The following is a 115,343-nucleotide window of genomic DNA, read 5'->3' on the forward strand; positions in this document are numbered from 1 at the left end:
GCGCGCCTGTTTTTATGACGCGAACGACTGGGACGGCCGCGTGCTCGGCGAGTGGGAGGCGAGCGTGTTGGCCGCCGCGGCGACCGCGTTGATCCCGAACGAGCCCGGCCCGCTGCCCTCGCCCGGGCCCTCCGGGCTCGAGTTGGCCAAGAATGTGGACCGTTTTCTGGAGGGGATGCCCGACCGGATGCTGCTCGAGATTCACGGCATGTTCGCGCTCATCGAGCACGGCACGCTCCTGGGGGGCTTCGCCCGCCGGTTTACGCGGCTCGACCCCGCCGCGCGCCTCGATTGCCTGGTCGGGATTCGCCAAAAAGGGGGCCAATTGGCCCAGGCGTTCAAGGGCATCCGCGATCTGTGCCTGCTGGGGTGGTACTCGGATAGGCGCACCTGGAAGTCGATTGGCTACGACGGCCCGCTGCTCGAGCGCCCTGCCCCGCCGCCGGTGCCCACGCGCGCCGACGCCGGAAAGTACGGCCGCCTCATCGCCAAGCCCGGCGCCACGCCCCGAGGAATGCAATGATCTACGACGCGTCGACCTTCGAACTTCCCATGCGCGTCAAGGCCGACCTGTGCATCGTCGGCTCGGGTGCGGGCGGAGCTGCGGCGGCCGCGGTCGCCGCCGAGGCGGGCCTCGACGTGGTCGTCCTCGAGGCGGGCGCGTTCGTGCCCCCGGCGGTGATGAACCAGCGCGAAAAGGACATGCTCCCCGAGCTCCTTTACGCCCACGGCTCGCAGACGACCAAAGACCGCAGCGCCACCATCATCCAGGGCCGCGCGCTGGGCGGGTCGACCGTGCACAATATCAACCTGTGCAAGCGCATCCCCGACGCCATCTTGGACGAGTGGCAAGAGGCCCGAAAGCTCGAGCACCTGGGGCGCGAAGAGTGGGCGAAGCTCTACGACGAGGTCGAAGAGCTCATCGAGGTCTCCAAGATCCCCGAGCCCCGCTACAACCGGCACAACCAACTGCTGCAGGCCGGCACCGAAAAGCTCGGCTGGCAGGGCGGCGGGCTGCAGCACAACCGCACCGGCTGCATCGGCAGCGGGTTTTGCGACGTGGGCTGCGCCTACGACGCCAAGAATAACGCCGTCAAAGTCTTCGTCCCGCGCGCGGTCGACGCCGGGGCGCAATTCTTCACCCACTGCCGGGCCATCGAGGTGGTCCACAGCGGGGGCAAGGTCGACGGGGTCAAGGCGGCCGCGCTCGACCCGCGCACGCGAAACTCGATGGGGACCATCCTCGTCGACGCGCCCCGGATCTGTCTGTCGGCCTCGGCCACGGGCACCCCGGCGATTCTCATCCGCTCGGGCATCCCCGACGCCTCCGGGATGACCGGCAACAACCTGCACGTGCACCCCGCTCTGGTCGCCGCCGGCGAGTTCGACGAGCCCGTCCACGCCTGGAAGGGCATCCCGCAGGCGTACGAGTGCACCGAATTCTTGGACCTCGACGCCGCCCACCCGGGCAAAAAGCCCGACAAAAAGGCCAAGGCCCGCGCCGACGCGGTCGGCCTCCGTACCTGGCTCATTCCGGCGTTCGCCCACCCGATCGGCACGGCCACGATTCTGCCCGGCTGGGGCGAAGACCACCGCGAGTTGATGCAGCTCTACGACCACCTGGCCGTGTTCACCGGCATGGTCCACGACCAGACGCCCGGCAAGGTGCTGCCCAAAGGCGAGTTGGGCGTAGAGATCGAGTGGTGGCCCAACGAGAAGGACCGGCGCGAGCTGACCTTCGGACTAGCGCGCAGCGCCGAGTTGTTGTTCGCCGCAGGCGCCAAGCGCGTCTTCGTGCCCACGCGGCCGGTGCGGGTCTTGGAGCCGGGCGATTCGGTCGAGCCGCTCGAAAAGCTCGAGCTCGAGCCCGGGCTCATCGACATCACCGCGGTGCACCCGATGAGCTCGGTGCCCATGGGCGACGACCCGCAAGAGGCGCCCGTCGACAGCCGCGGCAAGCACCACCACGTCGACGGCCTGTGGGTCGCCGACGGCTCGCTCTTTCCGTCGTCCATCGGCGTGCCCCCGCAGATGTCGATCTACGCGATGGGCCTGCACGTCGGCCGCGCCATCGCAGACGAGTAAAATTAACAAGAATGTTAACTTTCGGTGCGGGGGCATCTCGCCCTCGTTTCCATCACTTTGGCCCCACATATATCCCATGTTCCACACCACCGACGACCTTCGCATCAAAGGCCTTCGACCGCTCATCTCGCCGGCCATCTTGAGCGAGGAGCTGCCGCTGACCGAGCGCGCCTCCGAGACGATCGACGCCGCCCGAAAGACCGTGGCCGACATCATCGCTGGGCGCGACGACCGGCTGTTGGCGGTCGTAGGCCCCTGCTCCATCCACGACTCCAAGGCGGCCGTCGAGTACGCCGAGCGCCTCCGGGAGCAAGCCGAGCGCCTCGAAGACGACCTGTTCATCGTCATGCGCGTCTACTTCGAGAAGCCGCGCACGACCATCGGCTGGAAGGGGCTGATCAACGACCCGGACATGGACCAGAGCTTCAATATCAACCGCGGGCTTCGCCTGGCTCGAAAGCTCCTGGTCGACCTGGCCGAGATGGGCCTTCCGGCCGGCCACGAGTTTTTGGACACGATCACCCCGCAGTTCATCGCCGACCTGGTGACCTGGGGCGCCATCGGCGCGCGCACCACCGAATCGCAGGTCCACCGCCAGCTCGCCTCGGGCCTGTCGATGCCCGTCGGGTTCAAAAACGGCACCAACGGCAACTTCCAGATCGCCGTCGACGCCATGCGCGCGGCCAAGCACTCCCACCGCTTCATGGGCGTGACCAAGCACGGCATCTCGGCGATCGTGCAGACGGCGGGCAACGAGGACACCCACATCATCTTGCGCGGCGGCAAGTCGGGCCCCAACTACGACGCCGAGCACGTCCAAAAGGCCGCCAAGATGCTCGCCGACGCCGGCGAATCCCCACGGGTCATGGTCGATTGCAGCCACGGCAACAGCGGCAAGGTCCACACCCGCCAGCCCGGCGTCGCTCACGCAGTCGCCGAGCAACTCGCCGGCGGTTCACAGGCGATCATGGGCGTGATGATCGAGAGTAATCTGGTGGAGGGGCGCCAAGACCTGGGCCCGCGCGAGGAGCTTTGCTACGGCCAGAGCGTCACCGACGCCTGCCTGGGCTTCGAGCAGACCGTGCCGGTGCTCGACGAGCTGGCGAGCGCCGTGCGCAAACGGCGCGAGCAGAGTTGACCCCATCGGTGCGGGGGCATTTTGCCCTCGTTGACATCGGTGCGGGGGTATCTTGCCCTCGTCGACATCGGTGCGGGGGCATCTTGCCCTCGTCGACATCGGTGCGGGGGCATCTTGCCCTCGTCTGCGAAATTGTTGTTCAGGGCTTGAGTTGCTCGAGCGCCAGGATGAGCGCACGCACCACGTCGGGCTGACGCTTGTAGAGGTCGGTCTCGATCTTGGTGCCGTCGGGCCCTTTGAGCCGACCCATCCACTGCTGGTCAGCCTTGAGCACGACCTGCAGCGTGAATCCGTCGACCTCGGCCTCGTAGGTCTCGAGGCCGTCGCGATCCTTCGTCCAAAACTTGGGGGTCACCCGCGTCCAGCCGGCCGGCAGCACCAACTCGAGCACGTGCAAGTGCACGTCGCGCGCGTCCATCTGGGCGGTCGTCTTGGTGCTGGGATCCTGGTTGTTGTCGTCCGAACTCATCTAAGTAGGCCGTTGTTGGACAAGAGGCACGTGCGTGAGTGCAAAGACCTTTAACACCGTAGAGCGAGCCATCGCAAGACGGTTTATTTGGTTTTGTCGCACGAAGTGTTACCCGCCGTCGCATAATTAACACGCGACTGCTTCCATCAAGCTGACGACGATGGGTCGAGGAGCCAGCCCACGGGGCTACGCCCCCGCAAAGGCCATGCGCCCTCGGCGCAACAGATCTTCGAACCGACGCGAGAAATCGGCGAATTTCTCGCGTAACTCGAGCGGACCTTCGCCGCGCATGACCGCCAGGGCCACCGCCGCCCAGGGCGCCGCCGCGGCAAAGAGCGCCGAGAAGAAGAGCTCGTCACGCAGCCGACTCCCCGGCAGCGGCTTGCCGTCGAGCCGGGCGAGGAACGCGTCGAATGTGTTGGAGACTCCGTTGGCCACCGAGATCATGCGCGCCAGCGCCTCGATCAGATCGCGGTGGCGCTCGCCGAAGAGTTCGCTCGCCTCGACTTCGAAGTCGGGCGGCATGGGGCCAAAACCCTGGGCGGCGCGATGGCGCGCGAAGAGCGCCGCCGCCCACCGCTCGAAGGGCACACCGCTGGGGTTGAGGCGCTCGATATGCTCGAGCTCCTCGGAGTCGACGCCGAGCTCCAAGGCCCACTCGCTGTGCATGAAGCTGCACCAGCGGCAGGCGTTCTCGAAGGAGACGGCGGTCAACACCTCCTCGCGGATTTGCGGGTCGATCTCGTCGCCCAGATAGGCGCCCACCAACGCGTCGACGTGGGTGACGAGCCAGCGCACGTCGCCTAAGAAACGACCGATCGTGTAGGTCTTGGAGGGATGGGGGCTATGAAACCGAATCGAGCGGGCCTGTTGCTGTTCGAGCATATCTTGAGCGGGGTGAGAGCCACGGAGTCGACGCCTGTATCGAGCGGTATGCACGTAACAAGCTGTAGACACGCGCGAGGTTTCGTCACCGCTTTTCGACGTACTCGAGGTAGGGCGCGAGGATGGGCGTGTCGGAGATCACCTCGTCGAGCCACCCTCGATCGGCCTCGGTGGGCGGCTCGCCGGGGCGCTGCGCGCTCCATGTGGTCGGATCGTTGGCGTCGTAGACGTGCAATCGCCCGAAACGGCGCCGGCCGTAGACGACGCGTTCTGTGCCGAAGACCGCAAAGCCGCTCTCCGGGCGAAGCCCCCAGCTGACCGTGTTGACGCAGTGGGCGGTGCGCTCGGGGGCGATGGGCGCGAGCAGCGAGTGGCCGTCGAGTCTGTCGAGGCCTTCGAGCCCCGCTTGGGCGGGCAGGTCGTCGACGCCCCACAGGTCGAGCACCGTGGGGACCACGTCGAGCGTGGAGGTGACGCGACTCGTGTTGGCGCGCACGGTCTGGCCGGACACACCGAGCCGGTCGGCCCACTTGTCGGGCAGGTACATGAACATCGGGATGGCGGCGACCATCGGGTGGCACGAGCGCACCCGCAGCCCGTCTTGCCAGGTGTCGATCTGGCGATCGGCGAACAGGTTCTGGCCGCGATAGAAGAACGAGGAGTGGTCGGCCACGAACAGAATGACGGTGTCGTCGGCGCGGCCGGTGGCCTCGAGTGCGTCGACCATGTCCCCAAAAAACGCGTCGGTGAGCGCGACCGAGGCGTCGTAGCGCCCCTTCGGGTCGTCGATCGACCAGCCGACGTCCTCCTTGGGCAAGAAGGGAAAATGAGTGGTGTTGGTCTGCACGACGCCCAAAAACGGCCGGTCTTCGGCGAGCTCTTCGGTCAGCACCTCGACGACCTGCTCGGCGGCGAGCCTGTCGTCGACGCCGACGTCGTTGACGATGCTCGTGCCGATCGTCTCGGCGGTGATCACGTGGTCGGGCGGCCGGTCGAGCAACATGAACTCGTCCAAGCCGCGCCAGGCCCACTGCTGCGAGCTCACCAAGAAGGTCTGCGCGCCCACGGCCTGGGCGTAGTGCCACAGCATCGGCGCGGTGTGCATCGTCTGGCGGTCGCGCGCCATCGACAGGCCGGTGAGCACCATGGGCACCGACAGGTCGGTAAACGCCGAGCCGGTGACCGCGCGCTCGAAGCGATAGACCTCGTCCGAATGCTCCTCGAAAAACCGCGCCATGCGGGGCGTCGTCTGGCGATCGTGGCCCCACACCTGCATGCGATCGCGGCGCAGGCTCTCGGCGAGGAAGACGATGACGTTGGGGCGCGCTTGCTTGCCCGTTTGTTTGCCTATTTGATTGTCTTTGTCGTCGACCGGCTCGAGATCGGCGCGGTGGGCGACCCCGAGCGGGCGGGTCGCGCTGCCCGAGACGACGTCCTGCAGGCTGTGGGAGAGGACGTGGCTGGCGTGGAAGTCGGCGGTGAAGGGAGATTGGCCGACGGTGGCGTTGCTCGGCCACAAGAGCGCCGACATCACCCACGGCACAAACGCCATCCAAGCGCTGCGGCGAATGCCCGGCTCGACCGTGGTCGGCCCCATGCCGAGCACCAGCGCCCACAAGCCGCCCAGCCCCGAGATCGCCGCGGCGATGCCCAGCGAGAGGCGCCCGCTCATCATCCGAAACGACGAGGCCGGCTCTTGGAACAGATAGGTGGCCGCGCCGGCGGGAGGATCGAGGCCGACGACCAGGTTGAAGTGCCAGACCGCGGCGATGATCGAGGCGGCCGGAAAGGCCACCGCGCAGGCCCACACCCAGCGGCGCTCGCTGGCGGCGACCAGGCGGCTCAGGGCCCACCAGAAGACGAGCGACAAGAGCAACGAGCCGAGCAGATTGGTCGGGCTGTGCTCGAGGTTGGGCGGCAGGCGCCCGGCGTGCCGAAAGACGAAATCGCCCAAGGCGATCGTAGCCGGGATGAGCACCCAGCTCGAGGTTCGAAAGATGTTGGAGAGAGTTGCCCGCGACACGTCCATGCCGCCAGCTTAATAGGCGCGGCCCCTGCCGACAAACCGAGATGGCCTCGAATTGAGACGCACTCGGCTTGGCAGGGGCCGCGCAGCGTGCCGGTGAGGGGAGTCCGGCGAACGCATCTGTGACGAAGCGATTACTCCTCGTCGGCCTTGGTCACCTCGGCCTCGACGACGATCTCGACCTTCTTGCCCACGAGGACGCCGCCGGTCTCCATCGCCTGGTTCCAGGTCAGCCCGAACGCCTCGCGGTCGAGCTCTCCGGTCAGGCTGTAGCCGACCGACTTGCCGCCGAAGGGGCTCTTGACCGGGCCGAGCTGCTCGCCGGTCAGCGTGATCTCGTGCGTAGTCCCCTTGATGGTCAGATCGCCGGTGATCTCGACGTCGCCGTCGCCGGCGTCGCGAAAGCCGGTGCTCTCGAAGGTCATCGTCGGGTACTCGTCGGTCGCAAAGAAATCCGCCGAGCGCAGGTGGCCGTCGCGGTCGGCGTTGTTCGTGTCGATGCTGTCGACCTGCACGGTCACGCTGACCGACGAGTCCTCCAGGTTGTGCGGGTCGAGTCGAAGGTCGACGTCGAACTCTTTGAAGTCGCCGCGGACCTTGCTGATCATCATGTGACGGACGGCAAAACCGATCTTCGAGTGGGCTGCGTCAAAGTTCCAGCTCATAATGTGCTCCTCGTGATGCCCCACGTGGGGGCCGTTGGTGGACAAGTTCGAGTCAAAGCTTCGGCACATTTGCCGAAGACGTTTCAACATTAAACTCCACCCCGAGGATCGTGTAGAGCGCGTTGCGAACTGGAGTGTTTCTAGTCAGAAACAAAGAACCGGCGTCTAGCCGTGACTGCAGAGCTTGCGGGCCACTTCGATGAAATCGGCCATGCTGCGGACTTCTTTGACCGCGTAGAGGCGAGCGATCCCGCGATGCAGATGGAGGTGGAAGATACGCGACCGATCGGCGGGGTCGACGCCGTCGCGATGGCAGCGCATGCGAAACATCGCCTCATAGATGTCCGCCTCGGCGCCCCCGAAGGTCTGCCAGGTCAACTCGACACCAGTGGCGCCGAGGTCGACGTCCGGCGGCGTGGTCGGATCGGCCAGCGAGACGCATAACGCCCAGCGACACAGGTGGTTCCACTGGCGCAGCCCGGTGCGCCGCTTGAGCACGATCAGTTCGTGGCGGCCGCGCTCGGAGATGTGGATGCGGTCGATACTCATGTGGCGAAATACCCCGGCTCGATGCGAGTGGCCTGCGCTTCGTGGTCGAAACGCAAGCGATAGGATCGACTGATCGACGGCTCGAGCAGCTCCAAGTGATCGTCGACGATCTCCTCGTCGGTGGACAACAAGATGACCTGTCGGCCGGCGTGCGGGAAATACCGAGAGACGAGCAGCTTGCGGTGCTCGGAGTCGAGCCGGCCCAAGGGCGTGTCGATCATCGTGGGAAGCGAGCGTCTGGCGCTCTGGGCGAGGCCCCAGAGCATGCTGACGCTCAGGACCTGACGCTCGCCGGCCGACAACACCTCCGGAGAAAACCGCTTGCCGCTTCGCTCGATGAGCGTCAGTTCGAAGTCGTTGGGATCGATGCGCACCTCGGCGACCAGATCTTCCTTGCGCAGCAGGTCGCGAAAAGCAGTGGTGATGCGGTTCTCGAGGTTGGCGAGGTTGCGCTCGAGGATGGCCCGCCGGAACTGCGCCAGTCCGCTCTTGAGTCGATTGCTGACGATGAGCACCCGCGCCGAATCCTCTGCCTCGAACTCCGAGGCCACGCGGTCGCGCAACAGGCGGTCGAGTTTCTGCTCCGCGGCGGCCAATTGCTTTTCGACACGTCCGCGAGTCTCTTCGAGTTCGCCGAGGCGTTGCTCGGCCTCCTCGAGGCGGCCGCGGGCGCGCTCGCGCTTTTCGAAGACATGACGGATCACCTCCTCGTCGGGCACACGCTGCAGGTGTCGCTCGCGTTGTTCGATTTTCAAGTCTAGCTTCTCGCAGGCCTCGAGCAGGCCGTCGATCTGACGATCACACGAGCTGAGCGCCCCGTTGACCAGCGCGCGCAGGTGCTCGACCAACGTGGCCGAGTCACCCACGATCGGGTCGACGGCCTGGCTACGTTCGACGCGCTCGCAGCGATCTTCGCCCAGATAACCGGCGACTTGCTCGAGCTGATTGCCTTCGAGGCCGCTGCGCTCGAGGAAGTCGAGCAACCGGGCATCCCGCGACTCTAGAAGCTCGGCCACCAGCGCCTGTGAGGCGGACTCGTACTCTGCCTCGGCCTGGACGAGGGTCTGCTCGACCAGGTCGCTGACCAGCGCCAGCGGCCCAAAACGCGCCGTCTCCGAGCGCAGCTCGTCCTCGTGGCTCTCGCGAGCAGCCTTCGCCTCGCTCAGCTTGGCTTCACTCTGGGCCCGCTGTTCGTACTCCTCACCGCCCTTGCGCCGAAACTCGGCGTCGACCTTGTCGTAGAAGTGCTGCAGCTTTCGAGTCGTCCCCCGAGCCTCCTCGATCTGGGCGTCCAGCTCGCCGAGCTCCTCGCGCGCCCCTTCGAGCACGGCTTGCACGTCGCGCAGCGCCTGGTCGTCGTGGTCGTCGCCCAGGCTCTGGCGCGTCTTGCGCTCGAGCACCGCGAGGTCGTCGCTGAGTTGGTCGACCAGTCCGACGCCCATCAGGTGGGTCAGCGCCGTCGTCAACATGGCGCGCGTCTGGCGGCTCTCGGTGAAACGACGCACATGCTCGCCGTCGAACAGAAACAGCTCCGAGATGGCAAGCGGCATGATCTGCTCCAACTCGCTCGCCCAGCCCTCGGCCGCGTCGGCATCGAGCTTGCCGTCACGATAGATCTGCAGCTCTTCGTAGACCTTGGAGCCCATCGCCGACCACTTGCGCACCACACGCACCTGCTCGTCGCGCCCCAGTTGCTGGAACTCGAATTCGAGCTCGATGCGCGCCCCCTCGAAGGGGTTGGCGTGGCGGTGAATCGCCTCGCGCAGGTAGGCGTGGTACGAGCTCTGGTCACGCTCGGCGAGCCGCGCGCGCTTGCCGTAGAGCACCAAGCGCACCGCGTCGAGGAGCGTGGTCTTGCCGGTGCCGTTGAGCCCGCCTACCAGCACGACCGGCCGCTCGGTTGATTCTGGCCGCAGATCGATCTCTTGGCGCCCGGCGTACACCCCGAAGTTTTCTAGCACAAGACGCTTGAACAGCATGGTAAAACAACCTTTGGGAAGGCAAATGCTCCCGGCTTGGCTCGGTTACGGTCGCCGCGGCCTTAGAGACCGGAACCACCACCCGCGCCCGATACCGCATCGTTGGCCTGTTGTTCTCGGCGGCTGCGATCGATGGCTGCCTCATCGTTGCGAAAGTGCTCGCGAATCTTGGCGTCGAGCGCCTCGAACAGCCCTGCGCGGCGCACCATGGTTTGATGCCGATGCTCGACCTCGAAGAGCGAACGTACCAAGTCGAAACACTCCGGGCAGTCGGGCATCGCCTGTCGCAGCAACTCGAGCTCCTCGCGATCAAAGGGGATCGCCGAATCGATCTGGCTGCCGGGGTAGGCTTCGCCCATCTCTTCTTGCCAGATCAACGGGAGGCGATCCTCGATTTCGTGCTTCTCGACGACCCAAATGCGTCGGATCTCCTCGAGATGCTCCAAAGTGATCAACTCGGCGTACTCGCTGGCTTGGCCCCCATGCTCCTGCAGCGCACGCTGGGTCTGCAGCACCCGCCGGAGCCAGTAGGCGCGGCCGTCTTGGTCGTAGCCGCCGCGCACCGGGTTTCCGCTGTGCAAAATGACCCGTCCTTTGTGGCGACTGAGCTCTCGGTGGAGATCGTCGCGCTCGCTGAGCTCATCGCGAAGCTCGAGCAGAGGGCGCATCCAACCGTAGCGCGGCTCGTTAGCGATCATCGCGCGCATCGACCGATCTTCGGAGACCACGGTGCACACCCAACAGCCGAATCGACTGTTGCCGCAACTGGGCATGGCCGTATCGGCCACCAAGGGGCACTCGTGGTCGGCCGAAGCTCCGCGGTAAAGGTCCAGAAGACGCTCGTTATCAATGCCTGCAGGGTTGCGATCCTGGAGCAAGTGCAGCCAGACGTCGTCAGTCGTCCAGTTTTCGATGGGCGTGTAGAGCAAGGTGCCCGGAGAGCGATCGTAGAGGCGCAGCGCGCGTCCGCGACGAAGGTGATTGCGGCTCGTGAGTGCCTTCTCGCGTGCCGCGCTCTCTGCGGTGCGCGAGCCGAGCACCAAGATGACCTCTTGGTTGCCCGCGATCTGATCGCGCAAAAACTGTTCGGTGGGGCGGATCTTGAGCCGGTCGGTGCACCACCGAAACCGGGGCCCGGGGGCGGGATAGCCTCGTCCGATCAAGTTGACCCAAAAAGAATCGTCGACATGCGGCTCGAGAATATGAGTGCGCACCGGCAATTGGGAGGCCGCGGCGGCCTGCTGAATCTCGAGCATCGCCTCGCCGACCCACTGGCGCACCACCGGGTTCTCGACTCCCGTATCCACCGAAATGACCTCGATGGGGTTGGTCAACTCCTCGGGGGAGAGGTCGCTCAACGCACTCCACACCAGCTGGAGCGTCGCCGTCGAGTCCTTGCCGCCGCTGTAGGCGATTACCCAAGTGCTCTGACGAGACAGATACAGACGGCGAATTTCGCGGCGCAGGTTCTGGAGCACAGATTTATAACCGTCTGTAAAAACGCTTCGCTCCGAATTTTTCATACATCTACCTCGACCACCGAAAACCGTCGGGAGACGTAATCTGCCACGACAGATTACAGTCTCACTGAAATTCACTTCTCATGCTCTATTACGCATCTAGCTCGTCCCCCGTTGTATTGGGTGTTCTCTAGCGTCTAATTTCCAGAAATACTGAAATATTACATCTATACTGAATCATAATCACAACAATGTCTTTTGAAAAGCTGCACCGCAGAACGCCAGCGATCTCGAGGCGTCTCCCTCGCGAATTCCAGGGCAGACCGCCACCGTCCAAAACGGGCAGCTCGATTCTCCATATAAGAAATTTGCCTTGAAATGCTCCGCGTCGGGCAGATTCATCATCTCATTGAGAAGAAGGAGGGTACGCGCCTCCCGTTGTTCTTAAGTAACAACATCATTTCGCAACGGAGAAGTGTTTGGCTATGGCGGATTATTCCAAGCTTGGAGACGTCGAGGCCATCTACCTCGACTGCAACGCATCGACCCCGATCGATCCACGAGTCGGTGAGGCGATGTACGAGATGCTGCATCGAAACCCAGCCAATCCAGCTGCCAAAGTGCATGTGTATGGACAGAAGGCGAGCCGCGCGGTGGAGGCGGCCCGCGAACAGGTCGCGCTCTTGGTGGAGGCCCGTCCCGAAGAAGTCGTCTTTACCAGCGGCGCATCCGAGAGTGACAACCTGGCCCTCCTGGGATGGGCCGAGCGCGCTCATCAGCAGGGCACAACCCATATTGTGTCGAGTGCCATCGAGCATGCGGCTGTCCTCGAACCCCTGAGACATCTGCGCGATCGCGGCTTCGAAGTCGACCTGATCGCTCCGGGGCCGGATGGTGTCGTCGCCGCCCAAGATATTCTCGACGCCGTGCGCCCCGACACCGGGCTCGTCTCCTTGATGCACGTCAACAACGTGATCGGGACCATCCAACCGATCGCCCAGGTCGCTGAAGGGCTCGCTGATCACCCGGCTCTCTTTCATGTCGATGGTGCTCAGGGCGCAGCCCATCATTTTGATGAACTTGCCGATCCACGCATCGATCTGATCAGCCTTAGCGCTCACAAGATGTACGGGCCGCCCGGCGTAGGGGCACTCGTATGCCGCCGCGGGCCGAAGGGCCCGCCGATCGCGCCGCGAAGCTTCGGCGGTGAGCAAGAATACGGATTGCGACCGGGCACCGTGCCGGCGCCGCTGGTGGTCGGCTTTGGTGAAGCGGCCAAACTGTGTCGGCGCGAGGTGTCCGAGCGATTGGAGAAAAATCACACTTTTCGTCAGTCTCTCCTCGAAGGACTGGCTCCTCTGTCACCAATCTTCCACGGCGACCTCGACCGCCAGGTTTTGCACGCCGTTTGCCTTTCTATTCCCGGCGTGCGCCAAAAAGCAGCTCTACTGCGACTTCGCGATTTGATCGCAGCCTCGACCGGCTCGGCCTGTAGTGCCGTAAGCGATCGTCCCAACCATGTCTTGAGCGCTATGGGAGTGCCTCACAGCCACATCGAAGAGTCGCTGCGCATTTCCTGGTGTCATACCACGCCTGCAGTTGACTGGAGTCAGGTCGTAGCGCGGTTGGCGCCGCTTGCAGAGTAGGTCGCCGAACTCATGTCAAAATCCGAGAACTTTAATCGCCGGACCCACACTAAACCACAAATCACACTATACTCACTTTAGCGATAGCGCGACGCTCTATCATCGGAGAATACAGGGTCACACCCCCCTCGTGGGGCGTTCGAAGGCGTTCACAAATCCGAGCTATGTCGCCTCTGGCAGACAAGAACATCTTGACGCTCCACAACCCACAGCAACATACTCACTGAGCACAACGCGCTTTTCTTACAATTTATCGGGAGGAGCCGTTTCCTTAGTAAACTCTTGATTTTACTAACTAAACGCGCCCTCCACTCGACCACATGACCGTGATTTCGCGTAAACCCCATTAATCACAGTATGTCGTGAGTGGAGTATTCCGTGCTTGGTCGAGTAGTACGAGCAGGGACAGTGGAACAAAGACTCGCCGACATATACAGCGAGGGCTCTACAGCCTCTCGTCACGAGAGCTCTGCGCAGCTCGAGCGGCTTTCTCAGCAGCGCCGGAATACAACCGGCGACCCATCTGACTGGATCGCGCTGGCCAACCGTCTCGAAGATCAGGGGCGCGCCGACGAGGCCGCCGATGCGCTGGCTCGAGCCGCCGGCATCGATCTGCGACACGGCCAGTTCAACCTGGCCCTCGAACGGCTCCAACGCGCCATCGAATTGGCCCCCTCCCGAGCCGCTTCCCACTACGAACTCGCCAAGACTCATCACCAGCTGGGCCGCTTTGCCCAGGCCTTCGACGCCTATGGTCGAGCGTATGAGCACTTTTCTTCAACGCAGCGCCGCAAGCGCTCCAAGGAAGTACTCGAACGGATGATCCGCTTGAAACCTGACGATATTGAGCTGCACCTCGAGCGAGCCCGTGGCCTCGAAGAGGACGGCGAATTCAAGGACGCTCTCGACATCTATCGCCAGTGCGCCGACGAGCTGGAGCGTTCAGGAAGCACGGAGGAGTTTCTCGAGCTCACCGAGCATATGCTCGAGCTTGCTCCCGACCAACCCCACCTTCGGGCCAGGGTCGTCGATGCCTTGCTCGCCGAAGCCGATGCCTTTTTGAACTACGGGCTCGAGGAGCGCGCGAAGCAAGACATCGAGCGCGCGCTGACGCACGCCCCCGACTCGCTCCACGCTCATATTCGCCTGGTCCGACTGTATGAACGTCTGCGTCAGCCGATGGCGTTCATCGACAGCGTCACCCAGATGGCGCGCGCTGCCCAGGGGGGTCGCGCCCTGGCAGCCAAAGCGCTGCGACGTGCGCAGGAGTGGATGGGCAGCTCCGAGCGCATCGATGCCCTCGCCGACAAACTGGAGGTTGACTTGAGTGACGTATCCGAAGAGCTGCCGCCTCAATTGGATTCCGACAGCGAGAGCGAGTTGGGTGACGAGGAGACCGCCCCACGCGACCAGACCATGCCGGCGTTCGCCCGGGAGTCGACGCGCAACCATGGCGTCATTTTGGGCGGCGCGGGTCGCGCGCACAACTTGCTGACGCTGCTTCAAGCCGTCGAGCGCAGCCAAGAGCCGTCGCAGTTGCTCATCGAAGACGGCGAGGGAAACCCGATCGCCGAGCTTCGCGCCCGTGACCGGCGCTTGGAGGTGGGCCTGCGCCTGGACGGCGAGATCTTCGTCGACCGGTCGCTCAAGCGGGTGAGCACCGATCTCGCCGATCGTCTGGCTGATTCGGGCGCCAATGCCGACGCCTGCCTGACCACCTCGAACACCACCACCGGAGAGCGCTCGCAATTGTACCGGCTCACCGCCCGCGGGCTGGTCGAACTGGCCACCCGCGCCGAGTCGCAGCACTTCTGTTTGCGCTCGCGCAGCATGGAGCCCGCCGAGCACGATCACCTCTCCTTTTCACCGTTCGCGCTGACGCTGCGCGCTGCCGGCTACATGCATAGCGACACGAGCAAAGTCGCCGCACACTTCTACGACAAGATGGGTGAATCGAGCGAAGAGGCTTGGCTGCTGGTCGACCCGGAGGATGGCTCGAAGATGTGCTTGCCGCTTCGTAGCGTGTCGACCACGCCGCTCACGATCGCCGAGTTGCGCAAGCTGGGAAGACGAAGCTTCGAGATCCTCGAGTACAACCGCAAGACCCGCGAGGCGCTGGGGAGCCAGGAGACCATGTCGACCAGCTTCTCGATGAACGGAGGGCTGTGGTGCGCAGTCAGCAGCGGAGCCCACCTGGCCCTGGTGCGCGCCGAGATGCACAAAATGGGCGCGACCCTGTCACAGGCACGCTCGGCCACCAACTCCGGAGGTGAAGCATGAAGCCGGTGGCTACGATCAACAATCTGAGCGTGCGCTTTGGCACCAAGACCGTGCTCGACGGCGTCGAACTCGAAATCCTCCCCAACGAAGTGTTGGTGTTGATGGGACCGGGCGGCGCGGGCAAGTCGACGCTGCTTCGCACCATTTGTGGGCTGAACAGCCAACTGAGCCATTTTTTGGTCAGCGGCGAAGTGCGCTATCTCGACCAACCCATTCAGCTCGACATCCACTCGCCACGGGGGCTCAGCCCGGTGCTCGTCCAGCAAAAGCTGGCCCTGCTCGCTTCGACGGTCTTCGAGTACCTGGTGACCAACTTTCCGTGCCGCTCCGACTTCACTCGTCTGGAGTTGCGCGAGCAGCTCGAGCAGCGCCTGGATGACGCCGGCATGGGCGACCTGCCCGACGGGCTCGACACCCAGGTCACTGCGCTGAGCGCCGGCCAACGGGCGATCATCGGAATCTTGCGCGCCTGCCTGCCGATGCCGGCACTCGTGTGCATCGACGAGCCCACCGCCGGCATGGACGACGATCAGGCCCAGATGGTGCTCGACTATATCGACCGTCAGTCGGCCGAGCGCGCCGTGTTGCTGGTCACCCACAACCAGCGCCGCGCCCGCAACGTGGGCGACCGCACCGCGCTGCTCGCCGGCGGGCGCATCCAGGAGTGCCTGCCGACCGACAAATTCTTCGAGTCGCCCGAGACCGACGCGGCCCGCCATTATATCCGAACCGGAGGCTGCACGGTGCCCTCGCCCGACGCCGATCCCGAAGAGCTCGACCCCGCGTTCCGCGTCCCACAGGCCGCGGTGGTCAATCCGCCCAAGCGCGCCAAAGAGGGATTCATCTCGGCCCATCAAGGCCCCACGGGGTTCGATTGGTTGATCCCCGGCCAGCTCGGCGGCACGCCGCTCCCGGGCGTCAGCGGCCACATCGACCGCGATCTCGAGGCGCTCCAGCGCGTGGGCACGACCGCCTTGGTCACGCTGATGCTGACTAAGCTCCCCGCTGCCAAGATGCGCGAGTACGGCATCGAGAGCTTGCACTTTCCCATCGTCGATATGGAGGCGCCCGAGATGCTCGACGCCGCCGATCTTTGTCGCCTGGTCGACACGCGGCTGTCCGACGGAGGGACCGTCGTCATGCATTGCAAGGCGGGCATCGGGCGCACCGGCACCATGCTGGCCGCCTACCTCATTTGGAAGGGGCAGACGGCCGCCGAAGCCCTCGACGCGGTGCGCAGCGTCAACCCGCGGTGGGTTCAGTCGCAAACACAGGAAAAGTTTCTTGAAGAGTTCGAGCTCTGGCTCGACTAACGGCACCGCCACGGTGTCACGGAAGCTCGATGGTCGAGCTTCCAATTTACTACAACACCCGCAAGGAGTAGCAGTATGTCACTTGATTCGGCTCTGCAGGCAGGCGTCAAAGAAATCCCGGAATGCGTCGCTGGCGGCTACGTCGACATGTCCACGGGCATGTTGCTCGGCGTCAAAACCGTCGAGTCGCACCCCCAGGAGGTCCTCGACCTTGTCGCCGCGGCCACCGCTGACATGTTCCAGGGTAAGAACGTCTCGGCCATCGAGAGCATGTTCAAAAAGTCGCGTGGTCTCGAAGACGACGGTCACCACTACTTCCAAGAGATGATCGTTTTCAGCGACAACCTCATCCACGTGTTCCAGCGCTGCAAAAAGAACACCGACCACGCCGTTGTATGGGTTTGCGGCAAGTCGGCCAACATGGGCATGGTGCTCACCAAGGCCCGCATGAACCTCGCCGGCGTCGAAGACGCGCTGTAAGCGCCCTTCGCCCGACCGAGATACAGATACCCCGCGCTGCGCCCTTCCGGGCCGCGCGGGGTATTTGTTTTGGGGCAGAGCGTGTTGGCGCCCAGAAACACGGTGTTTCCAGCCGGCGGCTTGATTCGGCGGTTCGCCTTCGCCTATGGGTTGAAGCGTCCTGTTCTTCGAATGACTCCTTCACGATGGGTGGCCCATGCGCGCTTCACGCTTCACTTTGTTCGTTTTGTTGACGATTCTCCTGACCGCCGGTTGTGCGACCGGCAGCGGCACGGCCGCCGATCCGGGCGCGCAGCCCGAACAGCAACAGGCCGAAGAGGACGATGGCGCGGATACGGACGCGGACGCCACGGCCGACTCAGAGGCCGACGCCGCCCCAGAAGCCGAGGCCGACCACGACGGCTTCGACGCCCGCCTTTCGAGCTACGAGTACCCCTACGAGGTCGAGATCTTCGAGGTCGACGCCCAGCGCCAGACCCTCGAAATGGCCTACATGGACGTCCAGCCGGAGAATCCCAACGGCAAAACCGTCCTTCTGCTGCACGGAAAGAACTTTTCGGGCGCCTACTGGAAGACGACCATCGAGGCGCTCACCGATGAGGGCTACCGGGTGGTCGCGCCCGACCAGATTGGCTTTGGCAAGTCGAGCAAGCCTCGAACCTTCCAGTTTAGCTTCCACGCCCTGGCCACCTACACCAAAGCGCTGCTCGACGAACTCGGCGTCGACCGAACGGCCGTCGTCGGCCACTCGATGGGCGGCATGCTCGCCACGCGCTTTGCGCTCATGTTCCCCGACACCACTACCAAGCTCGCCCTGGTCAACCCCATCGGCCTAGAGGACTGGAAGCGCAAGGTTCCCTACACAACCATCGACCAGTGGTACGCCCGGGAGTTGAAGAAGACTCCCGAAAAAATCCAAGCGTATATGACCGAGAGTTACTTCGACGGGGTCTGGAAGGAGGCCTACGAGCCACTCGTTGAGATTCAGGCGGGTTGGACGAAAGGGCCCGATTACGAGCGCGTCGCGTGGAACTCGGCGCTGGCCTACGACATGATCTTTACCCAGCCGGTGCTCTACGAGTTCGGCGATATCAACGCGCCCACGCTGCTGATCATCGGCCAGCGCGACCGCACCGCACTGGGCAAAGGCGACGTCTCTGCCGAGGTGCGCAAGACCCTGGGCAACTACCCCGAACTCGGCCGCGCGGCCGCCGAGGCCATCCCCGACGCCAAGCTCGTCGAGTTCGACGCCATCGGCCATATCCCGCAATTCGAGGCCTACGACCGCTATATCAGCGCCCTCGAGGGCTTTTTGGCCGCCGATTCGGCCGCTGATTCGGCCACCGACACCGAGTGATTGATGACGCTCACGCAACTCCGATACGCGCTCGCGGTGCTCGAGCACGGCTCCATCAGCGCCGCCGCGCGCGCCTGTTATGTCTCCCAGCCCTCACTCAGTGAGGGACTGAGCCAGTTGGAGACCCAGCTCGACGTGATGCTTTTCGAGCGCACCGCCCGGGGCACCAAACCCACCGAAGAGGGGCTCGTACTGCTCGAGCAGGCCAGACGGGTCTTGGCAGAAGCCGATACCCTGCAGGAGTTGGCGGCGGCGTCCAAAGTGGGCGTGCTCGAGGGGACGATTCGGCTGGGCGTGATTCCCACCATCGGCCCCTATCTGTTGCCGCGCATGCTGCTGTCGCTCGAGCGCGCCTTCCCGCGCCTCGAGCTGCAAATCGAGGAAAACCTGACGAGCGTGCTGCTCGAACAGCTGCGCGACCACCGCCTCGACATGGCCATCGTCGCCCTGCCCTACGAGATTGGCGACGACTTGTGCGCCATCGAAGCCTACGAAGAGCCGTTTTATGTGGGGTTGCCTCCCGACGATCCGTTGGCCGACCGCACCGCGATCAGCCTCGATGAGATCGACGGAAGTGACCTGCTGCTGCTCGACGAAGGCCATTGCCTGCGCGACCAAGCGCTCGAGGCGTGCCAGACGCCCGCGTCGGCGCTGCGCCGTCAGTTTCGCGGGGCGAGCCTCGAGACGATTCGTCAGTTCGTGCTCGCGGGCTGGGGGATCAGCCTCTTTCCGGAGCTGACCATCCGCCCCGACGAGCCGCTGCTCATCCGCCCCCTCGAGCCGCCGGCACACCGCGATATCGTGGTGGTCATTCGCCAGGGCTACGCCCGCGCGGAGAGCGCGCGAGCCCTCGCCGACTTTTTGGGGGAGGCTATCGCTCAGTCCGATTGATTCTCTCGTACACCCAGCCTCTCCCTATAGCCCACACAGGAAACTCCGTTCAGCCGTCTACCTCGGGGTGAGCATCTGTAGTGTGCAGCCGGGAAGAACCGGCTCGCGAAACCAACAACGAAACCCGAATACCCGAGGTAGTACCATGACACTTCGACTTGGTGATGAAGCTCCTAACTTCAAAGCAATGACCACTGAAGGCGAGATCGATTTTCACGATTGGGCCGGCGATTCGTGGGTGGTCTTCTTCTCGCACCCGGCCGACTTCACGCCGGTATGCACCACCGAGGTGGGCCGCGTGGCCAACCTGAGCGAAGAGTTCGAGCAGCGCAACGCAAAGCGCATCGTACTGTCGGTCGACCCGGTCGACGAGCACCACAAATGGGTCGTCGACGTCGAGGAGACCCAGAACACCACGATGGATTATCCGATCATCGCGGATGAGGACCGCGAGATCGCCCACCTGTACGACATGATGCACCCGAAGGTCGACGACACGGCGACGGTCCGCTCGGTGTTCATCATCGACCCGGACAAGAAGATTCGGGTCATGCTCACCTACCCGGCCGCCGTGGGCCGCAACTTCGACGAGATCTTGCGGGTGCTCGATGCCCTCCAACTCAGCGACGAATACGACATCGCCACGCCGGTCGACTGGCGCAAAGGTGACCGCGTGGTCGTCAAGCCGTCGATTCCCACCGAAAAAGCCAGGGAGCGCTTTGGCGACGTCGAAGAGCTCCGCCCCTATCTGCGCCTGACGCCCGACCCGAGCGCGAGCTAACGCGAACGTTCGTTCGGTTGCGAAAAGTAACTCGCTTACAGGTGTCAGACACCGTGCGGGCCGCTCGAGAGCGGGATCACACGGTGTCTGACACCTTTTTTCGTTGTAGACACAAGTTCATCCGCCCTCTTTCAGGTAGGCGAGGACCTTCTGGCTGACGTGGCGCTCGGGGGCGGGGGTTTGATTGGCTTCTTGGAGCGCACCGACGACGGCTTGTTCGAGCGTCTGGGCTCGGGTTGCCAGGGATTCGTAGTCTGAGTCGGCGTGGAGCTTGGCCAATTCGCCGGCCGTTTTGGAGAGGCGGCCAAGTTGCTTACGCAGAGTCACAAGCACGCGGGGCGGCACATCCTCGAGGAGGACCTCACCGTCGACCACGACGCTTGCGCGCGCGGTCGCCTCGGCCGCCTCCCGGCTGGCCGCCACGTCCAACTGCCGGGCCACCAGGTCGAGCGTCTCGTCGAGCTGAGCGCGCGCCTCGGCGTCGGCCAACTCGCAATCTTCCTTCTTGCGCGCCTTTTTGGCGTCCTTGCCCAACGACTTGAGCTGTTTTTTAGCGAGCTTGTAGACGCTCTTTTGAAAGTAAACGAGCGCTTCGAGTGGCTGGGACATGGCGCGAACCTCGGTCTCGGGTCGAACTTGAATCATGATTGCGGCCCAAAGACTAAACGCCCGCGCGCCGAGGACAAAGCCTATTGGGGCGCCGATTGCGCTCGCAGCACCACCGCGTTGGGCCGCAGCTCCAGGCCCGTCGCCCCCAGGCTCAGCTCGGTGCCGGGCACCGTGACGGTAGCCTTGTCGAGCGACTGGCTCACCAGGGTGCGGCTCTGGGTGACGAAGTCGGCGTCCATCCAGTTGGACAGGTTGACGAGGCTGTCGCGGTAGAAGCTGTCGGTAAAGCGCACGTCGACCAGGTCGATCTCGAGGTTGCTGTCGCGCACCGACACGCCGCCGACGGCCTGGGCGCCGAAGCCAAAGCAAAAGCCGTCGCGGCTCGACAGGTTGAACACCTGGAAGCCGAGCGCGAAGGGCACGTCCGGCGCCTGGGCGTCGGGAAACTCCGACGAGCCGGCGTCGGCCGACAGCGTCATCACATCGGCGCCGTAGCCTGCATCGGCGCCATCGCCGTAACCCGCGTCAGCTTCCGCGTCGGGCGGGTCGAGCAGGTGCTCGCCGACCTCGAACCCGTCGAGGGTCACGTGGGCGTTGCCCCGCGAGCTGGCGTTGCCGGAGAGGTCGTAGGTGCGCGCGACCTGCCCGTCGTTCATCAGCAGCGACAGCGAGTGGCCAATGATCGCCGGCTGAAAGGCGATGGCGAGGTTCTCCGACTCGGCCAGGTCGGTGATGGGCTCGACGCCGGCGGCGCCGGGCACGTCGAGCGCCTCGATATTGGTGGCGAACCCGGCAAAGACGGTGCCGGAGGCGTCGTCGGTGACCAGTTGCACGGGCAAGAGCTTGAAGCCCGGGATGCCGAAGCTCGGCGCGTCGAATTCAGCGACGGTCACCGGAGCGAGTTGGTCTTTGAGCAGCTCGAGCAAAAGGTTCGACAGCGGGGCCTCGAGCATGTCGGCGACCTCGTCGGAGACGCCTCCCAGCCGGGCCGAGATCGACGAGCGCCCGATGTCGACAAACGCCGGCAAGTCGAGCTTGAGCGCGGCATCAGAGGTCTCGCCGCGCTCGAGCAGCAGCGGCACCACCAGGCTCATCGAGCCGCCCAGGTTGGCCGTCTCGTTGCCCCAGTCGGGGATATCGGCGTGGATCGCTCCGTCGAGGTTGGCGGTGATGCGAAAGCAGTGGTCGCAGGCCGAGTCGGAGGCGACGTCCAGGTCCAGAATCTGGCCTTCGGAGCGCAGGCGCACCTGGTCGCCGTCGACGTTGATGGCCGACACGGCGGTCAGCGCCCCGTCGATGGTCGGCTGGAGCACGATGTCGAGGATGTCGCCGATGAGCTCGGTCTTGAGCGCCAGGCCGAATTGAGCGGGGCTGTCACCGCTGAGCGCCTCGGGTTCGACGACCTCGGTGCGCTCGGCAGCCAGCGCGCGATTGTAGGAGCGCTCGGTGCCGGCGCAGTACTCTTCGCAGCCGGAGCCGAGCACCAACGCACACAGGGCGGTGAACGCCACCAAAACCAAAGCAGGGGCGATTCGACACGAGGCGATTCGACACGATTGGGAGCGCTCGTTCATGGTCCTTCACCGTCACAACAGAGCATTGACGTTGCTATTGTGACAGACGCGCGCCGAACGCGACACATTCAATCACGCCAGCGCGCTCTCCTTCCCCGAGTCAGCCACGAACACGCAGGTGCTGCGCGTCTTGCTGATCGCCTCGCGCATCAACTCGAAGTTCGGCGGGCGGCTCAGGCCCATGATGTCGACGTCGGCGCGCGGGCCCTTGTCGAGGTTGTCGATGAACGGGCCGTCGAGCAGGTGAATCTCGGGGTCGGGCAGGCGAGCCAGGTCGATGACGCGCTGCAGCTCCTGGCGCACCTCCTCGTGGGTGCGATCCTCTTCGACACAGCTCACCAGATTGAGCCGCCCCTTCCAGTTCTGGGTCACCATATAGGCCACCAGAATCGCCAGGTTGATGTGGCTCTCGCGCAAGACCAGCTCCATGTCGGGGTTGCGGTCGTGGACCCACAGGTTGATCACCTTCTTGGAGCCCATGCGCGTCTTGGGGTGCATGCCGAGCACCATCATACCCAGACCACTTTGCGAGGCCTTGGCGGCGATGCGAGTCAGGTCGTCCTCCTCGGCGGGCGACTTGGGCATGGGCATGAAGATGATGTTGGGGCGAAAGAACGCCCCCTGCAGCGCCTCCATCCCCAGCGACATGCCCTCGGCCACGTTGTCGGTATCGAGCACCGTCCAGCGCGTGTAGATCCCCTCTTTGCGAAAGTCGCCGGCCAGTTCGCGCAACGCCGGCTCGAGCACATCGCGCGGCTCGTGGGTGCTCATCCCCATCAACTCGACGTAGCCGGTGGGCCAGACCAGGTCCTCGATGAAATGATGGGTGCCGCGAAGCTCGAGGGTGTCGCTGACCGGGATGAGCAAGTTGGGCTTCCACGCGCGCTCCTGGGTGGTCGGCAGGTCGGCGGCCTTCTGGGCGGCCCACTGAGCGACCGCCACGAACAGGCCACTGCGCACGTCGGCGAAGGGGGCTTCGAGGTGGCGGCGGATCAACAGCGCATAGAACCCGATCACGGTGACCACGGCGATGAGACTGACGGTCGGATTGATGATGAACATCGCGAAGATGCACCCGAGGGCGCCGATCAGCGGGATCATCGTGGGCAGCTTGAGCTTGGGCCGGAAACTGACCAACCCGAGGCTCTGCTCGAGGAGCACGACCGCGTTGATCATGCCGTAGGTGATCAAGAAGAACATCGTGATAAAGGGCGCGACCACGTTCAGGTCGCGCAACAGCAACGCGGCGACCACCAGCGCGCCCGACACGATCATGGCGTTGCGCGGCTCGCCCTCACGGGAGGTCTTGGACAAAAACTTGCCGCCGGGAATGATGCTGTGCTCGGCCAATGCCTGCAGGATGCGCGGGGCACCCACGATCGAGCTGAGCGCCGAGGAGAACGTCGCGCCCAGGAGGCCGCCGAGCACCGCCGGCCCCCAGAACGCCTTGTCGATCATGATGGTGTAGTTGCTGCGAAGCTCCTCGGGGGTGGCCGACGTCGCCAACCAATAGGCCAGCAGCATGTAGATGACGTAGCTGACCGCGATCGCCGACATCGTCCCGATGGGGATACTCTTGCGCGGGTCCTTGAGCTCGCCGCTCATATTCGCGCCGGCCATGATGCCGGTGGCCGCCGGAAAGAAGACGGCGAACACCGCCCAGAAGTCCTCCGTCAGCAGGATATTGCCGACGTCGTCACTCGACGAAACCCACAGCTGGGGCTCGTACTGCATCGAGCCGGTGGCCGCGGCCAATCCCACCGAGACAAGGGACGCGGCGATCACCGCCGCCACGACATATTGGACCTTGAAGGCAAGCCCGGCGCTGACGTAGGCGATGCCGAACAGCACTCCAAAAAGCAGCAGGTCGACGAGCAGCGCAGGGTGGTCGGGGAACACCCACAGCCAACCTTCGCGAAAACCAAAGATATACATCGCGACCGCCAACACCTGCGACAGGTATAACGGCAAGCCGATGCTGCCCCCCATCTCGATGCCCAATGATTGCGAGATGACCGAATAAGCCCCTCCGGCGCCGATGCGAATATTGGTGGTCAGCGAGGAGAGCGACAGACCGGTCGCCGTGGTGATGCCGAAGGCCAGCGTGATGATGACCAGGCCGCCGAGCAGCCCGCTGTTGCCAATGACCCAGCCCTCGCGCAGGAACATGATCACGCCGAGGATCGTCAACAGCGTGGGCATGAACACGCCGCTGAGCGTGCCGAAACGTCCAGGTTGACTGGCCGATTCGGACTCGGTCTTGCCTATCGTGGTGCTATCGGTTTTCATGGGCAGCCCAAATAATGCTCAACAATTGGAGCCTCATATGTCAGATGACGCCGTGATTATAAGCCGCAAGCGAGACATCGCCACCTTGCGCCTGAATCGGCCCGCCAAATACAACGCCCTCAACCAAGACTTGCTCGACCGGCTCCACGGCGCGGCCGCCGAGCTCGCCTTCGACGACGACGTGCGCGCCGTGGTGCTCACCGGTGAGGGCAAAGCCTTTTGTGCCGGCGGCGATCTCAAAGAGATCAACGAGGACGAGCCGGACCAACCCGGCCGAGCGTTTTGGCGCCTCGCCGGGCGCTTTCACGAGGCGGTCAAAGAGCTTCGCGCGATGGCCAAGCCGACGATTGCGGCGATCAATGGCCCGGCAGCCGGCGGCGGGTTCTCCCTGGCGTTGGCGTGTGATCTTCGCGTCATGTCGGACGCGGCCTTCTTGAAAATCGGCTACATCGCCAACGGCCTTAGCATAGATGGAGGCGGTTCGTTTAGCCTGCCGCGCCTGGTCGGCATGGGGCGGGCGATGGAGATTGCGTTTCTCGACGAGAAGATCTCGGCGGAACGTGCGCTCGAAATCGGCCTAGTCAATCGGGTCGCGAGCGCCGACGAGCTCGACAACGTCGCCCACGAGCTGGCCAATCGGCTCGCGGAGATGCCCACCGGCGCATTGGGTCGCGCCAAGCGCCTGTTCAACGCCTCGTTCCAGAACACACTCGAGCGCCAACTCGAGCTCGAACGCGAGGCCATCGCCGAAGCCGGCAACTCCGACGAAGGCCGCGAGGGCATGAACGCGTTCTTGGAGAAGCGCGAGCCTCAATACCGCTGACCAAACACCGTCAAACGCCCAGCCAAAGTCACGACAGAAAGATTGAAACCTCGATCGATGCCGCGCATCTTATGCGGTGGAAGGCCAATCATTTAACGTTAAAAGGAAAGCACCATGAGCGAACCAATCGTCCAGAATATCGTCCGGCTGGGCATGCCCTGGCAGACGCTCGATCCGTTTATGTTCTGCGTGCACCACAACGACCAATATCCGGCTGGCGACGAGGAGATGGGCCCGGACGCGTCGCTCGCCGGCAGAATGCTGGGCAACGACTTTTCGGGCAGAGACGGCTGGAGCATGTACCACGGCCGCAAGGTCCCGGGATTTCCGCGCCACCCACACTGCGGCTTCGAGACGATCACGATCGCGCGCAACGGCTATATCGACCACAGCGACTCACTGGGCGCCGCGGCGCGATTCGGGCAAGGGGACGTCCAGTGGATGACCGCCGGCAAGGGCGTGGTCCACTCCGAGATGTTCCCGCTGGTCAACCGCGACGAGCCCAACCCCACCGAGTTGTTCCAGATCTGGCTGAACCTGCCGCGTGAGGACAAGAAGAAGGACGCGCACTTCAAGATGCTCTGGCACGAGACCGTGCCGCGCAAAACGGTACGGGACGCCGAGGGACGCGCCACCGAAATGGTCGTCATCGCCGGCGGCGTCGACGGCCTCGAGCCGCCCTCCCCTCCCCCAGCTTCGTGGGCGTCGCGCGACGAGTCGGATATTGCCATTTGGACGTTGAAGATGGAGCCCGGCGCCGAGTGGACGGTGCCGGCGGCGAGCCCGGAGGCCAACCGGGTCATCTACTTTTTCGCCGGCGACACCTGCACGCTCGGAGGCCAAACCGTCGAGCGCGGCCACGGCGCCCAGGTACGCGCCGACGCCGACTGCTCCATCGTCAACGGCGACGTCGAAGGAGAGTTTCTGGTGCTGCAGGGCCGCCCCATCGGCGAGCCCGTCGCCCAGCACGGCCCGTTCGTGGCCAACACCCGCGGCGAGATTCGCCAGGCGATGATCGACTACCAGCGCACAGGCTTTGGCGGCTGGCCCTGGGACGAGGACGCGCCGGTCCACCCGCGCGAGAAGGGACGATTTGCCATCCACGTCGACGGGCGTGAGGAGACGCCTGCGGATCTCGACTGAATCGGCTGGCCCGCAACGGTGTCAGACACCATGTGTTTCGATAGGGGTAGGGACCCCCGGTTCACCGGGCGCCCCTCCCTCCAAACCGTACGTGCGGATTTCCCGCATACGGCTTTCCAGTCAGCGGGTTCCTTTTCGTAAGGACTCGAGTTCCAGCCGTCGGGCTTCGGCCATAAAGAAAAGCCCGTGGTTGGCAAAATAGGCGTTGGGCCATCGCACATTATCGGTGTGATTGGTGTGGCCCGAGATCTTGAAGCGCTTGCGCAGAATGGCGCGCAGTCGCCTACGGATCTTGCCGTCGAGGCTGTCAAACACGTTGAAATAACTGTGCTTGAAATATTCGTACCATCCGCGGACGGTGCGATTGATCGCCTCGATGATGGTAGCCAAGCTGTGGCCACTGGTGCGCGGGGTCAATTGCCGAATCCGGTCAAAGAAACCTCCGTTTGGCCTTCTTGCTCGGGTACTTGTTCCCGCGCTTGAAGGCGTAGCCCAGAAAGTCGAAACTTCCCTCGGACTCGTCGACGAGTTGGGTCTTCTCCGGATGTAGCGTCAGTTCGTTGGCTTGCACCCACTTTCTGACCACGTCGAGCGCCTTGTCGGCCTGCTCTTTGTCCCGGCATAGAATCACAAAATCGTCGGCGTAACGCACCATCTCAAACCCTTGCTCTTCCATCAGGTGGTCGAGCGGATCGAGAAAGATATTTGCCAGGAGCGGGCTAATCACACCGCCCTGTGGCGTGCCTCTGTGGGGCTTTTGGCTTTCCCCTTGGTCGACGACCTCGCAGGTAAGAAAGGCATTGATGAGCTCGAGAATGCGTCCGTCTGAGACCTTCTCCTCCACGCGCGCCATGAGCAAATCATGGTCGATCGTGTCGAAGTACCCCTTCAGGTCGGCATCCACCACCCACCGATAACCTTGCTTGAGAAGCCCGTCGACGCGTCGCAGCGCATCTTTGGCTCCCCGTTGAGGTCGAAAGCCGTAGGAATGACGAACAAAATCTCGCTCGTAAATCGGCTCCAGCACCATCTTGAGCGCCGTCTGGACGATCCGATCCTCTACGGTCGGAATCCCCAGCGGTCGCTTCTCGGCTCGACCCGGCTTGGGTATCCAGGTTCGCCTGACGGCTCGGGGCACATAGGACCCCTCTTTGAGCACGCGGCTCAGGCGCTTCAGGTTCGACTCGATGTGTCGCTCGTAGTCGGCGATCGTCATCTCGTCGACGCCTGCTGCTCCGTCGTTGGCTTTGACTGCATCCCATGCGCGGATCAGCGTGGCCTCCCGATAGACTTTGTCAATCAGGCTGAACCACTTGCCTCCTTTGACGCCCCTTTCGAGCGCCTCGAGCATCCGGTCGGTCCAGATCGCTGGTTCCACCCACGTCCATTGGGTCGGGATGTCTTCGACTTGTTTAGTCCCGCAGGACACTGACGTCGATTGGTCTTCCATCGCTCTTTTCCTTCCTGATTCCACTTTCCTGCATCCCTTCGCTCCACCTGCTTTCCCAGGTTTCCTCGCTACTACGAATGCTCTGACTTCTGCCGGCGTCTTTTGACCCGTCGGCAGATCTCCTGGATTCATCTAGACAGCCACTAAGAACCATTCTGTCTCCAACCACCATGCACTCCCATCGCGTCACCGTGTGTTCCTTGGTGCGCGTGGCTTCCTTCGAGCGTACGCTCCTGTTTCGTTCCCTCGAACCGAGCCGTGTCTGTTCGGGGCCGTGGGCTTTGGGGTACGGGTTTTGCCCTTCTCCCGTATCTGTTTTACCGCTCGTCGGCATCCGGGCTTCGCCGGCCGCACATAGGCTCGCCGAGTGCCTTTGGCTGAATCGAGTTCGCTTTCGCTACGGACTGGTTCTTCGTTACCTCGGTTGCTTCCCACCCCGCCTCGCGGCGACGCAGTTACCTTCAACTTCGGGGCGGAACTTGCCCCGGATGGACTCTCACCATCGCGCTGTCTAAACTCTCCAGCGCACGTGCGGGGGCATCTTGCCCTCGCCTGCGAGCGCTGGAAGCACACGCACCGAACGAAAGTCGAAGGATTGCGGGTGTTCACCACCCGCGATGCTGCTCCTCGGCGAGGTCGATGGTGATGTAGACGGCGCCCGAGAACATCCACCCGAAGTAGCCCACGATTGCGCCCAGCAGCCACGTCAGTCCGTTCACCAACAAGATGCCAGTCTTGCCGAACATGGCCGTGAGCACCGGCGCAGCCATAAACTGCGCCGCGATCATGAACACGGCCATCAGCATCGACACCGCCACGGCCACCACCAACAGCAGCCAGTGGCGCTTGACCCACTGCAGCGACTCCGAAAGAGAGGCGAACACGCCCAAGCCCATTGCCGAGGTCATGTAGGGTGCCGGCAAAAAGAGAAAGGCGGCGACAAGACCTGGCAAAATGCAGCACACGCCACCCAGGCCGACCATGACGAGGTAGATGAGCGTCACCAAGGCCGTCTTGCCGAAGTTGGAGAACATCTCGGTGCGCAGTTCGCTAAAGCCCAACTTCTCGGCGCCCTCCCTTTCGAGCAAACGCATGGGCGCAAACCCGGCCGAGTACATCGTCACTGCGACTACCGTCAGCAGCATATTGAGCACGCGAGCGATGCTGATGCCCTGAGCTTGCTGCGACAGCCGGCGCACGGCGGCCGGGTCCTGCAACATCTCGAAGTCGAACGGCATCACACCGACGCGGTATTGAATCGCCGCCCCCAACGCCACCACGCCGAGGTTGCACACACAGATGAGCACCCAGATGCCGGTCAACGGGGAGCCTTCCTCCCCCAACAGGCGCATAAAACGACGCGTGACCGCCTCCATGGCCGAGGTCGGCGGCGGCTGTTCATCCAGAGGTCCGTCCTTCGGAGGAAAGTCGTTCATCGTCATTGTCTCCTGCACCCAAGTTGGATGGATTTAGTCTGCGCCCATCATCGTCGCTCCTCGCTGCGTCGGTCAACCCTCGTTGCACATCGGGCGCGCTGGCGTATGATACCGAGCACGTTGTGATCCCCACGAGCCCGCTGTGCCATGTTCCTCAAATCCGTGCCCGACTCGCTCTATCACCGTGCACCGGTGGATGAAGACGCCGACGTGCGACTTCGCTACTTGGGCACCGCCGGCTTCGTCGTCGAGGGCGCCGGGCACACCATCGTGCTCGACCCGTTCATCACGCGTCCAGGGCTGCGCGAGACGGTCTTCAAGCCGCTGGTCCCCGACGAGCGACGCATCGCCCAGGTCATCCCCCACGCCGACGACGTCGTGATCGGCCACGCCCATCACGATCACGTCCTCGACGCCCCCTGCCTGTGCCGACAGACCGGCGCGCGCTTCATCGGCTCGCCGGACGCCTGCAACGTGGCGCGGGCTGCTGGCTTGAGCGCCTCGCAAATCGTCGAGACGCGCGGCCGCGAGGCCATCGCCACGGGACCGGGCACACTGCGCGGCCTGCCCTCCGAGCACGGCCGCGTCTACTTCAACCGCGTCAGCCTCCCCGGCGATATCCCCGAGCCGCCGCCGTGGCCCGCGCGGGTGACCGACCTGCGCCACGGCCTCGTGCTCAACTGGCATATCGAGCTCGCCGGCGTGCGCATCGTGCACATCGACACCGCCGAGTTCTTCGCCGACGAGATGCAGGGGCTTAAAGCCGACGTGCTCTGCCTGTGCGCCATCGGCCGCAAGTATCGGCCCAATTACGTCGCCGAGGCGGTCGCGCTGCTCGAACCCAAAATCGTCGTCGCATGCCACTGGGATTGGTTCTTCACCCCCTACGAAGCCGAACCCAAATGCCTGCCGGGCGTCGACCTGCCCGGGTTCGTCGAAGAGATCATCGACGCCGGCGCCGAGGCCGTCGTCCTCCCCTTCGACGGCGTCTTAGGGTTGCACAGCTAGAGCCTTCCTGTGGCTCACGAGGGCAAGATGCCCACGCACCGATTGCATCACGTGGGCAAGATGCCCACGCACCGATTGCATCACGTGGGCAAGATGCCCACGCACCGATTGTATCACGAGGGCAAGATGCCCACGCACCGATTGCATCACGTGGGCAAGATGCCCACGCACCGATTGCATCACGTGGGCAAGATGCCCACGCACCGATTGCATCACGTGGGCAAGATGCCCACGCACCGATTGCCTTACGAGGGCAAGATGCCCACGCACTGATTGAGACAAAAACACGGTGTCTGACACCGTGTTGTCCCCACGATCCCGATCAGAAAAAATCGCCCCAGGAAGCCCTTCCTGCCGCGATATCGACCTCCTGCACGCAACGATTTTGCGATTTTGCCGAAAACAGTAAGTGAGGGCCATCGCGATGGCTGCTCACGAAACTAACTGGCAAATGGCCGGCCGTGTTCGAATGAACATAGGCCGACAAGATACAGGAGAGAACCGATGCAATTTCAGATTCTGATGGCAACGATGGGATGTGTGGTTTCGCTACTGATGGCTTCGAGCTGCTCGCTGGTGGACGAGGACCCCGCGCCGCCGCCCTCGCAGGAGCAGACGTCGACGGGCACCTCGCTCTCCGGCAAGGCCGATGCGGCCGACACGCCGGCCGCGTCGACGAGCACCTGCACGGTACACGACGACTGCGCCCCGCTTCCCAACACCGAGCACTGGTGCTCGCCCGAAGGCCAGTGCCGCTATGCGTGCGTGTCGGGCTACGGCGACGCCAACGGTCCTCAGGAAGTCGACGGCTGCGAGTGCGCGCTCTCCAACGGAGGGCGCGAGGTGTGCGACGGGGTCGACAACGACTGCGACGGCGTGGTCGACAACCCCTTCGAAGGGGGCCGCGTCGCCGCGGGCGGACGCCACACCTGCGCGGTCGACACAGAGGGAACGGTGCATTGCTGGGGCAAACAGACCCTGGAGACCGATCTTCGCGAAGGCTTCGACCGGTTCTGGGAGGTGAGCGCCGGCGCCTGGCATAGCTGCGCGTTGACCCGCCAGGGCACCGCCTACTGCTGGGGCGATAACCGCTACGGGCAGGTCGGCCCCGACGCCCCTCGCCAGGCCGACGAGCCTGTGCGCCTCTCGGAGGATCTGCAGTTCATCGACATCGCCACCGGCAACGCCCACTCCTGTGGCCTCACCCAGCACGCCGAGGTCTACTGCTGGGGCCGAAACGACTACGGCCAACTCGGCGACGGCACCTTCGACGACCGCGCCCAACCGGTGCGCATCGACGACACGGTGCAAGACTTCGTCGACGTCACCGCCGGCGACTTCCACACCTGCGCCGCCCGCACGAACGGCGACGTGCTGTGTTGGGGCGCGAATATCCTCGGCCAGGCCGGCCACGACAGCCTCGACATGGTCCCGCGCCCGACGCGAGTCGACGCGCCCGAGGCGCTCATCTTCGTCGACGCCGGCGCCAACCACACCTGCGGGCTGACCGGCGCGGGCCGCGCGTATTGCTGGGGCAACAACAGCTACGGCCAGCTCGGCAACGACACACGCACCCCGACCCACGAGATGCAAAAGGTGAGTCGTGACCTCGAGTTTTTGGCCCTGAGCGCCGGCACCACGCATACCTGCGCCATCGCCCACAACGGTCGTCTCTTCTGCTGGGGCAGCGACGTCGACGGCCGCCTCGGGGCCGACGCCCCGGGCGACGCGTCCAGCCGCCCGCGGCCGGTGCGCATCCGCCACGAGTTCACCGACGTCACCGCCGGCGAGGCGCATACTTGCGCGCTGAGCCGCTCGGGTCACCTGTATTGCTGGGGTGATGGGAGTCACGGGCAACTCGTGCCCAATCGTCAGTCGTCGTCGACCTTGCCCTGGCGCGTCGACTGCCGATGACCTGAGGCGTGGGGTGTGGCGAATAGGTGGCGTGGTGGCTCGACGGTGTGCTCGTGCTAAGGTTTGCCCCACGCCTCGAAATCCACGCCCTACGCCTTCAATCAGGAGACGACGATGAGCGACACGAAAGAGCCGCGCATTACCACCGAGCGACGCGACCACCTCTTTTTGATCGGCCTGAACCGGCCGGCCAAGATGAACGCCTTCGACCGCCAGATGCTGCGCGAGCTGGCCGAGGCCTACACCGCGTATGAAGAGGACGACCAGTTGTGGTGCGCGGTGGTCTTCCCCCATGGCGAGCACACCACGAGCGGGCTCGACCTGGGTGACGTCGGCCCCGCGGTCGCTCAGGGCGCGCCACTCTTTCCCGAAGGCATGGTCGACCCGTTCGGCTTGCGCGAGCCGCGACGCTCCAAGCCCGTCATCATGGCCGCACGCGGATGGTGCCTGACCATCGGCCTCGAGCTGATGCTCGCCAGCGACATCCGCCTGGCCGCCCCCGGCACGAAGTTCGCGCAAATCGAGATCAAGCGCGGCATCTTCCCCTTCGGCGGCGGCACCCTGCGTTTGCCGCAGGTCGCCGGCTGGGGAGACGCGATGCGTTATTTGCTGACGGGTGACGAGTTCGAGGCCGACGAGGCGCGGCGTATGGGCGTGGTCCAAGAAGTCGTCGAGGCCGATGCGCTCGTCGATCGCGCCGTCGAGCTGGGCGATCGCGTGGCGTCTCAGGCGCCTCTGGGCGTGCAGGCGACGCTCGAGACGGCGCGTGTGGCCGTCGAGGATGGTCAGCAAGCCGCCGCCGAGACGCTACTGCCCAAAGCCGCCGCGATCATGCAGACCGAAGATGCCCAGGAAGGCCTCCAGTCCTTCTTGGAGCGCCGCGAGGCGAACTTCAAAGGACGATAGTTCGCCTCAGTTCGAAGGAGGCACGCACGCCTTGCCGTCGAAGTTGGAGTCGACGAACGTCACACTCGACGAGCAATTCGCCTCGTTGTTAGGCTCGCCCCCGACGTCTATGCGCAAGTCGTACGCCCTCATCCGTAGAAAAGGCCGGTGGTCACCCATGTGCGTGACCACCGGCCTCGAGACGGGCTTCTAGAGCCGAGATTGAGACGTCAGAACGACGGCGCCACACCGAGCACGTCGTAGTGCGTGGCGCGGTACATCGTGTAGCCGTACTGACCGCTATCGTCGCGGATCATCACCTCGAAGACCTTCTCGGGGTTGGGATCGTCGGTCACCTCGACGATACGGGTAAACAACTGGTTGTCGGGGTCGGTCGCACCGAGCGTCTGGTCGATCGTGCGCGCGCCGTCGGCGATGAGCACGTTGCCGTTGGGCATCTCGTCGACGCCGGAGACGAAAGCCGAGTAGAACGAGTTGTTCTCGGTGTACTCCCAGACCTGCGTGGCGGTGCCCTGCGAGTTGGAGCCGGCGTCGGCGCCGGTCTCGTCGAGCGAGTACTCGACGGCACGGCTGTAAAACTCGCCGGCTTGCAAGCCGGGGCGCAGGTTGCCGTTGTCGTACAGCATCAGCGTGCCGTCGCTGGTGATCATCGGGTCGTGCTGGTGGTAGAACCACTCCCCGTTGGTCAACGCGAAGTCACCCTCGGCGCCCAGTCGCCAGATCAACTCGCCGGTCTGACGGTCGATCTTCATGACCCAGTCCTGGTGGCGAGCCGAGAAGAGGAACGAGTCGTCGCTCTCGACGTAGTGCACGGCGTTCCCGTGCGTCCAGTCGCGCGTCGACGAGGCCTCGTCGCGGTAGCGCGAGTTCCAGTAGGTTCCGAAGAACCCGCCCACGCCCCAGCGGTACGGATCGAGGAAGTCGAAGGTCGAGAACTTGCGCACGACCTGCCCCTGGCGGGTGAACTCGACGATGATGTCGCCGATGACCTCCCAGGTGGTGTTGCCGTCCTCGCCGTATCCGCTGATGGAGCGGTTCTCCGAGGCCAGCGTCACCAGGTTGCCGTTGGGCAACTCGTGGACCTCGTGGTGCAGATAATCGACGCCCAACTGCTCGGCGCTCCACTCGTTGACGACCTCGCCCATCAGGTTCATCTCGAAGATGGTCGAGATATTGGAGTTGAACGCGATATTGCCGTTTTCGAGCAACTCGACGTCCTGCGCGCGATACCGGGGCTTGTGGTACCAGACCACCTCGCCGTCCATATCGATGCCGACGATATAGCTCCACGAGCCATCGATGCCCGGGTTCCACCGATTCAGGTTGAACAGAATAATGCCCGAATCGGTGCGACCGGGTCGGCTGACCGTGACGTCGAGCGGGGCGAAGTTGTCGGGGAGCGGCCCCGACTCGAAGGTGAGTTGGCGGGTCGTCTCGGCGCCGCCCGGGGTGTAGGCGCGCACGTCGAGTTGGTAGGTGCGGTCGGCACGAAAGCCGATGAGCCCCAGACGATGGTCGGTCTGCGTCTGCTCGTCGAAATTGAGCTCGAAGGTGTGCCCGCCGCTGGTCGCCGTCACCGACACGAAGGTCGGCTGGGCTGTCTGCAGGTTCAGATACGAGCTGATCGTGCTGTTGGGGTTGCCCTCCAGCCCGATCGATTGAATCGCGACGCTCCCCGACGAGTCGTCATCGTCGTCATCGTCGTCATCGTCGTCGCCCGTACCGTCGTCATCGTCTCCGGTGTCGGGCGGAACCGGGACGCCGCCGCCGTCGTCGGGTGAGCCGGTGTCGGGCGTACCCGCGTCAGGCGTACCGGCGTCGGGCGTACCGGCGTCGGGGACGCCGACGTCGTCATCGTCGTCACCCGGCAAGTCATCGTCATCGCCCGGCAGGTCGCCGTCGGGCGCATCCTCCACGCAGATGCTCGTCGCGCAGCTCGCGCATCCGACGTCCTCCGCAGTCGTCGGCTCGTCGGGGCAGGTCTGCGCGTTGTCACCGGTCACGGTGTCGCCGCCGATGGTGTTGATGTCGCCGACCAAGCTGTCGACCTCGCACTGGGCGAGCATGCGGTTGTGCACCATCATGAAGTCGCCGGCCACCTGGTCGAGGCACGACAGGTCGACGTGCTCGAGCTGCGGGTTTCGCCGGATATTGACGTCGCCCCACACGGTGGTGAGCACCGGCGCCGAAATGCTGCGCAGCGAGCCGTTGAAGTAGACCAGAAAGTCGCCGTTGACGAAGACGAGGTTGGGCAAGCACAGGCATTCGAGCCCGTCGGAGTGCTCGAAGATAAAGCGCCCCATCACGCACGTCAGCCGGGGCAAATCGAGGCTGGCCAGCGCGTCGTTGCCCGCAAAGATGACGTCGTCGCCCACGCCCAGCAGCCATGGAAAGCTCGCCGAGGTCAGCGCCTGGTTGTTGAACACGTGCAGGTAGCCGTTGACGTGGCGCAGCCCGGCAAACTCGATCGATTCGAGCGCCATATTCCCCTCGACGACCAGGCCTTCGCCGGTCTCCTCGAGGTTGGGCAGGCTTACGCTCTCGAGCGCCTCGTTGTCGGCGATGCCGATAAAGCCGCCGGTGCTGCGAAGCCCGCTCAACGCGCTCAAGTCGGTGATGTCGGTGGTGTCTTGGACGAACAGGTGGCGCTCGACTTCAAAACAGCTCAGCCCTTCGAACTGCGCCAGATCTGCGGCCGAGCGGATGTTGACGGTGTCGGCGAAGACCTGACAGCCGTCGGCTCCTTCGGTCGCCTCTTGAGCGCCGGGCTGACGGTCGGCGGGCACGGGACCCGTCTCCGCTTCACCGCAGGCGCTCAGGCCCCAGGCGAACAGGATCGCCAGAGCCATGGACCATACTCGTTGAACTCTCGTCTCGTTCACAAAATCCCCCTCGAGAATGCGTTGGCGCACTGAGGGAGCGCGATGCTACCCACGGGGAGCTTCGAACAGCTCATCGTGCGGGGACAACATACGGCGCTCCCGCGCTGCCTTCTCCGTGACTGGAGTCGACGTTGATGCAAAAACCTGACTGCGTTCGGATGCCACCCCCCGGGGACATCGCTCGGTCTTTCGTCTCTCTACAGCGGAAAGTAAGAGTGCTTCTTCGGTTCGAGAAGGGTTGCTGTTGCCATTCCCGCCCGTGGAGGGCGCCGGAGGGCGATTTTGGATAAAATTGATGTGTGACTGGAGGCGTTGCAGGCAAAAGAGGTGGCCTTGCAGGAGTGCAGCGACCTGCAAGGCCGCCGACCTCGCCTGTCCACCCCGCTATCGCCATTTACAGCGCCCTCCCAGTGGTTACCATCGTCCCGGGCTTTTCGATCGAGCAGTGGAGAAACCGATGGACAAAATCACCCGACGCACGATGCTGGCCGCTCTGGGCGGCGGCGTGGCCGCCGCGGCGCTCTTTCCCTTTGGCGCCCAGGCCTCGCCCGACGACTTGATCACAAAGAAGATTCCGTCGAGCGGCGAGCAGATGCCGGTCATCGGCATGGGCACCTGGCAGACGTTCAACGTCGGCGGGGACCCCGAACTCTTGAAACAGCGCACGGAGGTGCTCGCTGCCTTCTTCAAGGGAGGCGGGCGCATCATCGACTCCTCGCCGATGTACGGCTCGTCGCAAGACGCGCTGGGCTGGGGGCTGAACAAGCTGGGCGACCCCAAGCGGCTCTTCGCGGCCGACAAGGTGTGGACGAGCGACGGCGACGAGACGGTCGAGCAGATCGTCGAGTCGCGCAAGGAGTGGGATATCCCGCGCTTCGACCTGATGCAGGTGCACAACCTGGTCGCCTGGCAGGAGCACCTGCCCAAGCTGCAAAAGCTCAAGGCCGACAACAAGATCCGCTACGTGGGCATCACCACGTCCCACGGCCGGCGCCACGGCGAATTCGAGGAGGTCATGAAGACCCAGGACCTCGACTTCGTCCAGCTCACCTACAACATGATCGACCGCGAGGTCGAAGAGCGCCTGCTCCCCCTGGCCGCCGAGCGCAACATCGCGGTCATCGCCAACCGCCCGTTTCGCGGCGGCGGCCTCGTCGACCGCTACCAGGGCAAGCACAAGCTGCCCGCGTGGGCGAGCGAGATCGAGTGCGCGAACTGGCCGCAATTTTTGCTCAAGTTCATCGTCTCGCACCCGGCCGTGACCTGCGCCATCCCGGCGACCACGAAGGTCGAGCACATGCGCGAGAATATGGGCGCCGCCCGCGGCAAGCTCCCCGACGCCAAGACCCGCAAGCGCATGCTCGAATACGTGGCTTCCTTGTGACGTAAATGACGGCCATGGGTGACCTGTCCACATACTCGCTCGAAGACTTCTTCCCCTTCTTGCCCGAGGTCTACTTCCGCCTCTTCGTGCGCCTCAACGAGGGGTGGTGGCCGGCCCACCTCGTCGCCCTCCTGCTGGGCGCCGCCGCCCTTTGGCTCGCCTGGCGCGGCTTCGGCCGCCTGGTCGGCGCCGCGCTGGCCATCTGCTGGACCTTCGTCGGCTACGCCTTCTTCCTCGAGCTCTACGCCAACCTGAACTGGGCGGGCACCTACTTCGGCTGGGCGTTCATCGCCCAGAGCGCGCTCTTGCTCATCATCGGCGCGCTCGGCGGCCTCGACCGCGAGCTTGGCCGCGCCCCCGACCGCACACAAAACCGCCCGCTCGACCCGGCAGGCTGGGTAGGCGTGGGGCTGGTGGTGTTCGCACTGGCGATCTTCCCGCTGCTCGAACCCCTGACCGGCGTGCAGGACTGGAAAGGCGCCGAGCTCTTCGGCATCGCCCCCGACCCGACCGTCATCGCCACGCTGGGCTTCGTCTTGATGGCCCGCCGCCCGCGCTGGTTGCTCTTGATCGTCCCGGTGCTGTGGTGCGCCATCAGCGGCGCGACCGCCTGGGTGATGGAGGCGCCAGTGGGGCTCGTCACCCCCGCATGCGCACTCATCGCGCTGGGCGCGGCAGTGCGGAAGACGTTTGCGTCGGACGAACACGGTCTCTGACACCGTGTTGGCGCGGGGAACCGGGTTCCCGTTCATTCCCCCACGAATTCGAACGACAACGTATTCGACGTCTTCACTCCAATGGGAGCCCCCACCACCGGTGCCCCGGCGGGATTAAGGAAAGCGACCACCGTGTATTGAGCAGCGTCTTTGCCCGCCGTCGGGATTTCGATTCGCGCCACCGGTTTTTGATCGGTCGACGCGTAATAGTCTCTCGTTCCGTAATCACCCTCGAAGGCAGGTTTCATGCGGAACGTATCGAAGATCTGGTCACCCTCGAAGACCATATAGACGACATCTTCGACATCGATTCCCCGCTCTTCATCGATCTCTGTGAGTAGCGAATACAGGGTAAGCTCCAGTGTCTCATCAGCGGACTGAAACCGCTGGTACAACTGGATATCGTTTGGACCCGCCACCTCTTCCCATGAGTAGACCGAGTCAGGTGGGGTTAAGAAGAGAAAATCCGAATAGTCCACCAAATTTTTCGTGAGCGGCGTCCACGAGGCGCTCTCTGTGGTTGCTTCGCGGATTGACGGTGACCTCGTAGGCTCGCACCCTCCATAAAAGACCCGATATGCGTAGCCGGGAATGGCCTTGAGGTATGGGTCGAAGCCAGTCTCCTCGGATGGTGTAACGTCCGGAATGAAGACCACGCGCAGGTCATACGCTCCAGCGCCCTTGGTAAACGAAGATGCGGGAACCGCGAGGGTGCCGTTGAAGGGGACCCCGTCTTCAAACGTCATCGACTGTTGCATGACCAAAGAGTCCTCATCCTCCAACTCGAGGTCCGCAATGCTCGGGTAGCCGTCAGCAGACGAAACCTCGGTGACTTTGAAGAGGACCGGTTCGAAATTGAGCAGGACCATCATCGTCCCGTCGATGTCGCCGACGCCGTAATGCACCCGTCCGATATCCATCACGAAGTGCTCGCCTTCGTACAGCCAGTTGTCGAGCCCTGAATAGGACTCCATATGCGGTCGAGCGAAATTCCGGAACTTCCGCCCCTTCTGGAAACCGGAGTTTTGACCACTCTCCACTCTTAGGAACGGATTGTTGCCGTTCGGGTTGTCGGGCTTGACGAATTCCCCGTCGCTGTTCACGCACGCGTCATGCTGCCGAGCACGTTCGACCGCGTCCTGGTCGGCTCCATCTTCCTGGCATCCAGCGAACGACAGCGAAATTGCGACTACGAGCGACAAGCAAACACTCTGGGAAAGATTGCGCATGCTCTTCTCCTGAAGAGTTGAGGGACGACAGACAAAACCACACAACCTTACCCAGAACCACCCCAAAATGTTCAAATACGACACAAAGGCGGATGAACACGGTGTCTGACACCGTGTCAGCTGGCTCGGAACGCCTTCTATTTGGCAATTAAGGACTTAGGGGTTGCGTATCGAGAGTGCGTTCCAACTCGCAGCCCCAAAATCCTTAGTTGCTCGTTTAGAGGGCGCCACCACCCTGCAAGGCCGAACGAACATGGTGTCTGACACCGTGTCGGCGGCGGTTTGTGTTCGCGCCCACACAAGCGTTACACTGGGCCCATCGCGAACCGACAGGCCGGAGTGACGCATGCTGAGTATCTTTTCAACTGACTTCTGGAACGAGAATTCGGGGCAGATGGCGCTCGTCGCCATCGCGTTGATGTTCGGGATGTTGGTCTACCAGCACCTGGAGCGAAACGACGAGGGCGAGCAGGAGAAGCAACGGGCCATCGAGGCGTGCCTCGAGTTGCAGGACCGACACTTCTGCGAGTCTCGCATCGAAGAGCGCCACGAGCACTGCATGTACCGCAACTACCGGCCCGAGGGGCGCTACAGCTCTAAGCATTTCGACCGGCAGGGGTACCAACGCTGCGTGTCGCCCGTCGGCTTGCATTAAGTAACTACACGACCGTTGTCGTTCAGTAAGTCATCTTCGCCGTCAGACTCTTCTTGCCGCCCTTGTATTTGAACTTGGCGTCGTCGAAGTCCGGCGGCCCGAAGCTCCCCTTGGCGTTGCGCGAGGCGCATAGCCCTTCCGAGGGAATCCCCACCAGGTTGGTGTCGAGTTCGTCGTCGGCGTCCTCGTCGTGGTAGGCGGCCAGGCCGTAGGTGCCCGGTTTGACGTCTTCAAACCGGCAGGTCGCCTTTTTGCCGACGATCTTGGCGCTGACCTCGACCACCGGTTCGTCGAGCCAGTTCGACTTGTTGTATAGGGCGCAGCGCACTTGGCCGCTGGCGTCCTTCAGCCCGGTCACCGTGAAAACGAGTTCGTCGTCGCCCGCGGGCTTCGATTGTCCGGACGCCGGCGCGGCGCCGAAGACCACCGTTGCCGCCGCGAGTACAGCCCAGCCAAAAAGTCGTCGCATCGTATTCTCCCAAAGGTGTCAAAGGGGCCGTTCTTCGGAGGCAGCGCTTCTAGCGCTGGTTGCAACCCCGTGCGCCTTTGCAACCAGGGCTAGAAGCCCTGCCTCCCATAATTAGCGCGCCAAACCGACGCGTCGGGCCTGGTTCGAGGTGAAGACGTGCTCCGGATCCCATTTATTCTTAACCTCGCGCCACTCGTCCAGCCGCGGGTACATCTGCGCGAAGTGCTCGGCGGTCGTGAAGGCGTCCTTGGCCAGGTAGACCCGCCCGTCGGCGTCGAGGACCATCTCGTCGAGCTCTAGCAAGAACGCCTCGAGGCCGTCGCGGATCGGAAAGTCGATCGCCAGCGTGTAGCCCGGGCGCGGGAACGACAGGTGCCCTTCGGCCTCGTCGCCGAAGCGCTTGAGCACGTTGAGGAACGGGCAGAACCCGCTGTGGGCGATGCGCTCGAGGATCGCGCGCAGCCGTCGGCGGCCGTCGTCGAACGGGATGACGAACTGGTACTGGGTGAACCCGCGCTTTCCGTAGCCGCGATTCCACTCGCCGACGAAGTCGAGCGGGTAGAAGAATTTCTCGTAGTGAGCCACGGGCGTGGGGGTGGCCTGCATCGTCTCGATGATCTTGTTGAGGATGCGAAGCGTCACCGGGTTGAGCGACTGCGAGGGCATATCGAACGGCACCTCGAGCAGCGGCGGGCCCGACACCGACAGCGGCTCGCGGCGCATCTTCGCGGGCAGCGCGTCGAGCGGAGCGTGCTCGCCGACGACCAGCACTCCGCGGCCCAGGCGCGCGCCGGTGGCCAAGGGGTCGATCCAGGCGACCGAGTACGGGTACTTGGCGTCGTACTCGGCGAGCGCGTCGAGCATCTCGTCGAGGCTCTCGGCGCGGATGGCCTTTTGGCGAAAATAGGTCGTCTCGACCGGGCGCAGCCGAATCGTGGCCGTCAGGATGATGCCGAGAAGGCCCATGCCGCCGAAGGTCGCCCAGAACAGCTCGGGGTTCTCGGTGCGGCTGGCGGTGACGACCTCGCCGGCGGCGGTCAAGATCTGCATCGACTCGACGCAGTTGGCGAACGTGCCGTCGACGTGGTGGGCCTTGCCGTGGATGTCGTTGGCGATGCAGCCGCCCACGGTCACGTACTTGGTGCCCGGCGTGATCATCGGCAGGAAGCCGCGCGGGGCGAAGTCGCGCAGGATCGCCGCCAGGCTCACGCCCGCCTCGCAGGTGAGCACGCCGCTGTCGGCGTCGAAGTCGAGGTAGCGGTCCATGCGCGTCAGGTCGACGACGATGCCCCGGTCGTTGATCGCCGAGTCGCCGTAGCTTCGCCCCAACCCACGCACGATGGTGCCCTCGGGGTCGACGCTCTCGAGAATCTCGCGGGTACGCTCCGGACGGGTGATCTTGCACTGCGCTTTGGGATATTGCCCCCATCCGGAGAGCTGCTTTTCTGCTGTAGGAACCATGGCCGATACGTCTGAGTGTCGGGGGTCGTTGAACTTTCGGCGGGCAACGTAGCACGCATCGCCACGCAGTCACACTGGCTTCGATGCGGTGGCCGGGCGCGGCGTTGCGTTTACCCCATTGGTTGGTAGCACTCGCCCCGAACGACTTCGGTGCGGGGGCATCTGACGACTTCGGTGCGGGGGCATCTTGCTCTCGTGTTCGGTGCGGGGGCATGCACTCGCTCCGAACCTTGGAGGCGGACCATGTCACAACGCCCATCACGCCATCACACCCATCCCCAGCAAGCCAATCCCCAGCAAGGCTGGGTCGACACGCCCGACGGCGCGCCCGACCGGCTGGCCGCCAAGGTCGCCGCGCTGCGTCGCCCGCAGGCCTACCCGGGCGAGGTTCGCACGGTCGAAGCCCTCGAGACGCATATGTCGTGGGTGTTTTTGACCCGGACCCGCGCCTACAAGCTCAAAAAGCCGGTGCGTACACCGCTGCTCGACTACACGTCCTGCGAGGCGCGACGACACGGCTGTGAGCAGGAACGCGCGCTCAACCAGCGGCTAGCCGCGAGTGTCTATCTGGGGGTCACGCCGCTGGTGGAGTCGTCCTGGGGTATCCACATCGGGGGCGAGGGCGCGACGGTCGACTGGCTGGTCGAGATGCGCCGGCTCGCCGACCCGCTGATGCTCGACGCCTGCATCGAGCGCGGCGAGGTGCGCCCCGACGACGTCGCGCAGGTGGCCGCCAAGCTGTGCGGGTTCTACGCCGACGCCCACCCCGCCCCGACCGACGCGGCGACTTACCTTGCGTCCATCACCTCCGATATAGAGGCCAAGCAAAGCTCGCTCGCGCAACCCCACTATGGGCTGGCGAGGCGAGAGGTCGCCCGTGCGGCGCAGAACCTGCTTGCGGGCGTTGACGCCCATCGGGCCGAGCTCGAGGCACGCGCCGACCGCATCGTCGACGCTCACGGCGACCTCCGCCCCGAGCATGTCTGCTTGGAGTTCGAGCCGGTCATCATCGACCGTCTCGAGTTCGACCGCTCGTTGCGCCTGCTCGACCCGGCCTCCGAGCTCGCCTTCCTCGCCATGGAGTGCCGGCGGATGGGCGCCGGATGGATCGCAGACGAGCTGTTCGCCACCTACCGACGGCTCACCGACGACGCCGTCTCCGAGGCGCTCTTTGGGGTGTACGGCGCCTATCACGCCCTCGTCCGGGCGGCGATCGCGGCGTGGCACCTCGACGACGACGCCCTCGACGACTCCGAGCGGCACCGCCGCCGGGCTCGCCGGTACTTCGGCCTCATCGACCAGTTGTCGTGAATCGGCTCACAGGCCGGTGAGCTCGACGAGGGACTCGTCGTCGTGCAGCCGACGGATGGCGTCGGCCAATAGCGGCGCGCAATCGACCACTTCGATACGCTCCTCGAGGAGTTCGGGGTCGACGCGACGCGGCGGGATCGTGTCGAGGATGACCACCTTTTCGAGCGCCGACTCACTCAGCACGACGCTGGCGTTGGCCGAGAAGACCCCGTGAGTGGCCGCAGCGTACACCGCCGTCGCCCCCTGCTCGCGGCACGATTTGGCCGCGCGCGCCAGCGTCCCGCCGCTGCTTATCAGGTCGTCGATGATGATCGCCACCCGGTCGCGCGTATCGCCCACGACGGTGCCGCCGCGCACCACGCCCTCGCTGCGAAACTTCTCCAGAAACGCAAAGCCCACCGTGGCGTCGAGCCTCTTCTCGAGGGCCTGGCGAAAACGCTCGGCTCGCTTGACCCCGCCGGCGTCGGGCGAGACGACCACCGCCGGACGCTCGCCGAGCACGGAGGCGAACGTGTCGACGAACGCCGAAGCAGCCGTCAGGTGCTCGGTGGGGATGCGAAAGGCGTTTTGAAACGCCGCCGGGTTGTGCACGTCGACGGTGACCATGCGGTCGATGGCGGCCGCCTCGAATAGGCTGGCGACGTAGCGGCTCGAGACCGGGTCGCGCGGCTTGGTGCGCATGTCCTTGCGCGAATAGCACAGGTAGGGGGCCACGGCGGTGAGCCGACGCGCGCCGGCGTCGCGAAGCGCCGCTAAGAAGAAGAGCATGCGCACGAGTTTGTCGTTGACCGACAGGGCGTCGTCGCCGAAGAGCGACTCGACCACGTACACATCGCGGCCGCGCACGCTCTCCAGCGGGCGGATCTTGTGCTCGCCGTCCTCGAAGTCGCGCTCCTCGTGACGCCCCGGCTCGACGCCGAGCCGCGCGCAGATGCGCTCGACAAGCGGCCCTCCGCTCGCCAGCGAGAAGACGGCGAGGGGCTCGGCGGGCGATCGATGCGAGCCGGTCATGGCGAACTCCTCGGGTGGGACTCGCCGCCGGAGGGGCGGTACTCGGCGGCGGGAAGCTCGTCGCGAGCGCGATCGAGGAGGCGCACGACCTCCTCGTCGGGCACCTGTCGGAAGTCGTCGTACCAGAAGCCGATGGCCAGCAAATCGTCGGGCGCCTTCAGAGCGACCAGCTCGTCGACCTCGCCCTCGAGCGCGGCGACGGTCTGCTGGGCCGCCACCGGCACGGCGAGCACGAGGCGACGAGGCGCGTGGCTGCGCACCGAATGGATGGCCGCGCGCACCGTGCCGCCGGTGGCGATGCCGTCGTCGACGAGGATGACCGTGCGGTCGCGAAGCCGCGGGGTGCGCTGCTCCTTTCGGAACTTACGCACCCGCTCCTCGACCTCACCGTGCTTGGCGCGGATGGCGTCGGCGAAGCGGTCCTCGCTCAGCCCGAGCTGGGCGAGCATCGCGTGGGACAGGTAGACGTTGTCGTCTTCGGCCACCGCCCCCACCCCGAGCTCGGGCTGCCAGGGCGCGCCGACTTTGCGCACCACCCACACGTCGAGCGGCGCCCCGAGCGCGCGCGCCACCTCGAAGGCCACCGGCACCCCGCCGCGGGGAAGCCCGAGCACAATCGGGTGCTCTTCGGCATAATGCTGCAACGCCTGCGCGAGTTGCCGGCCGGCGTCCTCTCGATCGCTAAACTTGTCCATGGAGCCGCCCTGGGATGTTACGAAATCGGAGGTTGCGAAATCGCTCTCGAGAGCGGTCGATCCGTCGGACCGCCCATACTCTCGAACGATGTCCACCCCGGCGGCTAGGTCAAAGGCCAACGAAGAGGAGGCCCGCTAGTGGGGTGACACCGAAGTGAGATTCAACCATTCGGCGAGGATAGCGCCGCCAGATTTGGATGCGAATCCCGCAGGCGATGCAGCGCATCGTCGAGGAGTGAGCGCCGAAGCTGGTGGTGCTAGTCCGGCGAAGGTGAATCGAATCTCGGTGTCCCCCTACTAGGATTGTCGGTGGGAGTTACTCGAATTCGGTGCACATCTGCGAGGGGCGATACACACCTGCTGCTTGCTGATAGACGAGGCTCGCGCCGAGGTGGCCGACGTAGCCGAGAAGCCCGCTGGCCCCCAGGAGGGCGATGCCGATGAGGAGGGAAAGAGGGGTGCGCCAACGTTGGAGCTTTTCGACCAAGACCACGGCCCAGTCGAGGAGAATCGCGCCGGTGAAGACGGCGGCGACGACAAAGGCATACTCCTCGTGTGCCTCGACGACCGTTGGGTCGCACAGAGTACGGGCGACCTCGGTATCGGCGAGGTCGCCCGTGTAGACTGCAGCCCAGGCTGTGACGGCGCCCACGGCGAGCATCAGTCGCCCTGCAGGAAGCAGGAAGGACCAACGGCTCGACTGGTCGCTCGACTGGTCGCTCGACCGGCCGACCCACTGCCCGGCCAACCAGGCCAAGGTCCCGCACATCAGCAAGACGATGGGAAAGTGGACGACGAGCGGGTGGATGAGCTCGGTGCGCCAAATGCTGGGCAAGTCGGACATCTAATCTACCGAGCTCGGAGGGTTACTCGACGATGGTGACCGACAGCGGATCGAGGCGCTTGCCGACCTTCTTGACCTCGACCTCGACCTTCTGGCCCTCTTCGAGCGCCGAGAACTCGACGGCCTCGCCGCCCTTGGTCAGCTTGGTCTCCTCAATGAAGTAGAGCTCGAGCTCTTTGCCGTCGGCGTCGACGTAGATCTCGTTTTCGTCGGCCTTCACTTTCTTGACGGTGCCCGTGTAGGTGCCGCTCTCGACGACGGCGTGTTCTTCGCCCTCTTCACCGCCCTGCTTCTCGCAGCCGGTCAGAGCGACCGCGCCGAAGGAGAGCGCCAACAGAACCGTCAACATCCGTGCCAAGCTTCGCATAATATATCCTCCAAAAATGTGACTGATTACGACCCGCCGAGGCAACCCAACGGGCGACGGATGGAGAGTTTCGTTGCGAGCGAGCAGATGTCAATCCCGGATACGGAAACAGGCTGTTTACCACAGGATTAGCCCAAGCGAAGTCTGGCGATTGACGAGATGCTCCCCGAGCTACGCCTTCGCCGGCGCAGGCAGCCGCTCTCGAGGCTAGACTTTCCGGGAAGTCCCAATGACTTAGCTTTGTTTATGAGACGATTATCGCGATGAGCGAGTTTCCAGACGACGACACGATGACCCGACCGAGACTACAGAGCCGTCTGATGACGGCAGCCGGCTTTTTGAGCGGCCTGGCGGCGCTGCTGCTGGTGCTGACGGCGCCGCTGTCGGCGGCGTTTGCCGTCGAGGCGGGCGGGTCGGACACGCATGCGTGTTGTCAGAGCGTCGAAGAGACGTCGGCCGGCCATGCAGACGGGCACGACTGCTCGCCGATGGCTGCGCCCACGTCCACCTCGCACCCGTGCGGATGTCACCTGACGCCCGACGACGGCGAGCCGGGCGCGGCGGTGTCGCTGACCGCGAGCACCGTAACCTTCGGGGCGCCGGTCGCTGCGCAGACCAATATCCAGGTCGATATCCCGCTGGCGCGCGCGCCTGACGAGCTTGCGCCTGCTGCAGCCTTGCAGCCCAAGCCCTCCTCTGCGCTGTACCTCCTGAACAGCGTCCTGCTGCTTTGATCCCAGCCTAAATTGCGGACATCGGGGCGCGTGCATTCCTGCTCTCGTACACGAGGGCAAGATGCCCACGCACCGATGACGAGGGCAAGATGCCCACGCACCGATGACGAGGGCAAGATGCCCCCGCACCGAGGTGCGTCGCAGCGTCCACTGGTCGATTGAGCCGGTTAGCCGGGCAAAGGATCGAAGATGAAAAGTCGCGTCAAGCTATGGATTTTTGCAGGCCTCGCGCTCGTGTTGGGCGCCGGGGCGACGTTGTTGATTGTGTCGTTCGGGGACGACCCGCCGAGTGAATCCGTGTCGCACGCAGGGCACGACCACGCGCCTGGCGAATATGCCCTCGACGAGCAAACCGACGGTGAGTCGGACACCTACTACACCTGCCCCATGCACCCGTCGGTCGTCTCCGAGACGCCCGGGTCGTGCCCCGTGTGCGGCATGGACCTGGTCGAAAAATCGAAGTCGGCCACCGGCATGGACCCGCAAGAACTCGCCGAGATTGGGCGCGTTGCCCTGAGTCCGACGCAGCGTGTGCTGGCGAACGTGGCCACCGTCGAGGCGAGTGCGGGCGCAGGCGGCGCGGCCGGCGAGGTGCGCGCGGTGGGCGTGGTCTCGTACGACGAGCAGGGCCTGGCGAGCATCCCGAGTTGGACCGACGGGCGCATCGAGGAGCTGATCGTCAAGGAGACCGGCGCGGTCGTCGACGAGGGAGATCCGGTCATGGAGATCTACTCCGAAGAGCTTCTGGCCGCCCAGGAGGAGTACCTGGTGTCGTTGGGGAGCAGCGACGGGTTTCTGCGAAAGCAGACGCGCAAGCGCCTCGAGCTGCTGGGGATGAGCGACAAACAGATCGAGCAGGTTCGCAAGTCGCGCGAGGCGTCGCGTACGGTCACCGCGTTTGCGCCCAACGCCGGCACCATCACCAACCTCAACGTGCGCCAAGGGCAGTACGTCGAAGAGGGCACGGCGCTGTACGACATCGCCGACCTCTCCAACGTGTGGATCGAGGCCGAGATCTACGAGAAGAACCTCGCCGCCATCGACGAGGGCATGCCGGTGCGCGTGGTCGCCGACGCCTTCCCGGGCGACCCGATGCAGGGAAAAGTCACGTTCATCCACCCGGTGGTCGACGACGCGACGCGCACGGTCAAAGTACGCGTGGAGGTCGCCACTGGCTCGGAAAGTGGCCAGGCGAACAGCGACGAGGAAGCGACGAACGCAGCCGAGCCCGCGCAGGCCCAGAAGCTCAAGCCGGGCATGTACACGTCGGTCTACTTCCAGACCGGCGCGACGCAAGACCAAGAACAGACGCAAAACAAAGAACAGGGGACCGAGCCGACGGTCACCGTGCCCAAGTCGGCGGTGCTGCGCGGCGGCAAGTCGAGCAGCGTCTTCGTCGAGGTCGAACCCAACGTCTTCGAGCGCCGCCAGGTCGAGCTCGGCCCGTCGACCGACGAGATGCTGGCGATTCGCTCGGGCGTGGAGGCCGGCGAGCAGGTGGCGTATCGCGGCGGGTTCTTGCTCGATTCAGAGGTGCAGCTCAATTCGTTTGGTGGTTCCGGAGGGGCTCACCATGGTGGACACGGCGAAGATGAAGGGGTTCACCACGGGGGGCACGGGGACACGGGGGAAAGCCCAGAGGGGGCCGAAAAGTTGAGCCATGCGGATATCCCGGCGGGGGGTAAGGAGTTCGACCCGTCGATCCCAGCCGGCGCGGTGCCCGAGGGAGCGTGGTACTGCGACATGAACGACGCGACGCACTGGATTCAGCACGAGGAAGGCGACGGTGAGTGCCCCGTGTGCGGGATGAATTTGAAGCAGAAGGACGGGGAAATCACCACGGGGGACACTGAGAACACGGGGAAAAACATTACTCCAGAAAAGTAGTTCTCCGTGTCCCAGTGAGCACCGTGGTGAATCCTTAGAACAGGAACGATTATCATGATCCGAAGAGTCATTGACTGGTGCGTCGAAAACCCGCTGATGGTCGTCATCGCCACGCTTATTGCGGTCGGTGTGGGCATCTGGTCGGTCAAGAATACCCCGCTCGATGCGATTCCGGACCTGAGTGAAAACCAGGTCATCGTCTACACCGAGTGGCCCGGGCGCGGCCCGCAGGTCATCGAGGACCAGGTGACCTACCCGCTATCGGCGAATCTGCAGGGGATTCCCGAGGTGAAGGCGATTCGGGCGACGAGTTATTTCGGGTTCAGCCTCGTCTACGTCATCTTCAACGACGACGCGGACACCTACTGGGCGCGCAGTCGCGTGCTCGAGAAGCTCAACTACGCCCAGAGCGAACTGCCCGAGGCGGTGACGCCGACGCTGGGGCCCGACGGCACGGGTGTGGGGCACGTGTATTGGTACACGCTGCAGACGAGCGAGGAGAACCCGCAGAACCTGGCCGAGCTGAGGGAGCTGCAGGATTATTATATTCGCTACAAGCTGCAGTCGGTCGAAGGGGTGAGCGAGGTCGCCTCCATCGGCGGGTTTGTGAAGGAGTACCAGGTCGACCTCGACCCGACGAAGCTCGAGGCCTACGACGTCAGCGCGGCGCAGGTCGCCAAGGCGGTGCAGGCGTCGAACCGCGACACCGGCGGCAAGATCTTGGAGCAGTCCGACGTCGAGTATTTCGTGCGCGGCCAGGGCTACTTCAAGGACATCGAAGACATCGAGCAGGTGGTCGTCAAAACGAGCGCCAATGGGGTGCCAGTGACCGTGCGCGACCTCGGATTCGTGCAATTGGGCACCGAAATCCGCCGGGGCATGCTCGACGAGAACGGCGAGGGAGAGGTTGTCGGCGGCGTGGTCGTGATGCGCTATGGCGAGAACGCCAAGGAGGTCATCGAGCGCGTGGAGGCGAAGATCGACGAGATCGCGCCGGGCTTGCCCGAAGGCGTGACCATCGAATCGGCCTACGACCGAAGCGAGCTCATCGAGCAGAGCGTCGACACCCTCACCGAGAGCCTCATCGAAGAGGCGATCGTGGTGAGCCTGATCATCTTGCTCTTCTTGTTCCACGTGCGCAGCTCGCTGGTCGTCGTGCTCACGCTGCCTGTGGCGGTGCTCATCGCGTTCATCTTCATGAAGCAGATGGGGATCACGTCGAATATCATGAGCCTGGGCGGCATCGCGATTGCGGTCGGCGTCATCGTCGACGCGTCCATCGTGATGGTCGAGAACGCCTACCGGAAGCTCGCCGAGTACGCCGAAGAAGGCGGCGCGCCGGACGAGGAGACGCGCAAGCAGATCATCAAGGATGCGTGCAAGCAGGTGGGCCCGGCGCTGTTCTTCTCGATGCTCATCATCATCACGAGCTTCGTGCCGGTGTTCATGCTCACCGGCCAGGAGGGCAAGCTGTTTACGCCCCTGGCGTGGACAAAGACGCTGACCATGGTCGGCGCGAGCGTGTTGGCGATTACGCTGGTGCCGGTGCTCTTGGTCGTCTTCCTGAAGGGGAAGCTTCGCCCCGAGGAGGACAATCCGGTCTCGCGGTTCTTCGTGTCGCTGTACACGCCGATGCTGCGAAGCGTGCTCAAGCACCCCAAATCGACGATTCTGGGCGCGTTGCTCTTGGTGTCAGTGACCGTGCCGCTGGTGACAGGCGTCGGTTTCGACTTCAAGGGGGACCACGCGCCCGAGCAGATCGTCGAGCCCATCGGCAGCGAGTTTATGCCGCCGCTCGACGAGGGGAGCATCCTGTATATGCCGGTGACGCTTCCCAACGTGAGCGTGACTGAGGCCAAACGCTTGCTTCAAGTGACCGACAAGATCATCGCCGAGCACCCGGAAGTCGACTACGTGCTGGGAAAGATTGGACGCGCGGAGACCGCGACCGACCCAGCGCCGGTGTCGATGATCGAGACGATTGTGATCTTGAAGCCCGAAGACGAGTGGCGCGATGGCGTTACCAAAGACGACATCATCTCGGAGCTCGACCAGAAGCTGCAGATTCCGGGGATGTCGAACGGCTGGACCCAGCCGATCATCAACCGCATCAACATGCTGGCGACGGGGATTCGCACCGACATCGGGGTGAAGTTCTTCGGGCCCGACCTGGACAAGCTGGGCGACTTGGCGCTGGAGGCCGAGCAGATCTTGCGCGAGGTGCCCGGCGCGGCCGACCTGTACGCCGAGCGGGTGACCGGCGGCCACTATGTGAACATCACGCCGAGGCGCGAGGACATCGCGCGCTACGGGCTGACGGTCGAGGACGTCAACCGCGTGACCGAAATCGCCATCGGCGGGATGCCGGTGACCGACACGGTCGAGGGGCGCAGCCGATTCCCGGTGCGGGTGCGCTATGCTCGCGACTACCGCAGCTCGGTCGACAAGCTCGAGGGGGTGCTCCTCACGACGCCGTCGGGCCAGCAAATCCCACTGGGGCAGGTCGCCGACGTCGAGTTCGACGACGGCCCGCCGATGATCAACTCGGAGAACGGCGACCTGCGGAGCGTAGTATTGCTAAACGTGCGCGGCCGCGACATGGGCGGCTTTATCAAGGAGGCCGAAGAGGCGCTCGAGGAGAACCTGGAGATGCCGCCGGGCTACAGCTACACGTGGTCGGGGCAGTATGAGAACCAGAAGCGCGCGAACGAGCGGCTGTCGTATCTGATCCCGCTGGCGGTGCTGATCATCTTTATGTTCTTGTATTTTACGTTCCGCAACGTGGGTGAGTCGCTGGTGGTGATGCTGTCGGTACCGTTCGCGTTGGTGGGCGGCGTGTGGCTGCTGTACCTGATGGACCTGAACTTCTCGGTGGCCGTATGGGTGGGCTTCATCGCCCTGTTCGGCGTGGCCGTGGAGACGGGGGTGGTGATGCTGGTCTACCTGCACGAAGCGCTCGACGAGCGACTGTCGAGGCGGCTTCGCGGCGCCGGCCTCGACCCGCGAGAGGCCGACGGCGAGCAGGTGGCCAGGGTGATGGGGCCCGAAGACGTCCACGGCGCCGCCGTCGAGGGCGCAGCCTTGAGGCTTCGCCCCAAGCTGATGACCGCAGCGACCACGCTGCTGGGGTTGACGCCGCTGCTGTGGGCGACCGGCACGGGCAGCGACGTGATGAAGCCCATCGCAGTGCCCATGGTCGGCGGCATGGTGTCGAGCGTGCTGCTGGTGTTGTTCGTCATCCCGGTGATCTTCGACCTGATGAAGCGGCGGGCACTGCGCAAGAAGAAGCTCACCTATAGCGCGCTAAGCCACGGATAACCCCCAATCTCGCTTCCCACACACGGTGTCTGACACCATTTCACGCCCTCCTCATAGATGGGTGTCAGACACCGTTCCAAATAGGTTTTATGGGGGTCTGCGCGAGATTGCCGTCGCATTTCAGACTTCAATTCAGCGCAATATCCCACCGATTCGTGACGCGCAGGACCAACGACTGCATTCCGCCGCGCACTTTTCGGCCATTCTTTGTAGCAATCTTGATCTTGGGCGCACGGATGACGCACTTCGGCACACTCGCGCTCTAAAACGCACGAGTTGGCGGGGTACGATGGCTGGCACAGCGTGTGGGGTAAGCTTAGTTGAGTGACTGCGGCGGCACTCGACGGATCTCGTGGCTGCCGCCCACGCAGAACTGGTGGCCCGGTGGGATGGTGCCGTCGGGGAATTCGATCTCGGTCTTGCCTTTGCGCCACTTTCGCACTGCCTTTCGGTAGCCACTGACGAGCAGGCGCCTGCTCTCACGGTACGCCTGGCGCTGCTTGCAGTCGCCGCCGTGGCATAGCGGTCGAGGCGCCTTCTTGGGGTCTTTAGGGCGTTCGTTCCACTTCACGCTGAGCACCTTCTGGGGCCCAGGACATGGTCGTTTTCGCTTTTTGGCCAACTCACCTGCGTGCTGGTGGCACGTCTCGACGATCTTCTGGTGATACGCCTCGTCATCGAGGTCTTTCCACTGCGGGAGCTTTGCCATCTCGAGCGTGTAGCGCTCAGTGGCCATCTCGATGAGCTCGGCTTCGGTCTTGCCTTCGTTCTTCTTTTTTCGCTTCTCTGCCCAGTACGTCTTGCGATTGACCACCTCGCCCACCATCGGCTTGCCGCTCTTGTGGATATCCCACGAGCACAACCCCGGCCACAGCTTCGGGTGACTCACCAGGCCCGACTCGCTGGGGTTGCACACGATATAGCGCAACCGGTCGACCATCGCCTCGTCGTCCATCACCTTGGTCGCCGTGTAGCGGCGCTCCCAAAAGGTGCCAGTGCGGTTGCGCAAAGCGTTGATTTTCTTGGCCAGCTGGCTCTGAAAGTCGCGCATGAACAGGTGCAGCTGCAGCTTCTTCGAGCGCGCCAGCATGTGGAAGTGGTTGGACATGAAGCAAAACGCGAAGATCTCGACGCTGTAGCGCCACGCGTACTTGGCCAACAGCCCCAGGATGATGGCGTTGACCTGCTCCTCGGGCAGAAGCGCGTACATCTGGTGCAGGGTGCGATTGCTCAACTCGTAGATGACATCCTTTTCCTGATTTCGCAGCGGGTGTCCCATGGGTGCCGTGCTCCGTAAGAGATGAAGGTTCGTCTACAGCCCTCATTACGGTTTTCGGCAAAAGGGGGCGATTCGTTGCGTGTTCGGGCGAGATTTCTTGGCGAACCAAGGGAAGCGATCGCGCACAAGATCGCGCTCAGATGCGCATGAAACCTTACCCACACGGTGCCTGACACCGTGTTCGGGAGGGGGGAAGATCGGGGGCAAATTTCTGTTCGTGTCGACCAGCGTTTAAGGCGGCGAGCACCATGTTCCTCGATTTAGGCGAGCCGAACCGAGGGCAAGGCCCATTCGCTCGACACAAACATCACCCATTGTTCTATGGCCACATCGCCAGACCGCCCCCTGGTTATTTCATGTCGCGTACACACTCGGAGTACGAAAAAACCGCCGTGAAATTGCTTTGCGCCTAGTCACGGCATAATCTGGGAGGTGTAGAGAGTACGCTTGCGCGTCATGACGACGCGGCTCTTTTGCAATCTTCGATTTTGGCTGAGGCATATCCATGGTTGCTCAATCATCGTTGCGTCAATTCCTCGTCCTGCTCGTCGTGGCCCTGTCTCTGATCGTGGTGGGGTGCACCGAGGAGTCGACCTCCAGCGGTGGCGACACCTTCTCGATTGGGGAGTCCGGGGCCCCCGAGGGCGCCTGCACCGACATCCAAGGCTCTTGCCCCGCCGACCAGTCGGTGTGCAGTGACTACCTGCTCGAATGCGTCGAGTGCACCAACGACAGCCACTGCCCGGCCGGCAAGCCCAGCTGCGACCCGGTCGACGGCGAGTGCCGCGAGTGCACCTCGAGCAGTGACTGCCCGGCCTCCGAGCCCATCTGCGACGCCCTCGACGGCGAGTGCCGCGCGGCATGTAGCTCCGACGCCGACTGCGAGAACGAAGACCTGCCCAAATGCGACACGGCCTCGGGCGTCTGCTACGCCTGCAAGCAAAACGCCGACTGCCCCGCCGACAAGCCCATCTGCGACGCCAACGGCGCCTGCTCCGAGTGCGCTTCGAACAACGACTGCCCCGCCGGCGAGCCCGTGTGCGTACCCGGCAAAGGTGAGTGTGAAGAGTGTACCAGCGCCTCCCAGTGCGGCGCCGCGGCCCCCTACTGCGTCGACTTCGACTGCGTCCAATGTGTCTCGAACGCCGATTGCCCGGCCTCCGAGCCCATCTGCGACACCGGGGAGTTCGAGTGCACGACCTGCCAGTCGGACGACGACTGCGGCGGCGACACGCCCTACTGTGACGACGGCGAGGGCTGCTTCGCCTGCACCGAAGACGAACATTGCGCCGCGGGCGAAAGCTGCAAAGACGGCGTCTGCGAGCCAGAATGATCATCACGCGCTCCACTGAATAAAAAACCCGCCCGGCTTCGACAGCCGGGCGGGTTTCTTTGTGTGGACTCGAGTCGGATGACGTCGGCTCGAATCACGCCGACGAGTCAACTCACGGCGTCAATGACACTGCCAGAACGCGGTGTCTGCAAAGACGTACATGATTCCGCAATCGCCCAGGTTCATGTAGACGAAGCCCTCGTCGAACTGCAGCACGAAGTTGCCGAAATACTCCTCGCCCTGCAGCCAAAGCGGTCCGCCACCGCCGCCCCAGGCATTCGTCGAGTAGATGGCGTCGCGTACGCGCCGCAAGTCGGCGTCTCCGTCGTAAGGGACGGTAAAGGCGGCGAAGGGCACCTCGACTTCGTGAATCGCAAAGCCGCGCGCCGACTCGTCGCCAACCGGCAACTCACCTTCGAATTCACCCGCCGCGTCACGCCCCACCGCCACGACTTGCGTGTCATCGTTATGCGCCGTCCACGCCTCGTTGTAGCCCGGACTGCGAACGTACAGCGACAGCGCACGCACCTCTTCGTTGAAGGCCGAGGCCAGCTTCGGCACCGTATCCAAGTCGAGGGTGAGCATATGCTGCATGGGGCTGTCGGCGTCGTCGTTCTTGAGCGGCCAAGTCTCCGCCGTTACGCCGAATGGCCGCCCGCCGATGCGGTTGAGCGTGTCTCCCTCCGGCTCCTCGTCGAGCCGCTCGAACACGTAGATGGTCGTCGGCGTCTCGTCGGGGTGCGCCTCGAAGGCCGCCTTGGCCAGCCGGCGAATCTTGTCGGCGGGCCCGCTGTCGGCAGCCGTAGTCCCGCCCGCTTCGGCGAGGAGCGTCTCGTAGGTCTCGTCCCCCAGATGGCGCTTGATGGCGTTGTGAAACTCGGGCGAATCACTCGCCGCCAGCGCCGGGCCGAGGTACGGGCGAATCTCGTCGCGCAGCTCGTTCAACAGCGGGCTGACCCAGTTGTAGTCGTCACTCGGCGGCAGTCCGTTTCGCCCGATGAGCCCGAACGCCTGATCGAAGAGCTCGTCATGCGGTAACGCCTTCAGCGCCGCCAGCGCGCGATGCCAGTTGACGTCTTTGGCGAAGTCCTCGCTGACCCGTGCGATGGCGCGCTCTTGGGGCATATTGGCCAAGGCCGCGCGATAGTCTTCGGCGACATAATATCCCAAGTCGTGCTCGCGCACGCCCTCTTCGTCCTCAAAATCGACCAGCGATACGAACCGGTCGTAATCCGCGTCCTGGGCTTCGTCGGCGTCGGCGAGGATCGCCATGACCGCGCGCCGATACGCGTCACGCGCCGGGGCTTGGTCGCTCGCATCGAACGCCTCGGCGATGGGCGCGAGCGCGTCCGGGCCGAGCATCGCCAGGCCGAAGGCGACCTTGTTCATCGAGCCAAAACTCGAGTAATTGCCTCCGGCGATGACATCGACGGTCTCGAAGGCCCTTTGGCGAAGCTTCGCGTTATCGGGGTAAGCCTTCAGCGCCGGAAACGCCTCGTTCTTTCCGTAGTCGCTATCGAAAGCCTCGAAAAAACGCTGCACCGATTGGTCTTCGTCGAAGGCGTGCAGCGCCTCGATGAGCTTCGGCAGGCTCGGATACCCGTCGCGCTTGGTGGGGTTGTCCAGCGTCTTGAAGGCGATCAACTCCAGCGCCTCCTCGGGGGCGTCCTCGCCGCGCGCGATGGCCGCGTGCACCGCCGCGATGGCCGCGAATTCGGCCTGCGCCGTGCGATTCTTCTCGGCGAGGTCTTTGGCCACTTGCATCAGGTCGGCCGGAGCGTCGTCGCGCGCTGCCACGAGGTCCCAAGCGCGCACGCGGTCTGCGTTATAGACGCTTACCTCCGAGATAAGCCACTCGAGCTGCTCGAGATCGGCGATCGACCACGCCTCGAGGGTTTTGTGGAAGCTCGGGGCGTAGTCATCCATGAAGACCGCATCGAGCACGGCCTGCGCCCATTGCTCCTCATCGATAAAGTTCGACAGAAAGCGCCGCTTCGCCTCGGGACCGTGGCCGTCCTGCCGGCCGATCTCGAGCTTGGTCAGCTCCCCGTCGACCACATCCCAGGCGTACCAGGGAAGGCTCTTCCACACGTGGGTCGTCGCCAGCGACTCGGCGGTCTCCTCGGGCAACTCGTCGCGCGAGATCTTGCCGAAGCGACGGCGCACCAACTGCAGGCCCTTTTGCACCTCGGGAGCGAACTCCCCAGCGCGCGCCTCGACCACCTCGGCGTCGGCCGCGTACGCGTGCATCGCCATGGTGTCGAGCGCCTCGGGCCAAAACGACACGAGCCTCGGCGACTCGTACGCCGGCTGCTCGTAGCCGCCGTCGTAGTAATCGTCGTAGCCGTCCTCGTAATAATCGTCGTAGTAGGCGTCTTCGTCGCCCGGCTCGTCGGCCGTCGCCGACGCGTCGACCTGCTCGTCGTAGTGCTCGACGTGCGCCAAAAAGTCGACCAGATCTTCGGTGGAAGCGACCTGCAAGCCCTCCTCGCCGGCCAACTCGCTCCAGATCGCCGGGTCGTTCCACGCGTCGTAGTGACCCTGACGAATCATCTCCCAAAGCGCCGCCTTGCGCTCGCCCCACCCCACTCCAAACTCTTCGAGGACGTTCATCTTTGCGTAGCCGTCGCGTTCCTTCTTGATTTTGCGAACGGCAGCTTCGACACGGTCGGGTTCGATTCCGAAGATCGCTTCACTCACGGTAAGCTCCTGGGGATTTGAGACAGGATGTATGGAGACGGTGCCCGCAAGTTAAAGCGACCGTGTTACTCGTTGTCAACAGCCCGGTTGTCTGCACTTAGATGCGGAAGAAGAACTGCGGGCCGAAATCGAAGTGAAAGAACGTGTCGTGGCCGCCGTAGGCCGGCCCGAGCATGGTGCTAAAGGGGCCGCGCTCCTTGAGTTCGTCGGCCAGAAGGCGCAGGAACAGCGCGTGTTTGGCCTCGAAACCCTCGGTGGCGTCCCAGTGGTCTTCGAGGCGAATGGAGAATGCGGTGGCGATGCGCGCCACCTTTTCGCCGCCCTCCTCGCCGCCCTCCCCAGTGGCCTCGAAGTCGAACCCGGCGACGTCGATCGCGTGGCCGAAGGCGTGCTCGCTGAGCTTTTTTCCGCGGTTGCCGACGGTTCTGCAGGTGTGGCCGCCGGCGTGGACGATGCGCGCCGGCGGGCGGCCGTAGACCAGGGTCGCCAGCTCGCCGACCATCTTTTCGAAGCGTATCAGCCGCTTGCGAAAGTCCTTGTTCACCTCGATGGGGCGATTGTAAGGAATCACCTCGCCGGAGTACTCGACCAGCTCGATCTCCGGACACTCGACGTCCCCGTCGACCTCGCGCGGCAGGTCGTGCAGCGGGTAGTCGCGGTCGCCGAGCTCGCGGGCTCGCGCCCTCGCCTCAAGCTCTGCGGTCGTAGGCTGACTCTTGGTTGCCTTGTCGTGCTCCCCGTCGGCAAAGGTGGCCGGCGGCGCCATCACCAATCCCACGAAGCTCAGCAAAGCGATGACAATCAAGCGATAATTCGGGCACATAACGTCTCCTCCGGAGCGAGACTCCCTCGGATAATAATTCGTCTCACAGACTACCGGTGTGTGAGCCGAGATACAAAAGATCTCGGTCCTCGATTGTCCATCGCTCGTCTGTCACGGCGCGGGCGAAGGCCTCGTCGTGCGACACCAGCAACAGTGCCCCCTCGAATTGTGCCAGGGCAGCCTCGAGGCGCTCGATCGAATCGATGTCGAGGTGATTGGTGGGCTCGTCGAGCACGGCGAGCGCGCACTCTTGGCCGAGGCCGCGGGCGAGCATGAGCTTGCGCGCTTCTCCGGGCGAGAGCGTCGTGCCTCCGAGAAGCCTGTCCGGGTCGACACCGAGCGCGTCGACACGCTGCATGACCTCGCCCAGCCTGTTGTGGGGCAGCGCTCGAACGTCGTCGAGCAGCGCCCTAGCCTCGGCTCCATCGAGGTGCTGGGGCAAGTAGAGCACCTCGGCCGCCGCCAACCCATCTGCGGCGAGCAGGCTTCGGATCAGCGTCGTTTTGCCGCTGCCGTTGGGAGCGTCGAGCCAGACGCGCTGGCCGCGCACGAGGACAAAGTCGAGCGCGTCGAAGACCGTGACGGCGCCAAATCCGACCTTCCCGCACGCACATCGCACGACCACCGACTTGCGACTGGAGGCCGACTCCACACGAAGTACGCCGCCGCGCTCGTCCGCCCATTCGTGCTCCTCCAACCGCGCCTTCACCTGCGCAAGGCGCGAGCCCGTCGCCCCCGCGTCGCCCGAAAGCGAAGCGGCTGCCCGCGTCGCCCTTCTTTTGCGGGCCATGCTACGCGCGTCCGAGTCCCGGATCCCCTGGGAGCGACTGCTCGTCGAGCGGGACGTCTCGGCACGGCTGGCCCGGGCGCGCTGCTCGGCGAGTTGACCTTCGAGCTTCTTTCGCCGGCGTTGCAAAGACTCGAACTCGGCCTGACGCCGCGCGAACTCCTCGTCGCGCACTTCTCGAGCCCGGGTAAAGCCACCTTCGTAGCTATCCAAGCGACCACGATCGAGCCACAACACCTGCTCGCATATCCGATCGAGAAATGCGCGATCGTGAGAGACGACCAGCCCCACACCATCGAACTGCTCGAGCGCCCCGACGAGCACCGCCTTGCCAGCCCGATCGAGGTGGTTGGTCGGCTCGTCGAGCAAGGCCAATTGCGGGCGCTCCACGAGCGCCGCCGCGATCTGCCATCGCTTGCGAATGCCCGGCGAGAGCTCGTCCCATCGGTAAAAGTCCTCGGGGTCGAGCTCCAGAAGCGACATCCATCGCATCGCCTCCCCCGTCCAACTCGTGGCAAACCGCTCGATCTGGTCGGTCGACGCGTCGACACGCTGCGGACACCACGCCACGGTCGCCCCCGCGGGCTCGATATGCAGGGTACCGGCCGTCGGTGTAAGCCGCCCGCGAATCAGGTCGAGCAACGTGCTTTTGCCGACTCCGTTGGGGCCCACCAAACCGGTCCATCCGCCGGTGAGATGAAAATGGAGGTCTTCGAACAGGTCAGAGCGACCTTCATAAGCGAACCCGAGGCTCGCCGCGCGCAGAGTTATCATCACAACTATCCCGTCAATGAGTGACGTTGCAGGGCTTTGGGATTAGTTGTGCAACTCCATGAGACGCTCTTGGTTGGGGGAAGGTTCGGAGCCGGCCGCCTGAAGCGCAGCGAACTCCAGACGCAAGCCTAACGCGGCGCGCACGAAAGTCAATCGAGGACACGACTCCCCGACGCTACGTCGCCAGGCGATGGGCGGCGTCGATGAGCGCCAGGTGCGAGAACCCCTGCGGAAAGTTGCCCAGAAAATCGACGTCGCCGCAGGTGACCTCCTCGGCGAGCAGGCCGAGGTCGTTGGTGCGCTCGACGAGATCGCCGAAGAGTTCGCGCGCTTCGTCTCGACGGCCGCAGGTCGCCAGCGCCGACACGAGCCAGAAACTACACAGCACAAACGCGCCCTCCTCTCCGGGCAAGCCGTCGGAGGTGCGGTACCGCTGCACGAGCCCCTGCTCCATCAGCTCGTCTTGGATGCAGTCGATCGTCGAATGCACGCGCGGATCGTCCGGCTCGAGAAAGCCCACCAATGGGATGAGCAGCGTGCTGGCGTCGAGCGCGTCGCCGTCGAAGGTCTGGGTGAACGCCCCCATCTCGGCGTTGAACCCGCGCTCCTCGATCGCCTCGCGAATCTCCTGGCGAGCGTCTCGCCATTTGTCGACGTTCCCGTCGAGCCAGCCGCGCTCGTTCAGCCGCAGCGCACGGTCGAGGGCCACCCAGCACATCAGCTTCGAGTGAACGAGGTGGCGAGGCTCGCTGCGCATCTCCCAAATGCCGTGGTCGGGCTCGTGCCAGCGCTCGGCGGCCTGGTCGGCCAACAAGCCGAGCACCGGCTTGAGGTCCGGGTGAGGCTCGCGCATCTCCGTCTGGCAGATATAACCCGCGTCGAGAATCTGGCCGAAGCGGTCGAGCTGGAGTTGGTCGACCGCGGAGTTTCCGATGCGCACCGGTTGCGAGCCTTCGTAGCCCTCCAGGTGATCCAAACACTGCTCGGGAAGCTCGGTGGTGCCGTCGACGCGGTAGATATTCTGCATCTGGTTTTCCCCAGACAGGCACAAGTCTTCGAGCCAATCCCAAAAGGCCATCGCCTCGTCGTGGTAACCCAGGTGCTGCAACGACTCGAGGATGAGCCCCGCGTCGCGCAACCAGACGTACCGGTAGTCCCAGTTACGTACACCGCCGATCTCTTCGGGCAGCGAGGTCGTGGGGGCTGCGATCACAGCCCCGGTGGGCGCGTAGGTCAACAACTTGAGCACAAGCGCGCTGCGCCTGACAGCCCCGGCGCAGGGACCTTCGTAGGCGCACTTGTCCATCCACCCACGCCAATAATCGACAGTCTCATCGAGCCGGCGACGCGCCTCCGCACCACCGAAAGGTTGGGGACGGTTCGTCTCGTCACTGTAAGCGACGCTCACCCAGACCTCGTCGCCCTCCCCCACCACGCACCGGGCGCGAAGCTTGCCGGCCGCGGCCTCTTCGAAGTTCACCGAGCCGTCCACGACGACCGATTCATCGGCGGCCGTCAACATGATGCCGTCCGCGCGACGCTCGACCTGCGCCGCTGTCCGCCCCCAATCGAAGGTCGGCGCGATAAGAACGTCGACTTCGACGCGGCCCCGCACGCCCTCCAAGCGCCGAACAATTCGGCGACAATCGTCCTCGCCGCCCTGCTCCTCAGGCGCATGAACGGGCATGAAGTCGGTGAGCACGACCTCGCCGGCTTCGGTGGTAAACCGCGTCTCGAGGACATTAGTCCCGTCGACGTATCGGCGCGTCGTCGAGTAGGAATCACAGGGCTGGACGCAAAAGAAGCCGCCGTCATCGGCGTCGAGCAGTCGATGAAAAACGGGAGAGCTGTCGAAGCGCGGCCAACAGCACCAGTCGATGGAGCCGTCGGCGGCAACCAGGGCGGCCGACTTCATGTCTCCGATGATCCCGTACTCGGTGATCGGGCAGTAACGGCGCGATCGAGCGGACGTCATAAGGCAACCTGGCTCGAGAAGAGTGGGTGTCGATGTAAAGCTTGCCCCCAGCCCAGCGTCTTCAACCCGCCCACCTGCCGACACATGAAGGTATCAGACTCATGATGGTATCAGACACCGTGTCGATCTGGCTGGCCATGTCACAAAGCAGCTAAACATTCGACACCAGCGTGTCGATGTGCTTGACGGCAGCAACTTACTCACATGCAACTGTGAGAAACTGTGAGTTGGGAACCAACGCAGTCTTCACTAGGGTCCAACTCGTCAACCAAACTGGCTGCGCGGCCGACTCTGTACGAGGTGGCGTAGCCGACTACATACCCCAAACCCTATCGCATCTGGCCCATCCCCTCTCTTGCCAGACTTTGCACACCCCCATGCCGGCGGCGCTCGGAGTCAAGCGCGGCCGGCTCTTTTCTTTCTTGGAAAAGAACCCATCCTGTAGGCCTTATCAGCCCGCAACCATAACGGTGACTCGAAGGGGGAATCGACCGGAGGAGGGTTCAGCGGTGCGCCTCGGCCGCAGCCAGCGCCTCGGCGACGCTGATCACCTCGAGGCGCTTGTCTCGGTGCTCTTCGGGCACGGCCGCGGCCAACTCGCGCAGCTTGTCGCCCCAGTCGCGGCGGCCGGCGGGGGCGGCGTCGAGCAACAGCCCCAAGATCTGGATGGCGATGCGGGGCGCCGAGCAGCTGTGGGCAAACCGGGCGAGCTTGTCGGCTTCGAAGGGATCGGCCTCCTCGCCGCATCGCAGGGCGAGGGCGCGCATTAGCGCGTCACCGCGTCGGTTGCCCGCGTGCTCGAAGCCCGTATAGGCCTCACGCGCGAACTCGAAGGCCCGGGCTTCGTCGCCCTGTCGGAACGCGGCGGCGGCGTCGACCATGTCGAGCAGGCCACACAGGTCCGGGGAGCCGAGCATATCGAACGCCTCGTGGAGCCCGTCGGCCGGCTCCAGCGGCAAACCGAGCCGGTAGCGAAGGCTGCGCAACAGGTAATGGCACCACGCCTGGTCTCGGTGGCGGTGCAGCCTCTCAGAGCGGGCGAGCGCAGCCTCGGCATGTTCGAGCGCGGCCTCATACTCCAGACCATCCATCAATGCGATCACCGCGCTGATAATCGAGGCGAGCTTGGCCGATGGCCGCTCCTTGATGCGCGCGGCGCGCAGGTGCAAATCGGAAGCCCTGGCATAGTCGCCCCTGTAATAGGCCAGGCTCGCCTGCCAACCGGTCAAGCTCCCACGGGCTTCGCGCCCGGGCTTCTCACGCGTCACCCACGCCTCGATCTCGTCGAGGACCTGCGCGGACAGCTCCAGCGAACACCGGATGGCCACGCGTGCGCGGTACATCTGACGGCGAAGCTCCAAACCGTTGTCGCCAAACGCCGGCAACGCGTCGAGCTCGTCGAGCACGCTGCGGTCGGGGCGCTGAGAAGCCACGCGGGCGACCTCGACGAGGGCCTGCAGGCGTTCCAAGCCAGGCACCCCCCGATCGATGGCGCGGTCGATGGCGTACAGCAACTCCTCGATGCGCGGGGTCTCCTCGGAGGCCAGCGCCGCCTTCGTCCAGTCGGCGAACAATACGTAGGCGGCGTCCGCATCGTTGCTGCCCTGACAGGCGCTCATAGCCTCGCGAAGCGCGGCGATGGCCAGGCCGGTCTCGCCGCGGCGGTCGTGATAGGCGGCAGCCGCGCGGCCCTCGGCGACGACCTCGGCGTCCTCGCCGGCGCGAAGCAAGTGCAGCAGTCGGCCGGGGGTGCCGGGCTTCAGCCCCTGGGCCAGCCGTCGGTGCATATTCTCGACCCTCGCCTGCGACAGGGGGCTGGCCGCCAGCGCGTCGATCTTGATGACGATCCTGCCGTCGTCGGTCCGCGAGGCCACGCCACGCTCGACGAGTTCGTCGAGCTGGGCCTCGACCGACGCCAGCGACCGCTTCATCAACGGCGCGAGGTGCTCGGCCCGCGCGTGGGACCCGGCGAGCTGACACCAGACGGCCAAGGTCTGCAGTTGGGGCTCGCCGTCGAAGATGCCCATCGAGGAGGAGGCCGGCTGCAGCTGGAAGCCGCGGCGCAAACGCTCGAGCTGTTGGGCGGGCACGACGACCCGCTCACCGCGAAAATGCGCCAGGCCGTGGCGTACCCACAGGTTGATCTGGCGCACGATCGTGCGGGGCACCCCGCCGGTGCGAAGCCACAACTGACGAGCCGCCTCGCTGCGAAGCCGAAAGATCGGCTCGGGCCCGTCGAAGAGCTCGGTGAGCTGCTCTATCGACAGCGCCTGCAGCTCCAAGCCTCCCTCGACGGGCTCGTGCCGGGCGAAGATGAGCCCGCCTCGATGGCGCTCTCCCTCGAGAAGCTGTCGACTCGCCTCGTCGAGCTGCTCGAAGTTGTCGGCGACGAGGAGCTTGCCCTCATCGAGCGCGGCCGCGAGCGCCTGGCGAAGCTGCTCACGGTCGCCCCGCCCCCGGTCGTCTTGGCGCACCAGCGGCGTCAGGCTGTCGAAAGGGGCTTCCGCGGCGATCAACGAGATGACCCGGTGGCCGCGTTGACGCAGCACCCGCGACACCTCGTCGAGGCAGCGACTCTTGCCCATGCCGCGCTGGCCGGCGATATCGACCGACTCACCGCGCTCGATGGCGGCGACGGCTCGGCCGACGACGTCGTGCGGGTCGAGATACAACGGTCGGTGCGGGGTCAGCGAGACCGGTTGGTCGCTGTCGAGCGCGGCGACCAGCTCGCCCAGGTACTGCACGCGCCGATCGGCGGCCGTCGACAGAAGCCCTTCGACCGCCTGCGCGAGCTTCGGCGACAAGCCGAAGGCCTCGGCGTCGATGCGCGGGGGCGGCCCTTTGACCCGCGCGCTGACTAGTTTGGACAGCGAGTCCGTCGGGTGCGGGAACGAGTCCGTCAGGACCTGATAGAGCATCACCCCGAGCGCGTAATAGTCGGAGTGGAAGGTCGCCGGACGCCCGCGCAGCTGCTCGGGGGCCATGTAGGCAGGCGTGCCCTGAGTGCGCGAGAGCTGCTCCTCGCAGCTCAGGCCCGACACCCAACTGCCGGTGCCGAAATCGAGCAGGGTGACCCGCCCGTCGGCGTCGACCAGCACATTTTGCGGCTTGAGATCGCCGTGCACGATCCCGGCGCCGTGCACGCAGGTGAGCAGCTCGATCAACGAGATGATGATGGTGTTTCGGTTGGCGTCCCAATGCTCGGCGGGCCCGGGAAATGGCACCCCGGAGGCAAAGGGCATGACCAGATAAGGTCCGTCGGCGTCGCGCCCCTCATCGAGCAGGCGCACGACGCCGGGAAGGTTGAGCCGGCGCAACACCGCCGCCTCTCGCCAAGCGCGCGTGGCGCGCATCCCGGCGTCGGCGTCGAAGACTTTGACGGCCACTTCGTTTCCGGTGACCGCGTCAGTGGCCCGATAGACCACGCCAAACGCGCCGGAGCCGACTCGCTCGCGGATCTCGTAGCGCCCCCCAATGCGCCAACTCGATCCCAGTAACGATGTGTCGGCACTCATGGCCAAGCCTTTCGCGACAAATGCTTAGTGCCAAGACTGGTAGGTCTCGCTGACCTGCCAAGAGGTGGTGTTCTCGCCCAGCTCACCGTTCTGCATGACCCACTCGTAAAACTCTTCGGAGTTGTTCACTTCGGACATCTGGTGAGGCGAAAAGGTCACGTCCGGGCCGTAGGGCAACGGAAACGGAATTCCGTCTTTCAACACAAAATAGGCGCTCTGCTCACCGCCACCGCCCTCGTACCACGCAAACCCGACGCGCTGGTCACCCGACCCGTCGTTCAGACGAAGCTCGTACGGACCCGAATCGATTTCTTTCAACGTTCCCATCACCATACAACACCTCAACAATCAGAAATAAAATGACACACTCCCCCAACCGCATTTGGTTGCAGATGGTGTTTCACGCGGCGACCGCCCTTTCGCACGGGGAGTGGTCCGACAGGGTACGCGGTGGGTCTGCCGGCGTAAAGAAAATCCAAAAATGAAGGCGATCAAATCGTGGCGACCTCGGCCAGCACGTCGGCGGGGGCGCGGCTGAGCGGGTGGGTGAAGAGTGCAAGATCTTGCTGGCGGGTGCGGAACAGATCGACGATGAAGTTCATGCGGTCGCTCAGCTCGGTCCAGTCGACCGCCGCGCTCCCGTCGGTGGTGTCGTGAGTGCGATCCCAGTTCAGCAGCGCCTCGAGACGAGCGCGAAACTCGGCCGATGGCTCGTCGAAACGCGCCAGGTGGGACGGATAGGCCGCGGTGGGCGAACTCCACGGGACATCGTCGCTGATGTCGAGCTCCTCGTCGCCCACATCGAGCGACATGAGCAGTTGGGTGCCCATCACCTGCGTCAATCGTCCCTCGATCAACGCCGCGCGGGCGAGTCGATAGGCGTGTCTGCGGTGAGCGTCGGTCTGGCGGCCCAGCCGGCGCCCGACGGTGTCTTGCAGCCAGCACCCGGCTCCCCACAGGCGCACCAACGGCGTCGCCATCGCTCTCCAGACGCGGTTGATCCCCTCGAGCTCGAGCAACGCGTCGAGCATGCAGTCGATGCGGGTCTGCTCCTGCAAGCCCACAAAGCAGTTGGCCACGTAGATTCGCTCGGCGCGGGCGTCCGGACAGGCGGCATACGCCGCCAAGAAGTACTCGCTGAACGCCCAGATCATCGCCTGCTGCCCGTCGGGATGCTCGTCGACCGACCGAGGGTCGAGGTCGAGCGCGTCTTGCAGATACGCCGGGACCTCGCCGGGCGCGTCTTCGGCGAGCTTGTGGTGCTCCTGTTGCGCCGCCGTGTCGGCGGGCTCCATCAACGCGAGAAAGGCCGAGAAGACCGGCGCGATATCCATGAAGATGAGCCCGTTCCCCCGACCCAAGAGCGCGGTAATTCGCTCGCCGAATCGGGGCGTGAGCGCGAGCCAGCCCATCCCGTCGTGGCGCATCATTTCGCCGGCCTGCGCCGACGCCCACGCTCCGAAGCCGGGCCACACCAAGTTCTGGCGCCCCAGCAACTCGGCCATGCGCATCGACAATCGCCAGTAGTTGTGTGTGATGAGATAATTGCGAAAGATCGGATCGCTCAGCTCCCCGATCTGCTCCCACGAAGCGTCCCTCGAAAAGCGCTCCAATTGGTCCACAATGCCATTCGACTCGCCGCCGAACATGATGGCCTCCTCGCCCAGATTTGGTCGAAACCGCCGGGGAGAATCCCAACCGAACACGTCGGTGTCAACATCACCGAATGTCCGCAAACGTTGCCCCCATGGACACGGCTCGACGAGTCCATTAGTGGAAAGTGTCACAAACGCGCTCGACGCCGCATCCCAACGAATAGCCAACTCCTGTGCCGCTCCTCCAACCCACGGAAACGACTATGGCAAAGCTCGACTACACGACCACCATCACGACCATCGACGGCGAAGAGAAGACCCTCGAGGAGTACGAAGGTAAGGTCTTGCTTATCGTCAACACCGCCAGCGAGTGTGGATTCACGCCGCAATTCGACGGGCTCGAAGCGCTGTGGCAAAATTTCGGCGACGAGGGGTTGGTGGTGCTCGGCTTTCCTTGCAACCAATTTGGCAAGCAGGACCCCGGCAGTAACGATGAGATCGCCGACTTTTGCCGGGTCAACTACGGGGTCACCTTCCCGATGCACGAGCGCATCGAGGTCAACGGCTCGAATACCCACCCGCTCTTCGAACAACTCAAGAAGGCCGCGCGCGGCCTGCTCAACACGAGCGCTATCAAGTGGAATTTCACCAAGTTTTTGGTCGCCAAAGATGGCACGATTCTCGAGCGCTATGCCCCCAAGACGAAACCCGAAGATCTCGAGGCCGATATCGCCGAGCAGTTGCGCGGCTAAGGACACGCAGCACAATCATAAAAATCCCATTAATAATTGACAGATCAACTAGGTACGGCTACTTTCCGCACGCTTAGTTGTCTCGCATAGGTCACACCTGCGACGACAAACCAACTAACTTGCGACGACATATGTCGCGCTTTGCGCGCCCCCTGGGGGGCTTTTGGAGGAGTAACACGAATGAACTGGTTCAAGTGGAAGAGCGTGCTGATCTGCACCATGCTTGTATGGGCAGTCGGCTGTACGGAGTCGAACACGGGCGAGCAACCACTCGTCGACGCTGGAAGCGACGTGGGCGAAGATATCGGAACCGACGCCGACGCCGGTACGGACACGGGCGAGGATGTCGGTGAGGACGTCGGTGAAGATGTCGGCGAAGACGTCGGTGAAGATGTCGGCGAGGACGTCGACGCCGCGCCCAGCTGTGTCGAGGACATGTGCGGGGTGTGCGACGACGACCCGACCAACGATTGTGTCCAGGATTGCAACGGCGATTGGGGCGGCAGCGCCACCGAAGACATGTGCGGCACCTGCGACGACGACCCCTCGAACGACTGCGTTCAGGACTGCGCGGGCACCTGGGGCGGCAGCGCTACGGCCGACAACTGCGGCGTGTGTGACGACGATCCGTCGAACGATTGCGTCGAAGACTGCGCGGGCACCTGGGGCGGCAGCGCCGTGGTCGACGACTGCGGTACCTGCGACGACGATCCGACCAACGACTGCGACTGCGCGGGCACGCCGGGCGGAAGCGCCACCGAAGACATGTGCGGCACCTGCGACGAAGATCCGAGCAACGACTGCGTTCAGGACTGCAACGGCGTGTGGGGCGGCGACGCCACGCTCGACGGCTGCGGCACCTGCGACAACGACCCGAGCAACGACTGCGTCAACGACTGCAACGGCGTGCCTGGCGGCCCGGCCGAGCTCGACATGTGCGGCACCTGCGACGACGATCCGTCGAACGACTGTGAGCAGGACTGCGCAGGCACCTGGGGCGGCAGCGCCGTCGAGGACATGTGCGGCACCTGCGACGACGACCCGAGCAACGACTGCGCCCAAGACTGCGCGGGCACCTGGGGCGGCAGCGCCGTCGAGGACATGTGCGGCACCTGCGACGACGACCCGAACAACGACTGCGTGCAGGACTGCAACGGCGACTGGGGCGGCAGCGCCACCACCGACGTGTGCGGACGCTGCGTGGACGGCAACACCGGCAAGACCGCATGCCCGACCGTCGAGCTGAGCCCGGTCGCCGACGCGACCCTCAAGTCGTCCGCCGGCGACACGAACTACGGCTCGGACACCTCGCTCGAGATCCGGCCCACCAGCTACAGCGACTCCGACGTGCTGATGCGCTTCGACCTGTCGAGCCTGCCCCAGGACATCGCCATTCAGGGCGTCCAACTGCAGGCGCTGGCTTATGACGGCTTCGCCTACGGCGGCGACGGCAACGTCTACACCCACTTCGTTGCCGACGACACTTGGGACGAGTCGACGGTGACTTGGAACAACCAGCCCACCGCCGACGCCACCCGCTCGGGTCACTGGTGGCTGTGGTACGGCTACAGCAACCCGACCGAGAAACTCGGTGTCAACGCCGACCCGGCGCTGGCGGCTATCGTCGAGCAAGAGTACGAAGGCGACGGCCTGCTCAGCGTGCTGCTCAGCTCGCCGGGCTACCGCACCTCGTACCGCTCGCGCGAGTACTCCGACTCGGCCAAGCATCCCAAGCTCGTGGTCGGCTACCTTCCTCTGACGACCGAGACCCTCGAGCCCAGCGCCGACGCCTGGGTCGACAGCTCTTCGACCAACCGCGGCAGCGAGCAGAGCCTGTACGTGCGCTCGAGCAACCGTGGCGAGGTCTACCTGCGCTTCGACCTGAGCGCGCTGCCTGCCGGCGCCCAGATCGTCGAGGCTCGCCTGACGATGATCGCCTACGACGGGTTCGCCTACGGCGGCGACGGCAATGTCTACACCCGCTTGGTCAGCGACGACTCGTGGACCGAAGGCGGCATCAACGGCACCAACAAGCCTGCAGCCGCCGCCGATAACCTGGGCTACTGGTGGTTGTGGTACAACCACAGCATGACCAACGAGCAGACCGGCTCGTTCAGCACCGTCGAGCTGCGCGACGCGGTGCAGACCGAATCCGAAGGCGACAGCCAAATCTCGGTGCGCCTGCACAGCTCCGGCTACGACACCACCTACTACTCTCGTGAGTATTCGGACGCCGCCAAGCGTCCCAAGCTCGAGCTGCAGTACGTCCTTCCCTGACCCAAAGCGCCCCGGGACCGAGGTTCCGGGGCGTTTTGACACGCAGCAGTCTCACGATCACTCAGACGACCGTCTGGGTGATTTTTTTTATCGCGCTTGCGGGGTTTCGGTGGGGGTGCGTGCAAAGCATGACGACTCACTGAAATATGTTACAGTGAACCGGTCCATCGATTCATTGCTACGTCGGATCGTGCGGTATCACTGCCGCCAAGGAAGTCATCGGGTATGGGAATTGGCACGTGGATCTTGATCGGCCTCGGCGGCTTCTTGCTGCTGGTGGCTCTGTACGACCTATTTCAACGAAAGCACGCCATCTTGCGCAACTTTCCGGTCATCGGACACTTGCGCTATATCCTCGAATCGGTCGGCCCGGAGCTTCGCCAGTACATCGTCACCGACAACGACTCCGAGCGGCCCTTCAACCGCGATGAGCGTCGCTGGGTCTACGCGTCGTCCAAAAAGCAGAACAATTATTTCGGGTTCGGCTCGGACAACAGCATCGACCTGCTGCCCAATTACCTGGTCATCAAGCACTCGGCGTTTCCGTTCGCCGGCCACGACCAGACCCACTGTGACCCGACGGTGGCGATCCCCTGCTCGAAGGTGTGGGGGGCGGCGCGCGGACGCGCCAAGGCGTTTCGGCCCGACACCACCGTCTACATCTCGGCGATGAGCTTCGGCTCGCTGAGCGCGGCGGCGGTCGAGTCCCTCAACAAAGGGGCGGCGATGGCCAAATGCCTGCACAACACCGGTGAAGGCTCCATTTCGAAGCACCACGACCACGGAGCCGACCTCGTCTGGCAGATCGGCACCGGCTATTTCGGCTGCCGCGACGCCCACGGCAACTTCTGCCTCGACGAGCTCCTCGAGCGCGTGGAGCGCTTTCCGGTGCGCGCCCTCGAGATCAAGCTGAGCCAAGGCGCCAAGCCCGGCCACGGCGGAGTGCTGCCCGCCGAGAAGATCACCCCTGAGATTGCCAAGATCCGCGGCATCCCCATGGGCAAAGACTGCCTGAGCCCCGCCGGTCACTCCGCCTTTTCGAATACCGACGAGCTGCTCGATTTCGTCGAGATGCTCGCCGACGCCACCGGCTTGCCGGTTGGCATCAAGTCGGCCGTCGGGGACCTGGGCTTTTGGGTCGAGCTGGCCGACATGATGCAAGACGGTGAGCGTGGGGTCGACTTTATCACCATCGACGGCGGCGAAGGCGGCACCGGCGCCGCCCCGTTGGCCTTCGCCGATCACGTCTCGTACCCCTTCAAGACCGCGTTTCCACGCGTGTATCGCATCTTCGCCGAGCGCGGGCTCGCCGACGACGTCGTCTTTGTGGGCTCGGGCAAGCTCGGCTTTCCGCAGACGGCGCTCTTCGCCTATGCGATGGGCTGCGACATGGTCGCCGTCGCCCGCGAGGCGATGCTGTCGATTGGCTGCATCCAAGCGCAGCGCTGCCACACCGGGCACTGCCCGGCGGGGGTGGCCACCCAGAACAAGTGGTTGATGCGCGGCCTCGACCCGACGCTCAAGTCGGCGCGCTTCGCCAACTACGTGGCGACTCTGCAGTCGGAGATCCTCGACCTGACCCATGCCTGCGGCCTGCCCCACCCTGCCCTGGTCACCCTCGACCACTTCGACGTGCTCGACGACAACTTCAGCGCCCACTCGGCGCGCGATGTCTTCAGCTACGAGCCGAGCTGGGGCCTTCCTCCCCGGCACGAACAAGAGCGGATCTGGCAAGAGGCCGGCCACACCACCGGCCTGGCCGAACGTAGCGCGGCGGAGTAAATCACGAGGTACGGTTTCCGGTCACGGCTACGGCTCGATCGTCGATGCCGGGTGCTCGGCCGGCGCATGCGGAAGCCGCGCGATCACCCCCTCGTCGGCCGCCAACTCCAATTCACCGTCGACCACGCGCCCCTGCGGATCGGACTCGACGGTGGATACCACCACTTCTGCCCCCGCAAACCGGCTGTCAGGCCGGAAGGTCTGCGGCTCACCGCGGAAGTTGAGCACGACCAAGAACGCCTCGTCCTCGAAGCAGCGCACGTAGCCGAAGAGCGGCGGCTTGGCGTCGACCGGCCAGTAGTCGCCCACGGCCAACGCCGGCTCGCTCCGACGAAGCGAGATGAGCCGTCGATACAGGCTCAAGGTCGAGTCGGGCTCGTCGCGCTCGCGCTCCACGTTGCAGGTCTCGAAGTCGGGCGCCACGGGCAGCCACGGCTCGGCGTCGGTGAAGCCGGCGTTGGCGTCGGCCGACCATTGCATCGGGGTGCGCTCCGGATCGCGGCCCAGGCCCATGCCGGGGCTTCGCAGCTCGCGCGGATCGACGACTTGGTCGGGCGCGATATCGACGTCGACCATGCCGAGCTCGTCGCCGTAGTACATCGTCGGGGTGCCTCGAAGCGTCATCAACAACATCGCCGCCAGCCGAGCCTGGGCGCGCCCGATGCGCGTGGCGATGCGGCTCTGGTCGTGGTTTCCGAGCACCCAGTTGGGCCAACCATCCTCGGGCAGTGATGCCTCGTAGCGGTCGACGATGCTGCGAATATGCGCGGCGTCCCAAGGCGCTCCCACGAGCTGGAAGTTGAACGGCAGGTGCGCCTCGGACTCCTCTTCGCCGTAGTAGGTCACCAACTGGTCGATGGGCAGATACAGCTCGCCGATCATGACGCGCTCGTCGTACTCGTCCATCACCTGGCGCATGCCGACGACCACGTCGTGCACCTCGGGCTGGTCGGCCGAGTAGACAGGCAGATACTCGTCGTAGGGCGACTCCTCGCCGGGCCGATAGTCGGGGTTGGGAGGGTTGTTGCGCATGTGCTCGTCTTTGATCATGTGCCACATCACATCGACCCGAAAGCCATCGACGTCCTTGTCGAGCCAAAAGCGCATCACGTCGAACATCGCCTCGCACACCGCGTCGTTTCGCCAGTTCAGGTCGGGCTGCTCGGCCAGAAACGCGTGGTAGTAGTATTGGCCGGTCGGCTCGTGGAACTCCCAGGCCGACCCGGCGAACTCACTGACCCAATTGTTGGGTGGGCCGCCGTCGGGCCCCGGGTCGGACCAGATATACCAGTCGCGCTTGGGGCTCTCTTTGGATAATGCCGACTCGACGAACCAGGGATGCTGGTCGGAGGTGTGGTTGGGCACCAGGTCGAGGATCACTCGAAGGCCGCGCCCGTGAGCGTCTTCGAGAAGCCGGTCGAAGTCGTGCATCTGCCCGAAGATCGCGTCGACGTCGGTGTAATCGGCGATGTCGTAGCCGAAATCCTTCATCGGCGAGGGGAAAAACGGTGAGATCCACACCGCGTCGACGCCGAGCCACTCGAGGTAGTCGAGGCGTCGGCGAATCCCCTCGAGGTCGCCGCACCCGTCGCCGCTGGCGTCCTGAAAAGAGCGCGGGTAGACCTGATAGATGATGCCGCGCTGCCACCAAAGGTAGTCGTCCTTCCAGCTCATGCTTCCACCTTGCCGGTATGCGCGAGGGTGTATTGAGAGCGGCGAAACCATCGGTAGCCGTAGGGCCCGACCTCGAGGCAGTCGTCATCGAGCTCCCAGCGGTCGTACTCTTGATCGGCAAAGAGCTCGAGCAGATGCTCGCGCTCCTCGCAGTCGAGGCCCAAATCGACCTCGATGGCCTCGCCGCACAGGTTGTGCACGGCGATGGCGAAACGCTCGCCCTCCTGGGCCCGATGAGCGAAGATGCGCGGGTCGCCGGTGTCGATAAGGACGGGCTCGCCCTCGCCGAACTCCGGGGTGTCGAGGCGCTGGTGGATGGCGCGGATCATCCAGCTCAGAAACGAGTCGCGGTCGCGGCGCTGGTCGGTGACGTTTCGCTCCTTGTAGCCCCACTTGCCCTCGCTGATAATCGGGCGCACCAACTCGTCGACGTCGCGCTGGCTGAACGCGCCGTTGGGCTCGTCGGACCACTGCATGGCGGTGCGCACCGCATCGCGCCCCTTCTCGTCGAGCTTCTCGCCCATGGCGATCTCGTCGCCGTAATAGAGGACCGGGGTGCCCGGAAGCGTCAGCAAAAGACTGTAGGCCAACTCCATGCGCGGCCGGTCGTCTTCGAGCATCGGCGCCACCCGCCGGCGGATGCCTCGCCCGAAGATTCGCATCTCGTCTTCGGGGGCGAATTTCTCCATGACGTCCTCGAACTCGTCTTTGGCCAGCCGCTCCAAGTCGAGCTCGTCGTGGTTGCGCAAGAAGTTCGCCCACTGACCGGCGTGGTGCACGTTGGGCAGCACCTCGAGCGCCTTGGCAATGGGCTTCCCCTCCTCGCGCGCGAGCGCCAGAAACAGGTAGTTGCAAAGGTAGAAGTTGAGCAGCACGTTGAATTCGTCGCCCTCGCCGAAATACGGCTCGAGCTCGTCGGGATTGACGTCGACCTCGGCGAAGATCATCGCCTTGAGGCTCTGATCCTCGACGAACGTGCGAAGCTCCTGCAGATACTCGTGAGGGTCGCGCTCGAAACGGATGGACCCCTTCCGGCGGATCATGTGCGGGGCGGCGTCGAAACGAAACCCGGAGACCCCTTGGCGCAACCAGAAGCGCAAGATCTTTTGGATCTCGTGGCGCACCTCCGGGTTGGCGAAGTTCAGGTCGGCTTCGTGCGCATAAAACGTGTGGTAGTAGTACTGCCCCGACGCTTCATCCTCGCACCAATTGCCCGACTGCTGCTCGCCGAAGATCAGCTTCTCTTCGCCGTGCGCGTCCGGGTCATCGGTCCAGATATAATAGTCGCGGTACTTCGAGTCGGGGTCTTCGAGCGCCTTTTGAAACCACGGGTGGTCGATCGAGGTGTGGTTGAACGGCAGGTCGAGCACCACGTGAATGCCGCGTTCCTCAGTCTCCTCGAGGAAATGCGAGAAGTCGCCAAAATCCCCCAGCTCCTCGTTGAGCTTGTAGTAGTCGCGCACATCGTAGCCGTTGTCGCGACCGGGCGTGTCGTAGATGGGCAGCAACCACAGACAGTTGATGCCCAGCCCATTGAGGTAATCGAGACAGTTGGTCAGGCCTTTGAAATCACCGATGCCATCGCTGTTGGAATCCATGTAGGCTTTGACGTCGAGCGAGTAAATGACGCTATTCTTGTACCAATGCCGCATCGGTGCCTTCGGGTAAGCTGAGGGTTTGTTGCCTCCTACCAAACAATTGTCTTTGAAGGTGCCCACCGCTTTAGCTGCAGCAAGCCACACGTGGCCGTGCAGCTACTCAGCCTCTTGCGGCTCGGCGTGTTTCTTCCAGTTCTCCCAAACGCTGACCGCCAACCAGCAGAACACCGCCCAGCCCGCCCCGATCGCCCAACCACCGATCACATCGGTCGGGTAATGCACCCCCATCGCCACCCGGGTCAGGCCCACCAAAAAAGTCAGAAAGAACGAGGTCGCGATGACGTACAGCGCCAAGCGGCGACGCGTGGCGAAGCGCGCAATCAAAATGCCGAGGGTCAGATAGACGACCGCCGCGGTGGTCGCGTGGCCGCTGGGAAAGCTCGAGGTGCTCAAGTCGTAGATCTCGGGGATCATCGTCGGCCGGGGGCGCATAAAGACGTCCTTGAGCAGCATCACCAGCGCCGTGCCGCCCGCCAACGAGAGGAACACATCGAGCGCGTGGCTGTAATAGCGCGCGAGCAGCAGGTAGCCGATCACGAGCATGCTCAGCACAAAAGCGACAGGAAAACTGCCCAGCGCCGTCAGGTCGGCGGCCACGCCTTCCATCCAAGCCGGACCGATCAACTCGGCGTGATTCGGCCCCTGGCGCAACGCGGTCAAGATCGCCTGGTCGAAGCCCGACGTGTCTCGATCACTGACTGCGTCGGCGAGTTCGACAAAGCCCAGACCCACCAAGATGACAACGATCAGCGCACCGGCGGCGCGTATCTCCGGGCGGCTCAAGAACGCTCGGATGTCGAGGTGTTCGACCGGGTTCAAGTGGTCCATAAGGTGAATTCTGGGGGAGACGCGATCAGGATTACGAGTGCGGCACAGTCGTCGAAAGCTGCGGGTGCGAATATAGACACCAGTTCCGGGGTCCTCTTCCCTGCGCGTCCTTCGACTTCCCCGCGCGCCCTTCGACCTTGACTTCTGGCCCCACTCACGCACTCTATTTCGCCCGACTCAAATTTCTATGGGAGCTGAAATGGATCGATCGACTGCGAAATGGCTGACCATCCACCTCATCGTGACCCTCTTGGCTGTTGCTGGGTGCAGTGACGACGAAGACCCCGGTGACTCCGTGACGGACACCGGCGTCGATGCTGCACAAGACGTCGCACAAGATACGGCCGACGACGTCGAGCAAGACGCCGCACAAGATGTCGCTCAGGACACAACCGACGACGTCGCGCAGGACGTCGCCGAGGACGTCGCTCGAGATGCGGCCGACGACGTCGAACAAGACGCGACCGCCGATGCAGGCGACACAGGCCAGGACACGAGCCAAGACACCGGCCAAGACACAGCGCAAGACACGACCGCGACGGCCGACGCCGACACCTGCGCCACGGCCATCGACGCGACCGCCGGCGGCACCTGGGACAACCAGTCGACGAGCGACGCCACCGACGATTACGACTCGCCGATCACCGCCTCGAACTGCCCGAGCGGCGCGGTCAGCGGCAAAGACGAGGTCTACTCGCTGTCGCCCACGGCCACGACGACCTACGAGGTGACCGTGACGCCCGTGGGCAGCACCTTCGACCCGTTTTTGTACGTGCGCACCGACTGCAGCCAGGATGCTTGCCTCGCCGGCACGGTGTTCAACGGCCCGGGTCAGTCCGAAACCGTGACCTTCGACGTGCAGGGCGGGCAGACGGCCTTCGTCATCGTCGACGGCGAGCTCGGCACCGAGGGCGACTACGCTCTGACGGTCGCCATACAGTGACCGCTCGGCTCGGGCGTTTAGGTTTGGACGATGCGTGATGTGCGGACGCATGGCCCACCTCGCCCGATACGCTGGAGCTTGATGACCGACCACTCCGAGCCAGACAAGAAGCCCGAAGAGCGAGACCTGCCTCCAGCGCCGATGGGCGAAGACGCTCGCGCGCCCTCCGGGGCGCCGGCGTCGGGTTGGGCGGTGCGCGATCGGTTTGCATGGGCCGAAATCCACCGCCGTCTCCTGGCCGCAGCCGACGAAGAGATTGCCAGCAGCCCACGGTCGCTCTTCTTCAGCGCACTTACCGCCGGCTTTGCCATCGTGCTGACCTTCTTGGGGCTCGCGGTCGGCAAGACGCATTTTCCCGACAATCCTTTTCTGGCCAGCCTGCTCTACCCCATCGGCTTTGTCTACATCATCGTCGGCCGCTACCAACTCTACACCGAGAACACGCTGCCTCCAGTCAAGCTGGTGATGACCCGTCTGGCCAGCATTCCGCTGCTGTTGCGGCTGTGGGGGATTGTCTTGGCGGGCAACCTCGCCGGCGCTGCGCTGGGATCGCTCGTTTTGGCCCACACAAAGGTTCTGCCTGCCGGTGCGGCCAGCACCACCAAACACTTTGTCGCCGAGGCCGTCGCCTTGGGGTGGTGGGACGTCTTTTTCAAAGCCATCTTCGCTGGCTGGCTCGTCGCCGGTGTGGTCTGGCTGGGGACGGCGGCGCGCGATACCATCTCGCGGCTTTTCATCGTCTACCTGGTCTTCTACACCATCTCGGTCACCGGCCTCTTCCACATCATCTCGGTGAGTTCGGAGGCCTTCTTCGTCCTCTTTTCGCAGGGTGGCGCAGGCTTACTTGCGGTATTGGGCGACTTCCTGTTGCCCGTGCTGCTCGGAAATACTGTCGGCGGCGTGGCAGTCTTTGCGTTCATGGCCGACGCCCAAGCCGAGGAGCAACGCTTTCCGGAGATGCGTGAGCTGAGCCTCTTCGAGCTCTTCTTTAGCTGGAAAGGCGGGCGACCGTTGAGCCATCCACGCCCGCGCCCGCCTTGGCCTAGCGAAGAAGACTGGCCTAGCGAAGAAGACTGGCCTAGCGAAGAAGATACGCCTCCCCGGACCCGATCGCCATCCGGTTTGGGCGGCGAATTGCGCTGATTGACTCCCCTGCGCCGTCACGGGCTTGTCACATCAACCGAAAACCGGCACAATCGTGCTACGTATTCTACAGATTGGATCAACTGAGGGCACCCCACCCGAAACGCGTGTGGACGGGAGTAGTCAGAGGGTTGTGGTACGGCGCAGCCTGTTTGCGTCGGGGCTCGGAGTCGTTGGTATCTCACGTGCGTGGCGATCCGGTCTCAACGATGCCTGGGGTCTTGGAGTGTTGCGATGCCACGACCAAATGTCGACACACCGGTGGAGACTACTGTGAGCGTCTTGCGCGCTGCGGCAGACTGGGCCCGGGAGTATGCCCAACAACTCGAGCGAGTCTTCGGCGACGACTACGACGGGGCGACCATGGCCCGCGCGCTCGCCGAGCAACTCGAATCAGCCGAGCAGACTTACAAGCGAGCCCGCCGCGAAGACACCACCCTGGACGATCCCGTCCAAACAGTACTCGCCGACATACGAGAGTTCATCGGCGAGGTGCTCGAGCAGATTCGAGAGGCGTTCGAAGATGCCGACAACCGCGACGCGATGGTGAACGATTTTGCCCCCCAACCGCCTGACTCGGTGCGCTCGTTCGAGCACGCCAAGCGCGCCCTCGCCCAACTCGCCGCAGCCGTCGAGCACTACGAGGAGCGGATGCGACAGGCTCGAATCGACGTCGGCGAGTTGCAGCACAAGCTCGTGCTGACCTTCGGCGCGCTCGAAGAGGCGGCCGAAAAACCCGCCACCGAAAACGAGCAAACGCGCGCTGCTCGACGAGAGCGTGACCAACTTCGCCAAGAGGCGGTCGACTTCGTGCGCAACCTGCAACTCGCCGCCGAGGCGGTCCAGCTCTCCCAACGCGACCCGCTCGAGGACCTGCACGCACTCTTCGCCAAGCACGGCCCTCCCGCCCCTGCGCTACTCGGCCGCACGGCCTCCTTGCGTCGGTTTTCTCACGAGCGATAGGCCACCGACAGGCGCGCCGCTCGCCTCAGCGAAGCGGCGCGCTGTGGAGCCCCCCAAAGCGTCGCTTGTCTGTGTTGTCCTGCGTCTTTCTCCCCCCAAAAAGTTGACCGCCCCCCCTCGGCTTGGGTATAGCGTTTCGCAACCAAATCCGAACGTTCTCCCGGCCTCCCCAACAGGCCGCTGATACGCAGAAAAAGCGGGGACGCGCCCACTCTAGCTGTAACCGACGTGGCGAAACGCCTACCTTCTATGGCCCGATTCACCGAGTATTTTATCCCCGACGAACTTGCCGACGAAAACGGCATCGAACGCAGACGCGCGCAGATCGGCGTCAAGACCGCCTACACCGTAGTGTTCTGGGCGTTTTTGGCCGCAGTCATCTCCGGATCGGGTGGATCGATCCACGCGGCGATTGGGCTGGTGCTGTGCGGCACGACCGTAGCCACCGCGCCGTTCGTGTTGCGCTCGACAGGCCGGATGGACATCGCCGGTCATCTCATCGTCACCCCGATTTACATTTTGCTCTTCTGGCTGATCCACCAAAACGGTGGGCTCTTGGCGCCGGCGATCGTCTGGCCGGCTATGATTCCACTGCTGGCGACCCTCTTTCAGGGCCGACGCACCGGCAAAGTGTGGCTCTGGGTCATCATCGCGAGTTGGGTGGCCGTGTTGATCGGTGCCCTGACCGGCTACGACTATCCCACCCAGCTTCCGCCGAAGGTCGCCACCGTCCAACGAGGCATCAGCCTGGTCGGCTTGGCGGTGACCGCGTTCGTGGTACTTCGACTCAAAGACGACCTGCAGACCTGGCTCACCGAGGAGTTGCGCCACAAGGAGGCCGAGACGCGCGCGGTGCTCGAGACGGCCCCTGACGGCATCGTCACCGTCGACCTCGACGGCACGGTCCTCACCGCCAACGAGGCGGCCGCGCGTATCTTCGAGCGCGACCCCGAGGCCATGCTCGGCCAAGACATCCGCCAGTTGGTCTCCTCGCTCGACTCCGAGGCGCTCGCCCATGCGCACGCCTCCGAAGTCTTCGGCGAATCCACCGAGCACACCGGCCGGCGCGGCGACGAGGCGTTCCCCGCCGAAATCGCCTTCGGCAGCCTCGAAGACCGCACCATCTTGGTGCTTCGCGACATCACCGAGCGCAAACGCGCCGAGCAAGAGATCCGCGACGCGCGCGACGCAGCGATCGAGGCCAATCAGGCCAAGAGCGCCTTCTTGGCGAATATGAGCCACGAGCTTCGCACCCCGCTCAACGCCGTCATCGGCTACTCGGAGATGATCAAAGAAGAGATCGAGTTCATGCGCGAAGACGGCGCCGAGGGCGCCGAGGCTGCTGCCAACTTCTTGCCCGACCTGACGCGCATCCGCTCGGCCGGCACCCACCTTTTGGCGCTGATCAACGATATCCTCGACCTGTCGAAGATCGAGGCGGGCAAGATGACCATCCACGTCGAGATGTTCGAGATCGCCGAGTTGGTCGAAGATATCCGAAGCACCATCGTGCCGCTGGCCGACAAGAACAACAACACGTTGACCGTCGAGGTGAGCGACGAACTTCGTTACATGAACTCGGACGCCACCAAGGTGCGCCAGATCTTGTTCAACCTGCTGAGCAACGCGTGCAAGTTCACCAGCGACGGCACCATCACCATGCGGGTTCGGCCCGACGAGGCCTACGACAAGGTCGTCTGCGAGATCGAGGACACCGGCGTGGGCATGAGCCAAGAGCAACTCGCCAAGATCTTCGAGGCGTTCACGCAAGCCGACGCCTCGACCACCCGCGAGTTCGGTGGCACCGGCCTCGGATTGACCATCACCCGGCACTTCTGCGCGCTGCTCGAAGGGGAAATCGACGTCGAGTCGACCCTGGGCGAAGGCAGCACCTTCACGGTGCGACTCGCGGCGAATTTGGGCGCCGGCGACCTCGAGCAACCCGACGCTGACGTCCCCCAAACCCTCGAGGAGATATCGCGCCCGGCCGATCCCGACAGCCAAACGGTGCTCGTCATCGACGACGATGCGACCATGCGCGACCTGCTTCGCCGCGTGCTCGAGCGCGAGGGGTTCGCCGTGGCCTCCGCCGCCAGCGGCTCTGAAGGCCTCTTGCTGGCCGAGCAACTCCAGCCCGACGTGATCACACTCGATGTGATGATGCCGTCGATGGACGGCTGGACGCTGCTCTCCAAGCTCAAAGAGCACCCCGAATTGGCCGATATCCCGGTGATCATGGTCACCATGGTCGCCGAGAGCGCCCGCGGCTACGCACTGGGCGCCGATCACTATATGGTCAAGCCGGTCGACCGAAAGCGACTCGTCGACATCCTGCACTCCTACCGCACCTCGAGCGATCAGGCTGGCCATGCCTTGCTCGTCGAGGACGACGAACCGACCCGCAATTTGCTCCGTCGCACGCTCGAGGGCGACGGATGGGCGGTCGTCGAAGCCGAAAACGGCCAAGAGGGCCTCGACCGCCTCGCAACCATCGACCCCGATCTGGTGCTGCTCGACCTGATGATGCCCCAGATGGACGGCTTCGAATTCCTGCACGAGTTCCGAAGCCGAGACGCGTACTGCAATGTCCCCGTCATCGTGGTGACCGCCAAGGAGCTTACCGAGGACGAGGAGGAGCGCTTGCGCCGCGGCACCAGCGAAATCCTCTCCAAGGGAGGCTCGCGCGGACTCGGTGACGGACAAGATCAATTGATCACTCAGATACGACGGCACGTGCGTCGAGCCGTCAAAAGTCGACAAAGACCCGCTAACACCCCGGCATCGAAAAGGAATCCCGCGCTCACCGAGTAGCGTCGCCCAAAATAGGCTGAGAACCTGATTGCATGCGGCTGACAGGTGATTTAAAGTCAGCTCGAAAACGCAATCCTGCGATTAAAAACTTGGCCGAATTTGACTGGGAGATTTGTCGATGAAGTACGTCGAATCTGTTCGTACTCCTTCTTGGCTTTCACTCGCGTTGACGGGACTGTTGTGCCTGAGCGCCTGTGGTGACGAGAGCGCCCCTCAACCAGACGACACGACCACGGAGACCGCTCAATCCGCGCTGGCGAACGCCTCGACTACCGCCGATCATTCGTATCTGCGCCGAACGCTGGCCGACGGCGCCGAGTTCCACGCCACCAACGGCATGGAGATGGGTCCCGACGGCAACCTGTATGTCGCCAGCGTGCTCGGCCGCGAGATCGGCGTGGTCAACCCGCGAAGTGGCAAGATCCTCGACCGCATCGGCATCGAGCGCGGCGTCGACTCGCCCGACGACCTCGAATTCGGTCCTGACGGCTCGCTGTACTGGACCTCGTTCTTGACCGGCGAGGTCGGACGCCTCAAGCCCGACGGCACCAAAGTGACCGTCGCCCAGCTCGGCCCGGGCGTTAACGCCATCGCCATGTCGCCCGACGGGCGCCTCTTCGTCACCCGCGTCTTCCTGGGCGACGAACTCTACGAGCTCGACCCCGATGGAAACGCCCCGCCCCAGCTGGTCACCTCCGGCATGGGTGGCTTGAACTCGATGGAGTTCGGCCCCGACGGCCACCTGTACGGCCCGCTGTGGTTCGCCGGCTCAGTTGCACGCATTGACGTCGACAATGGCACCGTCACCCCGATCTTCGGTGGCCTGCAAGTCCCCGCGGCGGTCAAATTCAACTCCCAAGGTCTCCTGCACGTCGTCGATCAGGCTGCCGGCGAAGTCGTCACCTACGACCTGAACACCGGTACCACACAGGTCGTCGCCCAGGTCGACGAAGCAGGCGCCGACAACCTGGCAATCGACGCCCGCGGCGACATCTACCTGACCAACGCCCACGACGGCTGGGTGCGCAAGGTGCTGCCCAACGGCAAGACCCGCAGCCTGACCGACGAAGGTATGGTCGCCCCCGGCGGCGTCGCCGTGCTCCCCTACGACGGCGGCACCTCGGTCTTCACCTCCGACGCCCTGTCGGTCAAAGCCTACGACGTCCAGACCGGCCAAATGACCCTCGAGGCGCACTCGGTCATCGGCGTATCGCCGCTCGCCACGCCCATCTCGGCGACCGCCGACAACGGCCGGCTGCTGACGACCTCCTGGTTCGCCAACGTCGTCCAGACGTGGGACCCGGCGCTGCACACCGTCGTCGAGAGTCACCAAGACTTCGCCGTGCCGCTCAACGCCGTGCGCTATAACGGTGACCTCGTGGTCGCCGAACTCGCCACCCACCGCGTGGTGCGCCGCCCGGCTGGCACTAACGCCAAGGTCCCGATGGCCGGCGTGCCCGTGCCCACCGGCCTGGCCACCGACGGTGACTCGCTTTGGGTCGCCGACTGGGCCACCGGCCGCGTGCTGCGCATCGCCCAGGGCGGCCAGGCACTGGCGACTCCCGAACTGGTCGCCGCCGGCCTCTCCTTCCCCGAGGGGATGACCCTCGACAACGACGGCACCCTGCTCGTCGTCGAGACCGGCACCGACAAGCTCACCCGCATCGACCCGGCCACCGGCCAGAAGACCGTCGTCGAAGACGGCCTCGACATCGGCATGCAGGGCCCGGCGACCATGCCGCCGACCTACATCTTCAACGACGTCGACGTCGACGATTGCGGCAACATCTACGTGAGCGTCGACACCGACAACACCATCGAGAAGCTCGCGCCTCTCGGCGCCGGCGCTCCGGGCTGCACCAACGGCTCGAAGTAATCGATTGCACCCAAATCGATTGTACCGAACAAGCCCGTCCAGGCTGAAATCTGGGCGGGCTTGTTTGCGTAGGCGACCTTGTTGCAGGTGGTCGGTTCTGTTAGCGTCGTCCTCGACACAATCGACCGCCTGAAGCTTTGCCGGCGACTATGGACATCGTGAAAGACAATCTACGACTTCGAGCCTTCTGGCTGCGCCTCTTCGGCGTAGCGTTGATGGTGCTCGCCGTCGGGATGACCATGTCCACGAGCACGCCAGCTTCAGCCTCCACGCTCGCATCCTACGACGCCGAGAAGGCCAACTCCGCAGATCCCTGCGAGAGCGAATGCCCCGGCGAACTCCCCGACGGTGAGTGTCCCGACAACTGCGCCCATTGCGGTTGTTGCAGCGCGGTCGCGTTCTCGCTTTTGCCCACCACCATCGCGGTGAGCGCCGCTCCCGACCCTGCAGGAGCCGACTCACCGCCCTATCCGTCCGTCGTCCCCAGCGACGTCACGCACGGCATTTTCAAGCCACCGCAGCACAGCTCTGTCTACTGAAAATCTGGCCACTGAAACCTGGCCACTGAAACCTGGTAAGACGCCCTGCACATCCGGCTCGATGAGTTTGATGCGCCACGGAATTCGTCTGCGCGACGCAGCGTGAGGCGACTCGACCGTGCGGCGTCTGGACGCCTGGAAGAACAAGCTTCCACGCGATCCCATACCTCTAAAAACACGAAAGTGGACAAGCGATGTTTGACACGATTCGCCCGGGATCCGGTGCGATCTCGGGTTGTAAGCACGTAGAGACGAGTGCGCGCCCCAAACGACAGTTCTTGAGCATTATTGCCTTCACCGCGACCGTATGCGTGGCGGCAAGTACCGCCGATGCCCAGCAACGTGACGAAGAGCCGACGGGCGAACCGGTCACGTTGACCGAGCTATTCGAGTTCGCCGAAGAGAGCGCTCCCGACATCCAGCAGGCGCGCGAGCGCCTCGGGCTCGGCGACGCGGCCATCGAGGGGGCCGAGAGGTTCCAGCCATTCAACCCCGAAATCGAGGGCGAGTTTGGCGTCGGACTCGATGACGTGGGGCTCAGCCGCGCCGAGATCACGCTCACGCAGCGCCTCGAAATCGCCGGTGAGCGCGGGCTTCGCATCGATGCGGCCCGACAGCAGAAAGAGGCCCTCCAGGCCGAGCTCGCCCGGGCCCGCTGGGACGTCCACCAGCAGGTCCACCGCCTCTATCGCCAGGGCCTGGTCGACACCGACGAGGTCGAGATCGAGCGCGACGTCCTCGACTTCACCCAGGCCCTCTTCGAAGTCGCCGAGCAGCGCTTCGAGGCCGGCGAAGAGCCGCGCACCTCGGTGATCGTGGCCCGCGCGGAGGTCGCCCAAGCACGCCAGCGGCTGCTGCAAGCCCAGGTCCGAGCCCTTCGCACGCGCCGCGATCTGGGCGCAGTCGTCGGGTGGACCAAACAGGCCGCCCCGCAGCCGACCGGTGAGCCCGAGAAGGCCAAGCCTGTCCCTGCCAAAGAGCGACTCGTCGAGAAGGCTATCGCACAAGATCCGCAGCTCGCCGTGCTCCGCGCACGCCTCGAGCAAGCCCGCGCAGACCTCGCCCTCGAAGAGCGCGAAGTGTGGCCCGCGCCCCTGATTGGAGTGGGTTACGAGCGTGAAAACTTGGCGAGCACCGACGTCGAAAACAAGCTGCGCCTCGTCGTCGGAGTGCCCCTGCCGCTGTGGGATCGCAACCAGGGAGAGATCGCTGCCGCAAAGACGCGCACCGACATTCTTCGCCAGGCGATTGAGGATCGAAAGAAAGTCCTCGGGAACCTCGTTGTGAAGCAGGCCGCGTCCGTCCAAGCCGCGTACGGGCAGACTCAGATCTATCAGGAAGAAGTGCTCCCCGCGCTCGAGACCCAACTGGACCTGCTCCAGGAGGGCTTCAAGCTCGGTGAGTTGAGCCTGCTCGACGTGATGAACGCTCGCGACCGTCTGTTGGCCGTGCAACGGCAATATCTGGCCGCGCTCGATGAATACTACGCCGCCGTCAGCGAACTCGAAGCGCTTTTGGGAACGGCGATTTGGCAAGCAAACGGCGACGAATAGGAGAACTCCAATGCAATACACGATGATGAAGCGCTGCCTGATGTGGACATTGTGGGCCCTGTTGGCCGCGAGCACATTCGGCTGCGAGTCGAAACAACCTGCGGACACCAAAGAACAACCTGCAAACACCAAAGAAGGTGAGACCAAGACCGCCGAGCACTCGCCCGACAACGGCGAATGGTGCAAGGGCCACGGCCTCCCCGAGTCCCACTGCACCAAGTGTCACCCCGAGCTCATCGACAAATTCAAGGCCAAGGGCGACTGGTGCAAAGAGCACGGCTTCCCCGAGTCCGCCTGTCCCACCTGCAACCCGATGGACCCGCCCGGCGCTACTGAGACTGCCGAGCATTCCCCAACCAACGGCGAATGGTGCAAGGGCCACGGCCTCCCCGAGTCCCACTGCACCAAATGCCACCCCGAGCTCATCGACAAGTTCAAGGCCAAGGGCGACTGGTGCAAAGAGCACGGCTTCCCCGAGTCCGCCTGCCCCACCTGCAACCCGATGGACCCGCCCGGCGCTACTGAGACTGCCGGTATCGCGCCCATCCCCGGGATCGAACCGGGCACCCAGATCATCTTCAAGCAAGACGATCACGAGCAGGCCGTCGGCATCGAGACGGTCCCGGCCAAGAAGGTGCCCGTCGGCCTCGGCACCCGCGCCCCGGCGCGTATCGAGTTCGACCGCAATCAGCTCGCCGACGTGCGCGCGGCGGTGCCCGGCATCGTGCGCGAGGTGTTGGTCGACCTCGGCCAAGAGGTCGACGAGGGCACGCCCCTCTTCGTGCTGGAGAGCGCACGGGTGGGCGAAGTTCAGGCGAAGGTCCGCGCGGCCTCCGAGGAGTTGAAGACCGCCCGCGCCAACCTCGAGCGGCAGAAGAAACTATTCGAAAAGGGACTCTCCGCGGAGCGCAAAGTCGAAGTCGCCGAGCGTGACTTCCAGGAGGCCAAGGCCCGCGTCAGCTCGCTCAGAAGCTCGCTGCGCCTCGCCGGGGGCTCCGGAAGCTCGAGCACCGGTCGCTACACCATCCGCGCGCCCATCGCCGGCACCATCGTCGACCGCCCCGGCGTGGTCGGCGCGTTCGCCACCGAGGAGACCTCGCTGGCCACCGTCGCCGACACCTCCAAAATGTGGGCGATGCTCGACGTCGCCGAGGGCGACAGCTTCGCCCTCGAGAACGGCCAGCCGGTCACCCTCGCCGTCGACGGCGCCACCGGTCGCAAGTTCGACGGTCAGGTCACCTGGATCTCCCCGCAAGTCGACCCGCGCACCCGCACTGTCAAAGTGCGCGCCGAGATCGACAACGCCGACGGCAAGCTGCGCGCCAACCAATTCGCGCGCGCCGAGATCGGCATCGCCCCCGACAAAAAGGGCGTGGTCGTGCCCAAAGAGGCCATCCAGAGCCTCGAGGACGGCACGGTCGTCTTTGTTCGAAAGAAGCAGGGCCAATACGAGCCGCGCATCGTCGAAGCAGGCCGCAGCGACGGCGACGTCGTCCAGGTGCGCGGCAACCTTCGGGTCGGCGAGCCGGTGGTCACCACCGGTGCGTTCATCCTGAAGACCGAATTGAGCAGGGACAGCATCGGCGCAGGCTGCTGTGAAGTGCCCGGCCAGTCTGACTAAGGGGGGAATCTATGCTGTCAAAACTCATCGAAATATCGCTTCGCCACCGCCTGGTGGTGCTGCTCATCACCGGCCTGTTGGTGCTGGCCGGGCTCGTCTCGTTTCGCGAGCTTCCCTTCGACGCCTACCCCGATACGACGCCGGTGCAGGTGACCGTCAACACGGTCGCCCCGGCGCTGAGCCCCGTAGAGGTCGAGCGCCAGCTGACCTTCCCGCTCGAGCAGGCCATCGGCGGCCTGCCCGGCCTCGCCGAGGTGCGCTCGGTCTCCAAATTCGGATTCTCCCAGATCACCGTCATCTTCGAGGATGACGTCGACATCTACCTGGGCCGACAGGTCGTCACCGAGCGTATCCAGACCGTCGAGCTGCCGCCCGAAGCCTCCAAGCCCTCGCTCGGCCCCGTGTCGACGGGCTTGGGCGAAGTCTTCCAGTACACCGTCGAGAGCGACAAACGCTCCCCGCAGGAGCTCCGGACGCTGCACGAGTGGGTGGTGCGCCCGCAGATGCTCACCGTGCCCGGCGTCGCCGAGGTCAACACCTGGGGCGGCTACGAAAAGCAGTACCACGTGGTCGTCGACCTCGCGCAGCTCATCAAATACGAGCTGACCGTCGAGGACGTCGAGTTCGCCCTGAAGCGCAACAACGCCAACGTCGGCGGCGGGCTCGTGGGCACCGGCGGCCAGAGCCAGCTCGTCCAGGGCGTCGGGCTCGCCCGCGACATCGAAGACCTCGAAAAGATCGTCGTCGCCGCGGTCGACGGCGTGCCCATCCGCGTCTCCGACGTCGCCCGCGTCGAGGAGGGCCACGAGATTCGCCGCGGCGCGGTCACCGCCGGCGGCGAAGGCGAGGCCGTGCTCGGCCTGGGCTTCATGCTCATGGGCGAGAACAGCCGCGAGGTGACCAAGGCCCTCGAAGCGCGCCTCGCCCAAGCCCAAAAGAGCCTGCCCGACGACGTGCGCCTCGAGCCGATGTACAGCCGCACCGAACTCGTCGACCAGGTCCTCGAGACCGTGCGCGACAACCTGCTCGAGGGCGCGCTGCTGGTCATCGCCATCCTCTTCATCCTCATGGGCAACGTGCGCGCCGGGCTCATCGTGGCGCTGGCCATCCCGCTGTCGATGCTCTTTGCGTTCAACATGATGCTCCAGTTCGGCATCGTCGGCAGCCTCATGAGCCTCGGCGCGATCGACTTCGGCCTCGTCGTCGACAGCTCGGTCATCATGGTCGAGAACGCCGAACGGCGCCTCGCCGAGGACACGAGCAGTCGAAGCATCCTCGAGGTCGTGCGCGACGCGGCCGTCGAGGTGCGCAAACCGACGCTCTTCGGCGAGCTCATCATCGCCGTCGTCTACCTGCCGATTCTGTTCCTGGAAGGGGTCGAAGGAAAACTCTTTCGCCCGATGGCGCTCACGGTCATCTTCGCCCTGCTCGGCTCGATGATCATCTCGATGACCCTCATGCCCGTGCTGGCGAGCTATGTCCTCAAACGACGCCAGAAAAAGGGCACGCTCGCCGAGGGGACAAGCCCGGCGGAGCACCGCGACGTCTGGCTCGTCCGCAAGCTCAAAGCGCTGTACCGACCGGTGCTCGACTGGTCGCTTCGAAACCGCAAGGCCGTGCTCTTGATCACGGCGGCCATCGTCATCGACGCGGGCGTCGTCGCCTGGGGCCTGGGCTCGCAATTCGTCCCCCGGCTTCGCGAGCAATCGGTGGTCATCAACACCGTGCGCCTGGCCGGCGTCTCCCTCGACGAGTCGGTGCGCTACGGCACCCAGCTCGAAAAGAAGCTCCTAAAGACCTTCCCCGACGAGATCGAGGACGTCTGGACACGCACCGGCACAGGCGAGGTCGCCACCGACCCGATGGGCTTGGAGGTCTCCGACGTCTTCATCACGCTGCACCCGCGCGAGGAGTGGACGCGCGCCGAGACCAAAGACGAGCTCGTCGACGCCATGCAAAGGGAGCTCGACGGCATGCCCGGCATGCGCACGATCTTCACCCAACCCATCGAAATGCGCGTCAACGAGATGCTCGCCGGCATCCGCGCCGACGTCGGCATCAAGCTGTACGGCGACGACTTCGACGTCCTCAAACAGAAGGCCGGCGAAATCCAAGAGGTCGTCGAGGGCCTCGAGGGCGCCACGGACGTGACCACCGAGCAGATCACCGGCCTGCCGGTGCTCCAGCTCGAGGTCGACCGCGACCAGGTCGCCCGCTACGGCATCGCCGTCGAGGAGGTCTTGCGCTACGTCGAGTCGCTGGGCACCCGCAAAGTCGGCGAGATCCGCGAGGAGCAGCGCCGCTTCGACCTCGTCGTGCGCCTCCCGGAGCGCTACCGCGAAAACCCCGACGAGATTCGCTCGATCACGCTCACCACCGCCGACGGCCAACGCGTCCCGCTGGGCCAGCTCGCCAAGATCCAGGTCATCGACTCCCCCTCGACCATCAACCGCGAGTGGAGCAAGCGCCGCGTCGTCGTGCAGGCCAACGTGGCCGACGGCGACGTCGGCGGCTTCGTCGAGCGCGTGCGCGACGCGATCGACCAAAACGTCGAGCTCCCCGCTGGCTACTACGTCGACTACGGCGGCCAATACGAGAACATGAAGCGCGCCCAAAACCGCCTCATGATCGTGGTCCCCATCGCGCTCCTGCTCATCTTCACGCTGCTCTACATCACCTACGGCAGGATGCTCGACGCCCTGCGCGTCTTCACCGGCGTCCCCTTCGCCGCCGTCGGCGGCATCTTCGCGCTGTGGCTGCGCGACATGCCCTTCAGCATCTCGGCGGGCGTCGGCTTCGTCGCGCTGTCGGGCATCGCCGTGCTCGGCGACATGGTGCTCGTCTCGTACGTACGCGACCTGCTCGACAAGGGCGTGGCGCCGCTGCAGGCCATCAAAGAGGGCGCGATGACGCGCATGCGACCGGTGCTGATGACCGGCATGGTCGCCGCCTTCGGCTTCATCCCCATGGCGCTCAACACCGGCGTGGGCGCCGAGGTCCAGCGCCCGCTCGCCACGGTGGTCATCGGCGGCATGATTACGTCGACCCTCGCCACACTCGTCGTCATGCCCGTGCTCTACGCCGTCTTCGGCACTGGCGCGCCGCGGGATGGAGAGATGTAGCGGATGGACTAATGGCGCTAGTCGCGGATGAGGTGATGATAGGCGAATCGCCGAGCGAATCTGAGTGATGATGGGCGGATGCGGTGGTTGGTTCGATGACGGTGGTCGTAGCAACACGGATGCCAGCCGGCTTCGATTCTGGACGCTTGTTGCAGCGACCGTGAAGAACCGTATCGCCTCGTGAAAAGTGATCATATAGAGCGAATAGCGTGAAAAACCATCAGTACATTCACGGAAGACTTTCGCGATATTTGTTCGGTGCGGGGGCATCTTGCCCTCGCCTGCGAGAGCTCGAAGCACTCGCACCGATAGCGCGCGACTTGTTCGGTGCGGGGGCATCTTGCCCTCGCCTGCGAGAGCTGGAAGCACTCGCACCGAAAGACGAAGGCGCGGATGAACTAATGGCGCTAATCGCGGACGAGGTGATGATAGGCGAATCGCCGAGCGAATCTGAGTGATGATGGGCGGATGCGGTGGTTGCTTCGATGGAGCTCGTCGTAGCAACGCGGCCATCCGCGCCATCATCACCCAAATCCGTGCCGGAATTCGCCTATCATCACCCTATCCGCGCTCAGCTCCATCCGATGCATCTGATAAATCCGCGAAATCCGCCCCCCGGTCTTCCACGTCCCCCACACGTCTGCTATCGTGGGCCTACTTCAAACAAATGCCGCGGCGAGTTGGCGGGAGCCTCACCTAGCGATCACCCGCCCTCGAGCTGCGCCTCGACCGATGGAGAGCACCGATGCGTCAGGTCCCGCAGAATGAATTCTTCTCGTCGTACAAGCTTCCCCCGTCGCGCTTTGGCTGGGCGGCCAGGCGCGCCAAGACGGCCGCTCAGGAGCAAGGCGAGCCGGCGTCGATCGTCGGTTGCGCCGACGAGATCGTCCAGATGTGCAAGCGCCACACCGACATGCGCCGCCAACGCATGTTGGCCAAGCGGACCAAGGTCGACCCGGCCGTAGCTGCCAGCGACAACGACCTGGACCGCTGCTTCTCGAATTTCGTGGAGCGCATCGAGATGGAGCTCGACGACTGGGGCCCCGACTCGCCTCGCGGGCAGGCCGCCGGGCGCATGCTCGACGGCCCGCTGCACATGGAGGTCTTCTCGGTCACCAACGCCACCCGCGAGGAGCAAGAGGCGATCACCCGCGTCATCCTCAACGACCTCGCCGCCCACCACACCGCCGACATCCAGACATGCGGCCTCGAGGCGCTCTTCGAGCTGCTCGAGGAGAAGTTCGCGACCTTCTGTGAGCAGATGAGCGTGCAGGCCGAGCGCGCAGCCGTGCCGACCTACGCCCAACTCCAGGAGTTGGAGGCCGAGATCCAGGCGAAGGTCGTCGAGCTCGTCAATCGGGTCAATGGACGGTATCCGACGGCGTCCCGGGCCGACCTCGTCGGGCGCTCGGCGGTGTTGGGGCCGTTCGCCATCCAAAACGACCGCGCCGCCGCGTTCTACAAACAGAACCGAAACGCGGGCGTGCTGCCCGACATCGACCCGGACACCGGCGAGAACGTCACCGACCCCGTCCCCACCGACGACGACCACGAGCCCGAACCCGCCTGAGCCGATAGCACCGGCGTCCAAATCGTTCCAGAACGCCCTACCGAGGGGGGGTCCCCCCCTCCAAAAGCGTTCTGGAACCCGAATTTTGTCGCAGCGACGCACCAAGAAAGGGTTTGCTAACGCCGCCGCGCGCCTTCGAAAGCGCCCGGAGAACGTTCGCAAACCCTTTTTTGGTGCTCGAATGACGGCCTCGCGGCGTTTCGAAACGTTCGAACAAGGGGGGCAAGACAGCGCCGATGGGCGCCGATAGGCGCCATCATCACCCAAATCCGTGCCGGAATTCGCCTATCATCATCCTATCCGCGCTCAGCGCCATCCGATTCATCTGATACATCCCCCGACTATTTGCCGGCTTCGGAGGAGCCGAACTTCAGGTTGGGGTAGGGATTGTACTCGGGGATACGCACGTCGATGAACGCGTGCTTCGTCTCGGCGTGGCAGCTATTGCAGCCGTCGACCACCGCCTTGTACTGCTTCTCGAACTCTTCCTGGTTCTTGGCGGCGACCGCCTCTTCGATCCCCTCGAGACGGTTGGTGACGTGCATGTTGACCCGGTCGACCACGTCGACGCCGGCTTCCTGCGGGTCCGACTCCTCCAAGATTTCGACGAGCTCTTCGATCTCGTGGGTCTGATATTTGACCATCTCGGCGTCGTTGGCCTTGCCGGCAAACCAAATCGCCGACCAGCGCCGCTGCAGCTCGTACATCTTATTGCCCAGATGCACGTCGTGGTGCTCATCTTCGCCCTCGGCCGCATGCTCGCCGTGCTCGCCATCGGTGCCCGGCTCGGCCTGTTGTTGCGCGGGGCCGACTGCCTTGGCGCCCTCGGATTCTTGCGTCTCTTTGTCGCAACCGAAGGCCAGTAAGGCGAGCGCCACCAACAGCACGGGCAGCGTGTAGTTCTTCATAACGTTGTCGGCCTTGAATCGGTCCATCACTTCCGAATCCTGTCGATGTTTGGGTGGTCTTATTTTGCTATGCCGTACCACAAACGAAGCATAAGGACATCTTAACGCTCGTCGTAGAAATACCCGAGGATGCCGTCCATCCCCTGCGGCGCGCCCTCGTGGGTCCACGACAACGCGTTGGTCGTGGGCATCGCCTCGCCCCGGGGCTCGCCGGCCGTGCCGCGGCCCTCTTCTTCGTCTTTGGCGCTATAGACCGGGTGATGACCCACCGCCAGCACACCGTTGGGCGTGCCCCACACGTCGGTGATCTCGGTGACGCCACCGCCCTCGCCGGTCTCCCAGTCCCACTCGCCGGTGACGAGCGTGCTGTAGACGATATCGCTCAAATCTGCGTTGTAGGCGCGCACGAACCGGTTCCACTGCCCGATGCCCTCGCCCACGCCCGGCATCTTCTGGAAGGCGTCGTTCGTCGTGATCGTGCGCCGGCCGCGACAACTCACGTATACCCGCCCGTCGAGGTCGACGCGCACGCGGTTGCAGCGGGTGGTGTTCAGGTCTTGCCAGCCCGCGTTGGGGTTGGGCTGCCCCTCCAGGTGCGGCTTGTCCGCCCCGAAAGTCGGCGCGTCCTCGCGGGCGCCCTCGTTGAGCTCGGCGACGTAGGTCGCGTTCGTCAATGTTCCGTCGGCCAGGGCGAGTTTGCCGAGCCACGAGATATGGATATTGCCGTTCGTGCCGGTGAATTGGCGCTGGAAGCCGGTGAAGTCGGGGTTGGCCGCGATGTCCGCGCCATTCCACAGGTTATAGGTGTTGTTGCCGTGGGCGCGCGCTAACACCACGACCTTGTCGCCGGCGTAGTCGATGGCCACCCCGTCGACGTATTGGTCGGGCGAGGAGTTCTGGTCGGTCTCGGTGTAGAGGCGCGACCACCACTTGAGCTCGCCGTCGGACTCCATGGCCACCAGGGCCGGCTCGAAGTCGGGGTTGCCGCCGGGAAGCTTCGACTGGGTGCTGTAGCCGAAGTAGATATCGCCCGTGCGCCGGTCGATGGCGATGCCGCCGCGCCTCTGGGTCGGCTTGTCGCTCGTGCGATAGCCGGTGTACCCGGGCCCGCCGGGGCAATCGCCGCCGGGCACGCACGGCCCCGAGAAGTAGTAGTCGTCGGGGAACGCCCCCTGGCGCGTCTCGCCGTTGCCGTCGTCGGCGACGAGCTCGTAGTCCTCCTGGGTTTTGGAGCGAAGCGAGCCCATACGTCCCGCCTTGAGGACGACCGCGCTCTCGTTGATCGTGCCGTCGAAGGTGTCCGCGGGCCCGTAGAATTCGCCGTCGGCGTGCCAATGCGCCGGCCAGTGATTGACGACGTCGGGCTCGCCGTCGGCGGTCAGCCGGCGAATGTCGGCCCAGTCGAAGTCGTACTCCGCGCCGCGCCCGTAGACGACCTTGCCGTCGGAGCCGACGTCCCACGGCTGGATCTCCTGGAACGCCGACACGCCCTCGAAGCCCGACGCGCGCCGCGGCTCGCAGACGATATCGCGCGACCACGCCACGTCCGTGGGCACGCCGTCGACGAAATTGCCGTCGAGCTTGGCGATGTAGTAGCCCATCTGGGAGGTGTCGCCCACCTCTCGGTTACCCGAGATGTAGATATCGCCCGTCGCGGTGCCCGGGACCTCGGTGGAGCGAATGCGAAAGACGTCGGCCGCCGTCCCCTGCGGAAAGTGCACCACGCGCAGCACCTCGGTGAGGTCGGCGCTGACGTGGGCGAGGAACGCGACCTGACCGTCGGCCGACGAGTTCATCCCGCCGGTGCCCAGCTCGATCGTCTCGGTCCCCGCGGGGATCCAATCGGTATTGTCGCTCGCCCCGCCCAGCAAAAACGTCCCGTCGGAGAGGCGGTGAATGGCGTTGAGCTTCTCGTGGCCCACCCCGCCCAGGTAGCTGACCGAGTCGTCGGAGCCCACCGGCGAGTTGTCGGCCGTACCGGCGTCGTGTTGTGTACCGGCGTCGTGCTGTGTACCGGCGTCGTGTCCCGTGCTCCCGTCGGGCGAGCTCGACGCGTCGCCATCCTCGCCAAGGCCGCCGCCGTTGCTCGACGAGTCCGAGCACCCCGTGAGCGCGAGGCTTGCGACGGCGAGGAGGCAGAAGAGTCGGCGGGTACGGGGTCCGGGATTCTTGTATTTCATTTTGGATTGCTCCTGTTGGTATTTGTGGTGGCCTTGCAGAGGTGTGGCCTCAACCCCTCCGCCCTTCGGGCACCTCCCCTACGGCAGACTGCGCCGTGGGGAGGAAATGGTTGCCTCAACAAACACATGTGATGATTGGGGCAACCATTCGCCCCCCACGGCCGATGTTGCAGGCCGAAGGGGGGCAGCCGCCGCAAGCGGCGGGGGGTTGATGCCCCAACTCTGCAAGGCCTACAATATCCCCCCCTCAAAACGGCTGATCCTGACTCACCGTCAAATCCTGACTGATCGCAAACAACTCATCATCCCGGCTGACCAACCGCGGCCCGTGGCCGACGACCTCGCCCAGGGGCATCGGCACCACCTGACGGCCGCGCAGGCTCATCGCCACGTCGTCGACCCCGTCGGGCAGCTCGGTCTCGCCGAGCACGACCTTGACCGCCCCACGGGCAAAGCGCGCCGCCAAGATATTGTCGAACGCCGAGGGCGGGCCCCCGCGGGCCAGGTGGCCGATGACGTTGTTGCGCACGCTCATCGGGTGGCCCAGCACCTCGTGGATGCGCTCGCTCTGGGCGATATACTTGGCCAGATGCTCCCCGTAGCGCTCGTCGCCGCTCGCCTTTTTGACCCCCTCGGCCATCACGATGATGAAGTAGCGGTAGTCGCCCTCGAGCGCGGCCACGCAGCGGCCGACGACCGCTCTCGGGTCGTAGGTCTCGGCGATCTCCGGAATCAGGATGGTCGAGGCGCCCGCGGCGATGCCGGCCGACAGGGCCAGCCAACCGCTGGCGTTGCCCATGACCTCCAGGATGACCGCGCGGCGGTGGCTCTCGACGGTGTCGCGGATCTTGCGCAACGCGTCGACCGTGTTGCCCACGGCGGTGTCGTAGCCGATGGTGTAGTCGGTGCCGTAGATATCGTTGTCGATGGTCGCCGGGATGCCCACCACCTTGAGCGAACGGCCGAATTTGGCCCGGTAGGCCTCGGCGATGGCGTGGGCGCCGCGATACGAGCCGTCGCCGCCGATGACGACCAACCCGGAGACCTCGAGCTGATACAGGTTGACCGCGGCGACGTCCAAGAACGCCTCGCGCGCCTCGCGACGCTCCTCGGCGTCGGGCGCGTCGGGGTCGGCCGGCAACAGCTCGGGCACCCGCCCGGTGCCGATGCAGGTGCCCCCACGATTCAGGATGTCGCGCAACTCACGGCGCTGCACGTCGACGTCCATGCTCGCCTCCAGACGCCCGGCGAGCCCGCGAAAGCCGTTGTTGAACAGGATGATCTCGTGGTCGGGGTCGCGCCGCTTCGTCGAGCGGAACACCCCTCGAATGGCCGCATTCATGCCGGGGGCGTCCCCGCCGCTGGTCACGATCGCGATTTTTTTGCCCATCGTACTGCCTCGGTTTGTTCTTCAGTTATGCGCCGTCTCGGCGAACCGGAACGCGCACCCTAACCAAAGCAGCGCCGAGATTGCAATCCGGCGACGGAAGTGACAGGACCAAGGGCAGTCTAGCCGAGCAACACCTCGGGGGAGATCAGGTGTAGGTTTGCTTGCTCGCCCTGCATGGCATCGAGTTCTGGGGTGAAGCCGGATTTCGATACAACCAAGTAGTGTGTCTCGGGCGCATCGCCACCGTAACTTGTCTCCCTAGTGTCTCGCTCGAGGTCTCGAAGCACATTGGCTCCGACCTCCGAATTCCACCACTTGCACTCCCCGAAAACCACCGTCTCGTCGAGAAGTTTGGCGACGACGTCGATGTCGTAGTTGGCGCCCCAGATTTTGCCAGTCTCTCGAGAGGCGGCCGGAAGTATGTCGCGACCGTACGAAGCGACAAACTGGTGGGCAATCCACTCGAAGATTTCGCCCATATAACTATCGAAATACGGTTGAATGGCGTGGTCATACACCTCGCTTGCGTACCCGGTTGCCAGGGCCGAGCTGTTCGGCAAGCCAAAACGGTACCAGAAGGCTAAGTACGGGTCGGCAATGTAGTATCGCCGATTACGCGCTTTCGGCGAAGCGTCCAACGAACGGGTGATACGTATCAATCGCAGCGCTTCGAGCTTGGCGATATAGGGCGCCAACGCGCTTGCGCTGGTAATGTCTCGAACACGCCCGAGAATATCACCTGTCGTCGTGCAGCCACTACCGATGGCCTCGAGGATGGTCGCGTAACGTGTGGGAGAAGTAAGCTCGGCACGAAGCACGTTGAACGCCTCGTTGTGCAGCGGGGCGCCTGACTGCAGTACCACGTCCTCAATGTTTTCGCGCAAGCTACGGCTCGGCTCGCACAACTGCAGATAATAGGGCATGCCCCCGAAGACGCCGTAAGCCGCCAACCGCTCCTCGGGTGACCAGTTTGGGAAGAATCGCGACGCCTCGCGGTACGTCAGCGGGGGCAAGTCGAGCTCATACGTCTGCCGTCCACGTAGCGGATTCCGCTCTCCAAGGAGCTCTTCCATGAAAGCAATCTGTGAACCGCACAGAATCAAGTTGAAGGGGATACCTCGTTGACTCAGTTGATCGAACACCTTCTGAACAATGGAAGGCAGCGCATCTACGGTCTCACATAGGTAGGGAAATTCGTCGAGCACAAGCGTCAGCCCCGACCTTTCGGAGGCGAGACGTCCAATATATGTGAGCAGTGCCTCCCAATGCTCGACACCATCGAGGATGGGATCGGGCGCGTCGAGCACGCGCGCCACTTCCTCTTTGAGCAACTTGAGGTTCATCGACCCGAGCACCTGCGTTGCCTGATAGTAAATGGCGTCCCGGTCGGCGGTCGCCCGAGCGAGCAACGTCGATTTACCGACACGTCTGCGCCCGTAGACAATAAGCAGCGAAGGACGCTCGCGATCGAGTTCCTCTCGAAGCGACGCCAACTCTTGCTCGCGGCCAATAAAAGAGGATGTGCTCGACATTCTACCCTCGCAAATCGAGATTATGATAACCCAGATTATAGTAATGCAGATTATTAAATCAGCAAGCAAGCAGAAGTGTAATTTCCTCCCCCTTCGCCCCCTTCGCTTCTTTTGCCTCCTTTACTTCCTTCGCTTCCTTCACGGTTCTTCTTGATCCTTCCCACCTCGCCTCTATCTTGTTGCGCCGCATCACCCGACCCCAGCCCGGGTCGCCTAAACGAGCCCTATTGGAAGTCTCCACAGCAGTCATATATCCATGCCCAACGCATCACCCGAGCCCTCGTCCCCCCGAAAGCAAGCGCACCGAGAGCAAGCCCACCAAGACTGGCACGCCAAGCCCGCCGACACCGTCCTCGACTCTTTGGAGACGAGCGCCGACGGCCTCTCGAACGAGGAAGCCCAGGCGCGGCTGGAGGCTTACGGGCCGAACCGGCTGCCCGAGCCGGAGAAGCGCAGCGCGCTGGTGCGCTTTTTGCGCCACTTCCACAATATCCTCATCTACGTGCTGTTGGGCTCGGCGGCCATCACTGCGCTGTTGGGGCACTTCATCGACACGGGGGTCATCCTCGCGGTGGTGATCGCCAACGCTGTCATCGGATTCATCCAGGAGGGCAAGGCCGAGGAGGCGATGTCGGCGATTCGCAAGATGCTCGCCTTGCGCGCCTCGGTGATGCGCGACGGCCGACGCCAGGCCGTGGCCGGCGACGCGCTGGTCCCCGGCGATATCGTGTTGCTGGAGGCGGGCGACAAGGTGCCGGCCGACCTGCGTCTGCTCGAGGCGCGCGGCCTCAAGATTCAGGAGGCGATTCTGACCGGCGAGTCCGTGCCGGTGGACAAGCAGGCCGGGGCCGTGGCGGCCGACGCGGCGCTGGGCGACCGGGCGTCGATGGCGTTCAGCGGGACGGTGGTCACCAGCGGGCAAGCCCGCGGCGTGGTCGTGGCGACGGGGTCGCAGACCGAGATCGGGCGCATCAGCGGGATGTTGTCGACCGTCGAGGAGCTCACCACTCCGCTGGTCGAGCAAATCGACTCCTTCGGGCGCTGGCTCACCCTGTTTATCCTGCTCGTCGCCGGCTTGCTGCTCGCCTACGGCTTTTTCGTGGCGCACTTCGACTTCGCCGAGATGTTCATGGCCGTCGTGGGGCTGTCGGTGGCGGCCATCCCCGAGGGTCTGCCCGCCGTGCTCACGATCACGTTGGCGGTGGGCGTGCGCGGCATGGCCAAGCGCAACGCGATCGTGCGCCGGCTTCCGGCCATCGAGACGCTCGGGTCGGTGTCGGTGATTTGCTCCGACAAGACCGGCACGCTCACCCGTAACGAGATGATGGCCGCCTCGCTGGCCACCCAGGCGCACACCTTCGATATCCAGGGCACCGGCTACGAGCCGCGCGGGGCCATCCACCTCGAAGACGTGCCCGTCGACGCCGGCGAGCACGGCGTGCTCGAGGCGATGGGTCGCACGGCGGTGTTGTGCAACGATGCGTTTTTGCACGAGAAGGACGACGGCTGGCGGGCCGAGGGCGACCCGATGGAGGGGGCGCTGCTGGCGCTGGCGGGCAAGATCGGCTTCGACATCGGCGCCGAGCGCGCCCGCTGGACCCGCACCGACGCGATCCCGTTCGACGCCAAGCACCGCTTCATGGCCACGTTGGACCACGACCACGAGAACAACGCCTTCATCTCGGTCAAGGGCGCGCCCGAGCAGATCTTGTCGATGTGCGCCGAGCAGCGCACCGCCGAGGGCGGCCGCGAGCGGCTCGACCGCGACTTCTGGCACGACAAGGCCGAGCAGATCGCCGCTCAGGGCCAGCGCGTGCTGGCGTTTGCCGTCAAGCCGGTCGACCCGTCACACACCGTGCTCGAATTCGACGACGTCGACGATTTGATCTTGCTGGGCCTGGTCGGACTCATCGACCCGCCGCGCCCCGAGGCGATCGAAGCGGTGGAGGCGTGTCGCAAGGCGGGCATTCGGGTCAAAATGATCACCGGCGACCACAAGGGCACCGCGGCCGCCATCGGCCGCCAGATCGGCCTGCAGAATACCGACGAGGTGCTCACCGGCACCGACCTCGACTCCATGGACGACACCGCCCTGGCCCGCGCGGTGCTCGAGACCGACGTCTTCGCGCGCACCAACCCCCAACACAAATTGCGCCTGGTCGAGGCGCTGCAGTCCCACGGGATGACCGTGGCGATGACCGGCGACGGGGTCAACGACGCCCCCGCGCTCAAACGCGCCGATGCGGGCGTGGCCATGGGGATTACGGGCAGCGAGGCGGCCAAGGAAGCCGCCGAGTTCGTCTTGGCCGACGACAACTTCGCCTCCATCGTCGCCGCCGTGCGCGAGGGACGCACCGTCTACGACAATATCAAGAAGGTCATCAGCTGGACGCTCCCCACCAACGGCGGCGAGGCGATGGTCATCATCGCCGCGCTGCTCTTCGGCATGACGCTACCGATCACCCCGATCCAGATCTTGTGGATCAACATGATCACCGCCACCACGCTGGGGCTCGCACTGGCCTTCGAGCCGACCGAGCCCAACACGATGAAGAGGCCGCCGCGGCCGCGCAAACAGCCGCTGTTGACCGGGTCTCTGGCCTGGCACGTGGTCCTCGTTTCGCTCCTATTTTTGTTCGGCGTCTTCGGCATGTACCGCTACGCCATCGACCGCGGCTATTCGATCGAATTGGCGCGCACCATCGCGATGAACACGCTGGTGGTCATGGAGATCTTCCACCTCTTCTTCATTCGCAATATCTACGGCACCTCGCTCAACTGGCAGACGGTCCAAGGCACCAAGACGGTCTGGATCACGGTCATCGCGGTCACCATCGCCCAATTCGCCGTCACCTACCTGCCGCCGCTGCAAAAGATCTTCGCCACCGAGCCCGTCCCCTTCCTCGACGGCTTGCTCATCGTCGCGGTGGGTGTCGCGCTCTTTGCGGTCATCGAGACGGAGAAGCAAATTCGGCTGCGCGCGGGCGACGTCCGAACGTCATGAGCCACCGAAAGGTGACTCAACGGCTGGCATGGTGACGCATCGAAGTAGGCGCCTGCCCCCATCGCCTACCCGTAGAGTTCGTTGAACCGCTGGGCCTGCTCGCTCGAGCCGATGAGCAATATTTCCATGCCCTCCTCGAGCTCGATGCTCGGCGAGAAGCGCGAGATCGTCTCGTCGTCGCGTTTGAGCGCCACCACGCTCATGCCCGTCATCGCGCCGATGCCGCTTTCGGCCAGCGTCTTTCCCCGCAGTGACGGGGGGACCTGGCGGGCGAACAGGTCGACTCCTTCGCCGAGCACGATGAGCTTCTTGCCGCGAAGGATCGAGGTGATCGCGTCGACGCCGAGGGTGGCGTAGCTCAACACGAAGTCCGCCCCGGCGCGGTACATCGCCTCCAGGTTGCGCCCGTGGGTGATGCGGCTGACGATGCGAAGCTCGTCGTTGAGGCGGCGACAATAGGAGGTCAGGTAGATGTTGACCGCGTCGTCATTGGTCGTCAGCAGCACCGACGGCGCCTGGTCGATCCCCGCCTCTTTGAGCAAGGAGTAGTCGGAAGCGTCGCCGCAGTAGACCTGGTCGCACAGCTCGCGCAGCAGCTTGCAGCGCGACGAGTCGCGCTCGACGAGGTGGACGGGCACGTTCTTTTTTCGCAACGAGCGCACCGCCGCCTCGCCGACGGTTCCACCGCCGATGACGAGCACGGGGTTGGGGTTGACGTCGTAGTTGGCGAGCACCGAGTCGAGTTGTTCGAGCTGTTCTTCCTCACCGATGACCACGGGCACGCTCGCCTCGGTCAGCTCCCGGTTGGGGTCGGCCGACTGCAGCGGACCGCGCTCCCACACACCCACGATGCTCACGCCAGTCTCCTCGCGAAGCCGCGTCTCGCGGATGGTCTTGCCGGCCAGCGGCGTGTTGTGCACCGGCAGCTCGGCGATCTTGAGGTCGCCGTACTCGCCGAGCGGATGCAGCCCCGCGCGCTGGGCGTTGATGCGATTGGCGAGTTGCTCGCCGAGCCAACGCTTCAACGGGAGCACGTGGGTCACGCCGCTGAGCTCGAGGATGTCGACGGCGTTCTCGTCGGCCGACACCGCCGCGATGGGCACATCCGGGGCGACCTCGCGCACCGTCAGAGTAATATTCGTGTTGACGATATCGTCGTGATTGGCCACGACCAGCCGCGCCGCATTTGCCCGCGCGTTCGTGTAGGTCTGGTGGCTGTCGATCTCCCCGATAAGTGTCGAGAGCCCTTCGATATACCACTCCGAGGCAGTCGTCGGGTCCGGCTCGATGAGCACGTAGGGGATGTCCTCGCGCTCGAGCCACTCGGTCAGCTGGGGCGAGATGGCGTCGCGTGCGCAGATGATGACGTGGCCGCGGGTGTCGGGCGGCAGCTCTCGCGGGGCACGCGTGCGGATCTGGGCCTCGAGCCACGGCGCATAGAAGAACCGGATGAACGCAAACGGCAGCACGATGAGCAGCATGACGATGCCGGTCACCAACACCACCACGCTGAACGCGCGGCCGATATCTGACTGGAAGGTGATATCGCCGAAGCCGAGGGTGCTCATCACCGTCAGCGTCCAATAAAGCCCGGTGATCCAGGAGTGCTCTTCACCCTCGACGTACAGCATGATGAAGTGGAACAACACCGTGAACACGATGATGACGACCACGAGCAGCCCGATGAACTTCATCAACAGCGGCAGGTTTCGCCTCAGCTCCTTATTCTCCAAGAAGTGAGATAACTGGGTGCTAATCGTCTTCATAAGCCTTCCTCGCGCAAACGTTGCTGACCGTCCGCCCTTCAATAATAATTCCACCTCGATAGTGCACGTAGCTTTTCTGCACGGCGTGCGCTCTGCAGAGCCGAATCACTACGCACAGGAGTTCGAACGGTGTCCGCCCCCCATACTTTCGCCCAACGCTACCTCGGCACATTTCTGCGCCCCGGCCGCACCTTCGAGGCGCTGAGTGAGCACCGCGCGCTGCGCTCGGCCATCGGTGCCGTCCTGTCGGCGGCGATGGTCTACAGCGCCTTCGTGCTGTGGATGTACGCCACCGGCCACCAGCCGTCGTTCACCGGCAACCCCATCCCAGCCGAACACTATTATCTGTGGCAGGCCATCTTCTTGCCGCCCTGGCTTCTGGTCGCCTGGGCGGCGTACGCCTCGGCCGCCCACGGCCTGTCGCGCCTCTTCGGCTCGACGGCTACGTGGCCGGCGACCGCCGCCCCGCTCGGCTTCGCGCTGGCCGTCCCGCTGACCTGGAGCTACCTCATCCCCGAAATGCTCGTCTTCGGCCTCGCCGGCCACGGCGCGCTCGTCACGGCCATGCGCATCACAGGCCCGCTGACCTTGATCTGGTGGAGCGTGCTGACCTGGAAGGCGCTGCGCTCGACCCACGAACAGTCGCGTCTTGCGAGCGCGGCCATCACCTTCGTGGCGCTCCTCGCGCTCATCGCGGTGACGGCGGTATTGGTGCGCTAGTGGCTTCTCTGCAAGGCGTCCGTGTTGGCTGCTCGAGTTACCCGCCGCGGCGCTCCTGAAACACCGTGGGCGTTGTTTGGAAGGTCTCGTCACCGACGGTGACGTAGACGACGCCCTCATTGCGCAGCACGTCCCACTTGCTGTTGCGCGTCAGCGCGGCGGCGACTGCGTCGATAAACGCCGGGTCGAAGGCGACCACGGTGACCTCGTCGCCCCGGTACACGTCGCCCGACTCCAACTCGGCAACCAGTGGCTCGGGGCTCTTGTGGGTATAAACGACCACTTGGTCCGCTTGCTTGGTCACTTTGTGCAGCAGGTCGCCGGAGGGATGGCCGATCTCGATCCACAGGTCGATGCCTCCCATCTGGTTTGGGGCAGACAACCCCGGATCCTCCGGAGTCGAGATTCCGCGCCCGAAAGCCAGATCGTCACGGTATTCCAAGGCCATCGCCAAGACGCGCGTGACCAGATAGGCGTCGGATTCCGACGGGTGCTGCGCCGGGCGCAACTCCAAAGTCTCGTACACCCCGCGCTCGACATCGGAGAGGTTGATTTCGAAGCGGTACATCGTGGCAGACAACGCCATAAGATAACTCGTCGCCGGATTTGTTAGCCAAAGCTTTCAACGCCGCAAAGTACCATCCCCCACGGCGCGCCACCAGCGCTCGATGACGAGGGCAAGATGCCCACGCACCGAACATATCGCCCTCTTTCGGTGCGAGTGCTTCCAGCTCTCGTGGACGAGGGCAAGATGCCCACGCACCGAACACATCGCGCGCTTTCGGTGCGAGTGCTTCCAGCGCTCGCTTACGAGGGCAAGATGCCCACGCACCGAACATATCGCGCGCTTTCGGTGCGAGTGCTTCCAGCGCTCGTGGACGAGGGCAAGATGCCCACGCACCGAACACGTGGACGAGGGCAAGATGCCCACGCACCGAACACATCGCGCGCTCAGTTATTCGAGCTCTCGCCAGAGCCTCGCCTCGAGCTCGGCGAGCTTTTGGGCGCGGGCGGGATGGCCCCTTTCGACACAGATTGCGGCTCCTTGCTGGGCAATCCAGGGGAAGTCGCGGGTGCGATAGTCGTAGGTGTCGATGCCCTGCTCGGCGGCCTCGATATGGCGGTGCCAGCCGTCGTCGTCGCCGCGTGCGGCGGCCGCGATGGCGAGGCACAGCGAGACCTGCGGGCGGCGCGAGACGTAGCCCTGCTCGGCGAGGCGCGTCCACAGGACTTTGCATTCGCGCTCGACGACGTCCCATTGCCGCGCGCCGATGGCGGCCAGGGCGACGTTGAACCGGGCGATGACCGCCGAGCGCGAGCCGTTGCGTCGCCAGCGTGCGGCCGCCTCTTCGTAGCAGCGCACGGCCTCGTCCCAATCGCCCTCGACCCGCGCCAACTCGCCGAGCAGATTATAGCCCGAGCCCTCGAGCCCGCGATTGCGCGTCGCCCTCGCCTCGCGCAGCAAATACTCGGTGATCTCGCGTACCCGCTCGTATTCGCCCTCCTCGAACCAACACCAGGCGATATTCCAGTCGCATTGGAGCGCTGCGCGATGCGCGCCGGCGGCCTCCAGAAGCTCGCGGCCGCGGGTGAAGACCTCGCGGGCGCGTTCGTACTCGTTGAGCTGCCACAGGTAGAAGCCGCGCTTGCGCAGACAGCCGGCCAAGAGCTTGTCGTCGTCGAGCTCCTCGACGAGCCGTTCGGCGCGCAGGACGAACTCGAGGGCGTCTCGATATTCGCCGCGCGTGTTGGCCAAGCCGGCGAATTGCGCCAGAGTCGCCGCCTCGATCTCCTTGGCCTTGGGCCCGGTGTGGTTCTGAGTCCATGCGTGGGCTCGCTCGGTGAGCGTGCGGCTGTCGTCGGGCTTGCCGTGGTTGAGGAGCGCGGCCGCGCGGGTCACCCAGTTTTCGGCGCGACGCCAGTCGTCGTCGGCGGCGCCGGCGGCGTCGAGCACCTCGACCTGACGCTCGAGCATGGCGAGCTCGCGGGCGAAGTCGCCGCGCCCGGCGGCCGCCCCGGCGGCTCGGCGCAGGGGCTCGTAGGCGTTCAGCGGGCGTCCGGCCTCGACCCAGTGTTCGGCGCGGCGCTCGGCGGCCAGCTCGTTGCGCTCGTCGTATAGCCCTTCGAGCATCCGCGCGCAGCGGCGGTGGTGGTCTTCGAGCCTTCCCGCCTCGGCGGCGATGCGTCGCAGGCTCTCGGCGAGCAGGCCGTGCGCGAAGGTCCAGCCCGCCTCGCGGGGGGCGGCCAGGCCGGCCTCGATCATGCGGTCGACCAGGTAGACCGGCACGTTCCAACCCGCGTCGGCGCAGACCGCGTCCCACTCGCGATGGTCGACCGACTTGCCCAACGTCGCCGCCAACTCGAGCGCCTGCAGCCCGTCGTCGCCCCGGCGGTTCCGGTCGCGAAGCAGCCGCTCGATGCGGCGTCGCCACAGCCGGTGCAGGTCGGCGGGCACGGCCTCGTCGAGGTCGCCCACAAACCGAACGCGCCCCGCCGCCTTCGTGACATGATTCTGGCCGACATGATCTTGGGCGACATGATCCTGGCCGACATGATCTTGGGCGACCTGCCCCTGCTCGACCCAATCGCGCACGATCTGCACGGCGAAGAGCGGGTGCCCCTCGGTGCCGTCGGCCAACCTCTCGACCAACGTCTCCTCGAACGGGAGCATGCAGCGGATGAGCTCGGCGTGATCTTCGCGGGCGAGCGGGGTGACCTGCAGCGTCGAGGCGCACAGCTCGCGCAGCTCGTCGGCGAGCTCGGGGGTTTCGTCGAGTTCGTCGTCGCGGCTGGTCATCACCACGAGCACCGGCGCCTCCACGTGCTGCGCCTCGCTGCACAGGTGGCGCACGAACGACACGGTGCGCGCGTCGCGCAGCACGTCGTCGAGCCACAACACCACCGGACGTCGCCGCGCCAGGGCGCCGACGATGCGGGCGAGCGCCCGGTTGCTCTCGTTGGCCCCGTAGAACCCGAACGACGCGGCGTCGTCGGGCGGCTCGACCGACCCGGCCAGATGGAGCAGCCCGGCGGCGTCGATGAGGCGCTCCTGGCTGTCGAAGCCCAAATGACCGAGCTCCTCGGCCATGCGCTCCATGGCTTCGGACCACTCGAGCCCCGAGCACTGAAACCAGCGCACCAGCGCCGAGGCGAGCCCGTCGGCCGGGGCGCTCGGCCGCGAGTGGGTCACCTGAATCGGCTCGGCCGCCCCGGTCTCGTGGGCGCGCTCGGCGAGCCAGTCGATGAGCCTGCTCTTGCCGCAGCCGGCCGCCCCGTGCACGAGCACAGCCTGCGGCCGCTGCTGCCCAGCAGCCTGCCGCAGCGCCTCCCACAGGCATCGGCGCTCGTCGACCCGGTCGACGAACGGCAACTTGCGCAGCCCGAACAGGTTCATCCCCATCGGGGCCGCGGGCCGTCTTTGGCGCGTCTCGTCGTCGCGCCAGCTCGGCGGGACGGTCGGCGCCTGGGTGGGACTCGAGAATTCGTCGCGCGACGCGGCGAGCTTGGCGTCCGCGGCCCACTCGAGCATCTCGGTGGGCGCTCCCTCGGGCTCGACGACTGTCCGGTCGACCTCGAGGTCGACGAGGGTCTGGTCGACCTCGCTCGACGGGATGGGGAGGTCGGCCTGTGCTCGCAAAGGCGAAGGGGCCCCGCCTCGGGACGGGCTGTTGTCGAGAGTCATGTCATCGAAAGCCCTATCTTGGAGAGCAAGAAGCGCGCGGCGCGCATCGGCCGCCCGTTGCGGCCGCCTGTTGGGCGGCGTCTGCAGCAACCAACGCAGCCACGCCTCCAGGCCGTCGGGGGCCGCAAACCGCGGCAAAAACGGTGCGAGCCGGCCCGACAGGTGCGCGTGCAAGATCTCGCGGCTCGACGGCCCTCGGTGCGCCGCCGACCCGCAGGCGACGACCCACAACAGACAGCCGGTCGCGTACAGGTCGGTCCACGGCCCCTGGCGGTGGGGCTTGGCCAAGATTTGCTCGGGGGCCATGTACTTGGGGGTACCGTAGGTCGTCTCGGCGCGTTGCTGCGCCTCACGGTCGCGGTCGACCCGAAACAACTCGGCGATGCCAAAGTCGACGAGCGCGATGTCGCCGGGCGACTCACCAGCGCGCACCAACACGTTGGAGGGCTTGAGGTCGCGGTGCAGTACGCGGCGAGCGTGGGCGTGAGCGAGCGCGTCCAGAAGCGCCAGGGCGAAGTCGCGAAAGTCGGGCCACTCCCACCGGCGCGACGCCCGACGCACGGTCACTCCGTCGACATACTCCATGGCAAACCAGGGCATGCCCGTGCTCATCGCCACATTCGGCGTCTTGTTCGATTCGGTGTTCGGCTCGTCGACAAACCCAAAATCGTAGATGGTCGCAATACTCGGATGGTCGAGCTGGGCGAGCGCGTAGATCTCGCGGCGGAACGCCACGCGATACCGCTCGTCGCGCGCCCGGTCCTTGGTCAACAACTTGACCGCCGCCCGTTCGCCGTTGGCATGCCGGGCCAAATAGACCTCGCCCATGCCGCCCGCCCCGATGGGCTCGAGCAGTTGAAATGGGCCGCAATCGATGTCCGTAGGAATCGCCATGATGCAAATCTCGCCGATCTCAATAGCTGTGGCAGCATAGCCGTGTGTGTAGGGGATGGCCAGAAGGTGGGTGTGTACGTCAGGCCTCGACCGCGTCTGCGGAGCGGCTCGGGGCGTCGAGTCCGGCGGCGCGGCGAGTCGTCGGGCGCACCCGCTTGGCCAGTTCGTCGTGGCCCGCCATGATGAACAGCGAGCTGAGCTGGCCGGCGACCCCGCGGTAGATGCGCTCCCAGCGCGCCACGGCCGCGTCGCGCTCGAGCATCGCCCGCTCGGTCTCGCGGCGCTCGATGCCGAGTGTGTCGAGCGCGACGGCGAGGTCGTCGCGGACTCGACTCACCTCCTCGTGCATCGCCGCCGAGTCGAACGTGGCCCCAAAATGGCCCGATTGGCGGACGGGATACTCCTCCAGGCGGTGGAGGACATTATCCAACTCGGCGAGCAACCGGTCGGGCTGACGAGGGGTCACAGAGGGCAGCCCGTACTTGCTCGGCCCCCCTTCGCCGAGCGTCGAGCGCGTGTGGTCGCGCGCATCCATCACAAGCTTGCGCGCCTCGGCCACGCACACGTCTCGCCGGGCCCGCGCGACTTCGTCCTGGGCGCACTCGCTCGCGTAGCGCATGTCGAGCTCCTCCATCTCGTCGGTCACGCTCAACAATAACAAGACGCCGGCCTGGGTCATCGGCACGAGCTGCGCGCCATCGAACCCCGCCAGCCCGTCGAGCTCCCCGGCCAACTCGGCGACCACCTTCGGGGCGTGCACCTCCCCGGCGTCGGCGACCACGCGCGCCTGCTTGGTGCGATTGATAATCTGAATGCTCTGGGCAGACATCACTTCCCTCCTCGGATCGACATCGTTCAACAGCGGTAAGAAAGGTCCTCACTCACCACGCTCGTCGGATCTCGCACGCCCCAAGGCGCCGAACATCCCCTCCGATCAAGTGTGAAATCGTGCTCTCGATGCTATCCGGCGGCCTCCCTCGGCACAAGGAGCCGTTTCTTGCTATTGGAGCGGCTGCGAAGGTGTCCGAGAAAAATCTCTGGGCTTTGCAGCTGTTACGAAGGGCTCCGAGAAATCTCTGTGGCCTTTGTAGCCGTTTCGACGGCGAGCGATGATGATTTGTGGGCGTTGCAGCGGTTGCGAATGGGGCCGAGGAAAATCTCTGGGCTTTGCAGCGGCTGCGAAGGTGTCCGAGGAAAATCTCTGGGCTTTGCAGCGGCTGCGAAGGTGTCCGAGGAAAATCTCTGGGCTTTGTAGCGCGTTGCAGGCAAGCAGCGCCGGACTACTCGAGGCTGTACGCCGCCAGGACGGCGAAGCGATGGTCGTTCCAGACGTTGCCGATGACGGCCCAGATCAGCTCGCGTTCGTCGTCCCAGAAGAGGCCTCGGACGCGGCTGAAGGTGCGTTGACCCTCGGGCGCCCACGAGATGGAGTCGTCGAGCGGGAAGTCGGAGCGATGCGCGGTGCACTCCCACGGTTCGCGTTCCCCGGCGAGGACTTCGGCGAGTTCGGCGGGGTCGTACACGTAGAGGCTCTGGTGGTAGCGCGCCGGGGGCATCGATTGGTTCCACGGCTCGTCTTCGTGGCCGCCGCGGTTTCCGCCGCCGGAGTCCGGCGAGTAGAAGGTCACCGGGTCGAGCACGGTGAAGAAGGCGCCGCTGCCGCCGTCGCCCTGGGCGCGGTAGTCGAGCGCGCCGCGGCCCTGGCTGACGGGGAAGACGAGGCCTTTGAAGTCGTCGTGGTCGACCCAGGCGGCCGGGCCGACGTCGCCGGCCTGCCAAAATCCATCCGTCTCATCGGCGTCTCGCCAGATCGGAAGCTGATGGATCGTCTCGCCGGCTTCGTCGACCGGGTATTGGTAGTCGGGGTCGCGGCGAGCGGGGTGCGAGGTCGGGTGGTCGAGCAGGACGTAGTCGACCTGGGTGTCGGCGAGGTCGAAGGCGGCCAGCGCCGGGCCGAGCGGCGAGCCGAGGACGTCGTAGCCGCCGCGGCCGATACCGATGGTGCGCCCGTCGGTGTGCTGGTCGGCGAAGGCCTGCGGGATGCGCGTAAAGCCGGCGGCAAACGCCTGCTGGACGTGGAAGTTGCCGTTTTCGTCGAGGGACGGGTCTTCGATATGGAGCAGGGTCTCGTCGCCGGTCTCCAGGTTGAAGATGGTGGCCCACTTGGGCTCGAAGCCGCTGCGGTAGGACTTGCGCCCGCTGGCCAGCACGCGATCCTCGTCGAGCCAATGCACGCCGCTCGGCGAGACCTTCTCGACAGTGGCGAGCGGCTGACCATTGCGGCCGGGGACGAGCTCCGGCCAGGTGTCGGTCGGCCCGGTGCCCATCGTGTCCGGCTCGGTGTACTCGATGATACGCCCGCTGACGCCGTGATTGGCGATCCACTTGCCATTGAGGCGGTCGATGGAGCCGGACATGTAACGGGTGTTGTCGCCGTCGATACTTGCTTGCGGCACGCGGAAGCCGCCGACGAGGCGCAAGTTGGCGGCGCTGACGAGGGTGCGCGAGGCGTCATCGGCGTCGGGAGCGTCGGCGTCGGGATTGTCGAGCGTATCGGCGGTATCTGCCGCGTCGGCCGAGAGTTCGCCGGCGTCTTCGGCGTGCTTGTCGGAATCGGAGGCGTCGCAGCCAATGAGCGCGAGAGCGACGAGCGTGGCGAGGCTCGCTCGGAGAACGAATCGATGAGAGGGGCTGTTCATGCGTTTGTATCGGTGCTGGCGTTGTTTGCTTGGGGTTTGCTCGAACGCCTAGCACGCGACACATCGCTTGGGGAAGGGAGACAGGGGCGAGGCGTGCGCCTCGCAGTCTTGACCTGCGCCCCGGCCATGCCTTGATTCAAGCTATGTCGACGACCGCATTTGCGTAATTGCACCGTTCCGGGGGAGAGATGAGCCGACAGCGACGATTGAGAGGTTTCGTGGTCACGTCGATCGCCGTGTTGGCCACGTTGTGGGCGGCAGGATGCGGGTTCGCAGAAGATGGCGCACCCGGCGAGGGCGAATCGACTCGCACGGCTCGAGTGGGCGCGGCGGCCGCGGGGAGTTCGACAGGCTGTCGAGGCGACGCGCTCTACCAGATCAGCGTCGACGGCGAACGGGGGCGCACCGTCGAGGTGGGCGACCTGTTGAGTGACGAGGTCTTCGCGCAGTCGGGCCCTCAGAACTTCGAGCCTTTCGTGCGCGACCTGCCCGTATGCATCGTCATTCGCGACAGCAGCGACATCACCATCAATATCGAGGATATCGTCGGCGACAATATCTTCGTGTGGGCGTTGGGACAGACGGACGTGAGCAACCTCAAAGGCGGACGAGCGCCGTGGTCGGCGGGGCGGCGAGCGAGCAGCGATACGCGGTTCGCGCTGCGACTGCCCGTCGAAATCGTCGTCGAGAATAGTTCGGACATCAACGTGAATATCGAGGACGTCTTCGGGGACAATATCGTGGCCTGGACGCGCGGCGACGCGCTTGTAAGTAACTTGAGGGGCGGCATGCTGCCCCACTCCAAATCGGACGCGCTGCAGGATTCGCGTCTCGACCTCGAGGTGCCCGTCGACATCGACGTGCGCCGCAGCGAGGGCGTGGTGGTCGACATCGAGGACGTCGTGGGCGACGTCATCTTCAGTTGGTCGGAGGGCGATGCCGACCTGAGCAACCTGCGAGGCGCGGCAGGCCCGACGAGAGCCGGGCACCGTCCACGGGGCGCACAGGCGAGTATCGCGGTGCCCGTCGACATCGACGTGCGTCGCAGTGAGCAGGTCGTGCTCGATATTGAGGATATCTTCGGCGACGTCGACGTGGTCAGCTCCGACGAGTCGCTGAATGTCTCGAATCTTCGAGGCAGGCGGCGAGCGGCCGGTGATCGGTCCGTTGCGGTGCACCTGCCGGTCGACATCCGCATCGACGACAGCCGAGGGGTGACCGTCGATATCGAGGACATCTTCGGGGACAACGACATTCTCCTGCTCGACGGTCCTACCGAGGAGCGACAGGTGCGCGTGGAGGTGCCAGTGGGCATAAGCGTCCATCGGAGCAATGACGTCCAGGTCGCCATCGCCGAGATTCTCAGCAACAACCGATTCGTGCTCTCCGAAGGGACCGACGAGGTCGAGTTGGACAGCCCGGGCCGCTACGAGCGTCCCGGTGGCGAACTCGTCCTGCGGCCACAGGTGGAGCGAGACGTCACCCGGAGCAGCGCGGTCGACATCTCGATCGAAAAGCTCTTTGTGGGCAACACCGCCGGTGGCCCCGTGCAGGTGACGACGAGTGCTGCCCCGGCGCCGACTTATCTAGGCGCGCAGCCGGCTCAATCGGGCGGCTTCGACATCGTCATCGCCCCTGGTGCGCGCCTCGTGGCTGACCCGCAGGCGCTGGCCGCGGTCGAGCGGGCTGCTCAGCAGTGGGAAGACATGATCGACGAGCCCATTACAGTGACCATCGACGTGAAGATGAGCGACTGGCTCCCCCATTGGGCTATCGCCCAGGCGCACTCGCCGCAGTCCGAGGTTTCGTACGACTTGGTGCGAACGGCGCTGTTCAACGACGCCAATGACGAGGTCCAGGAGACAAGCGGCTTCGACGACGCGGTGACGACCCGGCTGCCGAGCCGCCTGCAGGCGACTTTGCCATCGGGCGTGCAGATGACCGACAAAGTCACGTTGACGGCAGCCAACGCCAAGGCGCTCGGCTTCGAGGACCCCAACGCCGGGGAAGCCGACGCCGCCATCGTGCTCAACGCCAACGTCGCGTTCGACGTCGACAACTCCGACGGCGTCACGGCCGGCACGACCGACCTGGAGACGGCCGCGGCCCACGAAATCGGCCACGCTCTGGGCTTTGTCTCGGCGGTCGACGCGATCAACCGCGGTGAGACGGCCGTGTCGCCGAGCACGCTCGACCTGTATCGATTCGAAGCCGGCGGCGCGAACGACCCGTCGACGATCGACGAGTTCGGCGACTTCCCGCGCTTCTTCGTCCCCGGTCGCGACGCCAACTTCGACGCGATCGACCAACACTACGCCATGTCGACCGGCGCCGACGGCCACCAGGCGCGCCACTGGAAGGCGCCCCGGCGCGGCCAGGCAGCCATCGGCATCATGGGACCGCATCTCGACGCGGACCGTGTGATTACGGTGTCCTGCGCCGATATGCGGGCGCTCGATTTGATTGGTTATGAGGTCGACGGGTGTCGTTGAGGGGGCGGGAATGGCTCAAAAAAGCCGGCGCATCAACCGCTCGAGGAACTCGTCGCCGAGCGTGTCGCCGGACATCTGCCGGCGTGCGTCGGCGAGGTCGGCCTCGACGCGCTCGACCCACGCGAGCAGCTCCGTTTGCAGCCCGGCCCAGCGGGCGCGCAGCTGCACGTGTTGGCCGAGGAAGGGCTCGATCAGCGCGTCCATCGAGGCGATGACCGCGCGTATCGTCGAGTCGTCGGGGCTCTCCTCGAAGGTCTGTTGGGCGTCACCGAGCGCGTCGACCACGGTGGGAACGAGGTGTCGAATCTCGGCGGTCACCACGACCAGGTGTGCGGCGAGTTGGCGAGCGCGCGTGGGCCCGTTGTCGAGGAGCGGCTCGAGGTGGGTGACCGGGGAGTCGAGGGCGGCGCGCACCTCTTCGTCGAGCAGGCTCAACTGCGCGCGGGCGCTGCCGACGCTCGAGCGAATCTGGCTCATGGCCTCGTTCTCGAGCCACACCTGCTGCAAAAAGCCGAACAAGTCACCGACGAGCACGGCAGCCTCGTCGGTGCGCTCGTCCAGCCGGCGATCGAGGGCCGCGCGCCGCTCGACGGCCATCTGCGAGATGACCTCAGGCGCCGCCTCGCGCGCCTGCACCACGAGCGCCCAGCCCGTGGCGATCGTCGCCGCCAGAAGCGTCGCAGACACGACGAGGGCGACGAGCAGGCGGCGCCGGCCGCGTCGGCGCTCGGCCAACTCGCCCTCGCGACGCGCCGCGGCGAGCGCTTCGTTCGAGGGGGTTTGTTCGGGGTGTAGCGACATGGGTATTTGGCGAAATGGGTGTTCTTGGCTTGTGGCTTGGAGCTAGAACACGTGGCCGGGTGGATTCATTCGATGGTTTTGTCGGGTTGGGCAGGGGGCTGGTGTCCAACAGTGGTGGCCTTGCAGGTGCGTGGCCTCAACCCCTCCGCCTCGCTTCGCTTCGGCACCTCCCCTTCGGGCTGAAAGGCGCCCGAGGGGAGGGAATGGTTGCCTCACTAGACATTTGTGGGTGTCAAGGCAGCCATTTGCCCCCCGCGGCCGCTAGTTCAGGCCGAAGGGGGGCAGGCGCGATGCGCCGGAGGGGATTGAGGGTGCAAATCGGCAAGGCAACCAGACTTGCACATGCAAAAACTACCGATACTTTCGTCTGAGCGGGTTTCTTTCGGTGGGGACGAGAGGATTGACCCTCCGACCTCCTCCCGATGCATAAGGCGAATGATTTGACTTCGTCACCACTCATCGCTCGTTCCGGATCTCGAGTTGAGAGCCTTTCGAATAAGCGTCGGCCAGTCCTCGGAATCTTGAATGCCCACCCGCTCGAGTATCGAAAGGGCCTCAATTTGAACGTTTCGGTCGGCCCGAAAAAGAACCTGCCATGCCGCTTCGTGCTGGACCTGCGGCTCCCCGTCGTACAAAAGTGCTAGGAGGAGCACTTTCTCGAGCAACCTTAGGTAGAAGCACGATGCCCCCGAACGCTTGGGTATAGTGCTGTTCTCCGGGAGACGCGCAACCTCGAGCAGCCGCTCGGCAGCGGAACGCCGAACCGGCGTCTCGTCGCTCCGATCCCACCTGTCGGCGGATGCGTCAAACAATGCCGCGCGCAGAACAGCGGCAAGGCTGTGGAGTTTGGGACGCCTGGCGGAGGTTGCCTTGGCGATCAAGCTCTGGCGTTCCTCATAGTCCAGCGAAGCATCGTACAGCCGCACGGCAAACTCGGTCTGCCGGTCGTCCTCCACGTCGGCGAGTACCGCCTCGAACGACGTTGTCCCCGAGTCATTCGATGTGCGTCGCACCGTTTCGATCCATAAGGCCAAGCCTGTCCTCCCCAAGATTTCAAGCGCATCCACCGCCTGATGCATGACGACCTCGTCGTCGACTTCCACGATACGGGACCTAGCAAACTCACTGACCTCGTCGCTCGGGTCGTGGATCTGTGCGAGGAGCAAGACCTTCTCGAACAGGTCGAAGGAGCGTCCCGCTGCCGGAAAACGAGCGTCGAACTCGCCCCTGCGCGCCTGGTCGGCGAGGCCGGAGAATAACTCT

The 115,343-nt window shown here is 64.6% G+C and carries 83 protein-coding genes (2 of these 83 running past the window's edge); 40 read left to right on the forward strand and 43 right to left on the reverse strand.

Features of this window, described 5'->3' with window-relative positions:
* The 3 genes from FIV42_RS07080 to FIV42_RS07090 form a co-directional block, all read left to right on the forward strand.
* Positions 1–523, forward strand: the 3' portion of a protein-coding gene (locus FIV42_RS07080; protein ID WP_141196994.1) for a gluconate 2-dehydrogenase subunit 3 family protein. 137 nt of this gene lie to the left of the window's left edge; the window shows 523 of its 660 coding nt (coding positions 138–660); its start codon lies off the left edge, out of view; it ends in the stop codon at positions 521–523.
* Complete coding sequence (locus FIV42_RS07085; protein WP_141196995.1) at positions 520–2,085, forward strand: GMC family oxidoreductase; 1,566 nt, start codon at positions 520–522, stop codon at positions 2,083–2,085. Before FIV42_RS07080 ends, FIV42_RS07085 begins: the two co-directional genes overlap by 4 nt.
* A 76-nt stretch (positions 2,086–2,161) precedes the next feature.
* Positions 2,162–3,223 carry a 3-deoxy-7-phosphoheptulonate synthase gene (locus tag FIV42_RS07090; protein WP_141196996.1) on the forward strand — a complete coding sequence of 354 codons (1,062 nt, stop codon included), beginning with the start codon at positions 2,162–2,164 and terminating at the stop codon, positions 3,221–3,223.
* Positions 3,224–3,362: 139 nt separating this feature from the next.
* On the opposite strand, the gene FIV42_RS07095 is transcribed toward FIV42_RS07090, so the two are convergent.
* From FIV42_RS07095 to dndC, 7 genes are all read right to left on the reverse strand, one after another.
* Entirely contained in the window at positions 3,363–3,692 is a 330-nt protein-coding gene (locus FIV42_RS07095) for a hypothetical protein (RefSeq protein WP_141196997.1), read from the reverse strand.
* A 186-nt stretch (positions 3,693–3,878) separates the two neighbouring features.
* Positions 3,879–4,577 (reverse strand): carboxymuconolactone decarboxylase family protein, encoded by a 699-nt coding sequence (locus tag FIV42_RS07100; RefSeq protein WP_141196998.1) that lies wholly within the window; start codon positions 4,575–4,577, stop codon positions 3,879–3,881.
* An 85-nt stretch (positions 4,578–4,662) separates the two neighbouring features.
* Entirely contained in the window at positions 4,663–6,600 is a 1,938-nt protein-coding gene (locus FIV42_RS07105) for an LTA synthase family protein (protein ID WP_168210481.1), read from the reverse strand.
* A 137-nt stretch (positions 6,601–6,737) separates the two neighbouring features.
* Positions 6,738–7,268 carry a YceI family protein gene (locus FIV42_RS07110; protein WP_141197000.1) on the reverse strand — a complete coding sequence of 177 codons (531 nt, stop codon included), beginning with the start codon at positions 7,266–7,268 and terminating at the stop codon, positions 6,738–6,740.
* Between the two features lie 165 nt (positions 7,269–7,433).
* Positions 7,434–7,817, reverse strand: coding sequence for a DNA sulfur modification protein DndE (dndE, locus tag FIV42_RS07115; RefSeq protein WP_141197001.1), 384 nt, complete (start codon positions 7,815–7,817; stop codon positions 7,434–7,436).
* Positions 7,814–9,796: a DNA sulfur modification protein DndD gene (dndD, locus tag FIV42_RS07120; RefSeq protein ID WP_141197002.1), complete on the reverse strand. Its 1,983-nt coding sequence runs from the start codon at positions 9,794–9,796 to the stop codon at positions 7,814–7,816. The genes dndE and dndD overlap by 4 nt, the downstream gene beginning before the upstream one ends.
* Before the next feature lie 62 nt (positions 9,797–9,858).
* Positions 9,859–11,319 carry a DNA phosphorothioation system sulfurtransferase DndC gene (dndC, locus tag FIV42_RS07125; RefSeq protein WP_141197003.1) on the reverse strand — a complete coding sequence of 487 codons (1,461 nt, stop codon included), beginning with the start codon at positions 11,317–11,319 and terminating at the stop codon, positions 9,859–9,861.
* Between the two features lie 422 nt (positions 11,320–11,741).
* Between dndC and FIV42_RS07130 the strand changes: the two genes are divergently transcribed.
* From FIV42_RS07130 to FIV42_RS07160, 7 genes are all read left to right on the forward strand, one after another.
* Positions 11,742–12,902 (forward strand): cysteine desulfurase family protein, encoded by a 1,161-nt coding sequence (locus FIV42_RS07130; protein ID WP_141197004.1) that lies wholly within the window; start codon positions 11,742–11,744, stop codon positions 12,900–12,902.
* Positions 12,903–13,310: 408 nt separating this feature from the next.
* Entirely contained in the window at positions 13,311–15,182 is a 1,872-nt protein-coding gene (locus tag FIV42_RS07135) for a tetratricopeptide repeat protein (RefSeq protein WP_168210482.1), read from the forward strand.
* Positions 15,179–16,495, forward strand: a complete 1,317-nt coding sequence (locus FIV42_RS07140; RefSeq protein ID WP_141197006.1) for a phosphatase domain-containing putative toxin — start codon at positions 15,179–15,181, stop codon at positions 16,493–16,495. Before FIV42_RS07135 ends, FIV42_RS07140 begins: the two co-directional genes overlap by 4 nt.
* A 75-nt stretch (positions 16,496–16,570) precedes the next feature.
* Positions 16,571–16,975, forward strand: a complete 405-nt coding sequence (locus FIV42_RS07145; protein ID WP_141197007.1) for a hypothetical protein — start codon at positions 16,571–16,573, stop codon at positions 16,973–16,975.
* A 196-nt stretch (positions 16,976–17,171) separates the two neighbouring features.
* Positions 17,172–18,332 carry an alpha/beta fold hydrolase gene (locus FIV42_RS07150; RefSeq protein ID WP_141197008.1) on the forward strand — a complete coding sequence of 387 codons (1,161 nt, stop codon included), beginning with the start codon at positions 17,172–17,174 and terminating at the stop codon, positions 18,330–18,332.
* A gap of 3 nt (positions 18,333–18,335) precedes the next feature.
* Positions 18,336–19,223 carry a hydrogen peroxide-inducible genes activator gene (locus FIV42_RS07155; protein WP_141197009.1) on the forward strand — a complete coding sequence of 296 codons (888 nt, stop codon included), beginning with the start codon at positions 18,336–18,338 and terminating at the stop codon, positions 19,221–19,223.
* Positions 19,224–19,368: 145 nt separating this feature from the next.
* A complete protein-coding gene (locus FIV42_RS07160; protein WP_141197010.1) occupies positions 19,369–20,004 on the forward strand; it encodes a peroxiredoxin in 636 nt (211 codons plus the stop codon).
* Between the two features lie 117 nt (positions 20,005–20,121).
* Here FIV42_RS07160 and FIV42_RS07165 read toward each other — a convergent pair whose 3' ends face one another.
* From FIV42_RS07165 to FIV42_RS07175, 3 genes are all read right to left on the reverse strand, one after another.
* Entirely contained in the window at positions 20,122–20,613 is a 492-nt protein-coding gene (locus tag FIV42_RS07165; RefSeq protein WP_141197011.1) for a DUF7873 family protein, read from the reverse strand.
* Between the two features lie 80 nt (positions 20,614–20,693).
* Positions 20,694–22,187, reverse strand: a complete 1,494-nt coding sequence (locus FIV42_RS07170) for a hypothetical protein (protein ID WP_141197012.1) — start codon at positions 22,185–22,187, stop codon at positions 20,694–20,696.
* Positions 22,188–22,259: 72 nt separating this feature from the next.
* Entirely contained in the window at positions 22,260–24,476 is a 2,217-nt protein-coding gene (locus tag FIV42_RS07175) for an amino acid permease (protein ID WP_141197013.1), read from the reverse strand.
* A gap of 37 nt (positions 24,477–24,513) precedes the next feature.
* Between FIV42_RS07175 and FIV42_RS07180 the strand changes: the two genes are divergently transcribed.
* Positions 24,514–25,299 (forward strand): enoyl-CoA hydratase/isomerase family protein, encoded by a 786-nt coding sequence (locus tag FIV42_RS07180; RefSeq protein WP_141197014.1) that lies wholly within the window; start codon positions 24,514–24,516, stop codon positions 25,297–25,299.
* 114 nt (positions 25,300–25,413) lie between these two features.
* A complete protein-coding gene (locus FIV42_RS07185) occupies positions 25,414–26,442 on the forward strand; it encodes a pirin family protein (protein ID WP_141197015.1) in 1,029 nt (342 codons plus the stop codon).
* Positions 26,443–26,562: 120 nt separating this feature from the next.
* On the opposite strand, the gene FIV42_RS30670 is transcribed toward FIV42_RS07185, so the two are convergent.
* The 3 genes from FIV42_RS30670 to FIV42_RS07195 all read right to left on the reverse strand — a co-directional run bounded on the left by FIV42_RS30670 (position 26,563) and on the right by FIV42_RS07195 (position 29,328).
* The gene (locus FIV42_RS30670; RefSeq protein WP_168210955.1) at positions 26,563–26,859 is read right to left on the reverse strand and encodes a group II intron maturase-specific domain-containing protein; all 297 of its coding nucleotides are present in this window, start codon (positions 26,857–26,859) and stop codon (positions 26,563–26,565) included.
* Positions 26,860–26,872: 13 nt separating this feature from the next.
* Positions 26,873–27,820, reverse strand: coding sequence for a group II intron reverse transcriptase/maturase (ltrA, locus tag FIV42_RS07190; RefSeq protein ID WP_222615285.1), 948 nt, complete (start codon positions 27,818–27,820; stop codon positions 26,873–26,875).
* 677 nt (positions 27,821–28,497) lie between these two features.
* A complete protein-coding gene (locus tag FIV42_RS07195; RefSeq protein WP_141197016.1) occupies positions 28,498–29,328 on the reverse strand; it encodes a hypothetical protein in 831 nt (276 codons plus the stop codon).
* Between the two features lie 147 nt (positions 29,329–29,475).
* On the opposite strand from FIV42_RS07195, the gene FIV42_RS07200 reads away from it, so the two are divergent.
* The 4 genes from FIV42_RS07200 to FIV42_RS07215 all read left to right on the forward strand — a co-directional run bounded on the left by FIV42_RS07200 (position 29,476) and on the right by FIV42_RS07215 (position 33,156).
* Complete coding sequence (locus tag FIV42_RS07200) at positions 29,476–30,336, forward strand: MBL fold metallo-hydrolase (protein ID WP_141197017.1); 861 nt, start codon at positions 29,476–29,478, stop codon at positions 30,334–30,336.
* Positions 30,337–30,363: 27 nt separating this feature from the next.
* Positions 30,364–30,609: a hypothetical protein gene (locus tag FIV42_RS07205; protein WP_141197018.1), complete on the forward strand. Its 246-nt coding sequence runs from the start codon at positions 30,364–30,366 to the stop codon at positions 30,607–30,609.
* A gap of 231 nt (positions 30,610–30,840) precedes the next feature.
* Complete coding sequence (locus FIV42_RS07210) at positions 30,841–32,250, forward strand: RCC1 domain-containing protein (protein WP_141197019.1); 1,410 nt, start codon at positions 30,841–30,843, stop codon at positions 32,248–32,250.
* 114 nt (positions 32,251–32,364) lie between these two features.
* A complete protein-coding gene (locus tag FIV42_RS07215; RefSeq protein ID WP_141197020.1) occupies positions 32,365–33,156 on the forward strand; it encodes a crotonase/enoyl-CoA hydratase family protein in 792 nt (263 codons plus the stop codon).
* A 209-nt stretch (positions 33,157–33,365) separates the two neighbouring features.
* Here FIV42_RS07215 and FIV42_RS07220 read toward each other — a convergent pair whose 3' ends face one another.
* Positions 33,366–36,005, reverse strand: a complete 2,640-nt coding sequence (locus tag FIV42_RS07220; RefSeq protein ID WP_141197021.1) for an aryl-sulfate sulfotransferase — start codon at positions 36,003–36,005, stop codon at positions 33,366–33,368.
* Between the two features lie 490 nt (positions 36,006–36,495).
* On the opposite strand from FIV42_RS07220, the gene FIV42_RS07225 reads away from it, so the two are divergent.
* Both FIV42_RS07225 and FIV42_RS07230 read left to right on the forward strand, forming a co-directional pair.
* The gene (locus tag FIV42_RS07225) at positions 36,496–37,422 is read left to right on the forward strand and encodes an aldo/keto reductase (protein ID WP_141197022.1); all 927 of its coding nucleotides are present in this window, start codon (positions 36,496–36,498) and stop codon (positions 37,420–37,422) included.
* A 5-nt stretch (positions 37,423–37,427) separates the two neighbouring features.
* Positions 37,428–38,138: a DUF6064 family protein gene (locus FIV42_RS07230; protein ID WP_141197023.1), complete on the forward strand. Its 711-nt coding sequence runs from the start codon at positions 37,428–37,430 to the stop codon at positions 38,136–38,138.
* A 32-nt stretch (positions 38,139–38,170) separates the two neighbouring features.
* Here FIV42_RS07230 and FIV42_RS07235 read toward each other — a convergent pair whose 3' ends face one another.
* The gene (locus tag FIV42_RS07235; RefSeq protein WP_141197024.1) at positions 38,171–39,367 is read right to left on the reverse strand and encodes a hypothetical protein; all 1,197 of its coding nucleotides are present in this window, start codon (positions 39,365–39,367) and stop codon (positions 38,171–38,173) included.
* Positions 39,368–39,713: 346 nt separating this feature from the next.
* Here FIV42_RS07235 and FIV42_RS07240 point away from each other — a divergent pair, with 346 nt between their 5' ends.
* Positions 39,714–40,022, forward strand: coding sequence for a hypothetical protein (locus FIV42_RS07240; RefSeq protein WP_141197025.1), 309 nt, complete (start codon positions 39,714–39,716; stop codon positions 40,020–40,022).
* Between the two features lie 22 nt (positions 40,023–40,044).
* On the opposite strand, the gene FIV42_RS07245 is transcribed toward FIV42_RS07240, so the two are convergent.
* Together FIV42_RS07245 and FIV42_RS07250 are read right to left on the reverse strand one after the other, a co-directional pair.
* Positions 40,045–40,491, reverse strand: a complete 447-nt coding sequence (locus tag FIV42_RS07245; RefSeq protein ID WP_141197026.1) for a DUF2141 domain-containing protein — start codon at positions 40,489–40,491, stop codon at positions 40,045–40,047.
* 111 nt (positions 40,492–40,602) lie between these two features.
* Positions 40,603–41,952 carry an FAD-binding oxidoreductase gene (locus tag FIV42_RS07250; protein ID WP_141197027.1) on the reverse strand — a complete coding sequence of 450 codons (1,350 nt, stop codon included), beginning with the start codon at positions 41,950–41,952 and terminating at the stop codon, positions 40,603–40,605.
* A gap of 243 nt (positions 41,953–42,195) precedes the next feature.
* On the opposite strand from FIV42_RS07250, the gene FIV42_RS07255 reads away from it, so the two are divergent.
* Positions 42,196–43,263, forward strand: coding sequence for a hypothetical protein (locus FIV42_RS07255; protein ID WP_141197028.1), 1,068 nt, complete (start codon positions 42,196–42,198; stop codon positions 43,261–43,263).
* 6 nt (positions 43,264–43,269) lie between these two features.
* On the opposite strand, the gene FIV42_RS07260 is transcribed toward FIV42_RS07255, so the two are convergent.
* The 4 genes from FIV42_RS07260 to FIV42_RS07275 form a co-directional block, all read right to left on the reverse strand.
* Positions 43,270–44,274 carry a ribose-phosphate diphosphokinase gene (locus tag FIV42_RS07260; protein ID WP_141197029.1) on the reverse strand — a complete coding sequence of 335 codons (1,005 nt, stop codon included), beginning with the start codon at positions 44,272–44,274 and terminating at the stop codon, positions 43,270–43,272.
* On the reverse strand, positions 44,271–44,969 hold the full coding sequence (locus FIV42_RS07265; RefSeq protein ID WP_141197030.1) for a phosphoribosyltransferase: 699 nt from the start codon (positions 44,967–44,969) through the stop codon (positions 44,271–44,273). The genes FIV42_RS07260 and FIV42_RS07265 overlap by 4 nt, the downstream gene beginning before the upstream one ends.
* A 316-nt stretch (positions 44,970–45,285) precedes the next feature.
* Positions 45,286–45,813: a DUF2231 domain-containing protein gene (locus FIV42_RS07270; protein ID WP_141197031.1), complete on the reverse strand. Its 528-nt coding sequence runs from the start codon at positions 45,811–45,813 to the stop codon at positions 45,286–45,288.
* A 22-nt stretch (positions 45,814–45,835) separates the two neighbouring features.
* On the reverse strand, positions 45,836–46,180 hold the full coding sequence (locus FIV42_RS07275) for a PepSY domain-containing protein (RefSeq protein WP_141197032.1): 345 nt from the start codon (positions 46,178–46,180) through the stop codon (positions 45,836–45,838).
* A 263-nt stretch (positions 46,181–46,443) separates the two neighbouring features.
* On the opposite strand from FIV42_RS07275, the gene FIV42_RS07280 reads away from it, so the two are divergent.
* The 3 genes from FIV42_RS07280 (at position 46,444) to FIV42_RS07290 (ending at position 52,119) form a co-directional block, all read left to right on the forward strand.
* Positions 46,444–46,914 (forward strand): hypothetical protein, encoded by a 471-nt coding sequence (locus tag FIV42_RS07280; protein ID WP_141197033.1) that lies wholly within the window; start codon positions 46,444–46,446, stop codon positions 46,912–46,914.
* Positions 46,915–47,103: 189 nt separating this feature from the next.
* Positions 47,104–48,801, forward strand: coding sequence for an efflux RND transporter periplasmic adaptor subunit (locus tag FIV42_RS07285; protein ID WP_141197034.1), 1,698 nt, complete (start codon positions 47,104–47,106; stop codon positions 48,799–48,801).
* 54 nt (positions 48,802–48,855) lie between these two features.
* Positions 48,856–52,119, forward strand: a complete 3,264-nt coding sequence (locus tag FIV42_RS07290; protein WP_141197035.1) for an efflux RND transporter permease subunit — start codon at positions 48,856–48,858, stop codon at positions 52,117–52,119.
* A 316-nt stretch (positions 52,120–52,435) separates the two neighbouring features.
* Here the strand turns inward: FIV42_RS07290 and FIV42_RS07295 are convergent, their stop codons facing one another.
* Positions 52,436–53,398: a transposase gene (locus FIV42_RS07295; RefSeq protein WP_141197036.1), complete on the reverse strand. Its 963-nt coding sequence runs from the start codon at positions 53,396–53,398 to the stop codon at positions 52,436–52,438.
* 505 nt (positions 53,399–53,903) lie between these two features.
* On the opposite strand from FIV42_RS07295, the gene FIV42_RS07300 reads away from it, so the two are divergent.
* Positions 53,904–54,731: a hypothetical protein gene (locus tag FIV42_RS07300; RefSeq protein WP_141197037.1), complete on the forward strand. Its 828-nt coding sequence runs from the start codon at positions 53,904–53,906 to the stop codon at positions 54,729–54,731.
* Between the two features lie 120 nt (positions 54,732–54,851).
* Here FIV42_RS07300 and FIV42_RS30045 read toward each other — a convergent pair whose 3' ends face one another.
* The 7 genes from FIV42_RS30045 to FIV42_RS07335 form a co-directional block, all read right to left on the reverse strand.
* On the reverse strand, positions 54,852–57,431 hold the full coding sequence (locus FIV42_RS30045) for a hypothetical protein (protein ID WP_168210483.1): 2,580 nt from the start codon (positions 57,429–57,431) through the stop codon (positions 54,852–54,854).
* A 97-nt stretch (positions 57,432–57,528) separates the two neighbouring features.
* Positions 57,529–58,254 (reverse strand): extensin family protein, encoded by a 726-nt coding sequence (locus tag FIV42_RS07310; RefSeq protein ID WP_141197038.1) that lies wholly within the window; start codon positions 58,252–58,254, stop codon positions 57,529–57,531.
* A gap of 43 nt (positions 58,255–58,297) precedes the next feature.
* Entirely contained in the window at positions 58,298–59,815 is a 1,518-nt protein-coding gene (locus FIV42_RS07315) for an ATP-binding cassette domain-containing protein (RefSeq protein WP_141197039.1), read from the reverse strand.
* Positions 59,816–59,990: 175 nt separating this feature from the next.
* Positions 59,991–61,790, reverse strand: coding sequence for a glycoside hydrolase family 15 protein (locus tag FIV42_RS07320; RefSeq protein WP_141197040.1), 1,800 nt, complete (start codon positions 61,788–61,790; stop codon positions 59,991–59,993).
* A gap of 503 nt (positions 61,791–62,293) precedes the next feature.
* Positions 62,294–65,305 (reverse strand): serine/threonine-protein kinase, encoded by a 3,012-nt coding sequence (locus tag FIV42_RS07325; protein ID WP_141197041.1) that lies wholly within the window; start codon positions 65,303–65,305, stop codon positions 62,294–62,296.
* A 24-nt stretch (positions 65,306–65,329) separates the two neighbouring features.
* Positions 65,330–65,632, reverse strand: a complete 303-nt coding sequence (locus FIV42_RS07330) for a hypothetical protein (RefSeq protein WP_141197042.1) — start codon at positions 65,630–65,632, stop codon at positions 65,330–65,332.
* 164 nt (positions 65,633–65,796) lie between these two features.
* Complete coding sequence (locus tag FIV42_RS07335; RefSeq protein WP_141197043.1) at positions 65,797–66,954, reverse strand: hypothetical protein; 1,158 nt, start codon at positions 66,952–66,954, stop codon at positions 65,797–65,799.
* A 209-nt stretch (positions 66,955–67,163) separates the two neighbouring features.
* Here FIV42_RS07335 and FIV42_RS07340 point away from each other — a divergent pair, with 209 nt between their 5' ends.
* The 3 genes from FIV42_RS07340 (at position 67,164) to FIV42_RS07355 (ending at position 71,711) form a co-directional block, all read left to right on the forward strand.
* Positions 67,164–67,652, forward strand: a complete 489-nt coding sequence (locus FIV42_RS07340; RefSeq protein ID WP_141197044.1) for a glutathione peroxidase — start codon at positions 67,164–67,166, stop codon at positions 67,650–67,652.
* A 180-nt stretch (positions 67,653–67,832) separates the two neighbouring features.
* Positions 67,833–69,929 (forward strand): CBM96 family carbohydrate-binding protein, encoded by a 2,097-nt coding sequence (locus FIV42_RS07350; RefSeq protein WP_168210484.1) that lies wholly within the window; start codon positions 67,833–67,835, stop codon positions 69,927–69,929.
* A gap of 225 nt (positions 69,930–70,154) precedes the next feature.
* On the forward strand, positions 70,155–71,711 hold the full coding sequence (locus FIV42_RS07355; RefSeq protein ID WP_141197047.1) for an FMN-binding glutamate synthase family protein: 1,557 nt from the start codon (positions 70,155–70,157) through the stop codon (positions 71,709–71,711).
* Positions 71,712–71,738: 27 nt separating this feature from the next.
* On the opposite strand, the gene FIV42_RS07360 is transcribed toward FIV42_RS07355, so the two are convergent.
* From FIV42_RS07360 to FIV42_RS07370, 3 genes are all read right to left on the reverse strand, one after another.
* Entirely contained in the window at positions 71,739–73,385 is a 1,647-nt protein-coding gene (locus tag FIV42_RS07360; protein ID WP_141197048.1) for an alpha-amylase family glycosyl hydrolase, read from the reverse strand.
* Positions 73,382–75,037: an alpha-amylase family protein gene (locus FIV42_RS07365; protein WP_141197049.1), complete on the reverse strand. Its 1,656-nt coding sequence runs from the start codon at positions 75,035–75,037 to the stop codon at positions 73,382–73,384. Before FIV42_RS07365 ends, FIV42_RS07360 begins: the two co-directional genes overlap by 4 nt.
* 102 nt (positions 75,038–75,139) lie before the next feature.
* The gene (locus tag FIV42_RS07370; protein WP_141197050.1) at positions 75,140–75,871 is read right to left on the reverse strand and encodes a phosphatase PAP2 family protein; all 732 of its coding nucleotides are present in this window, start codon (positions 75,869–75,871) and stop codon (positions 75,140–75,142) included.
* A 199-nt stretch (positions 75,872–76,070) separates the two neighbouring features.
* Here FIV42_RS07370 and FIV42_RS07375 point away from each other — a divergent pair, with 199 nt between their 5' ends.
* From FIV42_RS07375 to FIV42_RS07420, 10 genes are all read left to right on the forward strand, one after another.
* Positions 76,071–76,814, forward strand: a complete 744-nt coding sequence (locus tag FIV42_RS07375; RefSeq protein ID WP_141197051.1) for a hypothetical protein — start codon at positions 76,071–76,073, stop codon at positions 76,812–76,814.
* A gap of 81 nt (positions 76,815–76,895) precedes the next feature.
* Positions 76,896–77,957 carry a formate/nitrite transporter family protein gene (locus FIV42_RS07380; protein ID WP_141197052.1) on the forward strand — a complete coding sequence of 354 codons (1,062 nt, stop codon included), beginning with the start codon at positions 76,896–76,898 and terminating at the stop codon, positions 77,955–77,957.
* Between the two features lie 234 nt (positions 77,958–78,191).
* The gene (locus tag FIV42_RS07385; RefSeq protein ID WP_141197053.1) at positions 78,192–78,920 is read left to right on the forward strand and encodes a hypothetical protein; all 729 of its coding nucleotides are present in this window, start codon (positions 78,192–78,194) and stop codon (positions 78,918–78,920) included.
* 249 nt (positions 78,921–79,169) lie between these two features.
* Positions 79,170–81,731 (forward strand): hybrid sensor histidine kinase/response regulator, encoded by a 2,562-nt coding sequence (locus tag FIV42_RS07390; protein WP_141197054.1) that lies wholly within the window; start codon positions 79,170–79,172, stop codon positions 81,729–81,731.
* 118 nt (positions 81,732–81,849) lie between these two features.
* Positions 81,850–83,607 (forward strand): SMP-30/gluconolactonase/LRE family protein, encoded by a 1,758-nt coding sequence (locus FIV42_RS07395; protein ID WP_141197055.1) that lies wholly within the window; start codon positions 81,850–81,852, stop codon positions 83,605–83,607.
* Between the two features lie 158 nt (positions 83,608–83,765).
* Positions 83,766–84,146 (forward strand): hypothetical protein, encoded by a 381-nt coding sequence (locus FIV42_RS07400; protein ID WP_141197056.1) that lies wholly within the window; start codon positions 83,766–83,768, stop codon positions 84,144–84,146.
* A gap of 278 nt (positions 84,147–84,424) precedes the next feature.
* Positions 84,425–85,699 (forward strand): TolC family protein, encoded by a 1,275-nt coding sequence (locus FIV42_RS07405; RefSeq protein ID WP_168210485.1) that lies wholly within the window; start codon positions 84,425–84,427, stop codon positions 85,697–85,699.
* 10 nt (positions 85,700–85,709) lie between these two features.
* Positions 85,710–87,320, forward strand: a complete 1,611-nt coding sequence (locus tag FIV42_RS07410; protein ID WP_168210486.1) for an efflux RND transporter periplasmic adaptor subunit — start codon at positions 85,710–85,712, stop codon at positions 87,318–87,320.
* A gap of 11 nt (positions 87,321–87,331) precedes the next feature.
* Positions 87,332–90,442, forward strand: coding sequence for an efflux RND transporter permease subunit (locus FIV42_RS07415; protein ID WP_141197059.1), 3,111 nt, complete (start codon positions 87,332–87,334; stop codon positions 90,440–90,442).
* A 745-nt stretch (positions 90,443–91,187) separates the two neighbouring features.
* Positions 91,188–92,012: a hypothetical protein gene (locus tag FIV42_RS07420; protein ID WP_141197060.1), complete on the forward strand. Its 825-nt coding sequence runs from the start codon at positions 91,188–91,190 to the stop codon at positions 92,010–92,012.
* Between the two features lie 341 nt (positions 92,013–92,353).
* Here FIV42_RS07420 and FIV42_RS07425 read toward each other — a convergent pair whose 3' ends face one another.
* The 4 genes from FIV42_RS07425 to FIV42_RS07440 form a co-directional block, all read right to left on the reverse strand.
* On the reverse strand, positions 92,354–92,947 hold the full coding sequence (locus FIV42_RS07425; protein WP_141197061.1) for a hypothetical protein: 594 nt from the start codon (positions 92,945–92,947) through the stop codon (positions 92,354–92,356).
* 74 nt (positions 92,948–93,021) lie between these two features.
* Positions 93,022–95,100: a hypothetical protein gene (locus FIV42_RS07430; RefSeq protein WP_141197062.1), complete on the reverse strand. Its 2,079-nt coding sequence runs from the start codon at positions 95,098–95,100 to the stop codon at positions 93,022–93,024.
* Between the two features lie 247 nt (positions 95,101–95,347).
* The gene (locus FIV42_RS07435; RefSeq protein WP_141197063.1) at positions 95,348–96,490 is read right to left on the reverse strand and encodes a 6-phosphofructokinase; all 1,143 of its coding nucleotides are present in this window, start codon (positions 96,488–96,490) and stop codon (positions 95,348–95,350) included.
* A 119-nt stretch (positions 96,491–96,609) separates the two neighbouring features.
* Entirely contained in the window at positions 96,610–98,022 is a 1,413-nt protein-coding gene (locus tag FIV42_RS07440) for an ATP-binding protein (protein ID WP_141197064.1), read from the reverse strand.
* A gap of 256 nt (positions 98,023–98,278) precedes the next feature.
* On the opposite strand from FIV42_RS07440, the gene FIV42_RS07445 reads away from it, so the two are divergent.
* Positions 98,279–101,026, forward strand: coding sequence for a cation-transporting P-type ATPase (locus FIV42_RS07445; protein WP_141197065.1), 2,748 nt, complete (start codon positions 98,279–98,281; stop codon positions 101,024–101,026).
* A 65-nt stretch (positions 101,027–101,091) separates the two neighbouring features.
* Here the strand turns inward: FIV42_RS07445 and FIV42_RS07450 are convergent, their stop codons facing one another.
* Entirely contained in the window at positions 101,092–102,792 is a 1,701-nt protein-coding gene (locus tag FIV42_RS07450; RefSeq protein ID WP_141197066.1) for a potassium channel family protein, read from the reverse strand.
* A gap of 129 nt (positions 102,793–102,921) precedes the next feature.
* Here FIV42_RS07450 and FIV42_RS07455 point away from each other — a divergent pair, with 129 nt between their 5' ends.
* On the forward strand, positions 102,922–103,512 hold the full coding sequence (locus FIV42_RS07455) for a YIP1 family protein (RefSeq protein ID WP_141197067.1): 591 nt from the start codon (positions 102,922–102,924) through the stop codon (positions 103,510–103,512).
* 37 nt (positions 103,513–103,549) lie between these two features.
* Here FIV42_RS07455 and FIV42_RS07460 read toward each other — a convergent pair whose 3' ends face one another.
* From FIV42_RS07460 to FIV42_RS07475, 4 genes are all read right to left on the reverse strand, one after another.
* On the reverse strand, positions 103,550–104,098 hold the full coding sequence (locus tag FIV42_RS07460) for a YaeQ family protein (protein WP_141197068.1): 549 nt from the start codon (positions 104,096–104,098) through the stop codon (positions 103,550–103,552).
* Positions 104,099–104,467: 369 nt separating this feature from the next.
* Complete coding sequence (locus FIV42_RS07465) at positions 104,468–108,088, reverse strand: serine/threonine-protein kinase (protein ID WP_141197069.1); 3,621 nt, start codon at positions 108,086–108,088, stop codon at positions 104,468–104,470.
* Between the two features lie 79 nt (positions 108,089–108,167).
* A complete protein-coding gene (locus tag FIV42_RS07470) occupies positions 108,168–108,917 on the reverse strand; it encodes a hypothetical protein (protein ID WP_141197070.1) in 750 nt (249 codons plus the stop codon).
* A 451-nt stretch (positions 108,918–109,368) separates the two neighbouring features.
* Entirely contained in the window at positions 109,369–110,787 is a 1,419-nt protein-coding gene (locus FIV42_RS07475) for a hypothetical protein (protein ID WP_141197071.1), read from the reverse strand.
* Positions 110,788–111,005: 218 nt separating this feature from the next.
* Here FIV42_RS07475 and FIV42_RS07480 point away from each other — a divergent pair, with 218 nt between their 5' ends.
* Positions 111,006–113,279 carry an NF038122 family metalloprotease gene (locus FIV42_RS07480; RefSeq protein ID WP_141197072.1) on the forward strand — a complete coding sequence of 758 codons (2,274 nt, stop codon included), beginning with the start codon at positions 111,006–111,008 and terminating at the stop codon, positions 113,277–113,279.
* 15 nt (positions 113,280–113,294) lie between these two features.
* On the opposite strand, the gene FIV42_RS07485 is transcribed toward FIV42_RS07480, so the two are convergent.
* Together FIV42_RS07485 and FIV42_RS07490 are read right to left on the reverse strand one after the other, a co-directional pair.
* Complete coding sequence (locus tag FIV42_RS07485; protein WP_141197073.1) at positions 113,295–114,080, reverse strand: hypothetical protein; 786 nt, start codon at positions 114,078–114,080, stop codon at positions 113,295–113,297.
* 449 nt (positions 114,081–114,529) lie between these two features.
* Positions 114,530–115,343, reverse strand: partial view of a hypothetical protein gene (locus tag FIV42_RS07490; RefSeq protein WP_141197074.1) — the 3' portion only. It continues 152 nt past the right edge of the window; 814 of the gene's 966 nt are visible here — the last part of the coding sequence; its start codon lies beyond the right edge, outside the window; its stop codon occupies positions 114,530–114,532.

This window comes from Persicimonas caeni, from assembly GCF_006517175.1.
Taxonomy (GTDB): domain Bacteria; phylum Myxococcota_A; class Bradymonadia; order Bradymonadales; family Bradymonadaceae; genus Persicimonas; species Persicimonas caeni.

Coding starts and splice junctions, on each gene's coding strand:
- FIV42_RS07085 (WP_141196995.1), top strand. CDS start 520: ATGATCTACGACGCGTCGACCTTCGAACTTCCCATGCGCGTCAAGGCC.
- FIV42_RS07090 (WP_141196996.1), top strand. CDS start 2,162: ATGTTCCACACCACCGACGACCTTCGCATCAAAGGCCTTCGACCGCTC.
- FIV42_RS07095 (WP_141196997.1), bottom strand. CDS start 3,692: ATGAGTTCGGACGACAACAACCAGGATCCCAGCACCAAGACGACCGCC.
- FIV42_RS07100 (WP_141196998.1), bottom strand. CDS start 4,577: ATGCTCGAACAGCAACAGGCCCGCTCGATTCGGTTTCATAGCCCCCAT.
- FIV42_RS07110 (WP_141197000.1), bottom strand. CDS start 7,268: ATGAGCTGGAACTTTGACGCAGCCCACTCGAAGATCGGTTTTGCCGTC.
- dndE (WP_141197001.1), bottom strand. CDS start 7,817: ATGAGTATCGACCGCATCCACATCTCCGAGCGCGGCCGCCACGAACTG.
- dndD (WP_141197002.1), bottom strand. CDS start 9,796: ATGCTGTTCAAGCGTCTTGTGCTAGAAAACTTCGGGGTGTACGCCGGG.
- dndC (WP_141197003.1), bottom strand. CDS start 11,319: ATGAAAAATTCGGAGCGAAGCGTTTTTACAGACGGTTATAAATCTGTG.
- FIV42_RS07130 (WP_141197004.1), top strand. CDS start 11,742: ATGGCGGATTATTCCAAGCTTGGAGACGTCGAGGCCATCTACCTCGAC.
- FIV42_RS07140 (WP_141197006.1), top strand. CDS start 15,179: ATGAAGCCGGTGGCTACGATCAACAATCTGAGCGTGCGCTTTGGCACC.
- FIV42_RS07145 (WP_141197007.1), top strand. CDS start 16,571: ATGTCACTTGATTCGGCTCTGCAGGCAGGCGTCAAAGAAATCCCGGAA.
- FIV42_RS07150 (WP_141197008.1), top strand. CDS start 17,172: ATGCGCGCTTCACGCTTCACTTTGTTCGTTTTGTTGACGATTCTCCTG.
- FIV42_RS07155 (WP_141197009.1), top strand. CDS start 18,336: ATGACGCTCACGCAACTCCGATACGCGCTCGCGGTGCTCGAGCACGGC.
- FIV42_RS07160 (WP_141197010.1), top strand. CDS start 19,369: ATGACACTTCGACTTGGTGATGAAGCTCCTAACTTCAAAGCAATGACC.
- FIV42_RS07165 (WP_141197011.1), bottom strand. CDS start 20,613: ATGTCCCAGCCACTCGAAGCGCTCGTTTACTTTCAAAAGAGCGTCTAC.
- FIV42_RS07170 (WP_141197012.1), bottom strand. CDS start 22,187: ATGAACGAGCGCTCCCAATCGTGTCGAATCGCCTCGTGTCGAATCGCC.
- FIV42_RS07175 (WP_141197013.1), bottom strand. CDS start 24,476: ATGAAAACCGATAGCACCACGATAGGCAAGACCGAGTCCGAATCGGCC.
- FIV42_RS07180 (WP_141197014.1), top strand. CDS start 24,514: ATGTCAGATGACGCCGTGATTATAAGCCGCAAGCGAGACATCGCCACC.
- FIV42_RS07185 (WP_141197015.1), top strand. CDS start 25,414: ATGAGCGAACCAATCGTCCAGAATATCGTCCGGCTGGGCATGCCCTGG.
- FIV42_RS07195 (WP_141197016.1), bottom strand. CDS start 29,328: ATGAACGACTTTCCTCCGAAGGACGGACCTCTGGATGAACAGCCGCCG.
- FIV42_RS07200 (WP_141197017.1), top strand. CDS start 29,476: ATGTTCCTCAAATCCGTGCCCGACTCGCTCTATCACCGTGCACCGGTG.
- FIV42_RS07205 (WP_141197018.1), top strand. CDS start 30,364: ATGCCCACGCACCGATTGCATCACGTGGGCAAGATGCCCACGCACCGA.
- FIV42_RS07210 (WP_141197019.1), top strand. CDS start 30,841: ATGCAATTTCAGATTCTGATGGCAACGATGGGATGTGTGGTTTCGCTA.
- FIV42_RS07215 (WP_141197020.1), top strand. CDS start 32,365: ATGAGCGACACGAAAGAGCCGCGCATTACCACCGAGCGACGCGACCAC.
- FIV42_RS07220 (WP_141197021.1), bottom strand. CDS start 36,005: ATGGCTCTGGCGATCCTGTTCGCCTGGGGCCTGAGCGCCTGCGGTGAA.
- FIV42_RS07225 (WP_141197022.1), top strand. CDS start 36,496: ATGGACAAAATCACCCGACGCACGATGCTGGCCGCTCTGGGCGGCGGC.
- FIV42_RS07230 (WP_141197023.1), top strand. CDS start 37,428: ATGACGGCCATGGGTGACCTGTCCACATACTCGCTCGAAGACTTCTTC.
- FIV42_RS07235 (WP_141197024.1), bottom strand. CDS start 39,367: ATGCGCAATCTTTCCCAGAGTGTTTGCTTGTCGCTCGTAGTCGCAATT.
- FIV42_RS07240 (WP_141197025.1), top strand. CDS start 39,714: ATGCTGAGTATCTTTTCAACTGACTTCTGGAACGAGAATTCGGGGCAG.
- FIV42_RS07245 (WP_141197026.1), bottom strand. CDS start 40,491: ATGCGACGACTTTTTGGCTGGGCTGTACTCGCGGCGGCAACGGTGGTC.
- FIV42_RS07250 (WP_141197027.1), bottom strand. CDS start 41,952: ATGGTTCCTACAGCAGAAAAGCAGCTCTCCGGATGGGGGCAATATCCC.
- FIV42_RS07255 (WP_141197028.1), top strand. CDS start 42,196: ATGTCACAACGCCCATCACGCCATCACACCCATCCCCAGCAAGCCAAT.
- FIV42_RS07260 (WP_141197029.1), bottom strand. CDS start 44,274: ATGACCGGCTCGCATCGATCGCCCGCCGAGCCCCTCGCCGTCTTCTCG.
- FIV42_RS07265 (WP_141197030.1), bottom strand. CDS start 44,969: ATGGACAAGTTTAGCGATCGAGAGGACGCCGGCCGGCAACTCGCGCAG.
- FIV42_RS07270 (WP_141197031.1), bottom strand. CDS start 45,813: ATGTCCGACTTGCCCAGCATTTGGCGCACCGAGCTCATCCACCCGCTC.
- FIV42_RS07275 (WP_141197032.1), bottom strand. CDS start 46,180: ATGCGAAGCTTGGCACGGATGTTGACGGTTCTGTTGGCGCTCTCCTTC.
- FIV42_RS07280 (WP_141197033.1), top strand. CDS start 46,444: ATGAGCGAGTTTCCAGACGACGACACGATGACCCGACCGAGACTACAG.
- FIV42_RS07285 (WP_141197034.1), top strand. CDS start 47,104: ATGAAAAGTCGCGTCAAGCTATGGATTTTTGCAGGCCTCGCGCTCGTG.
- FIV42_RS07290 (WP_141197035.1), top strand. CDS start 48,856: ATGATCCGAAGAGTCATTGACTGGTGCGTCGAAAACCCGCTGATGGTC.
- FIV42_RS07295 (WP_141197036.1), bottom strand. CDS start 53,398: ATGGGACACCCGCTGCGAAATCAGGAAAAGGATGTCATCTACGAGTTG.
- FIV42_RS07300 (WP_141197037.1), top strand. CDS start 53,904: ATGGTTGCTCAATCATCGTTGCGTCAATTCCTCGTCCTGCTCGTCGTG.
- FIV42_RS07310 (WP_141197038.1), bottom strand. CDS start 58,254: ATGTGCCCGAATTATCGCTTGATTGTCATCGCTTTGCTGAGCTTCGTG.
- FIV42_RS07315 (WP_141197039.1), bottom strand. CDS start 59,815: ATGATAACTCTGCGCGCGGCGAGCCTCGGGTTCGCTTATGAAGGTCGC.
- FIV42_RS07320 (WP_141197040.1), bottom strand. CDS start 61,790: ATGACGTCCGCTCGATCGCGCCGTTACTGCCCGATCACCGAGTACGGG.
- FIV42_RS07325 (WP_141197041.1), bottom strand. CDS start 65,305: ATGAGTGCCGACACATCGTTACTGGGATCGAGTTGGCGCATTGGGGGG.
- FIV42_RS07330 (WP_141197042.1), bottom strand. CDS start 65,632: ATGGGAACGTTGAAAGAAATCGATTCGGGTCCGTACGAGCTTCGTCTG.
- FIV42_RS07335 (WP_141197043.1), bottom strand. CDS start 66,954: ATGTTCGGCGGCGAGTCGAATGGCATTGTGGACCAATTGGAGCGCTTT.
- FIV42_RS07340 (WP_141197044.1), top strand. CDS start 67,164: ATGGCAAAGCTCGACTACACGACCACCATCACGACCATCGACGGCGAA.
- FIV42_RS07350 (WP_168210484.1), top strand. CDS start 67,833: ATGAACTGGTTCAAGTGGAAGAGCGTGCTGATCTGCACCATGCTTGTA.
- FIV42_RS07355 (WP_141197047.1), top strand. CDS start 70,155: ATGGGAATTGGCACGTGGATCTTGATCGGCCTCGGCGGCTTCTTGCTG.
- FIV42_RS07360 (WP_141197048.1), bottom strand. CDS start 73,385: ATGAGCTGGAAGGACGACTACCTTTGGTGGCAGCGCGGCATCATCTAT.
- FIV42_RS07365 (WP_141197049.1), bottom strand. CDS start 75,037: ATGCGGCATTGGTACAAGAATAGCGTCATTTACTCGCTCGACGTCAAA.
- FIV42_RS07370 (WP_141197050.1), bottom strand. CDS start 75,871: ATGGACCACTTGAACCCGGTCGAACACCTCGACATCCGAGCGTTCTTG.
- FIV42_RS07375 (WP_141197051.1), top strand. CDS start 76,071: ATGGATCGATCGACTGCGAAATGGCTGACCATCCACCTCATCGTGACC.
- FIV42_RS07380 (WP_141197052.1), top strand. CDS start 76,896: ATGACCGACCACTCCGAGCCAGACAAGAAGCCCGAAGAGCGAGACCTG.
- FIV42_RS07385 (WP_141197053.1), top strand. CDS start 78,192: ATGCCACGACCAAATGTCGACACACCGGTGGAGACTACTGTGAGCGTC.
- FIV42_RS07390 (WP_141197054.1), top strand. CDS start 79,170: ATGGCCCGATTCACCGAGTATTTTATCCCCGACGAACTTGCCGACGAA.
- FIV42_RS07395 (WP_141197055.1), top strand. CDS start 81,850: ATGAAGTACGTCGAATCTGTTCGTACTCCTTCTTGGCTTTCACTCGCG.
- FIV42_RS07410 (WP_168210486.1), top strand. CDS start 85,710: ATGCAATACACGATGATGAAGCGCTGCCTGATGTGGACATTGTGGGCC.
- FIV42_RS07415 (WP_141197059.1), top strand. CDS start 87,332: ATGCTGTCAAAACTCATCGAAATATCGCTTCGCCACCGCCTGGTGGTG.
- FIV42_RS07420 (WP_141197060.1), top strand. CDS start 91,188: ATGCGTCAGGTCCCGCAGAATGAATTCTTCTCGTCGTACAAGCTTCCC.
- FIV42_RS07425 (WP_141197061.1), bottom strand. CDS start 92,947: ATGGACCGATTCAAGGCCGACAACGTTATGAAGAACTACACGCTGCCC.
- FIV42_RS07430 (WP_141197062.1), bottom strand. CDS start 95,100: ATGAAATACAAGAATCCCGGACCCCGTACCCGCCGACTCTTCTGCCTC.
- FIV42_RS07435 (WP_141197063.1), bottom strand. CDS start 96,490: ATGGGCAAAAAAATCGCGATCGTGACCAGCGGCGGGGACGCCCCCGGC.
- FIV42_RS07440 (WP_141197064.1), bottom strand. CDS start 98,022: ATGTCGAGCACATCCTCTTTTATTGGCCGCGAGCAAGAGTTGGCGTCG.
- FIV42_RS07445 (WP_141197065.1), top strand. CDS start 98,279: ATGCCCAACGCATCACCCGAGCCCTCGTCCCCCCGAAAGCAAGCGCAC.
- FIV42_RS07450 (WP_141197066.1), bottom strand. CDS start 102,792: ATGAAGACGATTAGCACCCAGTTATCTCACTTCTTGGAGAATAAGGAG.
- FIV42_RS07460 (WP_141197068.1), bottom strand. CDS start 104,098: ATGGCGTTGTCTGCCACGATGTACCGCTTCGAAATCAACCTCTCCGAT.
- FIV42_RS07465 (WP_141197069.1), bottom strand. CDS start 108,088: ATGGCGATTCCTACGGACATCGATTGCGGCCCATTTCAACTGCTCGAG.
- FIV42_RS07470 (WP_141197070.1), bottom strand. CDS start 108,917: ATGTCTGCCCAGAGCATTCAGATTATCAATCGCACCAAGCAGGCGCGC.
- FIV42_RS07475 (WP_141197071.1), bottom strand. CDS start 110,787: ATGAACAGCCCCTCTCATCGATTCGTTCTCCGAGCGAGCCTCGCCACG.
- FIV42_RS07485 (WP_141197073.1), bottom strand. CDS start 114,080: ATGTCGCTACACCCCGAACAAACCCCCTCGAACGAAGCGCTCGCCGCG.